We start from the raw sequence: 115343 nt of genomic DNA, 5'->3' as shown, positions 1-115343 counted from the left end.
GGACAAATTCCTTGAGGCAAACCATGATTTCAGGTCCGGAACACAAGTGTTCTCGAGCCTAAACGTCGACAAGGTGGCGAAAGACCTCGAGCTTGTCGAGGAAGGCAAGAAACGCGGCGCGCAGGACCTGCCGCCGAAATCCGCCAAGTCATACGACGACGTCGAACTCACCGTAACCGAGAGAATCGAGGACGAAAAGAAGGCCGCCCAGCACAATCTCGAGGACAGCCTGCAGCTGTTTGCGGGACGGCTGGCAAGCCTGGACTTCGAAGACCAGTTCGGACTAATCAACCTGGCGAACTCGTCCAGCGTGTCGGATTTCAAGGCGGAAGTGGCAGTCGGCGTCGATGAGCTGCACGGTCTGAGAAGGGCGCTGAACGATGCGGAGCGCGAACATTCCTGGTTCAAGGAAAAGCATAAGCTAATCCGGGCCGCCCGAATGCCTGAAGGCGGCGCGCACCTGTTCAGGGTTTCCTTGCTGGTGCTCCTTTTCCTTATTGAAACCGCGATGAACGGCAGTTTCCTTGCCAAGGGGAACCAGCAGGGTTTCTTCGGTGGCATCATTGAGGCTGCGGCATTCTCCTTCGTAAACATCGGCATCGCTTTGCTGGCAGCAATTTTCTGCGCCAAGCTCGTCGTCCACCGATCCGTATTCGCCAAAGGGATCGGGGCCACCTTGCTAACCACTTACGGAGCACTGGCTGTCGCAATCAACCTTGCACTGGCCCATTACCGGGAAGTCAGCGGAACGCTCGCCGAAGGGGCCGGCAACCTTGCCGTCAGCAACATGATCGCGGCGCCGGCCGGACTGACGGACATCAAATCGTGGCTGCTCTTCATGATAGGCCTCCTGTTCTCGGTCATTGCATTCATCGACGGGTGGTTCGTCCTCGACCCTTATCCCGGCTACGCCGGCGTCGAAAAAAGGCGCAACGCCGCAAGGGAGAACTACAAGGACGGGAAAGGAGAACTCATCGAGAGGCTCCAGGATGTCCGCGACGAGCACAACAGCAAGGTCGAGGAAATCATCAAGGGTCTCGGGGCGAGACAAAGGGAACACCGCGCGATCGTCGAGCACAGGGCGAAGCTGGTCACGCTTTTCGCACAGCACCAGGACCAGCTCGATAGGGCCTGCAACCAGCTTCTGGCTAAATACCGCGAAGCCAATGTGCAAGCGCGGAAAGACCCCGCCACGGTCCCGAAATACTTCTCCAACATATTCAACCTCGCCAGGATCAAACCAAAGATCACGTCGGACGGGGAATGGGGCGACAAGGAGTTGTCAGCATCCATCCGGGATGCGCAGGCACGCCTCAACGAACAGGTCCGCCTGATCGGCAAGGAGTGCGAAAACGGCATCGCGGCATATCAGGAACTCGATAGGCTTCACCCGGACAAGATCGATGGCTAGGCGCTACGGCAGAAAAAAGAAGAAAACCAACATCGGCACGATATTGGGGGCAAGTGTCCTGGGGTTGCTGTCCCTTGGGATGATGGCTGGCTTCGGCTGGATGTGGTCCCGGACAGACGACACCGTACTCGTGGAGGGCACCAACTGCCCCGCAACAGGCGCGACCAGCGCCACGGTTGTCATCTTCGATGCGACTGATCCGATCTCGCCCACGACGTTGACCGACCTAAAGAACCAGTTCAGGGGCATCGTCGACAGTGTCGGGAAGGGAGAGTACCTGAGGGTGGTCAGCCTGACGGGAACGCCGGGCGAAATCCCGCTCATGTTCGACGGCTGCAATCCGGGCAACGGCTCCGATGTCGACAACTGGACAGGCAACCCGGAAATGAAACGGAGAAAGTGGGAAGAGGCGTTTGACGAACCGCTCGACAAGCTGCCCGACACGATCGCCAACGGGACGGAGGCAGCGCAGTCGCCAATCATGGCTGCGATTCAGAAGGTGAAACTCACAGTCTTTGATGGCGAACTCGGAGCCGGGCGGCCGAACAGGCTGTTTTTAGCCTCCGACATGATCGAGCACACGGACCTCTATTCCCAATATAAATCGGGACCCGATTACGAAAAATACCTTGGGAGTCTTGCTGCCAAGGAGTACCGGACACCGCTCGCCGACGTGGACGTCTCGTTGTTCTATATCGAGCGGCCCGACAGGAAGTTCGATGCAGCGGACCATGCAGAGTTCTGGAAACAGTGGGTGGAGCGGCAGGACGGCAACTTTGTAAGCGTTATCAGGCTGGCAGGCCTCAACCTGGCGGGGACCGACGAATGAGATCAAAGAAACCGCGGAGATTTCTGTCCCATCCCCATCTGCCGACCGCGGTTTTCGCGGCCTTCATCATCGGCGGGTGCTTTTTCATCGCGATCGCAAAACTGATCTTGCAGGTAAATCCCTTCCTGTCCATGACAGTCCCGATCCTCCTGATGGTTGCCTACCTGACCCTGTCCATGTTTACGGGGAAGCTGCGGCTGCATGACGAGCAGACTGGCGACAACCTCTATTACATGGGCTTTCTGTATACGCTGACGAGCCTCGGCGTCTCGCTCTACCTGTTCGGCTCCGACGGCTCGACGGAATTGGTCGTGAGCAACTTCGGCATCGCGGTCACGTCCACGATCGCGGGCATCGCCCTTAGGATCCTGTACAACCAGATGAGGCGCGACCCGGCAGACATCGAAAGGTCGGCCCGCCATGAACTTGCGGACATGACCAGACGCGTCCGCGCGGAAATGGAAAACGTTACGAGGGAATTCGCCGACTTCCGCCGTGTGAGCAACCAGATGCTGGAGGAAGGCTTCGACGAAATCGCCAAGCAGGCCGAGCGCAACGGGGAGCACATCAGGAAAATCCTCGACACGATGGCCATGGAAGCAATCAAGCCCGTGCAAGAGGCGTCGGCAAAGCTCGGCGAGGCCATGCAGGGCAACTTCGACCAGATTGAAGGGCAATTCTCTGCCATCTCCAAAAAGGTCGAAACGGCGGGAGAACTCCTGGGGAAGGCGAATTACTCAATGTCGTCCTCGGTCAACCGTCTGGGCGAGCAGGCGGATGCCGTCGCGGCCAAGCTGGAACGGGTAGTGGTGCCGGACGAGGTCCTGAAGAACGATCTCGCGCCCATGGTGAAGGCCCTCGGCAATGCGGTCGCCCAATATGCGGTCAAGACCGAGACGGCATCGGTGGAACAGCAGTCGCGAATGATCGACATCGACAATGCGGTGCGGGGGATTGCCGAAAACACCTCTAAGGCCGTGCAGGTGGTGGCGGAGAACTCCGGGAAGGCTGCGGCTGCGGCCGAGAAGACCGCCGAAGCCGTGGCCAACCAGCAGCGCCTAACGGAAGCGCTGGTCAGGGTGGTGCAGAAGCAGAGCCAGGACACCAACGAACTGGTTGCCGAGCTCGTTGCCAAACTGCAGCCCAGCGCGGCCGAACAGGCTCAGGCTGCGCCTGCAGAACCAATGCGGCACAGTTGGTGGAAAAGCCGATGAGCGACACCTCCGTCAACTACGAGCGCAAGGGTTACGGCCGCGGCTTGATCCTTGGTCTCACGATGGCCGAGACGATGCTGCTGCTCGTCTTCTGCCTCCTTCTGGCGGCTGGGGCGGTCATCGCGAAAGAAAAGAAGGAAGCCGAAGAGGCCTTGAAGGCCAAGGAGACAACAATAGTACTGCTTACGACGGCGGAGAAGAAAGCGGCACTGGCCGAAGCCAAGGCCGCAAGGGCGGAGGCGGACCACAAGCGCCTTCTCTCCGAGATCAAGACCATGATGGAGCGGTCTACGGGCCGCAGGGTGCCCGACGAGCAATGGCGGGAACTGGTCTCCGCCAAGCAGGCCGTCGCGGCGATCGAGGAATCCGGCCTGACGGTTGAGGAAGCCATCGAGCACGCTCCGGCGGCAAAGGTCATGAAGGAAAACGCCATAGACATGGAAACGGCCAAGAAGCTTGTTCCTGCCGTCAAGGAACTCTCGGGGCAGGGAATAACCGCCGAACAGACGCTAGCCATGGCCACCTCCATGGTCGTCCTCCGCGACAAGGGGTTCGCCGACAAGACCGACCCCGCCACCGAATTGGCTGCAGCCCTGGACAAGGCCGCGGAAGGGAATGCGACCCCGCACCGGTGGCCGCCCATCATCAGCATGAGCGAACTCGAGGGCTACAACTTCAAGGTCGGCAGCGCGGAACTCTCCGACAATTTCAGGATCAAGCTGCGCGAGAAAGCCTCCGAGATCGCCAACACGGCCGAGGAATACGGTGTCGACATCATCGAAGTGATCGGACACACCGACGAACAGGCGATGTCTGGATCCGTATCCAACATGGACAAGGGACTGAAGCCCGTCCTGGACGGCAAGAAGCCCGTCGGCTCCCTGCATCCCGCCGACAACGCCGGTCTCGGCCTCGCACGCGCCATTTCGGTCGCAGAACTGCTAGAAAGCCTTCCCGAAATCAAAAGCCAGAAATTGACTGTCCTGCCCATGTCAGGTGGCCAGTTGATCCTTCCCGGAGACCAGCTTACCGACGGGGTACAGTCTGGGGATGTGAAAGCGAGGCGGCGGATCGAAATCCGGGTCCGCAAAAGATCGGAGCGACAAACGACGAATGCCGTCCTTCCGCAGCCTCGCGACGGATAGCGTTGAAATCCGCATGTGTTTCGGCGTGCAAAATTGGGTCAGACTCAATCTCGCTGCATGGGAGGGTGATGTCGCGCAAATTTCGAGAGGGAATCAGCGCGATGGAACAGAGATTTGGGTCGACGAGGCTGGCGCCGGCGGGGTTGCTCGTCGAGCATGCCGAAATCAACACGGATTGTGTATTTCTTGACGTGCGCGCTACGGCGCTTTCGGCAACGTGCCCGTGCTGCGGGACGAGTTCACGCCGGACCCAGAGCCGATATATGCGGCAAGCCGCCGATCTGCCCATCGCTGGCCTGCGGGTGGTCTTGCGGGTGACGGTTCGCCGTTTCTGGTGCGACGCCGTTCTTTGCCGCCGCCGCATTTTTGCCGAACGGTTTGGCGCCGGTGTATTGGGCCCGTTGTCGCGAAGAACCGGACGCCTTGAGACCATCGTTCATCACTTGGGTCTGGCGCTGGGCGGAAGGCCTGCCGCAGCCTTTGCCGATCGCCTGAGGATGCCAGTGAGCAACGATACCCTGTTGCGTGTCGTGCGCCGGCGGACTGGGCAGCCGCGCGATAAGCTCGCCACTATTGGGCATCGACGACTTCGCGTTCCGGCGCGGCCAACGATACGGGATGATTGTCTGCGATCTTGTGGTGACGCCTTCCCGGTTGAGTTCGGCGAACGCCGGTTCGAGATAGAGCGTGTTCCCATGGCAGCGCCGTACGCCTTGAGCGAGAGCTCGCCATGCAAAAGCTGGTTGGCGATCGCCGCACCGACCACGCAACTCATCGCGAACGCAAGGGTGCTGTTGAGGTGGACCCGCCTTGCGAGACAGTTTGGCGGCCTGGCTAAGGTGGATCGGGGTTGTTTCTACGCCGCCAGTTGCTCCGTAATTTCTGCCGTAGCTTAGACCTCATCGGGTGTCCTGCCGCCGAAGGCTGAGTGCGGCCGTCGACGGTTATAATTCAGGCGCCGCTCGGCCGTCGAACCCATCGGCCACACCAAGAATGAGCATCGCATGGGCCGAAACCACCTCGCCATTCGACCGGCGATGCGATCAATGCCGTTCTCGCCGCCGCCGGCTTCAATTTCTCTCTCCTGCTCCACTGGCTCAGGCTTTTGTCAGCCTTTTTGAAGGCCCTCATCTCAGCTGTGTTCAATCCGAAATATCAACCAATCTCAGCCTGACGCCAATCTTCACGGGCGACAGCTTTCGTCCAGAAAAGGCGGACGCCATTATCTTCGCCGAGCGCCTAGCGATAACGGTCAGCTTTCACCACCTCCTCGCCGGGCATGAACGATGAGGTTCCCGGACCATGTCGAGAGGCCCTAAGCATCCTCGACGAGATCGAGGCCGCCAGCGTCGAGCCTTTCCCGTCCTTGAAAAGCCCGAGTGCCCTCTGCCGACTTTGCTCGTCGCCAACTTGGCGAAGAGCAGATTGACCGGGTGAAATCCTTGTCCAACTCGGCAGCGTGTTGACTATCGGTTGCGCCCACCATACGGGACGAACATGTCTTCCGGCGGGGTGGTCTCGCACCCAGCCACGAGAAGCAAAGCCAACAAAGCGAGACACGCGCACAACACGGAATTCATCTCGATCTCCTTTGGTTTCGGGGCGCCTAGCGGCGCTGGCTTGAGGCTGCGGAGGGGATGAAAATCCAGACTGGAGCGGCAGACTGCCAAATGTCAAGCAGCCTTGTCGGCTGAGCGCTTTTCCCCACCTGACCTTCATCACTCAGCGCCGCGGCGGCTTCATCCAGTCGGGTGCGGATGACGGCCACGGCATCGTTGATCGCCGGCTGAAGCTCGGCCCGCGCCTGAGCCTCGAAGACAGCCAAGGCCGGCTGGCGCGCGGACATCACGCCCCCTAAGTGTCGCTTTCCATTTAATTATGCGAATCGGACGTCAACGATTTCAGCAGGTTGCTCGAGCAGTTAATTTGAGAACGGGCATTTAATTTGATAATCCAACTTGGATTTTGTCACTTAATGTGAGAATGAGATTTGCGATGGTTTTCCTCGCGAACCTGCTATGAGCGATCCATTTCCAGACGAGATTGACGACGTACTTTGGGATGAAGCATGCCGACGGGGTGATGCGATCCGCATCTTTCTGGAGCGCAATCCTGACGGCGCGACGGCAGGAGATGTGGCGGAACTCGCGGCCAGGCTCGGCGGTTTTGTTGCAACGGCTGAATGGGAGTGCAAAAAGGTCCGTCCAAGGCCAATTATGCGGCAAGAATTTCGAACTGCTGTGCCAGGGACGGATTCGGATTGAAGGCGTATCTCGCCTGACGTTTGCGCATCATGTGGACCATCTCGATGCCGGACAGGATGATCGCGGCTGAAGCCTTTGATTTGAAGCCAAGCATTGGCCCGACGCGGCGCTTGATGCGCCGATGGTCCTGTTCGATCCGGTTATTCAGGTATTTACTCTTGCGGATCCGGATCGGCTTCAGCCGGCGCCGAGAGCGATCCTGCAAGCGATTTGTGACGTCACAGGAAACGATTGCCTCCTGGTTGGTCTGGCTGCCGTCGATGACGACGCGGTCGGGACGGCCATGACGTGTCAGCGCTTTTCTCAAGAACCGCTTGGCCGACGGCAGGTCACGCTGCTCGCTGAACCAGAATTCGACCGTGTCGCCGACACTGTCGATGGCGCGGTAAAGGTACATCCACTGGCCGCGGACCTTGATGTAGGTTTCGTCGATATGCCATTTGCCGGTTACGCTCCGCTTGCGCCGGTTGAAACGCTCCAGCAGCAGCGGTGCGAAACGGACGGTCCAACGGTGAATGGTCGTATGGTCGACGGCAATGCCCCGCTCGGCCATCATCTCTTCCAGATCACGCAAGCTCAGACTGTAGGCCAGATACCAGCGCACGCAAAGCAGGATCACTGACTGGTCGAACTGGCGGCCCTTGAACATTTGATCCTCCGAAAATGTCAGCGGCTCTCCTGACACAGTGCCGGTATTCAAAACGTTGCAACACAACCTGTCGTCGTCGGACCACGCCGCAGTGCAGCTCGCCGACCTGATCGCCGGCACCGCCGTTGCCGTCGCGGCCAATCAAGGCGACGAGAGTTATCGGCAGCTTGCAGAAGCGATCCAGCCGCACCTCAGCGACGAGTGTATCCTTGCAGATTTCGATATCATCGACCTCGCGGGAGACGAGGCCCCTGTGAACATGCTGGTGCTAGAGGCACTGGCAGATCGGGCCGACCGAGGCATGGATTCCCTCATCGGCATGGAGGCCGTTTACGCCATGGCCAAGGCGACCCTACCGGAGTTTCGCCGGCAGGTTGCTTCGAAAGAGCAGGGACCAGCGTCGCCGCAGAGGTTGCCATGAACTCGCGAGGATTGAGGATGCGCGACGCTCGATGGCGGCCGCGCCCAATCACCTAGTCGCCTGCAAAGTCGACAATGAGTTCGCCTTCGGACTTCGGCTTGCGCAAAACATTCAGGGTTGGAAGCACTTTCCGCAGCTTCGAATGCGCCTGATAAACATCCACATCGCGTTGCAGGTTCAGCCAGAACTGCGCGGTGGTGCCCGTCACCTGGGCCAGCCGTAACGCCATTTCCGCCGTTATAGCGCGGCGTCCATTGATGATCTGGTTGACGGAAAACCGCGAGACCTGGAGCGCCGACGCCAGCTGGTCCTGGGTGATGCCGAGCGGACCAAGAATTCGGTCGCGAAGAACTTCACCGGGCGCGACCGGAGGCGCGGGCACATAGCGACCCTGGTCGAGCGTCATGCGGCCACCCTCCGATCGGTCAGTGCCTCTCGAACTTGATTTCGAACGGCCCCTCCCCTTCGACCCAACGAAAGGTCAAATGCCATTTGCCTTCCACCTCGACGCCTAGGCGCCCGGGCGCGTTCTTGAAGCGCAGGATTGGCCCGAAGATTCCCACGTCCTGCAAGCCGCGTGCGGCCACGAGTGGCCGCAGAATCTTGTGCGCCTTCACTGAGAGATGCTGATCGAGGCATGGTGCGAACCGCGTCCAGTATATTTCTTCCGTAACTTCGTCTGCGAAGCGTTCCATGTTCCAACCTCCGGGGGGCCGTGGCAAAAGCCGCGGGCACCCGATCGGCGCCCGGGCGTCGATCGATGGAGGCAGGAGGAGGAGGTGTGCCGGTACGCAGCTGAAACGCCAGCACCCATTCGCGGGTTTGAGGCGATGCCAGGAGGGGCAGGCCGGCCGGTCTGTACTTCCATTTGATCCGGATCCGACTCGCAATCTCCTGCGTCAGGGAACAGCGGATATCGGTGAGGAGCGACGTGCTCGAGTGCTCGGTGAACTCATCGAGCCTAGTGAGCAGCCTCTGAGAGATCTCGCGAATGGCGCGTTGGGAAAGCGCTTCTTCCATCCGCCCGATGGTGCTCGACCGATGTTGTCCATCGACAATAAAAAGCCTTTCGATACCGACCGAAGCGATGCGTGTCAGGATTTCCGAGGCGCTCGGGAACGGGTCGTCGGGCTTGGCGCTATCGATGGACGACTGGACGAGTTCTGTGAGACAGAACGACGGACTGGCCGACCTGAGGTCGTCCGTCTGCCGAATGATGTCGAAGAGCTTCCAGAACTGGCGTTGCGACGGTGCTGCGACATCCCGATCGAGCCAGGACGTTAGATTGCCCCGGAGTGACGAAACGATATCGGTTCCGATCCAGTCGATCTGGGCGCGGCGGGCAGAGGCGTCCAGGATAAGCGCCGACGTCGCCGGTTCGTCCGGTTGCAGGCCTGCATGAACGCAAAGCTCCACAGAAAGCGGACCCGACTTCGGACCGCTGGGGTAGATGTGAGGGGCGAGGATGTCAACCCACTGTCTGATCGCTCTATCCATCGACATCATGTAATGCACATCATTACACAATGCAAGCCAGCCTTTCGCCGAGGGCCCAAGCTCTGTGGGTGTTTGGCAATCACCGCCTTCGATAGGCGGCAGTGGTGACGATCCAACGTCGGCCGGCGGGCTTGACCTGTTGGAGACTCCGGTTACGGCGGAGAGCAGGCCGTCCGACTACACAGCGACCTGGGCGACGTTAGAAGCTTCTATCGCAGCCTGTACCTCGGCATAGAGTTCGGCGTTGATCTCGCTCGCATCGATCTCGACGATCAACGCGAATCGAACTGACCTCTCATTGGGATCCGGGATAGCTCGCGTCTTCCACCATCCCGCCACTGGGTGGACGGCTAGCAGGTTACGACGGGCGAGATCGGAAGCCGGACAGGTGAGCTCGTCAATCTGCAGCGAGCCGACGTCGCGGCGATTGCGACCGAACGTCCAGCCGTCATTTTCATCGATGGCCGGCCCCTCGGGTTCCTCTCCGACCTTGCTGATGCGAGCAATGAACGCGGCCCTGTCCTCGTTCGGCCGGTTCAGCTTGAAACGCAGATTGTGAGATGCGTAGCGAAACTTCGAACCGCGCGCAGGCTCGGATGGATTGGGCGCGATAAAGGTGCTGAGGGCAACCCTCAAGGTGACGGGACGAGCGATCAGCGCCCGCAACGCCTCGACCGGCCAGGGCAGCTCAAACAGACGCATCTCATTGTGGACATGATCCGCGCCCCCCGTGTCGCTTTCGCGGTAGGGCGTGATCCTGTCCTGCACAATCAAGGTCAGTGCGTTGGAGGCGCTTCGGCGGGCGCGCTCCATGTCCGGCACGCCGTAGCCGTAACGTTTGAAAAGAGGACCGTAGTGGCCTTTCCCCGGATTTGCGGGCAGATGGGAGCGCATCTGGGGGGTCCAACGGGCCGAGGATACGAAAAGGGCGCGGATCGTCTCGGGCCAAAGCTCCGGGTAGTCGGCCCAAAGCTCGGTGATTGCCCGGGCCGCAAGTGCGGTCGCGGCGCTGGTCTCGCCCACGGTCGTGAAGGCTCGAAGGGGGTATCGACGATCGGTTGTCAGCAGCGAAAGAGCCGAGTGTTTCATCGGTGGCGGCGGGCCATTGACGACCCAGTTGCCACCCTCCATCACCACGTCCGGCTTGATCGGCCAGTGCGACGACCAACTCGCGGTTCTCGAGGATGGGGCAAGGTCGCCAGTCGGTGCAAGGGGCGTGCCGGGCTCACCAGCCGGGAGGACGTTCTTTTCGGTGTAGGCACCAATGCAGATCGGATTCCATGCCTGCGCCGGCGACTCGACCTCATTGTCGGGATGGTCGCAGATGGGAAGATAGTCGTTGTTGCCAAATCTGTTCTGGTCGCTGTTCCCAGCCGACACCAGTAGCAAGCGAGGCGTCGTGACGTTTCCGGATACGCCGGCTACCAACTGGTCCAGCTCGCTCGACCACGATGTGGGGGCACCGTCATGCGGCGTGTCGTCCTCGGTGGTGCTGGCAAGGGCGAATGTCCGGCGACGGGCGCCTGCCGTCTCGGCCGCGTTAACGCCGGCCCGGGTCATCGCACCGAGAAGTTGATGGGGATTGTGGCCTGCGTCGGGAATGATCTTTGCCGATTCCAGGCGATGGCGAAGCTGGATCGTCAGCATGGACTGAAGCGCCGGCGTCAGATCGCCGAACAGGGATAGTCCGCCCAGCTGTGTGCCATGGCCGACCATGTCCTCGATCCCCCAAGCGGGATTGGCGGCGTGCCGGTCCGCTGCGGCAAGTGCTGGTTCGATCAGCGGATGTGCGCGGCTGACACCGCGATCGAGCAGCGTCACATAATTCGGGTCATCGATGGCCTCATAGGTCGTCCGGCCGAGCAGATCGTCAACCCAGTCGGCCTGCTCGTCCGGATCCATCGCATCGAAATAGTCAGCCGTGACCGTCGGCGCGGCGAGCGCACGCACGCCGGCGAGACGCCGAACCGCCAAAGCGAGCGCGCCGCGCGTAGCTGTTGCGATGACCACCAAGTCTTCCGGAAATTCGAGACGGTCAGCGCTTATCGCAAGATCGAGCTCCGGCGCGCCGGCGATGAACGCTTCCGCTTGCGCCTTGTCGAGCCAGACTTCCCACGGCACGGCTCCATTCTGATCCGGGAACCGTTGCAGCGGGCTGCGCCACAAGGCGCGCAGTCCGGCCTCTACGATAGCGCCGATGCTCTGGACCAGATCCGCGTTATACGGGGTCAGAACAAGAACTGCTCGAAATCATACGCTAAGGCCGAACGGATGATGAACGTCATGCGGCGAGGAGCATTTTCCCAGGCAAGCGCAGCGGCCTGAAGCCCTCCGTAAGGTCGGGCGCAACGTCCCAGGAGTAGATGCCGGTAAGGTTGATGTGTTCCCAGCTCAGGGGAGAGATATGTTTGAGCAGGATGTCGGGGATATTGCGGCCACTCTGACGGAGGTGCTCGGTGGCCCGGCTGAGATACACGGTATTCCAGTGGACGATGGCACTGACGACGAGATTGAGACCAGAGGCGCGGAATGCCTGGCTTTCGAAGGAGCGGTCGCGGATTTCACCACGCTCGTGGAAGAAGACGGCGCGCTTGAGTTTGTGAGCCGCCTCGCCCTTGTTGAGACCAGCCTGGCAACGCCGACGCAGGGCCGGACTGGAATACCATTCGATCATGAACAAGGATCGCTCAATACGGCCAAGTTCCCGCAGGGCTTTGGCCAACTGACTCGGATTCGGTGACGCAGCCAGCTTTTTGAGAATCGTCGAGGGTGCAACGGTGCGCGCGCGGATCGACGCCGCCAGATGCAGCAGATCATCCCAATATTCCATGATGAGAGCGGTATTGATCCGCACGCCGATGTGGTCCGCGAGGGCCGGATAGGTATCGGCTTTTTCGAAGGTATGGAATTTCCGGTCCTTGAGGTTGCGCAGGCGGGGCGCAAAGCGCTTGCCGATCAGGGCGAAGAGCGCAAACACATGATCGCTGGCGCCGCCGGTGTCGGTGAACTGCTCCTCGATGTCGAGGATGGTGTCGTGGTCGAATAGGCCGTCCAGAACATAGGCCGCCTCGCTTTCGGTCGGACTGATAGGCAGGATGCTGAAGTAGCCGTACTGATCGGAGAGATGGCTGTAGAATTTGGTGCCTGGCTCGCTGCCATAGTGCAGATTGATGTCGCCGCGCCCTGCAGCACGATCACTGGCCCGGAAGAACTGACCGTCGGAAGACGCGGTCGTTCCATTTCCCCAGAGCAGAGCATGGGGATGACGCGCATGGGCGTCGGTCACGCTTGCCTGCGCCGCCCGATAAGTTTCGGTTCTCGCATGGAACATGCGCATCCAGCCGATCTGATGGGCGCTGATCCCTTTCGATGCACCTGCCATCCGTTTTGGCCCGAGATTGGTTGCGTCCGCGAGGGTGCCGGCGAGCATAGCCGGGATATTTTGCGGCATGTCACCGGTGCGGACATGGGTGAACTGGTCGGCAAAGCCGGTCCATTCATGCACCTCTCTGAGAAGATCCGGCACCTCGATGAGCGGGTACATATCGTTCAGCTCAAGATTCAATTCCTCGGCTGCTGCAGGAACCTCGCTGGCCAGCGGCGTCACCAGCAGGGTTCCGGCCTCGAGACGGACGTCCTCAAGCTTGCCGTTCCGGGCGCGGTGTGCGAGGCGCTTCAGATTGAAGTCGAGCAATTGCTGCATTTGCGCGAGCCATGCCGCCCCGTCGCGCTGGACGCCGAGGCCGAGTTGGTCGGTATCTTTGAGATCGGTGAAGGCAGGGCGCGGCATGAGATGCTCATCCATCGGGCGAAATGCCCTGCTGCCTTCGACCCAGACATCTGCTGAGCGAAGCCGCTCCCGCAACGCCGCCAGCGTTGCGATTTCGTAGAGCCGACGATCGGGCTTTAATCCGCTGAAGATCAGTTTGCGGGCTGGCGTGCCAAGATGGGCAACCGGAACCCGCTCTGGAAAGCCGCGCCGCCCATTTTCGTAGAGGGATTTGAGGGTTTCAATCGCCGCGAGCAGGGGATCGTTACGGCGCGCCGAGCGGAAAGTGAAGGTCCGTAGAAACAGCGCCGCATATTTGCGGACGTTCGCGTACTGCTCCACCGCCACAAGCAATGGATCAGGATCTCCATTTTCCACCATGGCTTCGAGAGCGGGCTTTACCTGCAAAAGACGGTGCCAGCCGACGTGCCGGTTGATCGTCTCGATCGCATCCTCATCGTTGTCGTTGGCGGCCTGAAGGGCGGAAATCGTATCGAGAAACAGCCGGAGCGCCTTCGCCGTGTCTTTACGCATTTCGGCATGGCGCTGCTTCTTGCGATTGTTGGCCTGGGAAAAGAGCCTGCCGATCAGCTTGATGAACATGGTGACCGCGTCGTCGGTCAGCTTCTGGCCGAGCTTGATGACCTGGGCGACGATCGTGGCGCGCCGACGGCTGGCGTTGAAATCAGCGGCAAGCCAGGCCGGCGTGACATCGCCCTCCCGGATCATCTGGTCCCAGCGCCCGGAATGGATGCGGCCTTGCAGGCGGGGATCGATGTCGAGGGCGCGGATGAAGGAGAGCCTTTCCATCATCGCGACCAGGTTGCCGGCGCCGGGTGCGTCCGGAGCCGACCGGAGCCAATGGAACCGCGTCTGTGCGATTGCAGGATCCACCTTCAGCAAATCGTCGAGGCTCTGAAGGTGCTCAGGGGAAAAGCCGGAGATCAACGCCGCTTCCGCACGCCGTCGCGCTATGGCGCGTGCCGCCAGCCCGATCCGCTCTATGGTGTCCGGCGTGGGAAGCACCACATTGCGTTCCCGCATGGTGGTGACGATTGCCTTGGCAATAGAAGACCCCTTGTCTGTCGTCGCAGCCGTTTCGATTGCGGACATCAAGGCGGCCCGCCGGTCCGGAGCTGCTGCTGTTCTCATCCCAAGATAGGCGAGGAGGTGCGAGACGTGTTCCAGCCGGGTCGGCTCTCGCCGCGCATAGGAACTGAAGCTTTCCGGAGCGGCATCCAGTTGCTCGGCGATATAATGGAGCATCGTCCTCGGCGGTATTTCGGCCGCCATGAGCGTTCTGCCCGGATATCGCATCAGGCAAAGCTGAACGGCAAAGCCGAGCTGGTTATGTTTGCGCCTGCGGACGGCGATCTCCAGCCGATCGGCCGGCGACAGAGTATAGTGGCGGATCAGGCTGTCTTCATCAGTCGGCACGCCGAACAGTTCCTGTCGATCCTGAATCTTGAGAAGCTTCCGCCGGGCCATTTCTCTACTCCATGCAACATCGCGCCGATGGCCTCCGGCATGTCCGAAAACGAGCGGTTCCGTACAGGGTGAAATCGCACTGTCCACAAATTACCTTGACATAGTTATGGACATCTTCGACATTTCGGACAGCCTATTCGGACGAATCGAGCCCATGCCACGCACATTTGCCTACGTCCGCGTCTCCACGACCGGCCAAACGACTGAAAACCAAATCCAGGAAATCCAGGCAGCCGGGTTCCACATCGAGCCACGCCGCATCGTCACCGAAACTATTTCCGGCAGTGTCGCCATTGCGCAGCGCCGCGGCTTCATCCGGCTCATGGACAAGCTCGAGTCCGGGGATGTGCTGATCGTGACAAAGCTCGACCGTCTTGGTCGGGACGCCATCGATGTGAGCACCACGGTAGGGAAACTGGAGGAATTGGGTGTCCGGGTTCACTGCCTCGCTCTGGGCGGTGTCGATCTCGCAAGCTCCGCTGGCAAGATGACGATGAACGTCATCAACGCTGTCGCACAGTTCGAACGTGACCTGCTTATCGAACGCACGCAGTCCGGCCTCAAACGGGCAAAATCAGAAGGAAAAATCCTTGGCCGACCAGCGCGGCTCAACGAAACGCGGAAGCAAGATGTTCTTGAAGGGCTAGCCAGCGGCATGAGCGTTTCAGCTCTCGCCAGAAAGTTCGAAACCAGCCGACAGACCATCATGCGCGTCAGAGACGACAGTTCACGTTCCGTTCGACCTTAGCGTATGATTTCGAGCAGCTCTTGTTCTGACACCATTTTCGGTCGGAAGGAAGAAGTTTCGCCAACAGCAACCGCTGTCTCATTCCGGCATCGGGATTTTTCGAATTCACCGGCAAGAAATACCCAAAAACGAAACATCGTTTCACGCTCAACGGAGCGCCCTTCATGGCTATTGCGGGCATCTGGCGCGAGGGCCAGGGGAATCATCCTTCGGCCTTCACGATCCTGACGACGGAGCCCGGCCCGGACATCGCGCCCTTCCACAATCGTCAGGTTGTCGTGCTGCGACCAGTGGACTGGTCGGCATGGATCAATCTAACCAAACCGGAGTCCGAGCTGCTGAAGCCTCTTCCGGCCGGCTCGCTGAACGAAGAGACGGTTCGACAAGGAAGCGACTGAGCATCTTGGAGATAACGGTCCGGGACGCGCTTCCTGCAGATGTTCCATTCCTGCGTGACGCACCGACCAAGCTCAATGATGAAATGGAGACACTTTCCGGCGCCGCCGGTTTTCGCGCGGGACTGGGTAATCCCGGGGCGACCCGACCAGGTGCGGTCACACCATCTGGCCGAAGGAGCCGAAACCAAGCCACGATCCTCATACGGGCATGGTCGACGGCCGAAATTCTAATGATCGCCTGACAGGGAGCTTCGGCTCCCTGTCAGCATTTTGGGGAACTTGTGCCCTCACATCATCGAGAGCAGAACGGCCTGCATATGCTCCCTTAGATCGAGTTCTCCCCTCGTCTCGATCTCGAGCAGGTACGTCGCCTTGGTTCGTCGATCGATTTCACTGACCGTGGGATATCCGCAAACGGCAAGCAGCGCCTTCTCTTCGGCCTGGCTGCGTGTAGCATGGTCATTGCGATCGTCATCTGGTTTTCGGATCGAAGACATGAACGCCGCGTAGGCAGCCTCGTGTGCTTCAATCAATGCCGACATATCGCCGGATGGCTCCTGCTCTCTCGCGATGCCAGTTCCGGCAACAGTCGTGCAGAGGGCGGCGCTTCCGATTAGCATCTTGCGGCGGCTGATCCTGGACATCGAGAACTCCTGATGCTGTGCCTGATGTAAAAGATAGCACCCAGGATGGCTATTCGCTGTCAGGAGAGATTCTCGAGCAGGGCCTTCATGTCATCGCCCAGGGTGGTCAATCCGTATACGATAGAGCTGCTCGCCCGGTAGCCGGGATATTGTTGACACAGCGGATAGCCCGGGGGCATCACCGTCCTTTCAGTGGACTGGGGCAACATGAAGAAACTGATTTCGGCGGTGTTGGCCGCCACCTTCCTCGCGACGACTTCGGCGGCCGCCGAACCGCATTTCGCTGACTACCCGACGAAAATCTACCTCAAGGGTAAGTCCGTCCTCCCGAAAATGACCGGGTCGGTCGCCCATTTTCGGACGCGGATCAACAATGGCATGCAAGCCGGGCCGAACTTCGGCGGTCATTTCACTCTGATCGAAATCGGCTGCGGCTCATCGTGCTTCTTCGCGTTCCTGATCGATGCCCGCGATGGCAGGGTTGTCGACTTCCCGCTCGGCGGCGAGGAAAACTATCAGCTCCAGATGAAATACGGGATCGACAGCACGCTGCTGCAAGCGGAATGGATGGACACGAGCGTAGGTGATTACGACACCTGCGTCCGTGCCTACTACGATGTCGGATCAGGCAACCTGACGAAGATCTCTTCGGAAACCTACAAGATCGAGCGGTTCTCGTTCTGCAGCCAATGACCTGTGGTAGCCTTGTCAGCGTTGGTGACATTCCGTTTGAAATCGCAACTCTGCCACCTGCTGCAGCTCTCGAACTCGCCATACTTGCTGGTTTGAAGTCTGAGAACTCCGATTTTGCATCTCGGACACGGTTCCTGCAGCTCCCCGTCAACGGCTTCGATCTTCAGACCACCTTTCGCGACGAGTTCGGTGACGAAACGCGACGGGTTCGCCAAGCTCGTATAAATTCGAACCTGCCTTTTGGCGCGGGTCAGCCCCACATAGAAAAGGCGTCGTTCTTCGGCCATGGGGTACGGGTCCGACGCAGGCATCGGAATCTGTAAGACCGGGTCGTCTTCAATTTGGCTTGGGAAGCCACGGAAGCCTTCGACTACGTTCAACAGCATCACGTAGTCTGCCTCGAGCCCCTTGGATGAATGGATCGTTTTGAAAGAGATATCGAGGACATCGCCGAACCTTCGTTGCCACGACTTCAATTGGCTCGGGGCGTCGCTGCGATAGCGTCCAAGCAGCAGGACTGTGATCCGATCCCCGCTATTGGGCTTGAGCCTCCCTTCCTCGATATAGCGGCGCATGAGGTCGAACTGTTCTCTCAAATGCCCCTGAGCATTGGCCACGTCTTTGAAGCCGAATGCCAGGACGGACGCATTCGAATAGGTGCTCGTGGTTCTGACTGTCTTTCTGATCTGGACAGGGTTCGCCTGGATAAACGTACTGGAGATGTCGCAGAGGGATTGCGGACACCGGAATGTGGTTCCCAATGTCAGCCGGGATGCATAGGGGAAGATTTTCTCAAACTCAGTCATCACAGATATGTCCGCACCAGCGAACCTGTTGATGCCCTGCCAATCGTCTCCGACGACACACAAGTGAACCTGGCCGTTCTTCTCGTCGGACAATGCTTTCAACAGGCGAATTCGGGCGCGGGAGGAATCCTGGAATTCGTCAGCTAGAACCATTTTGTAGGGGCTCTGATATGTCCCGGCTTCGATATGCTGTCCGGCTTGAATGAGCATATCCTCAAAGTCGATCCAGCCTCCTTCTCTCAGTCTCCGTTCCCACTCCTCGGATATTTGGTAGAACAGCTTTACGAACAGCAGGATGCGAGCAGCGTGTCCATCATTTAACTGTTTCGCGGTCGCCTCTTTCATTTGTGTCGGCGTGAGACCATTGCTCTTCACATGCTGTTGAAATATCCGAACCGTATTGGCCAGTTCCCGATTGCTGATCGGCTGGAGACCCTCGGCTTTGCGATCTGGATCGAAGCGAATTGTCTGCCCGCGCTTCCTTAGCTCGGCTTCCAGTTTTGATAGCGCAGCTCCCGTCGAAATCTGGTGCGAAGTGGTCTCGAAGAGCGGTGTGCCCATTTCCGCATGCAGAGACCTCTTCCATTTCGCGCCTTCGACATAATCGCCGCCGAAGTGCTCCGGAGCCTTCCCGTCCGCCCCGAAAGCGAAATGCTCATGGTAAAGTTGGATGTCGGGGTAATAGAAGTCGGGTTGATATTGTCGATGCGTTTCGGTCGCCGTTTTGTGCTCGTAAACGCGTTCGTACTCGTACGGGACATGGTGGTAAAATAGCCAGTCCGCGATCAGCCGCTCTTCTTTGCTTTTTACGATGTCGCCATTGGCGGTTCGGTGACCACGGCGACCATTGTCGTAGGCATCAGGCTCCGATGGGGCACCCCGCTGACCGATATCGCGACCATAAACGAGACGGAAAATGTTCCAGTCGATGTGAAACTTTGGTCTCGGTCGGACAGGTCTTTGATGATCTTGCCGATCATCTCGACATCTTGACCCGACTGATCGAGCCAGGGAGCCAGCGAGGGCTTCTCACCGCTCGCTGTTGCGATCACATGCAGGCCGAAAGCGCTAAAGGTCTTAATGGTGATATCGCCCACGTCTTCGAAATCAGCGAGACGTGCTTTGACCCGATCCCTAAGTTCCTGCGCTGCATCAGTGTTGAATGCGAGCATAACAACCTGGCTTCCTTTGACCAATTTCTGATGTAAGGCGTAGCCTGCCTTCGCAACCATCGTCGACGTCTTCCCTGATCCGGCTGCCGCAACGATCTGCACGCTGTTATCCATGCAGATGCAGGCGTTGATCTGCTCGTCTGTCAGCGGATTCTTTTCAACGGAATCGAATAAGGGTTTCAGCAGTCCTTTCTGCAGGATCCGAAACACGTCGTTGTGGTTTGTGAAGTCCGATTTCAACTCCTCAAGCGCCGGATTTCTATTCAACAGTTTATTGATGCCAAAATCGGTCGCTCTGCTCGGGGCTGGGAACTGCTCAAGAATTCTCTCGGCTGTCCCCGAAGGTATCCACTTCGTGCGATCGACGAGCGGCTGCCATTTTGCACGCCAATCACGAAGACGCTGATGATAATCGTCCTTGCTGAGAGTCTGAAGAGCCGTCGGTTTGCTGGTCGCAGGAGGGGTTTTAGCGCTGTCCTTGATCAGCCCCAATTTGGTCAAGACCGAATGCCCAATCGCAATCGCCATGACCAAAAGAAACAACTCGAACATTTCCACCCCAATATATCCCAGCCGTGCTTCTCGACTATCGCCGCAGAAGGGCAACTTCAACGCTAAAGGCAAGCGTGAAACTGGCAAGAGACGATAATAGGGCACACGCCCGCCGCCCCGGCATGCCACCGCGAACGCCGAATGCCTTGGCCTCGTAGGAGGCAGCAAGCACCACACCGCCGCCAACGGCGATCGGCTTGCCGCGCAGGGACGGGTTCAGCAGTTGCTCGACCAAAGCGTAGAAAGCGTCGAGATCGGCATGGAGGATAGTGGCGGTCGTGACCATTCTTGCTACCGGAAATCGCGCGTCTTCACCTTGATCCGGTCAATGTGCTCGTAGGGATCGACGATATCGCGCGCTTTCGGCATTCCGCGGCGGTCGATCCCCGATCCGCCGTGATGAGCCTCGTCGCCGCGCCCGTGCGGCAACGGAAACGGCGCCTCGCGGTTTCCGACGCTGGCCAGTTCCGCCGACAGATCGGTCAACTCGTGGGCAACGAGATGTACTACCTCACCCTCGCGCTGGATGCGGCCGCGGACGCCCAGCATGGCGGAGGAGAGGAGCACGCGACGGAACTTCTCGAACACTTTGACCCAGACAACGACGTTTGCAGCGCCGGTCTCATCTTCCATGGTGAGGAACATGACGCCCTTGGCCGAGCCCGGCCGTTGCCGCACCAGCACCAGGCCGGCCGCCTCGAGCCAGCTTCTGTCCCGCGCCTGCATGGCCTCCTGACAGGTCACGATGCGACGCCGGCGAAGGTCCGCACGCAAAAACGACACGGGATGGCTGCGCAAGGTCAGACCGACATGGCCGTAATCCTCGACGACCTCGCCTCCGGCGGTCATCGGCTTGAGCGCCACCACAGGCTCGTGCATCTCAGGCACAATCTGCTGTTCACGGGAGGTCGCGGCTGCAAACAAGGGCAAAGGTTCATCGCGAAGCGCCTTGATCGCCCAGAGCGCATCGCGGCGGGCAAGGTTCAGATCCGGCAGAAACGCATCGGCCTCGGCAAGCTGGACGAGCGCCGTCACCGGCACGCCGGCGCGGCGCCAGAGATCGTCGATGGAGGTGAAGGGCTGATCGGCCCGCGCCGTAACGATCGCGGCGGCATCGTCGTTGGCGAGACCCTTCACCAAACGCAGACCGAGGCGGACAGCGAAGCGATCTTCGGTATCGGTCGGCTCGAGCGTGCAATCCCAGCGACTGGCATTGACGCAGACGGGGCGCACCTCGACGCCATGATCGCGGGCGTCGCGCACGATCTGGGCCGGCAGATAAAAGCCCATCGGCTGCGAATTGAGCAGCGCTGCGCAAAACACGTCCGGATGCCAGCACTTCATCCAGGAGGAGGCGTAGGCGATCAGCGCGAAGGAGGCGGCGTGGCTTTCGGGAAAGCCGTAGCTGCCGAAGCCTTCCAGTTGCGAAAACGTCTTTTCGGCAAACTCTGAGCTGTAGCCGTTGGCGATCATGCCGTTGACCAGCTTGTCGCGGAACTTCGAGACGCCGCCGGTGTGCTTGAAGGTGGCCATGGCGCGCCGCAGCTGGTCGGCCTCGCCGGCGGAAAAGCCGGCGCAGACCATGGAGACCTGCATTGCCTGCTCCTGAAACAGCGGCACGCCGAGTGTCTTGCCCAAAACGCGCTCAAGCTCCGGTGTCGGAAACGTCACCTCTTCCTTGCCGTCGCGCCGGCGAAGGTAGGGATGAACCATGTCGCCCTGGATCGGTCCGGGCCGGACGATCGCGACCTCGATGACCAGGTCGTAAAATGTCCTGGGCTTCATGCGCGGCAGCATCGACATCTGCGCGCGGGATTCGATCTGGAAGACGCCGAGTGTATCGGCCTTCCTGATCATCGCATAGGTGCGCGGATCCTCTGGCGGGATCGTCGCCAGGTCGAGCGTCACGCCCTTGTGCTCGGACAGAAGATCGAAGGACCGCTTCATGCAGGTGAGCATGCCAAGCGCCAGCACATCCACCTTCATGAATTTGAGGGCGTCGATATCATCCTTGTCCCATTCCACCACCTGGCGATCCTTCATCGCCGCCGGCTCGATCGGCACAAGATCGTCGAGGCGATCGTGCGTCAGGACAAAGCCGCCCGGATGCTGGGAGAGATGGCGTGGTGTCCCGGCAAGTTGCGCGGCGAGTTCGAGGGTCAGGCGCAGCCGGCGATCGCCGAGATTGAGGTTGAGTTCTCGGGCGCGCTGCTCATCGACTGCCTCGCCATGGCCCCAGACCTGCGAGGACAGAAGTTTGGTCATGTCCTCGGGCAGGCCGAGCGCCTTGCCGACATCGCGGACGGCGCCCTTGGTTCGATAACGAATAACGGTCGAACATAGGGCTGCGTGGTCACGCCCGTAGGTTTCATAGACCCACTGCATGACGATCTCGCGCCGTTCATGCTCGAAGTCGACATCGATGTCAGGCGGCTCGCGCCGCTCCTGCGAAACGAAGCGCTCGAACAAGAGGTTGTTGCGTTCGGGGTCGATGGAGGTGATGCCGAGCACATAGCAGACGGCCGAATTGGCGGCCGAGCCGCGGCCCTGGCAAAGAATGTCACGGCTGCGAGCGAAACGCACGATCGAGTTCACCGTCAGAAAGTACGGCGCGTATTCGAGCGTCTCGATCAGCCGCAGTTCATGTTTCAGGATTTTGACCACCTTGTCGGGCACGCCCTCGGGATAGCGTTGGGCGGCACCTTCCCAGGTAAGCTTTTCGAGTGCCTGCTGGGCTGTGAGGCCCGGCATGGTCTTTTCCTGTGGGTATTGGTAGGCGAGCTCGTCCATTGAGAAACGGCAGTGGTCGGCGATTTCGATCGCGCACGCCAGGGCCTCGGGATGGCTGCTGAACAGCCGCGCCATCTCGTCGCCAGGTTTGAGATAGCGATCGGCATGGCGTTCGCGCCGGAATCCAGCATCGTCGATGGTGACGTTGTGGCGAATGCAGGTGACGACATCCTGCATCATGCGGCGGGCGGGTTCGTGGAACAGCACGTCATTGGTGACGACGGGGGGCACGTGCATCGCTGCCGCCAGGTTCGCCAGCTCGTAGAGCCGGAGTTGGTCGTTCGGGCGCCTGCGCAAGGTAAGCGCCAGATAGGCGCGATTGCCGAAGGCCTCGCGCAGCCGCCGCAGACGAACGGCACAGAGGTCATCGGCTTCGTCCGGCACCAGCACCGCGATCAATCCCTCGCCATAGGCGACGACATCATCCCATTCGAGACGACACTTCGCCTTGCCGGCCCTGCCCTTGCCGAGCGACAGCAGACGGCAGAGGCGCGAGTAGGCCGGTCGGTTGGTCGGATAGACCAGCATCGACATGCCGTCGGCGAGATCGAGACGGCAACCGACAATCAACCGGACGCCTGTCGTCTTTGCCGCTTCATGTGCACGCACAATACCGGCAAGCGAATTGCGATCGACGACTGCCAGCGCTTCAATGCCGAGCTGTGCGGCCTGCGCAAACAGCTCCTCGCAGGACGATGCGCCCCGCAGAAACGAGAAATGCGAGGTCACCTGCAACTCGGCGTATCGGGTTCCGACAGTCATCCGAAGATCCCGTGCATGAACCATTTGTGCGATCCGGTCGCCGCATCCTCGCCGTCGCCGGCACGGAAGACCCAGTAACGTTCGCCGTTCTCGTCCTCGACCTGGAAATAGTCGCGCACCGCCGCGAGCTCGGCGTCGCGTTTCCACCATTCCCCGAAGACGCGCTCCGGCCCGTCTGCTCGCTTCACCCGCCGGCGAACGCCGCGCCAAGTGAAGGTCACGGGCGGATGGTCGGGAAGAAGTGCTACCGTCTCGATCGGCTCGGGCCGCGGCAGCAGCCGCGACGGCCGCGGCCAATGGCCTGGCCAGCCCTCGCCGGTATCGGGCGCCATCGGCGCAATGCGTTGAACCGACCGCTCGGGAACGTCGCTCTGCACCGGGGCGAAGCGATAGAGCCGGTCCTCACCAACACGGTTGGCGAGGGTGTCGATCACATCCGACACATCGTGTTCGGGCGCCTCGGCGAGCGAGGAAATCATCTGCTTGGCCGGCAGCGGCTCGGCAACGGTCGCAGCAAGCCGCATCCGTTCGATGCCGAACCCCGGATCGATCGTCTCGATCTTGTCGGTGAGAAGCCGGGTCAAACGCTTTGGATCGCGCACTGGCGTTGCTGTGCCGACACGGATCGCCTCGATGCGATTGTCGACGCGGAAGAACAGGAGGTCGAGCCGGCGCGCGCCAAGCCCCCGCGTCTCAAGTTCAATGCAGAGTTCCGCCACAAGCTTGCCTGTATAGCGGGCGATCGTCTCTGGTGCGCCGATCGGTTCGGCAAAATTGCGGCGCACCTCGACGATCTCCTCCGGCCGGATCGGCTCGATCGGTTCGCTTACACGTCCGAACGCCTGGTCGAGGCGTCGGCCGGCCTCCGGTCCAAAACGCAAGGCGAGCGATGCGCGCGATGTGCCGGCTAGGTCCGCAATTGTCTCGAAGCCGAGTCGCCTCAGGCTGTCGATCGTGCTGGCGGGAAGACGAAGTGCAGCGATCGGCAAAGGCCGAATTGCCTGCGCCGTCTCGATGGAGGGGACGACGATGGTCGTTCGCGCGCCGAAGCGCGCCAGCGCATGCGCAGCCCCCCAGCTATCGGCGACCGCCGCCCGGGCCGTGATGCGGGCAGCGGCGAGCCGTTGCACCATCTCGCCAAGCATTGCCGCCTCGCCGCCATGAAGATGATCGGCGCCGGTCGTATCGATGACGATGCCATCCGGCGGATCGGCGGCGGCGATCGGCGCATAGCGGCGCAATGCCCACAGCGCCAACCGCTCGAGCGCGTCGACATCTGCTTCCGGTTCTCCGTCATGAACGATCAGGCCCGGAACGAGCGCCTGCGCCTTGCTGGCCGGCATGCGGATGCGCAGGCCGGCCGCGTGCGCTGCCGCATCGGCGGCGAGCACGACACGGCGACGACCATCACGGCCAATAAGGACGAGCGGCGTCTCAGGCGGAGGCGCGGCGTCGCCCGATTTCCTTCTGAAGCGGTCTGTCGGCCACATCGGAAGGAAGAGCGATACGACCCTTGGCATCGCATGCCTCCACTATAAAATCTGCACTCTCTCCGGCCCGGCATCGGATCAGCTCAACGTGCCAGCGCGCCCGTCCAATCCCCTGAACGGGCAATGGTGTCGACGGCAGGACCGACACCCGCCAGCGTGTCTCGGCGGCGGTTGGCTGCCCAAAATCCGTTGCCTCCGTCTGCCGACGCCAGCGGCGAATGGCGATGCCGATGGCGCCGGAGCTTTCGGCGGCAAGCTGAAGCCGCCGTGAGGCCGTCATCGAAAGCCGGGCAATCTCGGCAACGACAGCGCCAAAACCGCCGCGAAGACCCTCTTCGAAACAGGCGAGAACGGATTTTTCGTCGCCGGCTTCGACATAGATTACCCGTCCCGGAGGAAGGCCGGCCTGTTCGATCGCTGGCGCGAACAGATCGGGCCGGGTAACGCACCACAGCACCTTGCCCGCCGTGCGTGCGGCAATTCCCGCTGCAAAGAGTGCCGCGGCCGCGCCATCGACAGCGCCATTTCCACCACCCGCGACCTCATGCAGACCGCCAAAGACCAATCCCCCTCCCGGCAGTACCCTGTCGATCGCGGCCACTCCGAACGGCAAAACTGTACGCACGCGCGTATTTCCGCCTTCGAGGCGCGCGATGCGGTCTCGAAGCTCGGAAATGGCAGCAGGGGGCGCCGATACACTCATCTGACCCTTGAAACGCGGAAAGCCTGTGATATGTTCTACATTTGTTCTCGTCTTGGCTAAGAGTCAACCGAGATGATGTCGTGCCCCTGCGGAAGGAGGCATTCAATGCTCGGGCCATATCCGTCGATGCGAAAATGTGAGTTCCATTTTTGGAGTTTGGGCGCCACGGGGTGTCCGAAAATTGTAGCATATTTCGGACTCATCCCTTGCCTTTGTCCGAAACTTGTAGCATATTTCGGACATGCCTATCGTTGAGCCCGATACCGATCTTCGCTCGCGCCTGCTTGCCCGCATTGAGTCCAAACCCGACGAGGTCTGGACCCCCGGCGACTTCGCCGATCTCGGCGCGCGCGCCGCCGTGGACAAAACCCTGCAGCGCCTGGCAGCCGCCGGGGAGCTGCGCCGGATCGACCGAGGCCTCTATGACCGGCCGCGCACGAACAACCTGACTGGCCGCGCCACCGTGCCGGACTATCGCGCTGTGATCCGCGCCGTCACGCGCCGCGATCGGGCGCGCGCCGTCATCGATGGTATGACGGCCGCCAACGACCTCGGCCTGACGACCGCCGTCCCCGCCCGAATAGAAGTGCTGGTCGATGCGCGGTTGAAGCCAATCAAGCTCGGCACGCAGGAAATCCACTTCAAATACGCTGCCCCTAGCCGCCTCTATTGGGCGGATCGGCCGGGAATGCGGGTCGTCCAGGCCTTGCATTGGATGCAGGACATGCTGACCCAGAAGGGCGAACGGAAGCGTATCCAGGCGACGTTGCGCCGCCTGTTTGCCGACCCCAAGCATGGCGAGGCCATTCGCGAGGATCTGCGTGCCGGTCTCTCCGCCGTGCCGATCTGGATGCAGGAGTTCCTCCGCGAAATCCTGAGGGCGGACCCGCACGAGGCGAAGCCATGAGTACCGATGCTTACCGCCAGATCATCGCGGCATCCCCACGCGACCGGCTCGACCTGTTCCTTGCCACGGCCAATCGGATCGGAGCTCCGGTGGGCAATGTCGAAAAGGATTTCTGGGTCTGCTGGACCCTCAATTCGCTCTACCACGAACGGCCTGCGGGGGAGCCACGGCTGCTGTTCAAGGGCGGGACGTCGCTGTCAAAAGGCTATGGCCTCATCCAGCGTTTTTCCGAGGACATCGACGTTACCGTGTTCCGCGACGATCTCGACGAGGCTGCCTCCGTCGAGGAGCTTGAGGGACTGTCGAACAAGAAGCGCCGCGCCAAGCTCGACACCATCCGGGACGCCTGCCGTGCGTATATCACAGGGCCGCTGCGAGACTTCCTCACCGCTCAACTTGCCGACATTACGAACGGCGCCGGACGGGTGGAGATCGACGAAGCCGATGCCGATGGTCAGACCCTGCTGCTCTGGTATCCCGAGGTCGAGCCGCGTGATGGCGCCTATGTGCGACCGGCCATACGCCTCGAGTCCGGGGCGAAATCGGCACTCGATCCCAATCGCCCTATCACGATCACGCCCTATGTCGCGGCGGAAGCGGCAGGCATTGATCTCACCGTCGCCGACGTGACCACGATCGAGGCGATCCGCACCTTTTGGGACAAGGTGGTGATCGCCCATGGATTGCGCCGCTGGTACGAGCGGCGCGGCGAACTGCGGCAGGAAGGCCAGCGGGTGTCTCGGCACTATTATGACCTGCACTGTCTTCTCGGATCCGAGACCGGAAAGGCCGCGCTCGGCGATCTCGATCTTGGCACCGATTGTGTGCGGCACGCACGAATGTTTTTCGACCGTCCCGACTATGACCTCGCCTCAGCAGTCCCGGGCAGCTTCGCGATCGCGCCCGCTCCAAAGATGGTGGACGCGCTCACGCGCGACTATGCGAATACGGCGGCCATGATCTTCGGCACTCCGCCGAGTTTCGATGACATTCTGGAATCAGCACGGCAGATTGAGCAGGACATCAACACCCATTCCTAGTCGCCTGGCCAGGTCGCCGGGGCATCATCAAGGCGTTGTCGAGCAAATGGTCTCGCGGCGCCTTGGTACCGTGGTCAGGGCTGTTGACGTCGTGTTCGAGACACCGTCGAACTCCGCCGGTCTCCTTCCGTACGGCCGAAATGCCATCTATCATTTCTCATTGCGCGGGCTTGCCAGGATTCGTCGCGAGTGAGCTATCATCTTATGTTTTGGTGTCTCGGATCAGAACGTCGCAGCTCATTGTAAGCTGTCGCGCATAGGTTTTCGACGCCTCCAGAACGGTACCTTTGGTCACCGCAAAAATGAAGTAAATCGCGTGGAAGAGCGCGAAGCCGCCCTGGATGAAAATCTGGCCCTGGCCGAGCGTGGCGAAGGCAGGCTGGTAGCGATACAGCCAACAAGCGGCCAGAACCGCCAGCAGGTTGATGGCGATGCCGTAGGGTTTTAAGCCGTAGAGGTTCCTCCTGAAGCCGTAGCTGATGTTTTCATTGAAAAGGACGCGGAAGCGCTCGGTGTCGTAGGTGTTGTTCCGCAGGAAGTTGTAGCATTCCCCATAAAACTGGGAGGCGCCGGCCGGGTCAGCGACTTCTGACTCGCGTGTAGGTGCGGCCTTGCCGATCTGCATCGCGAGAAAGTTGCGGAACCGGTCCTTGATGCCGGAATCCAAGGTCGTATCGAGATGGCTCAGTTCGGTGTTCGTCGGGAAGCCACCAGATTCCTTGAACAGCTTTCGCTGCACACGCCGGCCGGCGCGACGGGCGAGATCCGCCATGGCATAGAACAAGACACCTATGCCCAAGGCCGTCATGACCTCTGGCAACCCCGGGTCTTTCCATGACCCCGCAAGAAGGAAAAGGACAAATGCGGGAAGAACGGCGATTAAGGCCGGGAACAGCCGGGCCTTAATAGAATAAGTATCCAGAAAATCCATGGTTCACCTTGATGGGTCATGAACGATGCTGCAATATCCACTCGGTGTTGCAATTAACAGCACCGCGGGCGGGGATCGCTCGGCAGCGAGGTCTTTTGCCGTACGCCAGTCCGTCGCCGACGGGCCCTGCTCGGCGATGTGGCTATGCCACGTGCCGACGTCGAGCAGGCGCTTGCCGCTCTTGAGGTGCCGTTCCATCACCGCCTCCTTCAGGCCCTGCTTGCCAAGGACGAACCGCGAGCTGGAGCGTTGGCTGTCTGGCGGTGCCGGCAACAGATCGACGACTGTGATCGTCTTGGTGCGGGCGCTGCACGCGCCGACCATCAAACCGCCCGTCTCGACTTGCGGATAGACGGCAATTTCCTCCCTAATGCGCCTATCAACATCGGCGGACATCTTGAGGATCCAGTCGGCGCCGTCGACGGGAACCTTGATCATCGTCGGCATGGCGATTGACCTCCACGTCGTCGTCGGCGAGTCGGCATCCTGGGTGCCGACGGCAATGAGGCCGCCGACGGCGTCCCGGCTGATGAAATCGGCGAGCAGCTCGGTGGCGGCCGCCGACATCGCCGAGAGGCGCGCGTCGGTCATGGGCATCGTCAGCGACCCGCAGCCATCGCCTATCTGGATCTCTGTCAGCCCAAACTTTTCGTCGAAGAGCAAAGCACTCTCGACCTCGGTGGCCTTGGCGCTGAGTTCGACTTCCAGGTCGGCCAGTGTGGGATTTCTGTCCGGTCCCTCGTGCAGCACGAAAGCGCCTTTTCCCCTTCCAAACAGCGCGATCTCGGTTACCCGGGCGGGAAAATCGGCGGGTGCGACGATGGATAGGGCATCCCGCACAAGAAGCGACGCTGTCGTGTTCACAACTGAGTTCGTGCCCACAGGAGCGATTTTTGCGCGATTTGCCGCCTGCGCTAGCCCACGTGCGGCATCGTCAAGGTAGACTTGCGGCTTTTGCCCGAGCTTCGACAGCTCGGACGCCAGTTCCGTTGCCTTGACAAGCGGCAGGACATCCCTGACCAGCGCGTGCCGCGCCATATTGTGCGGCTGCAAAATGCCCTTGTCGGCCAGTCCAGTAATCGTTGCACCGGAGCGCGCGAGATGCAGACCCACCTTCGAGCCTACACTGCCGCATCCAATCAATGCGATCTTGCCGAGGTCCGCCGATGCCGACACTGTCCGCAGTAGCGTGGCAGACACCTTGTCTACCTGGCGCGCGGCAACCGCGCGGCGGCCGCTTGGCCCCTCGTAGAGGTTTTTCCGTTGTTTCCGTGGTGACACGTCGAAGATGTAGGGCAGCAATTCGATGCTCGAATCCCGGCCAATCAGTTTGAACGGCCGCCGAGCACAAAAGATAACCCCGATCGGCAGGGATCCTTGGCTCGTCCATGTGGCGGATTCCCAGCGCTCTTCCAGTCGTCGCAGAAAGGCGTCAAAAGCCGGGCCGAAACCGAAATCCTTAGCCCTGGCGGCGAGGTCCTCCATCGTCTCGATGGTTTCCGGGAAGATAGCCTTGGCAATGACGTTCTCGGCGGCCCAGAACACCGCAGTTATCGTGTTCCCATAGGGATGACCTGCAGCGGACACGTTGATGTCGAAGGGGAAGGTGCCAAGCTTGCCGACGGAGGCCGCCAGTTCCTCATTGACGGTTAGGTAGACCTCGTCGCCGCTGAGGCGACCCCGCCCTGAACGATACCGGAAAAAATCGGATTTCAGCCAGACCGTGCCGGCGTCCCGCCCGACGCGGCCGCGAACGGCCGCAGGGTCAACGACCACCACGTCGTCAAGGTCGTGCCGCATGACTGGTTCCCAGCCGTGCTTGGGATCCATCAGCCCGTTGACGGCGGCCTTGGCCAGCCAGACCGCCATCTGCGAGAGCAGCTGCAGGATTCCAACCTCGACTAGCCCGAAGCTACTGAAATACTCGTCGATCGAGCCGTCGACGAGGCAAGGCCGCGGCAGCGACTTACCGCCGCCAGCCGACAGATGTGGCAGGTCACGGGGAAAATCTTCCCGTAGAAAGAACGAAGGACTTTTCCAAGGGTAGTCCGCACCGATCCGGATTTCGACACGTTCCTGCAACTTCACGCCGTTCGGGCTTGACCCCTTGGACGCATAAGGCAAAGGCATCTCGACACTCAGCACGACATAAACGCGGGCGTGATCGTCGGCGACGCCGATGATGCCCGCCTCCACGCACTGCCGATGATCGGAGGCGACACGCACAAACTGCTGTGCGTGCCGCTCGAATTGCTGCGCGGTCATTTGCGGCCGTGGGCCCTCGCGGCCGTCGCGATGCCGCTGACGCCGACCACCGCGGCCGTCTTCTTGGCCGTCATAGAGAGCTTCTTCGCCGTTCCGGCGTGGTAAATCTTAAATTCCAACGCGCGGTCTTCGTCGGCCGTGTATTCGGTGGTGCAGATGAAGCGGTCGCTTTCACCTTCGACCATAGAGACATATTCCCTTTGCGCCCGCTCGTGCGGAGGATTGGAATCGTCTTTTTTGATCGGCTTGCAGCTGGCGACGATTACGGCGCCGTCGCGGATCTGCGAAAGCGCATTGCGGGCCTCCTCGCAGACCTTGACCTTCTCGCCGAGCTCAGACCAGCGGTCGTAGCTGAGGGTGCGCCACGAACAGTGGTGCGGCGTCTCCATGACGTCATAGCTGAGCCAGTCGGTGTTGCCATCTTCGTCAAGGATGTTCCAGAGGCGCTCCCAAATTGCGACGCCGGCGTCACCGCCAGTCAGGAACCGGCACATGTCCTTGTAGCCGTCGCCGGTGATGGAGAAGCGGATGATGACCGACGAGTTATTCTTCTCAAGCAGGTCGATCAGCTCCTCGTCGTCGTCCTCGACCACCATCGGTGCCAGAAGTCGGCCCTCGAACTGGCCTTCATCGCCCTGGTTAACGCGGGTGATGAGTTCGTACTGCTCGACGACGATGTCCATGATATCGTCGGTCTTGCCGTCCTTGTCCTTGCCCATCAGCAGGATGCGATCGCCGTCGCCGACGCCAGAGCCTATCTCGCGATAGAGGGCAACCCGGCGCCGGGCCTCCGTCTTCCAAGCCTTCGCTTCCTCGCCGAGCTTATGCTTAGCGCTGGCGCGCCGGAACACGATCGGGGACGACCACATCTCCCTGATGAGGATCAGGTCGTCTTCATTGTCTTCGGGAAAGTCATCCGGCGGGCCGAGATAAAAGTGCTTGCTGAGACCAGTGATGTGGTCCCCGTCCGGGTGGGACAGCAGGAACGCGTCCACATAGAGCCGGTTCTGGTCGTCACGCGGCAACCGTTCTTTGAGATCGGCGGCGACATCGTAGGTGTCGTCGTCCGGATCGTCAGCAGCTGCGCGGATGTTGATGTCGATGAGAATATGCTGGTCGTTATCGAGCTTGATAAGGGCCATGTCCCCGTTGTCGACGGAGAAGAATGTAAGCGAAGCAGTCATGAGAGCACTCCTTGCATACAGTCGACCACTTGCAGGGCAGCCGACGCGAAATTGCAGTTGACGACTCAGTCTCTGCGCTCTAGATACACGAATAGTTTTTAGATGGGAATAGTTTCGATGCCTAAAATTGTGGACGGCCTGCGCTGGGGTGTCGAACAGCGGCTGGAATTCATCGAATTCCGGCTGTTCTGGGAAGGAGGTGTCAACCGCTCGGATATCATCGATACGTTCGGTGTGTCCGTGCCGCAGGCCTCGAAAGACCTGACCCTTTATCAGGAGCGGGCACCGCACAATATGATCTATGACAAAAGCGCCAAGCGCTACATTGCGGCCGGTGGATTCAAGCCGCAGTTCCTCAATCCCGATCCGGATGCATTCCTGTCTAGGTTACAGGCCGTCGTTGAAGGAGCAGATTGGCAACGGGACTCATGGATATCAGCAGCACCGGATGCAGATGTCGCCCTGACGCCGAAGCGCGATGTCGACGGTGATGTGTTGAGGGCGGTTTTGAACGCCATCCGAAATCGGCGTTCAATCGATGTCATGTATCAATCGATGAACCCCCAGCGCCCCGATCCGAAATGGCGGCGCATAACACCACACGCTTTCGGCTATGACGGATTTCGGTGGCATGCCCGTGCCTTCTGTCATCTGGAGGAAACGTTTAAGGACTTCCTCCTGCCGCGCATCCTTAAATCACGTGGTGAGGATGAGCCCGGTGCGTCGGGTGAGGCCGATCACTTCTGGCACGAATACTATCCGTTGGAAATCGCGCCCCATCCTGCGCTTACGAGTTCGCAGCAGGAAGTCGTGGCCAAGGATTACGGCATGAAAGGGCGCAAATGCGTTCTTCGGGTCCGCGTCGCGATGCTCTTTTATGTCATGAAAAGACTCGGGCTCTTGAATGACGCTGTCAACGAAGATCCAAGAAGACAACACATCGTCCTGTTGAACGAGGCCGATGCAAAGCGAGTTTTGGAACTCGCAAATACTGGTCGTATCGTTCGGGAAGCTGCGGTGGGGCGGGAGACGGCCGGATGACCAGGCTTGAAGACATTCGCGGTGGCGCGCTCGTGCGCGGGATTGCTCCGGGCCGTGGCGTCCAAATCGTATCGGTGGACTGGATCGGCGATCAGGCGATCAATGTGATCTTCCGCGATCCGGAAGGCACCGTCTCCGAAAGCACGCTGTACAGGGACGACGAGCACCGCCTGGAGCTGGATGAGCGCGGACGAGCTTGGTCGTTCGACGCGGATGGTGGGCAGTTGCGTCTGGTGACGGAGGCAAATCGCATCAAGCTTGCCCACTACTTCGATCCCTATCTCGCCATTCACACCAGTCTCATCGATCCGCTGCCGCACCAGATTTCCGCTGTCTACCGCGAAATGCTACCGCGCCAACCCCTGCGGTTCTTGCTGGCCGACGATCCCGGTGCCGGCAAGACTATTATGGCCGGGCTTCTCATCAAGGAATTGATCGCGCGCAGCGATCTCGAGCGCTGTCTCGTGGTTGCCCCTGGCAGCCTCGTCGAGCAATGGCAAGACGAGCTTGGCGAAAAGTTCAATCTTGAGTTCGACATCCTCACCCGAGACATGATCGAGAACTCCCGGTCCGGGAATCCTTTCGAAGATCGCAACAGGCTGATCGTTCGCCTCGACGTGCTCGCCCGCAATGAAGACCTGCAGGAGAAACTGACGAAGGCGACGGAGTGGGACCTCATCATCTGCGATGAGGCACATCGCATGTCTGCGACCTATTTCGGCGGCGAGGTCAAATACACGAAGCGCTATCAGATCGGCCAGAGGCTCGGTGAGCTCTGCCGGCATTTTCTCTTGATGTCGGCCACGCCCCATAACGGAAAAGAAGAGGACTTCCAGCTCTTCATGGCGCTCCTCGACGGCGATCGGTTCGAAGGCCGGTTCCGCGACGGCGTGCATTATGCCGACACTGGCGACATGATGAGGCGGTTGACCAAGGAAGAACTCCTTCGCTTTGACGGTCGTCCTCTTTTCCCGGAGCGACGCGCCCGAACGGTCAAATACGAGCTTTCGGAGGGCGAGGCCGCACTTTACTCGGCCGTGACCGAGTATGTCCGGACCGAGATGAATCGCGTGCAGCGCTTTGCTGACGATGGGAGGAAACGCAACAATGTAGGCTTCGCGCTCCAGATCCTGCAGCGACGGCTCGCTTCGTCACCCGCCGCGATCTACCAATCATTGAAGCGTCGGCGGGAGCGGTTGGAGAACGATCTCGCCGAAGCCCGCCTGACCTCGAAGGGGCGCGGCGGAGGATTCGCGAGCATTGAAGGGAACGGCGACACGCTCCGAAACCTGGAGGAGCTTAGCCAGGAGGAGATAGACGAATTCGAAGATTTGATTTCCACCGGCGCGACCACGGCAGAAACGGTCGAGCAGCTCGGCATGGAGGTAGACACGCTCAAGAAGCTGGAGCAGATGGCGCTGTCCGTCGTCCAGTCCGGCGTCGACACGAAATGGTCGCAGCTCAATCGAATCCTTGATGACGACCTGATGACGGATGCCGCTGGCAACCGCCGCAAGCTGATCATCTTTACCGAGCCCAAGGACACGCTCCACTATCTTGCCGACAAGATCCGCGGACGCTTGGGCAATCCAGAGGCAGTCGAAGTGATCCACGGCGGCGTGTCTCGCGACGAGCGTAGGAAGGTCATCGAAAGGTTCATGCAGGATCGCGACCTGCTCGTCCTGGTGGCCAACGATGCAGCCGGCGAAGGTGTGAACCTTCAGCGCGGTCATCTGATGGTCAACTACGACCTGCCGTGGAATCCCAACAAGATCGAGCAGCGCTTCGGCCGAATCCACCGCATCGGCCAGACGGAAGTCTGCCATCTCTGGAATCTCGTTGCGGCGGATACGCGCGAAGGCGAGGTCTATGGCCGACTCTTGGAAAAGCTAGAGGCTGCTCGCGAGGCCCTCGGCGGAAGGGTCTACGACGTACTTGGCGAATTGTTCGAAGGTGTTGCACTGAAAGACCTCCTCTTCGAGGCCATCCAATATGGCGAGCAGGACGATGTGAAGGCGAGGCTATTCAGGCAGGTCGACGGTGCCGTGGATCAAAAGCATCTTCTCGAGCTGCTGCAGCGTCGGGCTTTGACCAACGACACAATGCCCGAGGCGCAGGTTCATGAACTTCGGCTGGAGATGGAACGCGCTGCCGCCCAGCGCCTACAGCCGCATCATATCCAGAGCTTCTTCATCGAAGCCTTCCAGCGGCTCGGGGGCCAGATCAGGAAGCGCGAGGAAGGGCGTTTCGAGATCACTCACGTCCCGCTACGCGTACGCGAGCGCGATCGCCAGATCGGCATGGGCGCTCCGCTCCAGAAGAAATATGAGCGTATCTGTTTCGAAAAGGGGCGGATCAATCAGCAGCCGGTAGCCAGCTTCGTGTGCCCAGGGCACCCGCTGTTGGAGTCAGTCATTTCACTGATCCGCGAAGAGTATGACCATGTCCTGAAGCAAGGCGCCGTGCTCGTCGACGACACCGACGATAGCCAGGATGTAACGGCTGTTTTCCTGCTGGAACACAGTGTGCAAGACGGTCGCCAGACGAGCCTCGGCAAGCCGCATATCGTGTCGCAGAAACTCCAGTTCACTGCCGTTCGTAAGAGCGGGGAAGCACGCGATGCAGGCATCGCGCCACATCTGAACCTGCGCCCCGCGTCGGCGGAGGAATCGGCGCTGGTGAAGAATGTGCTCGAACAGGACTGGTTGAGTTCCGACCTTGAAAAGACCGCGCTTCGATTCGCCACCGTAGACATGGCGCAGCGCCACGTCGGCGAGGTGAAGGCGCGGCGGCTTCCGGAGATTGCCAAGGTCGAGCAGGAAGTGAAGGCCCGGCTGGCGAAGGAGATCAACTATTGGGACAACCGGGCCGCGGAATTGCGTGAGGAAGAGCGCGCCGGCAAGAAGACACGACTCAACTGGCAGAATGCCCAGCGCCGCGCCGAGGATCTGGCTGAGCGACGCAAGCGTCGGGAAGCACTGTTGGAGCAGGAAAAGTTCATCAGCTCACAGCCGCCAAGGATTCGTGGTGGCATGGTGGTGATTCCGCGCGGGCTGCTGGCCTCGCTGAAGCAAGGGCTGGGTGTGGGCAACGGCTTTTCCGAAGACCCAGTCGCACGCCGCGCGATCGAAATCGCGGCGATGAATGCCGTGATGGCTGCCGAACGCGGTCTCGGTAATGAGCCGGATGACGTGTCCGCGCAAAAGCTTGGCTACGACATCGCCTCTCGCGGCGCGAGCCATATGCGGTTCATTGAGGTTAAGGGGCGGATCGACGGCGCTGACAGCGTGATGGTCACGCGCCAAGAGGTGATCACGTCGCTCCACGAGCCGGAGAAATTCATCCTGGCCGTCGTGCATGTCGAAGCAGGCTTTGCGCGTGAGCCAATCTATGTGCGCCGGCCATTCAGCCAAGAGCCTGAATTCGGCGTCACCGCCATTCAGGTCGACCTGAGGAAATTACTTGAGAAGGGGGAAAGACCATCGTGAATATGACCAAAGGGCTGATCATCGACGATCCGTGGATCGGCTTCATCCTGGACGGCAGCAAGACGTGGGAGATGCGGTCGACAGGCGCGTCGCATCGCGGCTGGTTCGCATTGATCCGGAAAGGCACAGGCGCTGTCTGGGGCGTGGCCCGGCTCGTGGATTCGGGCGCGCCGCTGTCTCCGGATGACATGATCGCCGCGTTCGAAAAACACCGTATTCCTGCCGAGATGATCCGCAGCGGACAGGTCGCGAAGTGGAACACGCCGTGGAAGCTGGCGGATGTCCGTAAGCTGTCCGCGCCTGTTCCCTATCGCCACAAGTCCGGGGCAGTGACGTGGGTAGAACTAGACGAGAGGGCATCGTCGGAAATCGTCCGCCAGCTCGGTTCGATTTCGTCGGATGCCAAATCCGAGACGACAACTCCCGCGCCCACGACGGGATTTCTCCAGAAGGTACGGGATGTGTCCGCATCGAAGCCGACTGTTCCTTCGCCAGCCGCGCCGTCTGCGGCAGGCATCGTCCAGGCAAAGCCTGTCCCATCCAACGGCCATGGCCGCGTGATTGGCGAGGTGGCTGTCACCCAAGGAAATATCGACCACAACCACATCTATCTCCGCTCGATCTTCGATCGGTTTCCGGCGGACGCAAAGGGCGGCTCCAACAAGGCTTCGGCGGCGAAGAAAGACATCATCGTCGACTGGGGCGGGCCAGAACCCGTCCGAACCGACCTCGATGGCGAGAAGAAGTTTTTCCGAGCACGTGGCTGGATTGGTTCCTTTTACAAGCTCAATCGGGCCAAAACTGGTGACAAGGTGCGGTTCGAGGAGACTGCGCCCTATCGATATCGAGTCAGTCTCGTAAGGTAGCCGCAGGAGGCAATACCATGACCGTCACGACGGATTTCGCCATTCTGGCGCCAGTGCCGCTTGAGCACCTGCAGTCTGGCAAGAGCATTGCCGAGAAAGAAGGATTCGTTGCCTTCGGCTCGCGGAAATGGGAGTTGTTCCGGAGGGTGGACGAGATGCGGGACGGCGCACCTGTGCCGGTCCTGATCTACCCTTCCCATGAGGACGTGCCGGCCAAGGACTCCTTCGTCATCTGTTGGGGCGGCTGGTATGTCGGCTCGGAAGAGAGCGGCAGCGGCAAGCATTCCAAAGGCATGACGAACCGCCCTCCGACAACGGGACAATACACGTCCGACAATCAGGGCCACTGGGCTGTGTTCTGGCATGTGAAGGGCCTGTTCGAACTGCCGAAGGCCCAACAGATGCCGATCTTTGCCGTCCAAACCATCAAGCGCGGCTGGCGCAAGAACGCCCCGCCGCGGGGACCCGAACTGGTCGCCGCGCCCTCCATCATCGAATTCCCGGTACAGGCATGACCTACAAGAAGAAACTTATCGAAGTCGCAATCCCGCTGGAAGCCATCAACAAGGCGTCGGCGCGGGAGAAATCGATCCGGCACGGTCATCCGTCTACTCTACATCTGTGGTGGGCGCGGCGACCGCTGGCGGCGTGCCGGGCGGTGCTGTTCGCGCAGCTGGTCGACGACCCCTCGGGTCACGTCGACGATCTCCTCAACGATGCCAAGACCAGGACCGCCGCAGAGCGGGAACTGAACGCTCGCCTGAGCGACAGTGGGAAGAGGCGCCAGGAGGGCAAGGCGCCTCCTGCGGACGACAAGGAGATCACGGTGGAGGACGTTGCGATCGAGCTGGAGCGCAAGCGTCTGTTCGACATCATCGAGGAATTGGTGATCTGGGAAAACTCGACCAACGAGGAGGTGCTGGAGCGCGCGCGGGCGGAAATCCGCAAGAGTTGCGGCGGCGAACTGCCGCCTATCTACGACCCGTTCTCCGGCGGCGGGTCGATCCCGCTTGAGGCGCAGCGGCTTGGTCTCCCCGCCTATGGCAGCGATTTGAATCCTGTCGCCGTCATGATCGGCAAGGCGATGATTGAGATACCGCCGAAGTTCAAGGATATGGCGCCGGTGCATCCGGGCGGCAAGGACCGCAACCACTATCGCAATGCCGAAGGGCTGGCGGAGGATGTGCTCTACTATGGCGAATGGATGCGCGAAAAGGCGTTCGAGCGCATCGGTCACCTCTACCCGCAGGTCGACCTGCCTAAAGAATATGGGGGTGGCAAGGCCACGGTGATTGCCTGGATCTGGGCGCGGACAGTGCCGAGTCCCGATCCGGCGTTTGCTTCGACCAGTGTGCCACTAATTTCGAACTTCGTCCTGAGCAACAAAAAGGGCAAAGAAGTTTGGATTGAACCAAGCGTCGACAGGCAGAATTCATCCTATTCATTCTCGATCCGATCAGCTGGCCATTCGCGATTAAAAAGCGATGCCTCGGAAGGCACAAAAACTGGCGATGCTACGTTCCAATGCCTTCTCTCGAAAGCACCGATTTCGGCTACGTATATCGATGATCAGGCCTCCAAAGGAAACATGGGTCGTCGTTTAATTGCCGTTATCGCAGAAGGAGCAAAGGGAAAGGTATATCTCTCCGGTGATACCATCAATGTGAAGCAGCTTGAGGATCAGGTCGCAGGGTACTTCGATAAATTCGGGCTACTTGATCAGGTTCCTAATCAAGTATGCCGGGGTACTTTTGCCAGCAATGCTCAAGGTCGGCGATATGGATTCACAACTTTCAGTGACTACTTCACTCCCAGACAGTTGCTCGCAATGACGACTCTCACGGGTTTGGTACCGGAAGTTTATGATCGAGTCTTGGCGGACGCCTCTTCGCGGCTTTCTTCCGATCAATCCCACGAAAGACTAGGTTCGGCGCAAGACTACGCGCGTGCAATCTGCACGTACGTCGCATTTTCGATCGATCGACTCGCCGACGCTGGCAGCAGCATGGCGACCTGGGCCGCAGATGGTTTCGTTCGATTTACTTACGCGCGGCAAGGAATCGCGATGACTTGGGATTTCGCAGAGTGCAATCCCTTTAGCGACAGCACAGGCAACGTTTTGGGTGCGGTAGAATGGGTTTCAAAAGCTGTTTCTGGGTTTGCGCCGAATAGCATAGGATCAATCGTGCAGGCAGATGCCCAAAGTGTCTCCTTGCCGCCGAATTGTGTTATATCAACAGACCCGCCGTACTACAGCAATATCAGCTATGCTGATTTATCAGATTATTTCTATATTTGGCTTCAGCGGTCTCTAAAAGGCATTATTCCAGATCTATTTTCAACAATTTACGTTCCAAAGATAGAGGAGTTGATTGCCGACAAATACCGCCATGGCGGCGAGGACGGTGCGAAAAAATTCTTTCAGTCAGGAATGTCGAGCGCTCTGCACGTAATATCCAGCCAGGATTCAGGTAGCGCACCCGCTGCAATATATTACGCTTTTAAGAAGAGTGAAATTGCCAAGGAAGGTATGACATCATCTGGTTGGACGACATTCCTCCAGGCAGTCCTCGATGCATCATATCAAATAGTAAGAACGTGGCCGGTTCGCACAGAAAGATCGGCGAGGACCGTCGCGTTCGGCACGAACGCTCTGGCAAACGCCGTTGTTCTTGTTTGTCGACGAAGAGCTGCTGATGCAGGGGTTATTACTCGTGCTGAATTCATTAGAAGTCTCAAGCGCGAACTCCCCGATTCGCTGGTGGAACTTCAGGCAGCAAACATTGCGCCGGCTGATTTGCCGCAATCGTCGATTGGACCGGGCATAGGCATCTTCAGCCGCTACGACGCTGTGTTGGAAAGTGATGACAGCCGGATGAGCGTTACGGCCGCGTTGCAGTTGATTAACCGCGAACTGGATGAGTACCTGGGTGGAATCGAAGGCGAGTTTGACGCTGATACCCGCCTCGCGATTAGCTGGTTTGAGCAATTCGGCACGGACCATGGTCCGTACGGCACTGCTGATAACATTGCCCGCGGCCGCGGCATCTCGGTCGAGAGCGCCAAACATGCAGGTATCCTGGAAAGCTCGGCCGGCAAGGTCCGAATCCTCAAGCGCGACGAACTGCCGGAGGACTGGAATCCGGCGGAAGATAAACACCTGACCGTGTGGGAATGCTGCCAGCAGGTGGTGCGCGCGCTTGAGACGGGCGGCGAATACGAGGCCGCGGTGCTGCTCCGCGCGATTGGCCCGGCCATGGCGGAGAACGTCAAGGATCTCGCCTACTGCCTCTACAATATCTGTGAGAAGCGCAAGGACGCCAAGGAGGCGACGTCATACAACGCGCTGATCGCCGTGTGGTCGGACCTGACGCGACTCGCCGCCAGCTCCGAAACCGCAAGCCGCGGCGGCCAGTTTTCGCTAGCCGTCTGATTCGTCGGCAGGACGGGCGGTCCTGCCGTAGCTTCGACACGATAATCCCAAGGGGGCAAGAACAATGGCGAAAAGCGCAAGACAGCATGTTTTCGAAGGAATGGAGCTTCTTCCCGAAGCCCTGACCCCGTTCGTCGAGAAGCGGCTCGAATCCTCGCTGACCGGGCACTGGCCGGTGCAGGTTGTGGAGCGCGTCACTGGCCTTCGCGTCGCCCAAGGCGTCGTGGCGTGGGATCAGGCGGGCTTGCTCAAGGCCATGATGACCTATTGGAAGGAAGCGTTCGGCAATGTGCTGGGCCATGCCGAGCGTGCGCTGGTCTCGGAACTGCTCGAAGTCCGCAACCGACTCAACCACAATGAGAACTTCACCTATGACGACGCCGAGCGGGCGCTGGATTCCATGCGCCGCCTGATGAGCTCGATCAGCGCCGGCGAGACGGCCGAGAAAATCGGAGGCATGCGCGACACGATCCTGCGCATCAAGTTCACGGAGCTTCAGCGCAATGAGGAGCGCCGCAAGACGCAACGCTCCGACATCTCGGTCGAGACCGTCGCAGGACTCCTGCCATGGCGGGAGGTGGTCGAGCCGCATCAGGATGTCGCCACTGGCGAGTTTACCCAGGCCGAGTTCGCCGCCGACCTCGGCAAGGTTCACAACGGCTCGGCGCCGTCGGAATATTCCAACCCGAAGGAATTTTTCGCCCGCACCTATCTGACCGACGGGCTTTCCACTCTTTTGGTGGGTGCGGCGAAGCGCCTTTCCGCCGCGGGTGGCGACCCGGTGGTCGAGTTGCAGACCAATTTCGGCGGCGGCAAGACGCACTCTATGCTCGCGCTCTACCACATGGCGGGCGGGACCCCGGCGCGCGACTTGCCGGGGCTGGACCAGCTCCTGCACATGGCCGGGCTGACCGTTCCCGAAAAAATTAGCCGCGCGGTGCTGGTCGGCACGTCTCGCGGCCCGCAGGACATCCTGAAGACGAAGGAAGGCCTGGAGATCAAGACGACATGGGGGGAACTCGCATATCAACTTGGTCTCGCCGAAGGTTTCGCGATGGTGGCGGAGAACGACGCCAAAGGAATCGCACCCGGCTCCAACCTGCTTGAGTCCCTGTTCAAGAAGTTTGCGCCCTGCCTGATCCTGATCGACGAGTGGGTCGCGTATCTGCGCCAGATCTACAAGGTTGAGGGTCTCCCGTCCGGCTCGTTCGACGCGAACTTGTCCTTCGTCCAGTCCCTGACCGAGGCTGTGAAGACCAGTCCCGGCACGCTGCTCGTCGCTTCGCTTCCGGCGAGCCAGATCGAGGTCGGCGGCGAAGGCGGGCAGGAAGCGCTCGCGCGCCTCAAGCAGACATTTTCACGCGTCGAATCCTCATGGCGGCCGGCCAGTCAGGAGGAGAGCTACGAGATCGTCCGGCGGCGCCTGTTCAAGGAAATCCCGGGCGACCGCTTCCATCACCGCGACAACACGCTGAAGCAGTTCGCCAAGCTCTACAGAGAGAACGCGAACGACTTCCCGCAAGGAGTTGCTGACGAGGACTACAGGCGGAAGCTGGAGAAGGCCTATCCTATCCATCCCGAACTGTTCGACCAGCTCTATGTGAGTTGGGGTTCGCTGGAGAAATTTCAGCGCACGCGTGGCGTGTTGCGGCTGATGGCGCAGGCGATCCACGAGCTGTGGATGAACAACGACCCATCGGTGATGATCATGCCCGGCAGCATGGCGATCAGCTCGCCGCGGGTGGAACCAGAGTTGCTGCATTATCTTGAGCCCGCGTGGCAATCCATCATTGCCGGTGACGTGGATGGCACGACCTCCACGCCCTACAAGGTCGATCAGTCGGCTCCAAACCTTAACCGCTACTCGGCCACGCGCCGTGTCGCGCGCACCATCTTCATGGGCTCCGCGCCCATGCACAGCCAGCCGAACAAGGGACTCGACGATCGCCAGATCAATCTCGGCGTGGTGCAGCCCGGCGAACGCCCGGCCATCTTCGGCGATGCGCTGCGGCGACTGACGAACCAGTCCAAGTTCATGCATTCGGACATGGGCAAGCACTGGTATTCCATGTCAGCCAGCCTCAACCGGATCGCAGCCGACCGCGCCGGGCAGATCGAGGAAGCGCTGGTTCTGGTCACGATCGACAAAGAGCTGACGAAGTACATCAACGGCATCGCCGATCGCGGCCATTTCGATGCGGTGCAGGTAGCGCCGTCGAATTCCGGCGAGGTTCCGGACGAGGCCGGCGGAGTGCGTTGCGTGGTGCTCGGCGTTGCCGATCCGCATTCCGGGCGCGACGGTTCCGAGGCGATGGTCGAGGCCAAGGATATCCTGATGCAACGCGGTTCCGCACCGCGCGTCTATCGCAACACGCTGGTGTTTCTTGCGGCCGAGACAAAGCAGATCGACGGGCTGAAGGAGGCCATGCGCTCGGCGCTAGCCTGGGGCGAGATCGTCCGCGACATCGATCGGCTGAACCTGACGCAGAGCGACAGCGCCCTTGCCAAGGCGAAGGTCGCCGAAGCGCAAGAGACGATGAAGACGCGTATGCGCGAAACCTGGTGCTACCTGATCTACCCGATCCAGGAGGACGCGACCAAGGACATCGAATGGATGACCGGCCGGATCGCGGCGCAGGACGGAGTCCTGTCGCGCGCCAGCAAGAAGCTCGTCAGTGAGGAAGGATTAATGCCCGAGTTGGGGCCGGGCCGCCTCGACCGCGACCTCCAGAAATACATTTGGAACGGTAAGCCGCACCTCTCGCTGAAGGATCTGTGGGAGTATCTCAACCGCTACACGTATCTGCCGCGCGTCAAGAACCGCGCCGTGCTGACGAACGCGGTAAGGTCCGCGATCTCGAACATGATCCCTGGCCCGTTTGCCTACGCCGAACGCTACGATGAGGCGACGCAGTCGTATGTCGGGCTGGCGATCGAGAACGCGGCGAATACGGCTGTCGTGATCGACAGCGACAGCGTCATCATAAAGCCCGACGTGGCAGAGGCAAATCGGCCAAAGCCAAAGGGTGAAACCGCTGCGGAGCCTGCTGGTGGAGGCGGCGGAATGGAAGAAGCTCCTGGAGCACTGGGTGCAGAGGCGGCAACGACGACTACCATCGAGGAGCGGAAACCGACACGCTTCATCGGCACCGTCATGATCGCGTCGGGCCGACCCGCTCATGAGTTTCGGCAGATCGTCGAAGGCATCATTGAGCAGTTGACGACGTTGCAGGGAAGCGACGTGTCCCTGAAGCTCGAGATAGAAGCCGAGGTTACATCGGGCCTCGATCGGAGCAAGGTCCGGACGCTGCTGGAGAATGCGACGACGCTTGGCTTCATCGACAAGAAGGTGGAGTAGCGACGTGGAAACGACGGCAGCGGAATCTCCAGCCGGCTGGGATCCGGAAAAAGGCGGAGTGAAGGTTTGCCTGCGGGACAATCCGGGTCGCCAGGGCGCCACGACTGGCCGAACAAGGATGGCCGGAACCTTCCTGTTGGTGGAAGTGGATTTTGGCCCGAACGAAAAGCAGTTCAAACGCTACTTGCAACTCGAGCTGGTCGCCGAGGAAACTGATCTCATCGACGTGCTGAAGGCTGGAAGGTTCGGAACTCCAAGCGATCTGCGGCGGGTCCTGACATTCGAGAAGATCAAGGGGGACCTGACCAACGTCTTCTATTCGATGGAGGCCAGCAATACCGATTTCTATCCGCACCAGTTCAAGCCGGTGATGCGGTTCATCGAATCGCCCGTTGGCCGCATGCTGATCGCCGACGAGGTTGGTCTCGGGAAGACCATTGAAGCAATATACATATGGAAGGAAATCCAGGCACGACATTCAGCACGGCGGCTGCTGATAGTCTGTCCGGCCATGTTGAGGCAAAAGTGGCGCGGCGATCTGCGAAAGCGGTTCAACATCACCGGAGAGATTATCTCTGCAAAGGATCTCCTGGAGAAGGGGGAGGATATCGCCGGTCGTCGGTCTTCCGACGCGTTCGTCTACATTACGAGCCTAGAAGGCCTTCGGCCGCCTGCGAGATTCCTCGATGAAAGCGTTGGTGGCACGCGGGCGCGGTTTGCCAGGCTGCTTGACCAGAATACGGCGACCGAGGAGTTCGCGCTCTTCGACCATGTCATCATCGACGAGGCTCACTATCTTCGCAATCCATCGACAGCGAACAATCGCCTTGGCCGCTTGTTGCGCGAAGCGTCCCGCCATCTGGTGCTGCTGACCGCGACGCCGATCCAGATCAAAAGCGATAATCTCTATCAATTGCTTCGCCTGATCGACGAGGACCAGTTCTACGACGCGTCATTGTTTGAGGAGATGCTGGCGGCCAATTCCCAGATCGTACGAGCGCAGCGAGCGTTGTGGCGGCAACCAGTGGACGTTGCCGAGGCCCGCGCGGCCATAATGGATGCTGAAAAATCAGATTACTTCAAAAAGGATGCGGTACTTCGTCGAATAAGATCCGAAATCGATAAGGTCGCACAGGATTCCGAGAAACGTGTCGAGTTGCTACGCCTGCTCGAATCACGATCTCTGCTTTCGCAATACATGACGAGAAGCCGCAAGAGGGAGGTACTGCCGACCCACGTGGTGCGGGCGCCACAGGTCCTGAACGTCGTCTTCAGCAAGGCTGAAGCAGCCATTTACGATCACGTCACCAAAAGGATTCGCGACCAGTCCGTCGGCAAGACCGGGGTATCGCTGTTTTCGCTGATTGCCCGCCAGCGTCAGATGGCGAGTTCTATCGTGGGGGCGCTGGAGAGCTGGAAAGAGAAGGAACTGATCGACGAGCTGCTTTGGGAAGACTTCGGTCTATCGACTGGGCTGATCGAAGGGACGAGCCGCAATGATCTGCAAAACGGCGAAGACCAGCCCGAAAGCGCCAGCGAGGCTCCGGTAGCATTTGGCTTTGGCTTCGACCTCGCTGAACTGGAAACGAACGATGCAAAATACCGTGCGCTGAAGGAATTCCTCGCTGCCGAACTGGCAAAAAATCCAGGTGAGAAGTTCGTCATATTCGCTTTCTATCGCGGGACGCTTAAGTACCTCGCCCGGCGGCTGAAGGCCGACGAGATCCGGGCGGGACTGATCATGGGCGACATGGGCTCGTCCAAGGACGCGGTGATCCAGGATTTTGCGCTGTCGGAAGGACCCTCGGTGCTTCTTTCGTCAGAAGTCGGCAGCGAAGGCATCGACCTCCAATTCTGCCGCTTCGTCGTCAACTACGATCTTCCCTGGAATCCGATGCGGATCGAGCAGCGCATCGGGCGTCTCGATCGCCTCGGCCAGAAGGCGGAGCGGATCTCCATCATCAATCTGGTGGTGACCAACACCATCGAAGATCGCATCTTGATGCGGCTTTACGACCGCATCAAGGTGTTCAGCGAGAGCATCGGGGACATGGAGGAGATTTTGGGCGAGATGACCGAGCAGATCATGCTCGATCTCCTCAACCCTCATCTGTCTGACGATGAACGCGACAGGCGAGCCAAGGTGGCCGAGCTCGCGATACACAATACGCAGAAGCAGCAGCACGAACTGGAGCAGCAGGCCGTCAACCTGATCGGATTCTCCGACTATATCCTCGAACATATCACGGACAGCCGCAGTAAGGGACGCTGGTTGAGCGCTTCGGAACTCAGACTGCTGGTGGAGGATTTCTTTGCCAGGAAGTATCCAGGCACCAAAATCGAACCGAACTCGCGGATAGACAATTCAGCCCGGATTACGCTTTCGGAGGAAGCCCGCAGAGACCTCGGCTATTTCGTCGCTGAGGCAAGGCCTGCAACGCGTACAAGGATGCACCAGAGCTACAAGCCCATATTGTGCCTATTCGACCCTCGCCAAACCGACGATGTCAGTCCCGACGTGGAATTCATCGAGCCGAGCCATCCATTGGTACAATGGATACGAAACGCTTATGAGTCCGATCGAAGTCAGCTTCATCGGGTGGCGGCGCTCAAGTTGCCGTCAGGAGCGACCAGCTTCCCGCCTGGGGACTATGTTTTTTCCGCTCATCGGTGGTCATTCGCGGGTGTCAGATCCAATGAGACCCTGGCGTTTAGCGCATTGCGTATGGGCGATGCGGAACCCCTGAGCAATTCCAGTTCCGAAGAACTCATTGCGATTGCAGCCGGCTCTGCTGCCCTTTTTCCCAACGCCCAGAACGTCATCGGAGACATGAAATCGGTGCTTGAAGCCGCTTCGGCCTGCGAACAACATCTGGCGGATATGTTCGGTGAACGGCTTTCGGATTTTGAGGCGGAAAACGCTGTCCGTTGCGAACAGCAAGAAACCAGCGCCAAAAAATTCGCGCGACGTCGACTGGATGAACTCGGGGGGCGCATCCAGCGATTCAAGATTGCGGGTAACCTCAAGCCCATTCCGATGACGGAAGGTCTCATCCGCAAAGAGGAAGAGCAACTCAAGACAAAGATCGAGCGGGTAACCAGAAGGCGTCACGTCGAGGAAACGATGGTTCCATTGGCGATCGGGGTAATCAGGGTGGAATGATGTTGGGTGATTGGCGACAAAGACTGCTTGCTCTCCGCGACCGGCTGTTTGGCGAGCACAGCGCGACGGATCCCCTCGATGAGGTAGAGGTCCCGACCGATGAAGTGGCTCCTCCAGGCCCGACGGAATTGCCCGCCGAGCGTCTGCCGTCGCCGACCGAAGTTCTGTCATCAGTTTCACGAACGTCCGGGCAGGTACCTGAACAACTCTCCGATCCGGCGTCCAAGAAAAGCAAGGTGGCCCGAAAAGAGAAAACGGTCGATCCTAGCCCAAAGAATGGGCGGAGGTCGGTGCAGAAACCCACTCCGGTAGCCAACGTCAAACGGCTGGTCGTAGGGGCCGGCCGCGCCGCCAAACGTCTAGTCGCTGAACACAACGAGAAGCGCGGCGGCGATGGGTTAAGACAGCATGGCGCGCGGTCCACGGGGCGAGACCAAGTTTTCCTGAATCTCGGCATCGACTTCGGCACGAACTTCACCAAGGTTTGCTTCCGGGACGTAGGGACGGAAGACTCATTCCTTGTGACCTTCGACGCTACCTCGGCAGATGAGGCCCTGTTGCCGTCCATCGTGGCGGTGGATAAGAAGGGCACGCTCTATACCGCAGATCAGGCTCCGCGCGGAGCGGTGTTGGTGCCATATCTCAAGATGAGGCTCGCCGAGTCGCCCATTGGTGAAGACTTGCCTGTCGTCGATGGCGTTGACCTTGGCAGCAAGGAAGCCATATGTGCGCTCGCCAGTTGGTTTCTTGCCAGGGTGCTCTCACGCAGCCAGGAATGGATACGCAAGCACGAACGTGACAGGCTAAGGAACAGAACGCCTGTCTGGTCGGCCAATATCGGCGTTCCGGTGGAACATTACGATTCGGAAGCCATCGATACCTTTCGTAGGGTGCTAGGTATTTCCTGGATTTGGGTTGCGAACGCCAGACTCCCAAAAACCGTGGGGGAGGCCGTTTCCACCTATCGGCGGGATGTTCACCGTCTCGAGGGCGAGGTCTCGGATTTTCACGCGGTTCCCGAGATAGCGGCTGCTGTCCAATCCTTTGTGATGTCGCGGGAAGCGGTCGCAGGAATCTATGTCTATTTCGACATCGGTGGCGGAACGGTTGATGGTGTAGCCTTCAAGTTCCTGAATCACCATGGCGAGCGCCGAGTCAACTTCTATTCCGGTAAGGTATCGCCGCTCGGAATTTCGGCCTTGGCTTCGGCGCTCGGGTCGCGCTCACCGCGCGATATCGACGACAAGAAGCTCAAGCGGCTGATCAGTAATGGAAACTTTGAAGTTCTGGGAGGATTCGAACATCGCGTGAGGCAGCTGGTCGGCGAGGTCGTCATCACTGCCAAACGAAAGGACGGCCGAAACTGGCAGGAAGACGCCATCCAAGATCAGGACGCACGAAAAACTATCCGTCACCTTGGCGGTCTCGACAGAAAAAAGATGACACCACTCGTCGTTTTCTTGGGCGGCGGCGGCGCTCCCTCGGCATGGTACCAGACGGCGATCAGTTCGACCTATGACAAATTTCAGCATTTCGCGAACCAGATTCCTCCCTACCAGCTCGTGGAAGTTGCGGCCCCCAGAGACCTCGATATGAGGGGGCTGGCTTCCAGTGACTTTCGACGCTTTGCGATAAGCTACGGATTGTCGATTCCTTTCGGCGAGGGACCAGAAGTTGGGCTGCCGAGCCAGTTCGCCGATGCGGAGCCACTTCCGGTAAGACAAAACCGCGTTGCGGATTACCTTGATAGCAAGGACGCGTACGACTGACGGCGGACCCCGCTCACAGCTACTCAATCGGCCAGATTGATCCGTTTTAACTATCTGGGTGGCTGCGCTCACAATGCGGAGTCTGTCCATTTCACGAGGGCTTTGAGGAGAGAACGCATGAGTGCAGCAGTTCGTCATGTCTCGGTCCGTGTGCCTTGGCATGATCGGGCGTGGGATGGCCACGTCTGTGACGACCCCCTAGGGAATGCGTCGTGCCTGGCGCTCAGACTGATAGCCGAGGGCCGCAACGACCCTGTGGAAGTTCAGCTTGCCGGGGAAGCCTTCGATGACCTCACAGATGCCCAGATCCCGCCCTGCATCAAGGCTAGCGCCGCTTTCCTCGCCCCACGTAACCACACCATCCAGAGCGTAATGAGCTATTCGACGTGGAGCGAGGATCACCGCCATATGCGGCCTAAGACGCTGCACTTGCCCGCCTTCGGCGCCCAGCTCATCCCCTATCGCTGGATGCTGCGCGAGAGCGGTTTTGCGCTTGCCGCGGACCTGGAGCTTGCGATCGACCCCGAGCGCGAGCCGTCCGAACCCCCGTTCCTCCAGAATACGGCGTGGGTCCAGCATCACGATCACCAGAAGGCGCTGCTGGACGCGTTCGCCGAACCTTTGGTCGAGCACCAGAGCCTGGTGCTGTTTTATGCCACGCGAACGCCGCTCTGCGACGACGAACGGCGCGTCCTGCTTGGTGCGGCGATCCTGGAGAAGAAGCACAACATCTTCGAATACGACTACGATCCTGCCGATAAAAAGCCCGATAAGCGGTTGAGGGCGATGGTGTGGGAGCGGTCTGTCCAACATAGCCTGCGTCCATTGAAGGGCGACGGCGACCTGGCAGGATACGGCGGAGGCTTCGTCCTGCCTTATCACGAGATCCTGCGCGCGGCCGCTACCGACGAAGCGCTCGATCCCGCTGATTATGTCGCGTTTGCCCCGGAGGACGCACGAGTCCAGTTCTCCTACGGCAGCGAACACGTCAGCCATGGAGCTACGGCCGCAGCCTTGCTCGCCGCCCGTGCCGCCTTCGAGAAGATCGCGACGGTGCTGGACGGTCCATGGACCGGGCAGATCGAATGGATCGACGAGCAACTTTCCAATCTGTGGCGACTTCAAGGACCGGCGCCCGGCCTAGGCGTTGCCCTGTCAACGTTGCACAGCGGCTTCAACGGCACGCTGTTCGCGATCGCGCTTAGCGGCATTTTGAAACCGAACGAGGACCCTTGGCCAGTGGCGGATGAGATCCTGTCCGGCCGACGCGACGCTCCGCCAGGATCGCCGGCGATCACATCCACGCTGCAAAGGAGATGGGCCAAGGTCAGGGGCGACGCCGCGCGCTACGACACTCTCCAACTCCTTGCCCGTTTCGAGCTGACTAAGGATCAGGCCGCTCGCGCGACCAGCCGGATAGAGTCGTCGGACCTGTTAAAGAATCCCTATAGGCTGTTCGAAGATGACCGCGATCAACAGGACCCTGTCGCGTTCGCCACCGTCGATCGCGGCTTGTTGCCGGGTTCCGTTGTCGCCGAGGCTCACCCCCTGCCGGGTGGGTGCTCTAAGGATCTCGGTGAATACGACAATCGCTTCCGCTTACGAGCAGCCACTGCGCAGCTGCTCGAAGAGGCGGCCGGAAGAGGCAACACGATCGTCGCCGCCGACCGGCTGGCGGAGGAAGCCGCCGCGATGACACTGACCCGCCCTCTTCCACTAGACGCCGACCTACTGGACCTCTTCCGCGACGAGTTTTCCCCGCTGATAGAGGTCGGGCCGGGCGACAAGAACCCAACCGCGCAGCTCGACCGGTATATCGCCTACCGCAAGCTGCTGGAGAAGGCTGTCAAAGAACGAGCCGCCTTATCCGTCGCCTCCACAACAGTTGATTGGTCCGCGCTGTTGAAGGAGAAATTCGGTTCCTCGCCTGGCGATGTCGAAACCGAAGCGAGAGCACGCGAGGAAAAAGCGACGGCATTGGCGCGGCTCGCCGGGTCGCGGATTGCGATGCTCGTCGGCCCGGCCGGAACGGGCAAGACGGCGGTTCTCGAACTGCTGCTGCAACGGCCGGAAATCGTCGGCTCGCGGGTGTTGCTTCTGGCTCCAACGGGCAAAGCCCGCGTGAGGTTGGGGACCGAGACCAACCGACCAGGAGAGGCGCGCACCATAGCGCAGTTCCTGCTCGCCTTCGACCGATACGACATCCAAACGGGCCGCTACGCTCCCAATCCCGGCGCGGCCAAGGACGGGGCGACCTGCTGTATCATCGACGAAGCGTCGATGTTGACGGAGGACATGCTCGCGGCCGTGCTCGACGCGCTGCCACCCACATGTCGGATCATCCTGGTAGGCGATCCTTACCAGTTGCCGCCAATCGGTGCGGGGTGTCCGTTTGTCGACATCATCGCCTACCTTCGGCGCCACCACCCTCAATGTGTGGCCGAACTCACTGTGTCGATGCGCCAGCGGGGCGACCGAAGCGATGCGCAGCTTGCGGCAATCTTTTCGGGACGCCATCTGGAGCCGGGCGAGGACGAGGTCGCTGCCATGACGCTCGATGGATTCGATGACCATCACCTTCGCCTGCGGCAATGGGAATCCGTGGCGGAGTTGCCCGGGCTGGTTCAGTCGATCTTCGAGACAGAGTTCGCGGCCAACGAGGATGGAGACGTCATTGCGAGTATCGAAACCTCGCTCGGCGCCGCCAAGAACGCCAAGGGCTATCTCAACTTCGATTCCGGCTGTTCCGCGAAGGCCGAGGCTTGGCAGATTCTATCCGTCAACCGCGCGCAAGCCGGTGGATCGATCTATCTTAACCGGCTCATCAAGGACCGATATCGGGCCGAACGGTTGGCCGGCGCAATCAGGTCCAACCAGGTATCTTGGAGAAAGAAGTGGTTCCGAACTGTCAAGCCGCAGGGACCCGAACAGATCACCTACGGGGACAAGGTGATCTGCGTCAGAAATCACAAGCGGGAAGCCTATCAGTATCAGCCGGGCGATAGTCCCAAAGAGAAAGAATACATTGCGAACGGCGAGATCGGACTTGTTACGGGGCAGACTGCCTATGGTCACGCGAACCCCAAATTTGTAAATGTGGAATTCGCCGGACGTAGCGACCGCTCATTCGGCTTTTCACGCTCGGCATTTCGGGATGACGGCCAGCCCTATCTAGAGTTGGCCTACGCTGTCACAGTTCATAAGGCGCAGGGCAGCCAGTTCGGCCTTGTCATCTTGGTCCTTCCAGCAAACAGCCGATTGCTGTCGCGCGAGATGATCTACACGGCGCTGACTCGGCAGACCGAGCGTATCTGGATACTGCACCAAGGAGGATTCGACCGGGTGCTCGCCTACCGCCACGATGCCTTCTCCGATGTCGGCGCGAGGACGACCAACCTGCTGCGCGAAACTGATCCCAAGCGAACGATACCACCGACGGGCCTGCCTGCCGGGATCATCCACCAGACGCGAGGGTTCCTTGAGGAGCACCTCAAGCATCGCACCATTCGTGGCGAATATGTCAGCTCAAAATCGGAGCTGGCGATCGCCAACATTCTGTATGGGTTCGAGCAGCGCGGGCTGCTGATCTACGAGGTGGAGCCGCCGCTGCCGTTCTCCGACAACGCCAGAGGGCGCTGGGCCGACTTTCGCGTCACGGCTGGCGAGCAGGTCTGGTATTGGGAGCATTGCGGCAGGCTAGACCTCCCGTCCTATCGTAATCGGTGGGCTAGGAAGGAGACGCTATACCGTGCGAATGGCTTTGCTCGGTGGTCCGAAACGTCACCGGACGGAAGGTTGATCATCACAGAGGACGGTTCAAGTGAGGGGCTGGACTCCCATTACATCGATGGGCTCGTCCATAAGCTTTTCAACATAGCGGGTGGTGGGTAGCTTGGCTCAGACTTGGCTCGCAGTGCGAAGCCGAGTGTGCCGCGCTGCCGCCGATTCTGGCAGCGCTATCAGGTGACCTCTAGCACGCGTCTGGTGTCGTACTGGCGCACGAAGTCCACGCGGGTCCCGCTCCAGTGGCAGCTGTAGTGCCGCCCCTGGATCGGGATCGCGTCTGGCCAAAAGATGCCGATGCAGTGCCCGCCTGCCATGCGGACGCTGCCACAAGACCAGCGCTTCCTTCCGCCCGCAGGGCCGCTTCCTTCGGCCTGAGAGGCCTGGACGAAGGCGGAAAGTCGGCTTGCCCGTTCGTTCGGCGTGTCGCGTTTTGGCAATGAGGCATATTCAAGCTCGGCTGCGTCATTGTCATTGGCGGGATGGAGAACCAATTTGAGTTTCTTTGCTTCTTGCGCCTTCGAAGCCTCTATAAGTGCAAGCACATATTTCTTCCGCATGTGCTGACGGCTTCGAGAAGTGGGACGATGAGGGTCACCACTTGCCAATCTGGCAAATTGGGCAGCCTTGACTGAAATAGCTCAGTGGCAGAGCGGCCGTTTGAGCGGACACGCTTTATGAGTGCACCCAGAGGTCGTGGGGCCAAAACTCGAGCTCGCTAATGGCCGATTGATATGGCCGTCCGAACGAATATTGTTGGCCTGTTGGGACCGTCGACAGACTTCACGCTTTTGACCCAGCGCATCACCCTATTTCGGAGCAGAGACCAGACAACAGATCTCAGGGAGAAGTATCATGGAGAAGTTGGACTTATCGGAGCTTAAGGCCGATCCACTGACGATGGCTCACGCGGAAGCAGAGGGAGAATCTGTGACCGTTTCCGGATACGTGCGGAGTGTTGATCGGGACACGATTGCCATAAGCAAAACTCAAACCAGCCGGTCGTTCGTAGAGTACCCTCGCGCGTCAGTGCTGGCCGCTTTCAAGGCTGATGACGATGCACAAAGGGTAACGCTACTAGTTGAGGCTGAAGCGAGCGTGCGCTCGGTCACGATGGGCAAGGCGAACGATGCCACCACGGACTGCGGATGCGGTGGTGGGGGTTCGACCCCTGGGTTACTATACGCTCGGCCCTATTCCTCCATTTCGCCACTTCTAGCCCAACGGCAGGCGTTCCGGTGGCAGCTTCTCAATGATCTGAGGGGCGGTATCAGCAATCCTGAACTGGTATGTGGAAGCCGCCACAACGATTGTCTGCACGGCTGCAATTCCATTCCGGATCCCGCTGCTCGGGCGAAGTGCATCGCGGACTGCCAAGCCAGCCTTGACGCTTGCCTAATCCTCGGGCTCGGTGGTGGTGATGGGCGGTGGGAGTGGATCGGAAACCGGCGGGATTGGTGGTAGGAAATCGACGAGACCCTGCCGGGTTGATACGTCGAGTATGTAAGCGTTTGTGCAGCGGGAGCGCGATGCCGAATCAGTACAGACTGGCAATCGTGCCGGGAGACGGACATCCCAATCCGCATATCAAGGCATTCCCTGCCGAGCCGATCGACGTGTAACTCGAGAAGATTGAGCGTGACGGACTCGGGAGCGGTTGTCTCTATCCGACACCCAAACATCTGGAGCAAATCGGCAGTGGTGATGGTGAGCCTGCACCGTTTACCCGGGAGCTGAAGCGCGGCGCGCCCCAACTGGATTACAGGGTGTTCGACCTTCGGGTGTTGGAGTGGTATCGCAACGATCCTCGTTACTACTACGAGGTCGACGAAATCCACGGCCGCATCCACCAGCGATCCGGGACGGAGAGCCCTGCCGGAGGCGTCCTACGCGACAATCTGGAGTTCCTGGAATTTGGTTTTGCTTATGATGAAGAATTCACCCGTGGGGTTGCCGTCGTCAGGACCATTCGGATGATGCTGGAGAACCACCCGTTGGTGAGAGGCTATGAAGTTCCTGATTGGCTGCGGGAGGCAAAGGTGTGGTCGATGTAGAGTCTGCCGCTATTTGCTGCGGGGCGTTTCGCCATGCAGCTCCTTCCACTCCTCTGGATCAACCACCCACGGCCAAGAGTTCTCTCGCCTCATCCGATCGTAGATACTCTTGGCAATCCGAAGGTACTCCTCGAGCCCTGCCCCCGGTTCTTCATTTTCATATGTTTCCATGGTCCGCACGCTATCAGAGCCTCGTATCCTCTGACCCTAGGCAGCGGGCGAAAGGTGTAGTGGAATGGCGGCGGTTACGCTGCAAGAAGCTCCTCTTCGTCCTCCTCACCCGGGATTTCTCCCGACGCAATTGCTTGGAGATGCCTCACGTTTGGTGAGGTTGAGAGTTCGATCAGTCCCTTCATATGTTCATTCGACATATCGTGACAGGTTCGAGAATTGGGTCGATCCGGCAATGTTGGTCCTTCATCCCGCGCGCGATGAAGTCGAAACGCATGTGGCGTACTTTCAGCGCGCTGCCCTCTCGTTTGGCTATTTCAATCAGAGCACCAGCACGACGCCCCGCGTCGGCGAGCCCGTAGCCGCACCTATCGCTTCCGAATAGATCCTGACCTGCTCAGTGTAGCGGACAGCCATCGCCTCGAACTCACGGTCAGTTTTAAAATCCACGACGGTCCAGCCGACGAAATCAGGCGTGTCCTCGTGAAAGGCGAGGTCGACTGTGCCCTCGACCAGGCTGCCATCGTCCCGTTTGAGCAGCACTGGAGTTTCACGGCGGAGGCCGCCCTTGCCTGCGCTGGCTGCGGCCCTTCGCAGAATTGGATGCGCGAGCGCCCCGCCGACCATGGCGACAGCAGCCTGGATTTCCTCTTCTGTCGCGTCGACGAGCCGCCCATTGATTGCCGCCCCAGCCTTGATCGCATCCACCCCCGCATCAAGATCGATCGTCGCCAAGAGAGCGTGGATGAGCGTGCCGAAGCGGCGCCCGCTTGGCCGTCCGCGGTCTCCACGATCTCCACGATCCACCATCTCCACGATGATGTCCGGCCGAGCCCACGCCTGGCCTCCTGCGTCGGCCACATTGATTTCTGTCGTCGAAACCGCTGCTGCTCGGGCCAGAGACGTGACGGTCCGAACCGACCTTGACGGGTGAGAGGCTTGGACGAGCAGAGCGTCGCGTGCCAACTTCCAGGCAGCGTAGTTCTCCTCACTCGCTGCCGCAGCGGTCCCATTTGGATCTGCCTCCAGTATTCGCTGATGACGAAGCGGCGCTTGCTCCTCGATCTCGAGCGACAGCACTGCGGGATCCCACCAAACGACGCCCGGACCGTCGGCCGCCGGCCGGTGCAGGCCAGGCCTGACCGAGCCCAAAGCCGGAGGAACTCCCTGGGACCCGCGTTCGACCACGCTGTCCTCGCCGAAGACCGGGCAGCCCTGCGCGGGCTCGGATTGCCGGCGCGCTTCATCCCCCGGGTACAGCATCGGATCGAGCACCCCGAGCCAGCCTTCGATCAGCTGGTCGCCGCAGACCGGCACGACGAGGAGGTCACGCGCGCGTGTCGCCGCGACATAGGCCACCCGGACGGCTTCGGCCTGATCCTGCTTCAGCTCGGTGTCGGCCGCTTCCAGCAGCTCCGTTGGCGATGAGCCGCAGAGCGGCTCCAGCCAGAGGCGACGAATTGGGTCGACGTGCCGGCTCGGAGTGTCGCGGGCTCCCTTGCAAGTCGGGTCGGCGAGGATGACTACCGGGAACTCCAGGCCCTTTGCCTTGTGCACGGTCATTACCCGAACACCCTCGGTACCCTCCTCGACGATGGGAGCCTCGTCGGCCTCGCCGCGTTCGGCGTCCGCGTCGATCTTCTCGACAAAGGCGCGGAACGAGGATGCGCGCCCTTCGAAATGTCGCGCCATGTCGATCAACCGCTGACAATTGGCGAGCGCCTGTTCGCCGGTCGGCCAGAGAGCGATGCCGGCATGTGCCCGAACCGCTTCGAGCAGCATGGTAATGGTCTCGGCGGTCGGACGGTGGTTGCGCCCGACGTGAAGCCGCCGCAGGAGGGCGAGCGCGTCGGCGACCTCGGCCACGGCAGGGTCCAGCGCGGTCCGGTCCACTGCGTACATCGAATGAAGGCGGCGGGTTTTCAAAGAGCCATCGCCTTCGACATATTGCCGGAAGGCAAGGAGCGCTTCGTCACCAAGCGCGAAGAACGGCCCGCGCAGCGTGGCAAAGACGCTTAGCTCATCATCGGGCCATTCGATCGCGGTGAGGGCATTGCGGAGAGCGATGACCTCCTCGCGATCATGGAAGGAGCGTCCACCCACGAGAACGTGCTGGATGCGCCGTGCTTCCAGCGCTCGAACATAAGCCCGTGTGACATCCGTCCCGAAATTGCGGAGCCGACGGAACAGAATGGCGATGTGACGCGGCCGGATCGCGGCGGCCTTACCGTCCTCTTCGACCGTCCAGCCGCTGTCGCTCACCAACCAGTCGATGAAGGCACCGACTGCCTCCGGAAATGACTCGGTGATCCGCCAGCCGACGATCTTGCCGTAGTCGCCATAGGGTCTCGGAACCGGCAGCGCGACAATCGTCGGTCGGCCAGGGATCTCCGGGCGCGAAGGCTGGAGTGGAACATAGCCTGCTTGGCTGACGTCCGGACCGGCCTCCATTGCCGGGGCAAAAGCGCCATTGACGAAGGACTGGATCGAGCGCGGCGCCCGAAAGCTTGTGGTGAGGTGGAGGAGTTCCGCGCCGACGCCAAGGAGGCGCTGCTTTACATCCTCATAGAGCGCGACGTCGGCGCGTCGGAAACGGTAGATCGACTGCTTCGGATCGCCGACAAGAAAGAGCTTGCCGGGAATGGGGTGGACAGTGCGCCAGTTCGTCTCGCTTGGCTCGTCGGCGGCGAGCAGGAGGAGAATCTCGGCCTGGAGTGGATCAGTGTCCTGGAACTCGTCGACGAAGAAGTGGGTGAAGCGCTCCTGCAGCTCACGACGCACGTCGGCAACATCGCGAATGAGGTCGCGGGCCTTGATGAGGAGGTCCAGAAAATCGAGCCGCCCCGCCTTGGCCTTGAGGACCTCGTAGTCGACAATCGGCGCCTGCAGAGTTTCGTGAAGCAGCGGCGCGAGATCCGCATCGCTTGTCGCGATGAAGGCGTCAAGATCGGCCTTGGTCTGGTCGCGGCGGGCCAAGACATCGTCACGCGACAGCGGGCCAAAGGTCGTCCGCTGGGCACCTTTCCAGCCCCAGCTTCGGAGCTTTGGCAGCCTGCGGAGTTCCGCCTCGAGCAGGTCGTAGTCGCGACCACGGATCGCTTCGATTCGGGTCGTCTCATCGACGAAACGGGCGATCTCGGCGAGATTGCGAGTGAGATAGTCGTCTGCCCACGAACTCGCGGCTGTCAGTGCCCCGAGCTGGTTCAGTTGGTCGATCAGCGCGTCGATCGCTCCGTTCCGGTCGAACGGATCCCGCCGCCATCGCTCCGGAAAATCGCGATGCTTGCGGAGGTCCTGCATGGCGCTGCGGAGCTGCTCGCGTGGAGATTGCCTGCCCGACCGGCGCCTAAGGATTCGCTGGACGCCCTCGGGCGGGTCGGCGAGGACCTGCTGAAACCAACCCTCGAAAGCTTCGTCGGCGAGCGCGTCGGCCTCCTCTTCAGAGGCGACTTCAAAGAGCGGGTCAATCCCTGCCTCGACTGGTCGCTCATGGAGAAGGTCGCCGCAGAAAGCGTGAATCGTGCCGATGCGGGCGAGCTCCAGCTCTTTGAGCGCGCGGTCCAGCCGATTGCGCCCCTCGGGTGCCGCCTCAGGTCTCGCCTTCTCGATCTCGTTGCGGAGGCGCAGCTTCATCTCGCCGGCCGCCTTCTCGGTGAACGTGACCGCGATGATCCGATCGAGCGTGCCGGCGCCAATGCGAACCAACCCGACGATCCGGCCGACGAGCGCGGTGGTCTTGCCGGTACCCGCCGCCGCCTCGACGAACAAGGTCGTGCCGAACTCGGTGAGTATCCGGCCGCGTGCCTCGGTGTCGGCGAAATCCGTCATGGGAGCGCTCGCACCGCCAGAAGTGGCTCGAGGTTTCCCTGCGGCTTCCGCGCCGTGCGACGCTCCTCGTGCGGACCGCACACGACCCGATAATCGCAAAGATCGCATTCCCCCTTGTCTGGCGCGGCCGGCAGGAACGGTTGGGAGACCGCCTCGCCTACTGCTTCGGCAACTTGACAGGCCGCGTCGCGAGCCCTGTCGCTGAGTGACACTACATGCTCGGCGAAGCCCCCTGTCGACGTGCAGAAATAGAGCCGCCCGGAGGTCACGTTGGCTACGCTGGAGAAAAGTTTCTCTGTTGCAAGGGCATAGAGTAGCGGCTGCAGTGACTTTCCGCCATCGATCAGCTGACCTTGCTTGCCGTCTGCCTTGCCGGTCTTGTGGTCAGTGACCCGCACCTGCCCGGCCGGATGGCGCTCAACGAGGTCGATCGACCCGCGGAGTTGAATGCCGCAGTCGAGGTTGACGGCGCCGGGCACCGACTGAGGATCGGCCTGATGCCGTTCGGGGCGGTGCTCCAAGCCGAACGACAGCTCGAAATGCCAAGGCACGTAACCCGAGTTGTCCTCGCTTGCCCGCCGCAGCCATTCCCGGAGATCGGCTCGGATCGCAGCGATCCCGTCCTCCCAGACACGATCGATCGCAGGAGCAAGGTCATTCCGGTAACGGGCAGCTACCTCGGCCATCACGGCGTCGAGCTTCTGCTGCGCCCTGTCTAGATTGCCCGGCCGCACTGGGAGCAGGTTTTCCCCCTGAAGATCGGCGAAAAGTTCAAATTGGACGTCGTGGATCAGCGATCCGCGCTGCAATGGATCAAGCTCGTCAATCGCCTCTGGCATCTCGCGTGGAGCGAGGCCGTGGATTGCCTTGAGGAAGAACCTGTAGGGACAGCGGGCGTAATTCTGGAGAGCGGTTGGCGAATAGCTCCGGACCTCGAGCGTGTGCCTCGCCATAACCGCCCGGACCGCGTCCGATCGACTCGTCAACCCATCCGCCGATGTCCATGCTCTGCTCCAGCGCTGGTAGCGGGCCCGAAGCGCCCGGGGGAGCCAGGGATTGGCGGTGACCAGATAGCGGGCTGCGCCGGCGCTCTCTTCCGGAAGAGCGGCAAGCCGGTCAAGAATGGCGAGATCGTGCTCGGCCTCGTCAATGGCCTCGCTGGGATCAGGCGGCGCAGGCCAACCGAGTCGGGCAGTGGTTGCCGTTTCCGCCCGTCGCGCAAGCTCGGAAAAGTCGGGAAGTCGGCCCTCGGCGGCCCTGATGGTCTCAAGAGCGTAGAAGGACGGCACGCGTGGTCGGGCCTGGTCGAGGTCGATACGTGGATAGGAGAAGCAAATCCGCCGTTCGGCCGCGCCAGCCGCAAGGGCTAGGGCGAGACGCTCCCCTTCGAGCCGGCTGGAGTTCGTGGCAAGACCGCCGCTCATCTGCTTGCGCATAGCATCGAGCAGGATCGGCTCCTCTGCGATCTTGCGCGGGAACATCTTTTCCGCGAGGCCAGGCACCAACACCGCGTCGAAGCTGAGGCCCCGCGCCGCGTCGATCGGCCCGACGAAGATCTTGCCATAGCGTTGCGGCGGCGGCGGCACGGCGGCCTCTAGAAGGAGCCCTTCAAGGACCATCAAAATCTCGGTCAGCGTTACCGGTCCGACGGGAGCCATTGGGGCCAGCTCGACCAGCACTGCGAGAACCCGGTCGGGTTGCCTCAGCGCCCGCGTCGCGAGCCCGCCGAGCCGGTCGAGCCACTCGCCCCAATCGGCAGTGGCGGGCAGACTGTCGAGGTCATCGATGAGAGGAAGAGCGTAGCCGGCGAACGCTGAGAGGTCCTTGAGCGTTCGCGCTAAAGTCGCCGCCTGCGTCTCGTCCTCGTCGGCCAACTCTGCGAGCCTCAGTTGGAGCTCGTTGGCGAGCCCGTCGACGCGACGCCGCCAGCGCTCGCGCCCGCCGATCACAGCCGCCTCGACGAGAAGGCGCTCCCAGCGGCGTGGCGCCCGGAGCTGCCCGTCTCGGGCAGGGGGCTCGTCGCTGTCCGAGATCAGGATATCCGTCTCGGGCGGCTCTGATGGTTCATCGACCACCTCGGTCGAAAAATGCGGGACAAGCTCTGGATCTGGGGCGACCCAGCGGTCGCCCCGCGCTATGGCTTCCGGCGGCGCGCCGCCGGGGGTGGCGTCCGGTACCTGACCAAGGGACAGGTACTCGGCGAAACGCCGCGCCGATAGGCCTTCGGCGGCGCATTTGAGCAACGCGTAGAAGGCCCGACCGGCCGGATCGGGCCGCACCGCGCCGCGTGCGAAGTGAGCTGGAATGCCGGCTCTTGCGAATGCCTCTTCGAGGTAGGCGCGGTATGCCTGGGGTGAACGCAGCAGCACCGCAATACGATCGAACGGGATGCCGTTTCGAGCGAGCGCGAGCACGCGCCGGGCGATCTCCACGCACTCGCGACCTTCGCCCGGTGCAGAGAACACCTGGACTTCGTTGTCCGGAGGCGCATGTGGAACCGTCGTATCGTCATTGAAGAGCTGGCGCTGAAGCCTAGCGAGCGTGCCTGTTTTGGCCACGCCAATGCCATCCTCCGTTTTGGGCGACTCATCGAGATTCTTGATTTCCCAATGCAGTGCGCCGCGGATCCGGGCGAGCGTCGGCTGGTCGGCCGCGGGTACCGTCGCTAAGGTGTCCGGGGCTGCCACGCCGAGTGCGCCCACGAAGGCGAGTTCGGCCTCGTTCGTGATCGGCACGTCCAGCAACAGCATGGGAAGGCCAACTAGACGCTGAACGCCGCCGCGGCTGCTCGCCGCCTCCGTCGCGAAACCCAGCACACCCGGCCAGTCGGTAAGGCCAGCATGCGCCAACTCAGCATCATAGGCTTCGATCAGCAGCACAAGATCGGGCGCGACCTTGCTTACTGCGTCGGCCGGCAAGCCTTCTAACCGCAGCTCCTCTATAACGGCGGCAATCGCGCGCGGAAAACCCGGGGTGTCGGCGACTGGTTGGTAGCGGCCGAGCCGCTGCTGGGTCTTCAGGCCGTGCACGACCCGGGCGATGATCGCCTGGGAACCCAGTCGGCTAAGCGGGACCAGCTTCCGTTCCGCGAGCAAGGGCGCGGCGAGCGCGGCGGCGAGCTGGGGCAAGGTCAGCCGATGCCAGCCGAAAGCAGCGCCCCTCTCCTCCGTCACGCTGCGCGGCAGTTCGTTGGCCGCGTCGAGGCTTGCCCCGACGATCAAAACCTCCTCGGCAAGTGCCTTGCCTTCCAGCCAAGCGCGAGCCCAGCGGATTCGGTCATGGTTCACAGATGAGGTCACGGCAATCGCGGTCATCACCAATGGTATCAGTACCCACCTCGAACGCAATTAGAGCACATAGCGTTGAAACCTCTCCAAACACGCTAAGCGGAAGCCGTAATCAAAGCGAAATTTCTAGCGGGGGCGTCCATAAACCTGATGGTTTTTGAAAAGGACTGGACGGTGTCACACTGACTGATGGACGCTTCAGAACCGTCAAGAGAGTGGCCTGATCCCGCATTCGTTCGACGCTATCGATGCTCGAGCGTACCCTCAACGCCACGCCTCCGGATGGGCTAGCGTCAAAGCGCGGCCGAGGCCTGCGCACCGTCCCGGAAAAGGGTTTTGACCAGAGCCCGGTGGGAGTTGACGATCTCCGCCGGCTCTATGCCGAGCCGATCGCCGTAGCTGGTGCTCATGGCTTCCATGACGCTCATCACATCATCACCCAGCAGCTCCTCTTTTGTCGGGAGCGTCAGGCGGTAGGCGAGTTCAGCGACAGGCTTCAGATATTGGGTGATCCGCTTGCGCTCGCGCGGGGAGAGCGGCGCCGTGAGGCAGGCTTGCAGGCACCAGTAGCAAGTGGCCCAGCACTCGACGATGTCGCCGGGAATCTGATCGTGCTCGCCACTTAAGTATAGATGCCGGATCGCGGGGTGATTCCCGCCAAATATTTCGAACAGCGCACGGCCCAGGACGACGGGCCAGCTATCCTGATCGCCTTCTGCCGGCAGAACCTGTAGCCGCGATTGTAGAGGTGGTTTGCCACTTTTGCCTGCCGCTCCCGGCCACCCGGCGGTGCAGATGATCATCAACAGCGCGCGCAGCCGGAAGATATCGTGATTGTCCAGTGCGCCGTTTTCCTTTCGCTTCCTGATGCGTTCGCGAAAGCTGGCCGTGGCGATTACGATCTGCGCCTTGGTCGCTTTCATTGCCTCCGCGGCCTTACGGCGCCGGGTCTTCGCGCGCTTTTCTTCATCGCGGCGCGTCTTCTCCGTGTCGAACTCTTCGCCGGCATTGAGGGCGGCTTGCGCGTCAGCGGTTTCATCGCCCATGTCGAAGGCGCCGCCAGGAACCTTTTCGTCATCATCATCAACATCATCGGCGGCGAGGCCGACGATGCGGTTAAGAACGTTTCGGACTATGGAGACGTCACTGCCGGCCAAGCTGCTATGGGTGAGATGCGTCCCCGTCCGCGGCCGGCGGTCGGCGATGAAGTCCTCGTATGTCAGCTTTCTGTACTCAGGCGCCGTCGCCTCCTTGCTCTTGCCGGTCTTCGGGATCGAGAGTGGGACCTTGGATGCGCTCTCGCCCTGTTCGATCCGTTCGAGAATGTTGAGGACGTCGAGCAGCAGCAGGCTTGCTTCCGTCTCGTCATCAAGCTGCCGCAGCGCATTCTCGGCCTCGCGGGAGGAGGTTTCGCGGACGGCGGTGCGCAGGCGGTCGATCAGTGTGACAATGGAAGGGGCCGACAGTCTGCCGCCCCGGATCAGGACGCGGGCGAAGGCGGGACGCACTTCCGTATCGCCGATCTGATAGCGGAACGCGTCGGTGACTTGCAAAGGCGAAAGCCGGCAGGGAATAGGCTTGCCCTGCTGATCGAGGAGAAGGATTGTCGAGGCGGCGGGGTCATAGGCGGCGGAGGGATGCCAGATCAGCGTGTCGACGCGGCATTCGAATTTTCCCGGATTCTGCGCCGCCAGCTCATCCAGAGGCAGATCTTCTTCGAGGAGCAAGTCTGGCAGCGCGGCTGGGTCAATTTGCCGTTCGCTCGTGAGGAAGTCGGTGAGGCCGAGCGTGACAGGCACCGAGCGGGCGGGGAGGCGGCGATAGAGGCACGCCTCTTCGTTTAATCCGGCAACGCCATCAACGCCGAGTGCTGCGCGCGTGCAATTTGCGCTGCCTAGCAGCATATGATCCGCGCCTGCCGTCTGGGCAACGATTGCTTTCGCATGGATAAAGCGCCCCTGGCGAAAATCGCCACGGTCATACAGCCGGACACCGGGAACTCTGCCCAGCGCGTCCTTCGGAAACACCGAGGTATCGGGGTCAAGCAACAGTGCGATTTCAGTCGGGCCAAGACGCTGTGCCAAGAACGAAAGGGCGGCAAGGTTTATGTCCCAATAGGGGCTGATGACGATCAGGCGCGAGACGGGTTCGTCGATTAGTTGGGCAAAACGCTGGCCGATGCCGGACGTATCGCCCGCAGTCAGCAGGGCGGCCATCGTCCCGTCGGCGAGGCGCACAGGCCCTGCGGCAGGGGTCGCCTTGCTGAGCCAGGGCGCGCGCTCTCGCATCCAGTCAATCTGAGCGGAGAGACCCTGCTGGCCGTCGCTGCCAAAGCGGGAGAGATATAGCCACGCCTGCGCAATGAGCTGCTGCTCGCCCGAGTCAGAGCCGTCGCAGGCGATCATGCTGGCGAGTTCGAGATTTCCTGCAAGTCCGGGCGAAGTCAGGTTCGCCGAGCTGACGATCAGGCGCCCGCGGTGGCGGCCGACCTGCAGGAAGAGCTTGGGGTGGAAAACGCCGGCTGCGCTGGTGCCGGTGACGGTGTAAAGCCGGCCCGCCTGGCGCGGCAGCGCGGACGCGCCGGAGAGCGCATGCGTGAGCATACGGCTGTCAGCAACAACGATATTGTTGCGGCAGCCGGCACCGCGCAGGCGCGGGAGCACGATATTCTCGTACGCATCGAAGTCGATCCCGAAGCTGGTCGCGATGCTGGTGTGGAACTCCTTGTCTGCGAAGCGCTCATAAAGTTTCATGAAGCGCTCACCGCGGCGGCACCGTAGTCGGAAAGCCCCTGGCCACCCACCAGGTGGATATCCTTGAGGAAAGTAATCGCGGGGCCGAGGCGCGGGTTCGTGAACACCGGCCCGTCCTTCTCGCGCAGCCTTAATCTCCCCTCGTCCCTTTCGATCAGGAACGTGTAATCGCCCTGCCGGAGCTTTTGTAGCGCGACCCAGAGATGACGCTGCACCACCCGTTCTTCGAGGAGCCGCATCAGCATGTCTGAGAAGGGCTCGTCAGCGTGAAGATCTAGGAAGCGCGTTTCGGTGAGCAGTGAGCGGAAGGCATCGGGATCGAACCCACCGAGCACAGAAGCGATGTTGCGATCCTCATCACGTATCCGCTTGTGAAGGATCGCAAGGAGCCTGATTGCACTCCACGCGGTCTCCGGCGCGCAGACGCGCTCATCGCTGCGACCTGCGCGCTTAATAATGTCTTCGCACAGTGACCATTCGGAGTCGGCATCGTCCGCCGCATAGGCGTTGGCGGCAGGCTCCCGCGAATTCAGAAAGGCGGTCCATCCCACGGGCGCGTGTTCAGGAGCCTTGAGGATGCGATCGACACAGAGCGGGATCAACCGGGCGAGCGTAATGCCGGCAGGGTGCTCGCCGAGCGTGTCGAGTATGAATTTCAGCAAAGTCTCGAGGGCGATGTGGCAAAGATCGTTTGCGTGGTAGACCCACCAGAGTTGCCTTTGCGCTTCGAGTTCGGGGGAGCCAAGCGCAAGCGGGCGGCCTTTCTGGTCACAGCCTGCAAACAGAGTCCAGCGCACCTCATCGGGCTTTGGATCGCGGCCCAGCAACCCCGCGATCTTCAAAATCAGCAGCACGCTACGCCGTCGCGATTGCGCATCCGGATCGCTCGGTTCATTGGGCTTGAGCAGGATATCCTGGTAAAGCGCGCGCTCCTCGCCCGTCAGACCGATTTCAGAAGGGGTAAGGCCGTGCAGCCGATCCAGTTCCGCCTTGGTGACCATGCCGCGCTGGATCACATCATAGAAATGAGCCGCCGCCTCACCGATGCTGTCCTCGAACACCGCGGCGAGACGGTCGCCGATTTCTAGGCTGGGAATGGGCAGATCGTGAGTCTCGGATTTGTCAAAAATCCCGATGACGAACAACTGGCTGCGGTAGGCAGCGCCGTAGGCGCCCCATGCCTGCTTCAGATAATAGGTCTCGCTGCCGGGCTCCGCCGCCGCCGCGAATTCGACGATCTCGCTGTCGGCACTATCCAGCACCTTCTGCGCCCATTCTATGCCGGCCACGCCCGCTTCGCTGCCGTGGCGATAAGCGATCAGCGCATACAGGGCTTCGGCGCGGCGGATGAAGCGCTTCCAGGATTCGGGATTCGTGTCCCCGTCCTTTTTCGCGAAGGTTCGACACAGCCAAGCATAGAGGCCGTAGTAGCGCATGCGCAGCGTCACGTTGCTGATCCCGGGCAGGAACGTCTGGTAGAGGCTGACGCTGCTGTTCTGCATTCCGAGCGGATCGAGGCCGTTCTTTTTGCGGTAGTCTGTCCAGGCGGGATAATTGATCTCGGCGCTGCGGTCGTCCTCAGCCATCTCCGAAGACCTCGATGCGTTTAGTTTCTTCGTTTGTGAGGCCTAAGAACTCGCTTTTGTGTCGGCGTCTCCGATATCCGCTACCGATCCTTCGCGCACCAAACCTATTGACGACAGTCTGAATCGGACCAACTTCATCCCTTCCCGCAAGCATGCCCAGCCGCCTCATATAACACCCCATGCCCTGTAACGCCCCCTCCCCGTTATCTCTCGGAGGTTGAGCTCTGCGACAAGATTAAGGGCGCCCTTGGTGGTCAGCTTGAGTTCCTTCTCGATCATGGTGCTGGAGATGAGCGGCCTTGACAGCACCAGCTCGACGAGCTGCGGCAGTTTCGAGGTCGAGCGCCGGTTCCTGAGTCGCCGTTCCATCTGATCTTTGGCAATGACCAACCGGTCGTGCTCCTTAAGACCGGTGGTCGCCGCCGCGTGGATCCCTTCCATGAGCGCGGTCAGCCGCGTGCTCCGATCGAGAGCGCGCCGTCGCTCCCGGGCAATGGTTCTTAGCCCGACGCTAATGCAGGTAAGGTGTGAGCTGGTCGCTCCCGTCTTCCGCAGTTGCGCGGCGACAAGCAATTGCCCTAGCCACGGCGCATGCTGGAGCACCTCGATCTGCTGCCAGGCGTCCCACAGAAGCGCGGCCTGAAGCAATGGTGGAAGCTGTGCCGTTCGAACGAGCACGGCCTGCCATTCGGCGAGCCGTTCGTCTTCGTCCCAGTCCGGATCGTAGATGAGCGCGTCCCGCTCAGGCATCGGCGAGGGCAATGGGCGCGCCTCGACTCGATCGAGTGTTTTTTCCGCACGACCAAGCACAGCGTCGATGACTGCGAGCGCCGCCTTCAGACCGTCGCCTGCCGCGGTGTTGGTGACAGCCTCCGGCTCTTGCGCGAGGGCCTCCTTGCCTATTTCGGCCTCAGCAACTGGCCGTACTGCCGCCTCTTTCTCGCCGGCGATGCGGCCAGTGAGCGCCTTGAGCCCGGTCGGGCTCAGCGCCCAGTCGGGCTGGCGCGAAAACATCTGGCGCCGGGAGCGCATGATCACATGGGCGCGGGTGAGCTCATGGGTCGGGGTGCGGATGTCCATGTGGGCATCGTGCAGGACGAGGTCTTCGATATGGACGAGCTCGCCGTCGAGCCACAGCGCGGACGCCGCGTCGGCAAAATGGCTGCGTTCGATCCAGCCGTCCCGCACCGGACTTTTGGCGAGCCGCTCATCTAGGCGGGCCAAGGCCTCGCCGGCCCTTGTCAGCGGGCCGATGAGCGCCTCCAGCGTCAGACTTTCGATTTTGTAACCCATTGATATCACACTAGTTGATTCGCCATACTGAAGCTATCTCAAGGTTCACTCTAGTCACAGGCCATGATGCCTAGCCAGTTCTTCACTAGCGATATTGACCTCATATCGGGACTGTACAGCACCACGCCCTGGGACGCTCAGGAGGCCGAAAAACGTTGATTTACCGGGCTCATCGAAGCGGTAGGGGCGATGCAAAAGGCATCTAGACACGTTTACAAACGATCGTTTGTTGATATCTTCGGTGTTTGTACAATATTCCTTCCCGATGCTGAGAGACGCCGCAAATGGCCCGTGAGGCGCAAGATCGACGCTCCGGTCGACCACAGGGCCGGCAAATCGGCTACGCGCGCGTGTCAACGGACGAACAAGCGACGGAAGCACAGGAAATTGAGCTTCGATCGGCCGGCTGCGACGTGGTCGTTCAGGAACATGGGTCTGGTGCGTCGAGAACTCGCCCTGCCCTATCGCGGTTGATCGCCGATATCGGCGTCGGCGATGTCCTGGTCGTTGTGCGTCTCGATCGTCTTGCGCGCTCGGTCAGCCATCTTCTTCAGGTGATCGAGGATCTGACCGACAAGGGCGCGCATTTCCGATCTCTCCGAGATCCTATCGACACCTCGACTCCGCAGGGCATGTTTTCGCTACAGGTACTCGGCGCCGTAGCCCAGCTCGAACGTGCGCTGATTTCGGAGCGGACCAAGGCCGGCATCATCGCTGCACGGTCGAAGGGGCGGCTGCCGGGCAATCCTGGTATCCGGGAGCGCAGGCCCGAAGCCCTGGCGAAGATGACCGCGGTGCAAAAGGCAGCTTACGGCCGACGGCTACAATCAACGATGAACCAGTGGCTTCCGACGGTCCGCCGGATGCGACCAGACCACACCTGGGACGACATCGCTCGGGTCCTGAAGCAGCGCGGCATCGACTTGACGCCTGAACGACTGCGGCGGGCGGTGAAGTGGCTCGTCACCGAGCGCCTGGCCGATTCCACCTTGCTAAGGCGGGCGTCTCCGCAGCCTCCCGAAGATCGCCTGATGACCCTCGTGGCAGGGATTTCGCAGTCCAACCCAAGCCTATCGCTACGCGACATCGCTGGCCAGCTCGAGCGCCTGCATGAGAGAACCCCACGAGGGAGCGCAAAATGGTCGGCCTCATCAGTCAAGAACCTGCTCGATCGAGCCCTCCGGCTTGGTCTCGTCACCGCACCACCCACGAGCTGACCGAGATGCAGGGACCGTCGTCTCCGCTGCAGGACAGCGCTCAGTTTATGATCCGCGGCTGACGATTGACATCTCCGAGCCGCTTGTACGCCACCCAGGCATCTGCTGGAACAGCGCTGCCGGCTTGCGCCAGCCACGCCGCGCGATCGGCCTCGGTAAGTGAGTTCCACCAAACCATTCCGGCGGTTTCATCGGGCGTCGGCTCGCGGTCGTGTTTGCTTTTCATAGCTTCGATGCTCTCATAAGGTGCTCTCCTCGACAAGTGCTGCAGCCACGGTCCATGTCCCATAGTGCGGATCGAAACCGCCCGGCTCATCATGATCCGCGTCCCGGCTTGTCGAGGCTGCGGCGCAACGCATCGCTAATTTCGAGCCTGTTTTCGGTGCGCACCACTTTTCCGGCAGTTTCCAGCCCGGCGGACGCGGATTCCACGCCGCTTCCTGCAAGCTTCGACGCGTCGAGCTTCGCCCGCAGCAGCGCCATGATCATCGGCCAGACCGAGAATTTCCCGTTCTTCGCCTTGTCGGTCAGGCTACGCAGATAGCCGCCGGCGCTTTGGATGTGCTCCTGCCGCTGGTAGATCGCACCAAGCACGATAGCGGCCTGCTGCTCGCCCATCGCCGTGCGCGCCTCCTCCCATGCGCTGGGGCTGATTCCCATCGTCGGCCGGGCAACCTCGGCGGCGGCCAGAAAGTCCCGCCAGTGCCGGATTCCGCCGCCGCCCTTCACCAGCCAGAGCATGTTCGGGCAGGCATCCAGCACGATCCCCAATGGTAGCTCCCGCTTGGGCAGGCTGCATACGTTGTCGGTTTCAGCGGCGGTGCTGCTCGCTTCATCTATATCTCCTAAGCCCCTTTCAGATTCAGATTTAGAGTCTGGTTTTGAATTCTGTATGTGGCGTTCAGAATGAGACTCATTGGCGTTCAAATTTTGTGCTTTTACGAACGATTCCAACGCGTCGCGTATTTCAGCCCAGAGTTGCTCAAGTTCGACCGAGATGTCCTCCAGGACCTGGCGTGGCGCCGTGCGGGGAAGTTGAAAAATGATCGCCTGGTAGGCCTGCTGGATCCTGCCCCAGTTGGCCGGCACGCCCTCCTCAATGCCGGCGTCGATCATCTTGACGACGTCACGGCGGCATATGGTTAACCGTTCCTTGACGAGACGGTAGGCCTTCTTCTCGGCTTTGACCGCTTCCGCCAGTTCCTTGAATTCCGCTGCCCGGGCGACGATTGGCGACAAATCGAAGCCGTAGGCCTGCTCGATCTCTCCCCCCTGCCCTTTTCGGGCGAAGCGCTTGCCGTTCGGACTGTCACGGCGGATGACCAGGCCGCAATCGACCAGATTGGCCAGATGGCGCCTAAGCGTCGCCGGCGACATGCCGTTAGCACGGCCGATCAGCTGTTCGTTCGAAGGCCACACGATCAGCGCACTATCACCATTGAAAGCGGTGTCCGGATGAAAGGACAGCAGCGCATCCAGGATCGCCAGTGCCCGGTCGGTCGCGCCAACCGCCATCCTTGCTTCCTTGATGTCCCTGAAGACATGCCATTTGTGGACAGTTGCGTCCGCCGATACTGCTTTCGCCGCCACCTGGCTTGAGATCATGCCAAACGACATCGGCCGCCGCCCAAAGGGCGTCGTCGAGATATACGGTTCCATTCCTTTGCCTTTCGTTGGGCAAAAGAAATCCGCTCGCTGAAACAGCGCTAATCCCTCACGGGACTCTTGACTGTGATTCGCGGAAGTGCGATTCTCTAGGTGCAAACTACGAGAAGGGCTTCCGGACGCTGTTTCGGGGGCCTTTTTCTTTTGCGGCCTATGAAGTAAGTGGACTGATCAGTTGGGCTGCTCCTTTCTGTCTTCGAATTCGCGATAGAGCTCTGGCAACCGAGCAGCGACGAACTCTCCGAATTCCAATGAACCTTCGGCGTCAACAACGAGAGCGAGCGTCGTACTCGTCCTCTCGAGCGTCGCGATTTTCTGGCCCGCTAGCGCCTTGACAATGCTCTTGGTGATCTTCGCAGTGGGCTTTCGAGGAGCTATTGCATTGAAGAGACGCACGAAGCGTTGATCCGTGTCCGCCTCCAGAAATTTTGCGTCAGCCAAGGCTTCGTCAAGCTGGGATGCATTCTTCAGGGTCGCAAGGCGCTCTGCAAGTGCGGTCCATCGCGGACGGCCGGCCTTTGGCGCTGGCCCTATCGCAAGGATCACGTTCTTTGGAATCGACTTGGTGAGGGAGAGGAGTCTTGAGAGCTGGGTCTTCTCCATACTGAGCGCCGACATAATAATGGACCGGTCGAACCCTTGTTCCTCAAGTGTCATGGCAAACAGGCCCCGCTCGATATAGGTCAGGTCCTTACGAGCCGAGTTCTCCTGGCCCTGGATAACGACCAGTTCCTCGTCGGTCAGGTTCTGAACGACTGCGCGCACAGGCCGTCCGAGTTTGGCAAGTATCTTGGCGCGACGGTGGCCATAAGCGATCTGGTAATGATCCTGCCGATCGGGATGAGGGCGAACCAGAATCGGGCTCTTCTGACCGGACTCTTTAATGGCCTGGTAGAGGGTCGTGAATTCCACGCCTTCGTCGTCCAAGCGGTCTTGCGCGAACGAGCCGGCTAGTTTGTCGGCGGGAATCTCCACCACGGCTGCGCCGGATGCTACAAGCGCTTTCGCGCGCTCGGCGGCATTTGCAATCTGTCCGAGTGAGCGCCCCATCGCGCCGACAGCACCGGACCTCACATGAGAGATGACCTGCGTAGTCGGTGCGGAGACGGGTTCTGGAGAAGAGTTGCCACCTGGCAACTCTTCAGAGCGGCGTGTCAACATGGCCTTCAGTGTATCCTTGCGGCTCATGGTGTACGCCCCCACGCCTGCTCAATCAGGCGTTCGATCTCTCCGTTCACGGCATCCAAAGATTCGACCGCACGATCGTATGTCTGCTTTGAAAAATTTTCTCTGCCAACCTCGTAGATGGTCTGCTTGGAAAGACCGGCGTCAGAGACTGCCGTGGACTTTACCATCGTGCTGTTCAGAACGCGCTCTCTGAAGAGCGAGCGCATGAACGCGACCATCTGCGTTTGCGGAGCATCGGCCGGCTCGAACCGGGTCACGACATAGCGGATAAAGTCGTAATCCAGATCACCACCAGAGCTTTGAACAACCTTCAGAATGTCGGCCGCCATCAACAAGAACTGGCACATCGACATCACGTCGAGCATCTGCGGGTGGACAGTTATGAGAAGCCCTGTCGCCGCGCAGAGGGCGCCAAGTGTCAGGAAGCCCAGTTGAGGGGGGCAGTCCAAAATCATCACATCGTAGTGCGCCTCGACGGTACCTAGCGCCGTGGCAACACGTCCAAAGAACGGTTCCGCATCGCGCTCTGCAAGCGCCCTGGGCGTGTCGTGCTCGTATTCCATCAGTTCGAGATTTCCGGGAATTAAATCGAGTCCCGGGAAATAGGTCTCCCGGATGACGTCTTTGAGGGGGAGACGTTCCTCGTCATAGCGCACTGCTGCATACATCGTCTGGTTCGGCTGAATGTCGTATTCCGGCTGATAGCCATGGAGTGCAGTGAGCGAAGCTTGCGGGTCCAAATCGACCGCGAGGACCCGATAGCCATGAAGGGCGAGATACTGGGCGAGGTGAGCGGCAGTTGTCGTCTTCCCGGACCCGCCCTTGAAATTGACTACAGCCAGTACTTGGCAGTGCTCGTCTGGGCGGCGATGCGGCACGTATCGCTTTCCCTTCGAACCTTCCTCGAGCGCTACGCGCAGCTCGTTAATCTGATCAAGCGTATATGACCGGCGTCCACCTGGACCGATGACTGGCTGTGGGCCCTTGCCGCCGAGTGACAATTGGCGCAAGTAGGCGTCGGCGATCCCGATCAGCTTGCCTGCCTCCACCGATGAGAACGACCTGAGCGATTTTTTCGAGACTGGAGGAAACAGCGCCTCCCGCATTGCCAGCAGCTCAGCCGAGAGTGCAGCGCCATCGCCTGCGATGACGTCGGTCATCAAAGGCTTTGGGCTCGTCGCGAGAGACCTTGCGCTACGTGCTTTTTCCATAACTACGCGATCTTCTCCAACTACGGCTATTTCTCGTAGGCAGAATTGCCCCGAGTCGCCGTGATTTGGCAAGCAGTTTAAGGTTAATGACAATTAACCTCTATGGCACTACCGGAGTTGCCATGTGGCAACGGGCGAAACAACCGTCGCAAGTTGAGAGGTTCGTTGGCGCGACAATCGAGGAAGGACGACTATGATCGCTGACGATCTCGGACGAGCCTCCGACGGGCAATCCGCATCATTGTCTAGTCGTGATGGGCGTGGCGCACCCGATCCCGCAACGAAGCACCGCCTTAGAATTCCTGTCCGATGCGACGTCAGACTAAACCGGCAGTACTATCTGAACCGAGGTCCCGTTTCCCGGGCGGGAGGAAATAGTGAACTTGCCCTTCAGGGCCGCTACCATCTGGGCACATGCCGTGAGGCCTAATCCGGTGTGCTGGCCGGCTTTTGTCGAGTAAAATGGCGTACTCGCTTTCGCCAACACACTCGGAGGCATTCCCGAGCCATTGTCCGTCACCTGCACGAGCAGCTTTCTCTTGCCGCTGAATGTAGGTGATTTGATACTCGCCGCTATCCTGACTGACGGATCTGCTCGGTCTTGGACGGCCGCCTCTGCATTTCGTAAGAGTTCAGCGATAACGAATTGAACCTGTGCCGCAGGGACCTCGACCATCGCCGCATCGCGGTGAAGGATGAGGTCGGGTTTCTGGCGCCGAAGGGTCGTCACTGATTCCAGAATTTTCGAGAAAGGCTCTCTGATTACGTCACTGCTCGCATAGGCGATTGTCCCAAGTGCGTGCGTGATGTTTTCCAGTTCTTTAACAGCGTCTTTTGCGGCAACGAGCATTTCGGGATGCTGAACGCTCGTTTTATCCTGGTAGTCAAGGAAGAGCCTTAAAGCGGTAATGCGCGAGCGCGTCATATGAGCGTAGAGCGTCGAGAACGACCGTAACTGGCTATCCCTCCTGCGTGCGAAGGCATTCCTAAAATGAATGATCGTGTATCCGACGGCAGCGAGGGTTAGCGCAACCGCAAACAGGAACCTGTTTCGGGAGGCTGCTGCGCCGATGCGTGCCGCGGCGTTGAGCGTCTCAGCGTGCGCTACTGCCGTGCCCGACACTTCGAACATGCGCCGCTCCAGATCGGGCATCGACTTTAGCGCCCCCTCGAAATCCGTCGAGCCCTTCATAAGTGGATCGAGATCGGTGCGCGTTATGCCCTGCAACTCATTCAACAACTGGATGTCGCGGTCCCGTAGGAATTTCGGGGCATACTCCAGTTTCAAGAGTTGCCCGACGTTCGCGTTGAGCAGGAACACCTGACGGGCCAGATCACTTTGCATTTGTCCCGTCGCGGCGGCCAGCCGAAGATCGCCATGGATACGAGCCAGATGCTCTCTGATCTGCGTGGTCCGCCACTGGACTTCAAAGTTCTGACTGAAGTTCAGGTCGGATTCTGCGCGATAGTGCTCGGAACGGAAGAACGCCCAGCCACTCAATAACAGCGCAAACCCCAAGCACAGGAAGGGGAGGGCGGCCTTGATCTGAGCAGCAGTCGGCTTCATTGCGACGGCCGAACAGCGACCACGAACCAGACCCAGATCGAGTTTCGTGCGGGCACATAGGATTCTGGCAGGTCTTCGTACGGCCAGACCAAAAAAATCGGACCTTGTTCTTCAGGAGCGAGCTGAGTGAAGCTCTGATCTGGTGCACACCTGCCAGATTGCCGATCTGTGTCGACGCAAGCCCGATCGATCGCAAATATCGGATTGTAGGTCTGTATTTCTTCGACAGTGACCTCCGACGTGAAGTTGTCATAGGCAATGAATTGAACCGACTTGCCCAGATCCAGCTCGTGCTCGCGCAAGATGTCGGCGATCTTCGGACCGCGGTAGGTCACAACCTCTCCATCCTTGGTCCAGGGCGTGCGGGTCTCGATCGCGACGTTTTCGAAGTCGGAGCGGAGCCGCTCGATATGATATTGCCCGGCCTCACCCTGTTTCCCGCCTTCAATAGTCAACACATTGGGATCTGTGTAAGCCGCGACGGCCGCTTGGGCACAGGCAATCAGTCCAGCCAGGGCGCCAGCCAGTGTTTCAGCTCGCATGTGCAATCTCCTCGTCAAAATTCCTTTCGCCGTCATCGACCGAGTAAAGGACGCACGGCCCACTTGATCCCCGAGGGTCGTAGATGAGCCCTTTGCGCGACATCGTTTCGCTGATTGCCCGGACGCCGGCCAGCCCGTAGAGATGGTCGTGAAGCTCGAGGAAGACACGTTCAACGCCCGGGAGCAGGGCGTTCTGCAGCAACTCGAGTTCAGCGCCCTCAATGTCCATGACAAGGACATTGACGCCGTGCGTTTCTATGAAGGAATCGATGTCGCGTGAGGTGATTTCGATTACCTGTTCGTAGGGCCCTTGTTCCGCGAACCTCGATGACATCCAGAAGTCGGCACGTTGATAGAATGATACGCTCCTGGGAGGGCCGGCAGCGAGAAGTCCGTTGGTGAATACGACGTTGCCACCGCAGTTCCGATCGACCACGCGCTGAGCGAGCAGAGCCGTGCGGGGATCGGCCTCGAAGCTCCAAACGCGCACGCCCTCGACCGCGGCGATGATCGACGTAATGACACCCAAGCCTGCGCCGAGTTCGAGGACATGATCTCCCGGTCGAATTGCGCGACGAACCCTGCGCGCCTCGTTCGCTTCATATCGACCGCTTTTGAGGGCATCCCAAATCTCGGGAGAGACTTCACCAGCGCGGACAGGAACCCGCACGCCGTGCACGTTGAGTTCAGTCATCGTCAAAGCCCCCTGGGAAGACGACCAAACTTCAGCAGCTTTGCGCGAGCCTGCTTGTAATATTTCTCGGAGCTTGCTGCATCGATATTCAGTTCAACTGCCATCTTCTCGAATACATCCCTTTTTGTTTCTCCTGCCTGGCGAGCAAGAAGGAGCTCGATTACTCGACTCTCGCGTGGTGTCAGGCCTGAGAAGTGAACCTCTGGCGATTGGGCGTCAGCTGCCGAGTAGCGCAGAGAAAACTCGGAGCGCGCCACTTGATCGAGAACTTCACGCAAGCTGCCGCGTGAAAGACCTGTCTTTGCGAGGTACGCAGATGCGCCTAGTTCGCGGCAGGCGCTCGCTTCCTTGTGGGTATCGGACCCGGTGATGACGATATGGACGGCAGAGGGAGCGGCGCGAATGATCGTCTCGACTACCGTCAGCCGATCCTTATGCGACGTGGGGTCGAAACCGGGCAAACCGGGATCGATTACCACCAGGTCGAACTGGTCTTCCGCCAAAATCTGGTGTGCGAGCTCGTAGGTTTGGGCGCCGGCAATGAAACAGTCGCCGAGGCTGTCTTTCAATTCGACCATCAAGGCCTGAAGCATCAGATCCTGATCTTCGATGACCAGTGCTCGGTGCATAGGCGGACCTCCGGGTTTTGACCTCGTCTTAAAACCCGCCCATGCCAATTGCAGCCATAGAACCGCATCCGGCTCGACGATGATAGGGATGACATCATCCCCCTGCAAGAAAAAGGGGACATCGCCGCCCCTATCAGGGATCGCCCGAGGATGTCACGAAGAGGCATCGCGACGTGAACACGACGCGACGCTGATGAACGAAAACGTCCCTCGGAAGACCGGAGATGAGTGCTTTTTCCATCCCTTCCTACAAGCCGCTATCGAGCATCATTGCAGCTCACAGGAGAGCGCGCGCGAGGAAAATGCAGCTCGAACGACGTAGGTCGGAGGGCCGGTCACTTTTCGTCTTTCCACTGGTCTGGCTTGCTCAGCGGCTTGAAAGACGTGCGTTCCGGCAATTCGCTGTGGACCGCCCGACGGACCCCGAGGATTCACGCGAGAAACTTATCTATCTAATGGCTGTCATGGTGGCGGATCGTGCAAGCCCTGGCGCAACTCAGCTTACGAGCGTCATCGAGACGCTGCGTCCGCACAGGGCTGCTTTGGCTGAACACCTCGGGAAACGAACGATCGCGAGCACAGAACGAGAGTCGAGTCCTGATGCACGGGCAATGACGGAGCGCAGCTGATCACCTGGTACTCTTAACGTTGTTTCTAGCGCTTCAGATTGAACCAATGACGCGTGATTTTGCCGTCATCGTGCGTGATGTCGAAGAAGTATGGATCGCCTCGCGCAGGACGGGCCATCGTGACCGTCTACTGGCAGTCTTCACGGCCGCCGAAGCCTGAGGGGCAGGTGTTTCGAACCTGTACGCAGAGGTCGGGTTGTCCGCCGCCGTGGTCTTGGTTGCTGTACCCGATGCTCCAGCCGGCAGGGCACTCGTCATAGGCTTCATAACCTGGCCGGCCTGTACCGGCCTCGGGGCAGGTCGGCCAGGAAAAGCCCCAGCCTCCCATCGCTGAGATTAGCCGATTCATCGGCTGGTGGCACGCTGGCACGCCGCGCCATGACGGATTGGACGACGAGGCGCAGAGAAGCACCTCGCAACCCCATTCACCCGCCTGGGCGCGCTCTGCGTGGGAGAGGCATCCTGCAGCGGACAGGACAGTCACAATTGCGGTCAGTTTCGCACCACGCATCGAAAAGTCTCCTTCGATGATATTTAGCGATCCGTTCGCCTTGGCCGTTTTCGGGCATCCTCAAATGGCGGCGAAATCTCGCTCTCTCGCTCGGCGAGCAGGTTGAAATCGGCGATCGGTCGTCGTGACAGTGTTCGGTCGACAGCCTTTGCACGCCATTCCTGCATGTCGAGGACGTAGGTTGCCCACATGCCGTGACGGGCAGACATGGCGTAGGTCTGCCATGCCGCGTAGGCGGCAGGCGCCGGCGAGATCGTCCGCGCCCAGCCGACGCGCAGCATTTCGGCCGCGAGGTCTTTGCCGCGGACCACGCAGCGGCCGAGAAGAACACCGTCTCCGCCTTTGGCGTGGACATCGCAAGTGACCTGAGCATTGCCGATCGAGCGCTTCAGCCACGCCTTCGCAAAAGGCCCGCACGGGACTGGCTTCGGAATCGTGCTCGTGCCGTGCCGGCTGGGATCGTACGACCATTGCGGCAGTTCGCAGGCGTCGATCGAAGCTAGGCGCACCATACGACCGCCCCGCGGAAACCAAAGCGTCCGTCCATCGACAACGGAAGCCCGGCCGGAAATCGCCAGCGAAACATCCGCCTGAGGTTGCGAACTGCGCTCCTCGACAGATGGCCCGGATCTGGTGCCAACAAGATCGGCGGCATGAGCCGGGTAGGGGAGGGCGGTCGCCAGCGAGACCAACAAACTCCACCGGGCCACGGACCATTTCATCGTTCGATCCTTCTCTGGCCGGCTGCCTGGCCAAGGAGGATTGCAGGGTGCTGGACGTCGTCGAATTGCCACAGACCGACGCCCTGCTCGCGCGCCGTCTGCTCCGCGACCGCATAAGGTGCATGATGCGGCAAACCGTTCGCGTTGAGAGAAGCGAACGCGAAGCCTGACGAGATCATCAGATTGGCCAGGTCCAGCCGATCAGACCCGATGGTCGAATAACACGACACAAGGACCGCCTCGGCCGACCGTGCAACATGCGCACACAACGGCTTCGTGTCCGCAATGTATGCGGCAAGAACGGCGAGCGAAGCGTCGCCGCAGTCACGGCGGGTGCCGGTCTTATCGGTATAGGCGGTTCCGCGAAGGCATGCCTGGACGCCAAAGAGGCGAAAGTGCTCGTCCCCATCAGTCCAGCTATCGCCACTTTCGAGAGTGACGCCCGGTCCGAGCTCGAAGTAGCCTTCAGGCGGCGTAGCTATCGCCGGCATGGTGCCGAATGCCAGTCCGAGGAAGAGGGCAGGGGGTCTCATTGTCCCGCTATCCTCGGATCGGCCCACATGCCGTATCCGCCGCGCCCGATCGCTTCGGCTTCCATGAGATCCGTTCGCGCCGACGCTCCGTCGGGCCGCTTCGCAATGCGGTGGCTGCCGAGCGAAACCAACTGCTCCTCGAACATGTCGACGGCGTCGAGGCTGCCTGGATAATGATAGTAACCGTAGCAGGTCGCGTCCTGCGCCGACGCCCCGGTTTCGCTGACAAAGGCCCGGCAATAGACCACCCGGGGTGTCTGGAGGAGCGTCTCGAGCCCACGCCGGGCATAGTCCTCGCAAGACCCTGCGAAGTCTTCCCTTCGGTTGACCATGTCGCCGTCGCAGGGCTCGATGCCGTACAAATGGACCGTCAGATTGGCGTCAACCCGAAATTCGGTTGACGAGAGGGCTCGATACCCTGACGCGGACGCGAAGCCCTTGCGTTCCGCCACGTTTCCCTGACCGTCATAGTACTCCATGATCAGCACGGTCTTCCCCGGCGCCGCCAGCGACCGGACGTAGGCCTCGTCGACCGGTTCGGCCGCCTGCGCGGACAGACATCCCCACACCGCCAGAATGCAGCCGGCTACACGCCTCATTCGCAGTCGCCTCCAGGTTGTCATCTTATCCAACATTGGCTCGTCCTCGCCCTCATTGCAAGAAAAATCACAACTAATTTGACATTGTTTTTTATCTCGCCTAACCATTCCAATCTCGCTCTTGCAGGGGCTTTGGATTCGACACCATGGCGACGCAGACTTCAACCCGACTGATCGCAGCGCTGCTTGCGGCGACAATTCTCACGAGCGTATGCGCGATCATACCGGAGGACGCCCATTCATCGGAACTGGCAAAACACCAGGCTATTGGTAGCCTAACTCGTGCTAGCGCGGGCGGGATTCAAGGTGATTCGATCTCGGCAGACGGGGTCAACGACGCGCGCTGGGCGAAGCCGCAGGGAGATTATGTCCTCGGCGAAAGCGGCCGGATTGTTCCTGCACAGCCCCAGACCGACGAAACCGGAGTAGGGGCATCTACATCCGTCGATAGTCACGACAAGGTACCCCTTGGGCAAAACTCTTCTGGTGTTCTTTTTTTGCCAAAGGACTCGCACAACCAAGCCGAATGCGGACCATCGCCGGCTACCCCCGAGGATATCGCTCGGCTGGTCGCCGAGGCCGCGCAGCGCCATGAGGTTGATGTCCATTTCGCGCTCGCCATTGTCACGGCGGAGAGCCGGCTCGACCGACTGCGCAACTCCCCCAAAGGCGCACGCGGGCCGATGCAGCTGATTCCCGAAACCGCGGAGCGGTTCGGCGTGGCGGACATCTGCGACCCGGAACAGAATGTCGATGGCGGTGTGCGATACCTTCGTGAACTTATCGACGAGTTCCGCAACCCGATGCTGGTTGCCGCCGCCTACAACGCCGGCGAAGGCCGCGTACGCGAGCATGGGGGAATTCCGCCGTTCAAGGAAACGGTGAGCTATGTCGCCGAAATCCTCAATCTTCAGATGGAGCTGGAGGGTTCCGGGCGGGTGGCGTCCGGGGAAGGTGCATCGGTTAGCAGGCGCGGTTCGGCCTCGAGCGACAGCGGAGTCATCACTTCAACGGAGCGCCGGCAGTGGGTCGGCGGGGTCATGCATTTTTAGCCGGAGATCGACATGAGCAACGTATTCCATCATTCCGCCGAGCGACCCGCGCAACCGGCCTTCACTTTCGTCTTGATCGTGTTGACCTGCCTCGTTGTGACGGAACCCGCCCTTGCGCAGTCCTCGGGTGCATTCGCACCGCTGGAAACAGCGGTGCAGATGATCGTCGACTTCATTACCGGGCCGTTCGGCCGGTTGCTGGCGATCATTGCCGTGATCGCGCTCGGCTTTCTCGCCTTCGCGGGTCGTCTCTCCTGGTTCACAGCCGGCGCGGTGGTGCTCGGCATTGGCCTTGTCTTCGGAGCGCCGGCGATTGTCGACGAGATGATTGCAGCCGTGGGAAACTGAACATGTTCGAGCTCAGCGACGAGAAGCCACAGCTGACGCCATTGGTGATCGGTCTCACCAGGCCACCGATGATGTGGGGGATACCGCTGAATGCCCTCTACATCATCGTCGGCGTCACGCTGATCGCCTTCCTGGTGAGCGCGAGTTTCTGGTCGGCGCTGATCGCGCCGCTGACCTACCTCGCGCTCTTCGCTCTTTGCAGCCGAGACATCCGCATTCTGGACCTTGCCCAAGTTGTCGGCCGTCGCACACCACGGACGCGGAATCGGCTGTTCTGGCGCACCAACTCCTACGGCCCCTGACCATGTTGAACGCCGTTATCGAAGAGCTGGGATTTGGCCGCGAGCAACGGCGCGAGCGGCCGATGTCGACCCACATTCCCTATTTGCGACACGTCGCCGACACGGTGATCGGGCTCGAAAGCGGTGCGATCCTGTCCGTGATCAGATTGGATGGATTGTTCTTCCAGACCGAGGACCAGGCCGAGTTGAACATGCGCGCCGCAGTCCAGAACACGATCGTACGGGCGCTGGGTTCGAGCCGGTATTCCTTGTGGTCGACCGTCATCCGCAAGGAAGTGAAACCTTCGATCGAGGGCAGCTTCTCCGATCCGTTCTGCGAGCTCCTCAATACGCGCTACATGGCCGCGCTGCGCGAAAAGCGCATGTTCACCAACGAGCTCTATCTCACGATCGTCCGCTCGGGCATGCGCGGGGTGCTGGGAGCGGCCGAGACGTTTTCGCGCCTGCTCGATCGCTCATCCGGCGCCGAGGTCCAGCAGCAACGCCTGCACGAGCGAGTCAACGACCTCGAAGAGGTCGTCGGCAACATCACTCGCGAGCTCCAGAAGTACGGCGCGCGGCCGCTCGGGATCGCTCATCGCGACGGCCAGCCATACTCGGAGCCGTGTGCGTTCTTCAACACGATCCTGAGCTGCGGCGTCTCACGCGACATGCGGCTACCGCGGATGGGCATCCGCAGCTACGTCGGCATGTCGCGGCTACACTTCTCGAAGCGGACGATGCAGGCGCAGGGGCCGACCGAGGCCGAGAATCGCTTCGGCGCGATGCTGTCCATCAAGGAGTACCCACCCTTCTCCGGACCCGGGATGCTCGATGGTCTTTTGCAGATGAATCACGAGTTCATCTGTACCCAGTCGTTCACACTTGCCGACAAGCCGATCGCCCAGGAGCGCATCTCCCGCCTGCAGCGCCAGATCCATGCGTCGGATGAATCCGGCAGCACCGTCGAGACCGACATCGACTTCGCGCTGAACAGCCTGCTCAATCAGGAGGCCGTTTTCGGTTATCATCATTTCAGCCTGCTCTGCCTGTCGCGTGATCTCGCCGGTCTCGACAAGGCCGTCGCCGAACTGGGGTCGTGCCTCACCGACATGAACATCAACTGGCTGCGCGAGGACCTAAATATGGAGGCCTCGTTCTGGGCGCAGCTGCCCGGCAATCATACCTACATCGCGCGTTCCTGCATGTTGTCCAGCGCCAACTTCTCCGGGTTCTCGTCGCTACATAATTTCGCGACTGGCAGGGCACGCGAGGTCCATTGGGGCCTGCCGATCTCGATCCTCGAGACGACGTCGCAGACGCCCTACTGGTTCAACTTCCATCAACGCGACATCGGCCATTTTTTGGTCACCGGACCGACGGGTTCAGGCAAGACGGTGGCGCTCACCTTCCTGCTTGCCCAAGCTTTCCGCATCTCGCCCGAACCGCGGGCGGTGTTCTTTGACAAGGATCGTGGCGCCGAGATTTTCATCCGCGCTGTTGGCGGTGATTACGAGGTGCTTCAGCCAGGCGTCGCAACGGGATTCAACCCGCTACAGATGGAGAACACAGCGGGAAATCGCGAGTTCCTGCACCGCCTCCTGAAGGCCATGCTCGATCCTGCCGATGGTAGCGGCTTCAGCCAGGAGGAAGAGGATACGCTGGAGCGGGCGATCGGTCGCATCTGCCAGGAGCCGGTCGAGCAGCGGACGCTCGCCAATCTGTCGGGCCTCCTGATGGGCAGGGCGCGATCCGACGCCAACGACCTCCAGTCCCGCCTGCGTCCCTGGTTCGAGGGCGAGAAGGCGTGGCTGTTCAATGCGCCGCGGGATGTGCTCTCCTTCTCGGACCGGCGGATATTCGGCTTCGACATGACGCACATCCTCGATAACAGGGAAGTGCGCACACCGGCGCTGATGTATCTCTACCACCGGCTGGACGAGCTCCTCACCGGCGAGCCGGTTCTCATCTTCATGGACGAGGGCTGGAAGCTCCTGCAGGATCCGGCCTTCTCAAACTATATCGTCGACAAGATGAAGACGATCCGGAAGCTCAACGGCATCGTCGGGTTTGGTACGCAATCGGCTGCCGACATTGCGCGCGCGCCGCAGTCACACACGCTGATCGAGCAATCCGCCACCAATCTGCACTTCCCCAATCCGCGCGCCGACGAAGAGAGTTACATCCGCCGTTTCGGCCTGACCGCCAAGGAATATTCCTTTATCCGCAATACGCCGCCGGAGCGGCGAACCTTTCTCATCAAGCACGGCAACGATTCTGTCATCGCGCGCCTCGACCTTTCGTCCATGCCGGACCTGGTGCGCGTGATGTCGGGGCGCAAGGAGACAATCGAGCTGTGCGCCACGCTTCGCGCTCGGCTCGGAGACGATCCGGCGAATTGGTTGTCCGAGTTCTGTGGCTGGGAGCGTGCGGCATGATCAGGCGTCTTTCCATCCTCATCGCGTGCGTCGCGTCGCCAGCGCTCGCCGACATACCAACCATCGACGGAACCGTGCTCGACCAGCGCGAGGACCGCGACCGCAAAACTTCCGAGATCGAGAAAGTCGACGAGAATCGGTACGTCAACAACCAGAGCGTGACCTGCTCGATGTACCGGCCGGGGAGAAAGGAAGATCCGGTTGGGGCGGCAAACGCCAATCCGGCGATCGCCGGCATGGTGCGTCGGATCGCGCGGGAGGAGGGGATCGACGAGAACCAGTTCCTGGCGCTCGTCTACCAGGAGAGCCGATTCAATCCCTGTGCGAAGTCTCCAGCGGGCGCGATTGGCCTCGCCCAATTGATGCCCGGCACGGCCGGCGACCTCGGCGTCGATCCACAAAACATCGAACAGAATCTGCGCGGCGGCGCGCGCTACTACAAGCAGCAGCTTCGAAAATACAACGGCGATGTCTCTCTGGCCCTCGCCGCGTACAATGCCGGCGCAGGGAACGTGAACAAATATGGCGGCACCCCCCCCTTTCGGGAAACGCAGGGCTACGTCGCCAATATAACGCAAAAATGGCTTCCGGCTTTCGGCGGCTCCGACAAATCCGGCATGCCGCTCAACTATGGCGGCGGTGGCACCTATGAGAGTGCCCGCACCAGCACGATGAATGCGATGGGCCTGACAACCGCGATCGGCGAGGGGTCCGGCGATGTCGGCTCCTGGCTTCAGCAGCTCGGCGGACTCAGAAGCGGCACGATCCAGGATAGCTGGGATCACAATTCAGGTGCGCGCAACGCGAATCTCGAACTCATCAATCGGCTAATCCTGCTCGGCACGGCATTCGCCGACCTGACCAATTCCAGCAACGCGTTGACACTTGGCGAAATCTCAGGGGCAAACCGTTCGACGCGTTACGAGGAAAATGGCGAAGAGGACGATTGGCCGGTCGCGGGTTTCTGCGACGAACGGCAGAACCTGGTCTGGGATCCGAGCGCCAAGGGGTGTGTCCTGCGCATCGATGCGCAGGCGGGACTTTTGCTCGATACACAATGAAGGAGCTAAGAATGAACCGATCGCTGTCTGTCCTGCTGACCCTGGGCTCCGGCATTGTGCCGGCGGCGGCCGATATTCCGGTCATCGACAAGACCAACTATGCCGTGGCGCGCGACACCGCCGAAAAAACCGGGCGGATTCTCGACACCAACAAGGAAATCCTCACCACGGTCGAGGAGACGCTGAAGGCCGTGACCGGCGATCGCGGCAGTGAAGCCGGATCGTTGAAGGACCTGGCAATCGGCAACGGCTTCAGCGTCTCGTCGGTGCCGTCCTTCGACCAGCTCCTGAAGAGCGGCGTAGCCGATTTCGGATCTCTCGATTCCAAAGTAGTGCAGGCGGCAACGCTTTTCATCAATGGGCTTCAGCTCGTTCGCTCGCTGTCCGGCAAGGAGAACAGCTCCCTCTCCAGCGACAAATCCTATGAGGAACTCATGAAAACGGTGATGGGAGTTTCGGCGCTGATCAAAGGCTCCCAGCAGGCGGTCGAAACGCGCCGCTCGGCTCTTGAAACCGCGGGCGGGGAGATCGGACAGGCTGAGGACATCAAGGGCTCCATCGACCAGAACACCCAGCTCCAGGTTCAAACCGGCCTGACGCTCAACGAGATGATCGGCGTTCTCAATGGCGGCGTGCAATCGCTGCATGCGGAGAACCAGCGCAAGCTGACCGACATGTCGAACACGCGAAAGGCTCTGCAGTACGAATGATGGCTTGTCGATGCGGATCGGGAATCGCCGTCCTAACTCTCGTTCTGGTAGCCAGCGGGTGCGGAACACCCCGCGAAAAGACTGCGCCATGCAAGCGGTCGGCCAATCTGTCGAGCTACGCAGAGGTGGGAAGTCCGTGCGGTCCGATGACGGAACTCAACGCAAACAGGGCGGCAGCGCTCGCGGCGGTCGAACAACTGGCGGGCGACAGCCAGGAATAGGGCAGGGCGGTGGACGACTTTATCGGCGAACTTCTCGATCGGATCGACGCCTCTGGCGAGAATTTTTCCCAGCGTGCCTACGAAGCGCTCAGCCAGGACATCGAGCCGCTGCTTCGGGTGCTCTTCATCGTCGCCGTGCTTTTCTACGGCGTCCAGCTCTTCCTCGGCACGTCGCGCCTCAGCGTCGCGGAAATCATCGGCAGGCTCTCGCGCGCGTTGATCATCTTCATCATCGTCACGTCGTGGGCAAACTTCAATTCGCTCGTCTACGAGTGGATCACGACCGTGCCGGAGGATGCCGGGCGGGCTATCCTTGCAGCCTCGGCGACCGGCGTGACCGAGCCCACCAACGGGCTGTCACAGATATGGAAGACAGCGAACGTTGCCGCCGCGGCGTTTTCTGAGCAGGCCGGCTACTTGTCCGTCCTGCCGGCGTTGATCGGCCTGATCATCATGGTCTTTGCCGGCCTGTTCGTTGCGGTCGCGCTCGGCATCCTCGTGCTCGCCAAGGTTGTGCTTTGGGTGCTGCTCGGCACGGCGCCCATTTTCATCTCATGCTTCTTTTTCGACTCGACGCGAAGCTACGCGATGGGGTGGCTCAACCAGTCGCTGCTCTACGCCATCATTCCTCTGTTCGTCTACGTGATCGCCGCCTTCCTGATTGCCGCTATGGAACCGGAACTGACAAAGATCGACCAGATCTCCGGCGACCGCGAGCTGACCCTCAGCGATTTCGCCGCCTTTATCATGCTTTGTCTCGCCGGCAGCTTCGTGCTCATCCAGGTCCAATCGCTTGCGCAGGGCATAGCCGGCGGATTGGCCACACCAATCGGCCCTCGTTCGCGGCATCTGACCACGAGAGGAATCTTCTGGGGTCGTGAGGCGATCGGCCGCTCGGCTCAGCAAACACAGGCGGCTGTGCATCGGGTCCAAGCGCGGCTTCATTCACCCCGGCAGGATGGCGCCGGCGCCTCCATGCAGCGCGCGATCACATCCAATGGAACCCCAAGGCAACCGTGATCGGGGAGCCGCTGATGGAACTCGAACGGCAAGAGAAGGGCAGTGATGGCCGACAAGTCCGAAACCGCGCTGCGCTCATATTTCCAGCATGGCGACATATGGGAGCAGGAGATCATCAAGCGGGCGAAGCGGTCGGCGCGGGTCGCCTGGTTCTTCTCGATCATCTTCGCCGGGCTCGCCTTGCTCAGCCTGCTGGCTGTCGTCCTGATGCTGCCGTTGAAGAGCTTCGAGCCCTATCTGGTAACCGTCGATCAGACCACGGGATATATCGAAGTCAAGTCAGGCCTGACGCGGCCGGCAAACCTGACCGAGCAGCAGGCCGTCACCCAAGCCAATGTCGTGCGCTACATCCGGTCGCGCGAAGGCTACGACCCCTACGCGATCGAGGAAAATTTCGGGATTGCAGCGCTCCTGTCCACGGACGAGGCCGCACGCGAACTGCAGGGTCTTTACAGCGCAGCCAATGCCCAGAATCCTGCGAAGATCTATGGCCGTCTGAAGCGGGTGCTGGTCGACATCAAGTCGGTGACGTTCCCAAACACGAGCACCGCGATCATCAGGTTCTCGACAAACGAACGCAGCGAAACGGAATCGATCGTGCGTCATTGGATCTCGGTTGTCCGCTTTCGCTACACCGACACACCTATGCGCAACGAGTGGCGTTTCGAGAACCCGCTTGGCTTCCAGGTCTATGCCTACCGTCGCGATCAAGAGACGGTGACGCCTGGGGAAGCGCGATGAGAGGCCGCTACCTTATGACCGCTCTCGTACTGATGGGTGTCTGTGGGCCCACTTTAGCAGCGCAAACTCCGAAGGGTGGCTCTCTCGATGCGAGGGTGACCAGCGTCACGTATCAGGAAAACAACGTCGTCCAGGTTTTTGCGACCTACGGTATCTCGACAATGATCATCTTCGATGAGGACGAGAAGTTCGAGACGATCTCGCTGGGCGACACTGAGAGCTGGCAGGTGGTGCCCTCCGAGAAGGGCAATATTCTCTTCGTCAAGCCGATCGCGAAAGACGTGACAACGAACATGAACGTCGTCACGTCCAAGCGCATCTACTATCTTGAGCTTCACGATTTTGCCCCCGAAGCGGGTCGCAAGGTCTTCGGAATCCGCTTCCACTATCCAGAAAAAAGCCTCAATGCCGCCTTGCGGACGGAGGCCGAGCAGCGCGCGGCTTGGCCGAACATCTCCGGGATCGACAAGGCAAACGTCAACATCGACTACTCCTTCTCGGGCGACGCGCGGCTCAAGCCCCTGATGGTCTTCGACGACGGCAACAAGACTTTTTTCAAGTTCGATCGTCGTGTCCCGGCGATCTTCGCCGTCAACTCCGATTTTTCCGAGACGTTGAAGAACTTCCGCAGGGAAGGCGAATACATCGTGGTCGATGGCGCGGCGACGCAGTTCACGTTGCGCGACGGCGATCAGTGGATCTGCATCTTCAATCTGAGGAAGCCGGATCTTGGCGCCCCCGATCCGGCCATCCTCGGACCGGCGGAAGATGCTCAGGCGAAACCTCGACGTCGGAGCGGAAACTGATGAGGCGCTCTCCCGAGCTCGAAGCCCTTGCTCACGATGATGATCCGGTCATCGCGGACAGGTCTGTCCGACGCAAGCAGCTGGTCGGCGGGGCGCTCTTCATCCTGATTGGACTCGTCGCAGGGTATATCGTTCTCGCTGGAAGGCAGCCGCCGGCGCGTGACATGCTGGACGGCGACGAGGAGTTCACCACCACCACCTTCCGTCCGCCATCCTTCGTTCGTGACGGCGAGCCGGAGCCCAGGCCTCCTGCACCAGAAGTGATCGAGATTCCGCCCCCTCCGCCGCCTCCGCCACCACAGGAGAAGGTGGATACCACCGAATTTGACGTGCCGCCGCCCCCCGTGCCGGGTGAGGCGCCACCACCGCCGGAAGCTGCCGAAGCGCCGGTGGAAGAATTCCCGGCACGCTTCCGCTCGAACATGGTCGTTCTGGACAATTCTGCATCGTCCGAACCCGGCAGCCTGACCGGAGGAGAGGGGGAGGGCCTGACCGTCGCCGGCGAGGATCGCAGCAGCAAGTTCCTGGCCGCGACCGCCAGCATCGGCGACCGCAGTGCACAGGCCCGCAAGATCGACCGGATCGATGCACTCGTTCCGGAAGGTACCTTGATCCCGGGCATTCTGGAGACAGCCATCGTCAGCGACCTGCCGGGGCAGGTGAGGGCGATCGTCTCGCAGGACGTCTTTTCTTTCGACGGCCGTAGGGTCCTGATTCCCACGGGGACTCGGCTGATAGGCGAGTATCAGTCGGAGGTCACTCGCGGACAGAAGCGGATTTTCGTGGTCTGGACCCGTATGCTGCGCGACGACGGCGTCTCCGTCCGGCTGAATTCGATCGGTGCCGACAGCCTTGGACGTGCCGGCCTGACAGGACGGGTCGACAACAAGTTCCGCGAACGTTTCGGCGCCGCGATTCTGCTCTCGATCGTAGGCGGTGGTGCCAGTTACCTGACCGGCTACGGCAGCCAGGCCGCGACCGGCGACAGCGACGATGCGCAGCGTGCTGAAGAGCTTGCGCGGGAAACGATCGCACAGACCTTTGCCGATATGGCCAACCAGGCGCTCGGCGATTCCTTGCGGATACCGCCGACGATCAGCGTGAGCCAGGGCGAGCGGATCTTCGTCTTCGTCCGTCAGGATCTGGATTTCTCTAGCCTCTATGAGGATCCGGTCACCGAAGCGTTGAAGGAGATACGCCGTGAACGTGGCCTTCACTGAGCTCGCTTCGGACAACCGGCACTATTTCCTCTATCGCGCGCTCGCGCCGCTGAAATCGTTCCTTGACGACCTCGGTGTCGTTGAGATCTCGGTCAATCGGCCGGGCCAAGTCTATGTCGAGCGCCTCGACGCCGCACATATGGAGTTCCACGGTATCCCCGAACTCACCACAGCCGAGATCGTCAATATCGGGGAGCGCGTGGCTGCAAGCACGAACCAGTTTGTCAGTCCCGCCAATCCGATCCTCAGCGCGGCCCTTCCAACCGGTGAGCGCATCCAGGTCGTTCTTCCGCCCGCCGCACCCGACGGTGGCACACTATCCATCCGCAAGCAGGTCGTGAGCGACTTCACGCTTGAGGACTATCGCGATCGGGGATCGCTCGACGAGGTGACGGTGGCCGTCGGCGGGCTCAGCGAAACGGATGAGGCGCTCATCAACCAACTCTCGCGAAAAGATATCTACGGTTTCATTCGCACGGCCATCGTCAATCGCGTCTCGATCCTGATCAGCGGCGGCACTTCGAGCGGCAAGACGACTTTTCTCAACGCCTGCCTGAAGTCGGTCGATGAGAATGAGCGCATCATCACGCTGGAAGATACGCGGGAATTGTTCCCTCCGCAGAAGAATGCGGTGCACCTCCTGGCGTCGCGCGGTGATCAAGGAACCGCCAATGTGACGATCCAATCGCTGCTCGAGGCATCGCTGCGCATGAGGCCGGATAGGCTTTTCGTCGGCGAGGTGAGGGGATCGGAGGCATTCGCATTTCTGCGTGCGATTAACACCGGCCACCCTGGCTCGATGTCGACCGTGCACGCAGATACGCCGCTCGGCGCCTATGAGCAGCTCGCCATGATGGTCATGCAATCGGGTCTGTCAGCCGCGTATCCAAAGGCTGATCTGATATCCTACATCAGGCAAGTCATCCCGATCGTAATCCAGTTGCGCCGGGATGGCGGCCGACGCGGCGTGTCCGAGATCTTCTTCGCCCATGGGCGGACGGATGCGCCATGACCGGTTCGCTCCGCATAGTCTATCTCGGCTTCTGCCTGGTAGTCGCCTTCGCGGTCTGGCTGCTGGCTTACGGTCTCGCCTTGCAGTTCCTGTTTGGAGACGGCAGGATCCTCCACGCGACGACAACCACCAATCCCTTTGCACCGTTCCAGCAGCTTGTCTCCTATGGCGACAGCAGTGTCCTGCGTTCGATTGCACTCGGTGCGCTGCTCCCGGCCGCTATTGTCGCGACTATCGTTGGCTATGCCGGATTGCGTGCAAACTCGAGTCCGCTGGGAGATGCACGGTTCCAGACGGTGATGTCGTTGCGGCGTGACGGATGGTTTCGCAAGAAAGGCAAGATCCTCGGCCGCCTCGGACGCCAGATTCTCCGTGTCGAAGATGATCGGCACCACCTGATCATCGGACCCACGCGTTCGGGGAAGGGGGCCTGTTATGTAATTCCAAACGCGCTGACCCACGATGGTTCCATGGTGGTCACCGACCTCAAGGGAGAGATTTTTCGGAGCACAGCGGCATATCGGAAATCGAAGGGCAGCCAGGTCTTTCTCTTCGCGCCAGGATCGGACCGAACGCACCGTTACAATCCACTAGACTTCATTCGGCCGGATCGGGGTGATCGCACCACCGACATCCAGAACATGGCTGCTATCCTGGTTCCCGAGAACACCGAATCAGAAAACTCGATCTGGCAGGCGACTGCACAACAGGTGATGGCCGGGGCGATCAGCTACATCAATGAGAGTGTCTACTATGAGGGGAGGCGTAACCTCGGCGAGGTGACTGCCTTCTTCAACAGCGGGGTCAATCTTCAGGCGTTGATGATCCTCATTAAGGAACGCGAGCCGTATTTATCGCGCTTCACCATGGAGAGCTTCAACGCCTATATCGCCCTGTCAGAGCGCGCAGCAGCCTCCGCGCTGCTCGACATTCAGAAGGCGTTGCGGCCATTCCGCAACGAGCGTGTCGTCGCAGCGACATCGGTGACCGACATGGACCTGCGCGCAATGAAGCGCAGGCCGATCTCGATTTACCTTGCGCCCAATGTCACCGACATCACGTTGCTGCGGCCGCTGCTCGCACTTTTCGTCCAACAGACGCTCGACACGTTGATGCTCGAGCACAGCGAACGTTCGGTCCCGGTCTATTTCCTGCTCGACGAGTTCCGGCAGCTCAAGAAGATGAGCGAGATCACGACAAAACTGCCCTACGTGGCCGGCTACAACATCAAGATGGCCTTCGTGATCCAGGACCTCAAGAACCTTGACGAGATGTACGGCGAGACCTCGCGTCATTCCCTGATGGGCAATTGCGGCTATCAGCTTGTGTTCGGCGCTAATGACCAGGTGACTGCGGAAGCCGTCTCGAAAGGACTTGGCAAGCGTACGGTCCGCTATAAGACCGAATCCCGGACCATTGAGCTGATGGGGCTGCATCGACGGACAAAGGTTGAGCAGTTGCGGGAACGCGATCTGATGATGCCGCAGGAAGTTCGGCAGATGCCGCCCGACAAGATGGTCATCCTCGCCGAGGGCCAAAACCCAATCTTTGCCGACAGGTTTCGGTTTTTCCGGACCGCACCGTTCAAGGCGATGGAGGGATTTTCACGAGCCAACATGCCGGATGTTCCTGCAACCGAGTTCTTGCCACAACGACCAGTACCGGCCATTGCCCCTGGGTACGCGCCGGCGACCGCCCAAGACAGCCAGGAGTCCGAAGTGCCTGGGCCACTCGTGCCAGGCTCACCAACACGAAATCAGCGGGGAACGGTGAGGCCGCACGAAACGCATCGCCTGGACGTTCTGGTGACCGAGCCTGATCCGGTAGCGGCCGCGCTGGATCCGCGCTTACCCAATGTTCGGGCTCATCCCAAGGCATCAGCGGAAATCGCAGGTCGATCGTCCCTGACAAGTGGTGAAGCACCGTTGGTCGACAAAGTGACGAACATGGCGAAGCCTCGCAATTCCGCCGCCAAGCCACCACAGCAATTGCCATTGTTCAAGGATGAAATCGACACGAGGTTCGACATCGCAGCACGCCGCCTAAGGGCGCTGATCGGGGGAAAGGGAGATGCCGGGAGCAGGCCCCCCTCATCGCGGGATTGGTCAACGATTTTCGACGAGACCGTCGCTGATGACGTGTTTGCCCTGGAGTTCGAGACTACCTAGCACACTTGATCAGTACAGCGTCGATATCTCCGGGTGGGTGGCGGAGGTTCGCCACCCTGTTGCCCGGACACGCACTCGATACACAGCGCACGGCCAGGGTGGCTGATCATGATTAAGGATTGCTTGCTGCGATTCGCAGCGGTTGTGTTCAACGATGCAATGGTGCGCTCGGCAGGGCTTGAACCTGCAACCTACGGATTCGAAGTCCGGTGCTCTATCCAGTTGAGCTACGAGCGCATGGTTGCCCGCCACTACCCTATTGCAATCTCATGAGTCGGCCAGAACTGCTTCGGGAGGCGAAAGGACGGCAGCGATAGCATACCCGACACGTCTGGTGTATCATAAGTCATTGATTTAGTTCCATAAACTAAGTTATTCGACTTACATCGACCACAGAATCGACAGGGGCGCGGCCTGCAGTTTTTCGCCGAACGGCGTCACCCGATCATGATCGTGCAGCACCAGCCCGCGCACGAAACGATCGCCGACCGCTTCCTGCAACTGGCGCAGCCCCCGAAAGTCCTGGGGCCGCACCGTCGCCGACGCCTTCACCTCGATGCCGATGATCCGGCCGCGGCGATCCTCGATTACGATATCAACTTCATCCTGATCCTTGGTCCTATAATGGGAGAAAGATACCCGCCGCTCCGACCAGGAGGCCAGCTTGAGGAGTTCCGAGACCGCAAAGGTCTCGAGCAAGGCACCGAACCGCGAGCGATCTAGCCGCAGCGCCTCTTCCTCGTCTTCACGCAATGCGGCAAGGAGCCCACTGTCGAGAAAGTGCAGTTTCGGCGTTTTGATGAGACGACTTAATCTGTTGCTGGACCACGGCTCCAGCGTCCGCACCAGAAAGAGCCGCTCGAGGATCGCCACATATTTCTGCGCCGTCACGCTCGACAGGCCGAGAGCCGCCCCGAAACTGGAATGGTTGACCAGTTGCCCGGCATGCTCGGCGAGGACGTTCAGCAGACGAGGCAGTCGATCGAGTTGGTCTATGTTTGCAATATCGCGAACGTCGCGATCTAGGATCTGGGCGACATAGTCTTCTAGCCAGGCTGTGCGTCGTGTGGGGGTGGACCTGTGCAGAGCTTCCGGATAGCCGCCCTGCACGACGAGTTCGATCAGGTCGTCGCCGAATACCACATTCCCATCTACCGCCGGTTCCTCACCGGCGAACAGATGGTCGAGAAGGCGGCCCGGTGTGGAATGGATTTCCGATTGGGCGAACGGGAGCAGCGAGACTGTCGCCATACGACCTGCGAGAGAATCGGCGATCGCCGGAAGCGTGGCGACGTTGGCGGAGCCAGTCAGAAGGAATCTGCCTGGTGTATCGTCGCGATCGACACTCTCCTTGATCGCCAGCATCAGCTCTGGCGCGCGCTGGACTTCGTCGATCACAGCCCGTTCGATCCCCCTGACGAAACCGACGGGATCGGCGCGCGCGGCGCTCAATGCGCCTGCGTCGTCTAGGGTGATGTAAGGTCGATCAATTTTGGAGAGTTGCCTGGCCAGAGTCGTTTTTCCTGCCTGGCGCGGGCCAACGATCAGGACGACGCGCGTGTCGGTAAGCGCCGTCTCGACGAGCGGTCGGACTTTCCGGTCAACGATATGGCGCGGCGATTTTGAGACGACCATGCGTCCGTTCTTAACGGACTTTCCGACCAATTTAAAGTGTAGAGCGGGCCATTTTTTATTCCGTGCCCTGGAATGGAGCGGTGCTGCCGGTTATGGATGAACGCCGGATAAAAACTTCGACCCCCTCAATTGCGCCGAATTGTCGCGCAATCGCCGTCATAGGCTTCTACCAGACCATCTCATGGAGCGCTACCCGGCTAACCTCATTGCATTCCCTCGTGGCGATCACAGCAATAGCCCCGAAACGCATTGTTCAAGCATCTCACGTTTTAGCCCAGGAAGAACTCCCTGATCGGCGCCGCCCAGCCGTCGACCCTACGAAAAATATCGACCAGCCAGGCTTCGAAAGCGCCAAGCTGCGGCCCGAAGTAGATAAGCGGTGCGACGGCAACAAACACCAATATGGCCACCGAGCTGAACCCGTCGGGCCGGTCCTCCGAACCGTCCGGCGGAGGAAGTGGATTGTGATTGGCACGCCAGTCGTCCCTCATGGTCGACTCCTACCGTTCCCGATCGTCGCGATCGCGCTCGTGACGTTCTTCAACCTCCAGTTCGATCTCGCGCAGGCGCGGCACATGCTGCTGCGGCGGATCGGAACGGGCAATCTCGGGCTCGGCAGCCGGGCGCCTATCGGCCACTCTTTCATCGGGACGCCGCTGCGGCGATTCTTCTGGCCGTGAAGCCCTCGGATCGTCGATGCTGTCGCTCTGCTCAGCGGTGACCCTCCCGTCATGAACAGCTTCACGGTTCAGTTCCGCTTCAGCGACACTGGGCGAACCGCCAGCACTGCCTTTCATCTGACCACTAGCGTCCTGCCCCTCGGGGCCGTGCTGCTCGCGCTGGCCTTTCCGTTCGATACTGCGCGCCTCGTCCCGGGCAACCTCTATCAGCTCTATCGCACGCTGCAGGTCTTGGTCCGATCTTGCGACCTCCCGCATGTACTGGTTGTCGTCGTTGACGGCGATCTCCGCGGCCCGATGGACCTCCCGCGCAAGGCCTGCTTGATAGCTGGTAATATAGTATTGGGGCAGTTCGCCCGCTTCGATCCTGTCCAGTCCCTCACGGTAATGTTCGACCTCGATAAGGACCTCGTTTGCGGCTTCGACCGCTTGCATACCGAACCGCGCGACTGCTGCATCCCACTGCGCATTGGTGTTGTCTTCGCGCTCACCAGCGTTGTCACGACGCGCAGGCTCCGCACTTGCGTCAACTTGCCGTTCCGCGAACTCCAGGTACTCCCGACGAATATCGACCACCTCGCGCGCCGCCGCAGCGACCTCGTCAAAGTCTGACCGGTCGGATGAATCGAGCGTCCGCTCTACGGAGGCGAGAACCGCTTCCACACGCTGCTCATAGGCCACGAACTCGGGGCGCGTCATCTCTTGCATCTGGTCCTCCTTGCCTTCGACCAGCTGAGACAACAATATCATATTGGTGTTGTTTTTTGAAGCCTCAGTTTCGCTACTGGCGGTAACACGGTCAATTTTGCTGTTCCGAACCGATGCCTCGAACCTATCCTTCTGCAACCCGGCAAACGCACTCGCGCGGCTGTCTGTCCGGTCGTTCGCGAGGTCATCCCATACCTCGGCGGCCGCTGCCGTGTGCTGTCTGCTATGATCGGTTCCAGGGAGTACAGGTTCGTTCGTACGTTTAGCGTTGTATCGAACTTGCGCTGAAGCACTCGTGCCCTCGTGCTCGGTGCGGCCGCGATAGTTGACAGGACGCACCTGATTGCGGGTATAGGCTGGTGCGCTTGCGAGTTCGCGACGGTCGGTAAGTTCCATCTCGATGCCCTGCTCCCGCGCCTTCTCGGCCATCAACGAGCGCCACCCGCGAAACACTTGCGGACTTGTCTCGATGCGAACGCCCGTCTCCGAGCGCATGGTGACGATGGCATGGGCATGGATGTGGGGCCGCTTGCCGCCCTCAGTCATCTCCTTTGGGTCAAGCGTTGGGTCATGGACGGCAAAGACGTAGCGGTGACCCGCGAACTGATCGCCCAGAAAGTCGCGGACCGCAGCTTCGAAGGCGGGCGCATCCGTGCCGGCGCGGGCCGAGACGATCAGGTGCATGACGTCCCTGCCCTTGCGGCTGTGCAGTTCTTTGCGCCATTCCTTCTGGACGATGTGGCCGGCTTGCTCAGCACTCCCGATCGGCCGGCCCGTGTCGTCACGAACCTCGCCGTCGTTTCTCGCGACCAGTTCCCGCACACGGGCGGTGCTCCATTCCACGCCGTTGCCGTACCCGTGGAACCGGAAGCGCGCCTCGACATCCCGGCCGGCGTCTGTGTCGTCGTAACGCTGCTGAACGATCTCCGCAGCTCTCAAGTCGCCGGTCAGTCGCTCGCCGCTGCTGTCGCGTAGAACGACGACGCCACTCACATTGAGCTCATCCTGGGAGCGCGTCCGAGCGGTGTAGACGAACCGACGATCACCAAATCCCGACCGCAGAATCGCGCGCACCTGCTCGTTCATGTCAGCATCGTGTGCGAGCGAGGCTCCATCGATCTTGACATGGAACACGCCAAGATCCCTGCTGGCGGCGCGGTTATCGAAGAGATGCTCCCACTCGGCTCGCTGCCCTGCGAGCGCGTCCTTGCCCAGCACTCGCTCGCCGCGCTCGTTCTCGACGGCGAGTTCCCCTCCCCGCGAGGTGTAGTCCATCATGGCGCCCGCGCGAGCTCCGCCGCCGTAGGAGGCGAGCTTGACCACCGCCGGCTGGCTGCCGCGCGCAAGAGCCGCAAAACGCGTTCGCATCGAGCGGCCAGCAGTTGCAGCACCGCCACGCGCCCAACCACCCTGCCCGCCATCGCGCCGCCTGCGAGCCCGGGCGAAGCCACCAATGCCCTCATCTGGAAGCCGCGCCACCCCTCCCTTTCGCGGCCCGTCCCATTCTTTTCTGTCGAGCTGACCCATCTGCATCTCGTGCACAAGCGCGGCGCGGCGACGCTCCCACTCCCATTCGAAGGCGCCGGGAAGAAACTCCATCAGACGCCCTCCCCGCGGCGAAGTGTTGCCGACCGCCGGGTCATCGCGGCAAGCTCGGAAGCCACCGTGGTTGCGACGACATGAGCGTCTTTGATGCTCCCCACGAGTTCGTCCTCAGCCGGCACCCTGCCGGTGTTGATGGCCCGCGCGATCTGATTGAGATTTCCGCCGATCGCGCGCATGCCGTCGGCAAGCAGGCCGAGAACGGCACGATCCCCGTCCGCTAGAAACGGTCGCACGCCCGCGCCCTCTATCGAAAGCGACCGGACAAAGGCCGACACGGTCATGTCGGCAGTGTTCGCGGCCGTCTCGATCGCCTCGAATTGAGACTGCGAAAAGCGGATATGCACCACCCTGTCCTTCCTCTTCGACGATGTGGGAACGGCGCCAGCCATCGAGATTCTTGCCTAGGATCGTGGTGCTTGCGGCCGCAGGCCGCGGATCGAGGGCTTGTCCCTCGATCGTCAGGAAAATGTATCACATTTTTCCGTATCCTGCCAACTCATTATATAGTGATTTTTAGCGCTATCTCGACATATATCCATTTTTTCATGTTAATAGCATTGTGTTTTTCCATGTTCGTGTGTTTCCATATTGATGTGAATCCACGTCCACACGGATATGGATTCGTGTGTGAGTAGAAACACATTTTCGTGGAGATGATGCCGATGACCATCGTGATCGCCGCAATCAACGGCAAGGGAGGCGCGGGCAAGACCACCGCGCTCATGAACATCGCCGGCGAATATGCCCTGCGCGGCAGCAGCGTCGCCATGATCGACATGGACGCCCGCAACAATCTCATGAAGTGGTGGACCGACTGCCTGGACAAGGACGCCCAGCCTGAGGGCATCGACGTCCTCAGCCACAAGACGGCAAGGGGACTGGAAACCTGGTTGAGGGACAACGCGGCTGGGTTCGACTACGTGCTGATTGACACGCCGGGTGAGGACACCTCGATTGTCGACCCCGTTATCGCGTGGTCCGATCTGGTGATCTCACCGATCCAACCCTCGAAGCGCGAGGTGCTCGGCGCCATCGATAGCTTCGAGAATGTCATGCGCGTCAACGAAGCCGTCGGGCGGGCGTGCAGGCATGGTGTTCTGCGAACTCGCATCACCGTGACCGTCCGCCATACGGAACTTTATCGCAAGATCAGGCCGATCATCGAGGACACGGTCGGCACCTATCTGTTCCGCACCGAGGTGTTCGAGCGGAACGTCTACAAGGACATCCACAACGGCGTCGGAACACTGCAAATGCAAGAGGTGACGGAAGCCATCGCCAAGGCGCGGCGGGAAACGGAAGCGGTGGTGGGAGAGGTCGATCAACTGCTGAGCGGCGAACTGACAAAGGGGCGGGCGGCATGAGCGGAAAGGAAGCATTATCGCTCGAGGAGTTCGCGACCGCACCACGCAAGCCGCGAACACCCGGCAATCTGTCGAGGAGCGAGGCTGGCCGCCCGACAGGCACAGAGGATGCTCCCGAGCCGGTAGCGAAAGAGGATGGGGAAAAGAAAGAAACATCCACGGAGGCGCGTAGGGCGCTGCGCCAGATGAAGCGTGCCCGGATGAAGGGGGCGAGCCATTTCGTGAACGTCAATCTGGACCGGGACACGAAGCGTCGTTTGAAACTCGCCTCGTTCACCGCGGAGACATCGATGCAGGACATCATGGAGAAGGCCATCCGGCAGTATCTCGACACAAATGGCTTTTGACGGGAGAACGACCTTATCTCTTAGTTGCCGACCGGAGCGAGTTGAACGTAACGCCGAATCCCTGCTAGGGTCACTACCGTTTTGGCTTCGATTTCGGGGGATTGGAGCCAGATCGTTATATTATTACGTCAGTTTTGACGGGAAATTCGGGCAACGGGATTCGAGCTGAGCCAATCTGATGGCGATCAAGGACGTACAGACCTACATCGAGAGGCACGGCCTCGTCGAGACGGAAGACTCCGAGGTCGACAAACCGATCTACCGCAAGCCGGGGTTCAACGGCATTCGCAGCATTTCGGACATGGAAGAGGAAATCAGCCGCTACTTGCGCGAGCGGCGCGACGCAAAAAATCTGAACCGTGAGCAGGTCGGAATGATGCTGGGGATCCACCACGAGATCCTTGCACGTCACGAGCGCGGGGGGGCGAAGCTGCGGGCGACACGGCTCATTCATTTCGCGGAGCTGCTCGACTTCTCGCCGGTGGAGGCGATTCATGTTGCCGCTCCTCACCTTTTCGGCGCAACCCAGCAAGAAGCCGACGTCAAGCTCAAGCTCATGCTGCGGATGCTCGACCTGCCCGCCTCTACGGCCGAGCATCTCTTGATGCTCGTCGAGGAACTGTCATCGGACGGCGGGGCCGATGCTACACCCACACGCGGGGAGAAGAGGCGCGGCAGCTGATCGAGCATCGCCCACTTCAGGCGGAGGCAGCCGGTTGATCCGGCCGGTTCCTCTGGATTGCATGCCATAGAGATCGAGGCGGCTCGCACCGCCTCGATCGCCGGCCTTCAGCCGAGGCCGTCCTCCTTCATTGCGAAGAAGACATCCGGGTCGTTGCCCGTGCTTTCCCACCATGCGACCTCGGCTTCCGCCTCGCTGTAGTAGACGTTCTCGACGGTGAACTTTGTGCCGCCGATATCTTCGATCTCAGCGATGATCTTGGCGAGACCGCAGAGCTTTTCGGTCGGAACCGGCACCGCGATCGGCACCTCTCCGTCTCGGTGATGCCATTCTCCGGTGCGGAAGTCGAAATATTCACGGCCGAGATCGTCAACCAGATAATCGTCGAGAAGCGCGATCGGCTCGAGCAGCCATGTTTCGAAGTAGGCGGTCCGGTAGTGGTGCAGGTCGAAGAAGGCGTCCTCTTCATCCGATGTCCTGCGCGCTTCGGCAAGCACCCCCTCGGCGGCGAGGATCTTACGCTGATCCTCGATCATCGCGGCGAGGACTTCCGCGAGCTTGTCATGGACGGTGCCCGCGAGATCGGTGTCACAGCCGAGACGGTTGGCGAGAACGAGAATGCGCAAAGCCGAGAGCTGCGCGACGAACATGAGAGTGTTGTGTGCCATGTCATGGTCTCCTTCATCTTGATGACGGAGGCCCGCGACGGGCAAGTCGAGCATCGGGTCAAGGATCGCGAAGCGACCGCCGGAGGCGGCAAGCGGAGGAACCGATTTTCTGACGGCGCCCTTCTTCTGGGCGACGGCTGAAAATTGGAGGGGCCGCGCAGTCCTTGAGGCGATGGGAGCGGCCAGTACAATGGTACGTCAGAGAGATAGACCCGCGTCCCCGCCAGGGGACGCGACCATATCCGGCGACCAGCCGGCGGAGTGCGCGAGGGGTTGCCTCTCGTGGCATCGGGGGCCGGTCGATCCGGTCCCTGGCGCATCGCGAAAGGGATCGTTACCGGAGGCGGAGACCGCGTTAGCGGGCTCCGTGAGCGGCGGCACGCCGCGAGTAGAGCCCGGTCGGCCGCAGGCCGGCTCGCCCGGATATCGCGCTCCCGACCGATGCATCAACATCCTGAATCGATCGCGCAGAACCGATTCATGGAACTCATTGGACGGGATGCATCAGAGACACGACCATCGCGGCATGGAAACGGAAGACGTGACCCACCTCCATCGGATTGACCCCGCACGCAACATGGCGCGGTTCTATCGCATGTCGTCGACGCCGAGCCTGTTCGGCGACATCTGCCTGGTGCGCGAATGGGGACGGATCGGCAGGCCTGGCCGCATCCGCATCGACCTTTACGAAAGAGTGGAGGAAGCCACTGCGGCGCGCGAGGCACTCTCGCGCGTGAAGCGGCAACGCGGCTATCGTGACGTGTACGGGGTTTGATGACCTTGAGGGTGCGGTCAGGGCCGGCAAAAGAAAAGGCCCGCGCCGGATCGTCGTCCGGCGCGGGCCTTTCGGTTGAAGCGACTACTCCGACTGAAGATGTCGCAGCAAAGCGGCGAGCGGACCGTCATGCGGCGGCCGATCAGCCTCCCTTGCAAGGTCGTCGGCGAGTTGTTCTGCGACGTCCTCGGGAAGCGGCTCGAAGCCGAAACCTCTCGCCCGCACCGCCGCGTGCAGAGCATCGACCCTTTCGTATTCGCGGTCGCTGGTGCCGAGCCACAGAGCGAGATCGTCACCGCTCTCGTCGGCGAATGCTTGGAGGAAGAAGGTGCGCAGCGGCGGATCGTAGCCGATGACGGCGTCGGGATCGGAGCGGCCGTCACTGGTGACGGTGATGGTGTAGCGGCTCATGGAAGCCTCCTGATCGTGTGTCGAACGAAAGAGAGCCGACCCCTTGCGGGGCCGGCTCGCTGCGGTTCACTGCGGGTTGTTCCACAGGATCACCTTCTTGTTCTCGTCGCCGCCCGGGGCGGGAGCGAGGTTGCCGAAGATCACGCCGATCTCGGGGGCCTCGAGCTTGACCGAGAGGTATTCCTCGCCCGAACGCTGGGAGATGCGGTTCCAGCCGGCTCCGATTTCGAAGCCCGTGCGCTTGTTGACGATGCGGTAGTCAGGGGCGTCCTCGCGGGACTTGTTGCTGTTGGGGATAAGGGTGATCGGGGCGTTGACCCGCAGCGTGGCGAACACGCCTTCCATCGAGCCGTCGGCCTTGGCGGTGAGGTTTGCGATCGTGGTGGCCATGGTACTTCTCCTTCGGTTGCATCGGGACCATTCCCGATGGCGCCAAAGGAGGGGGCCGTCCTGCTGCGGTCACTCGGCACAAATTCCGGAAAATTCTATTTGCCGCAGACAGCGGGCCGCACTTTCAAGGGCCCCGCTTGCGGGAAGGAAAGTGCCTGGCCCGCAACCAAAAACCAAAATCGAATTTTCCTGAATTTTTGTCGAGCGTACCCCCAACGGGGGTTGACCGCAAAAGCAGGCGGTCCACTACAAAGGCGACATAACCACGGGAATGGTCCGGATGTGAGCGCAGGCGATGCCTCCGGCCACCATCGCAGATCCCCAACGCTCGGCGCGGCGGCCGCGGGTATACGTTTGCCCCGCCTGCGGATCTGCCTCTGCGTCGCCCTCCCGAACCCGACCGACAGGCCCCGGAGGTCCCCTGCTGCACCCGTGTCCTCCGTCATGCGTCCGGTTTCGCGCTCGCGTCCGGCAGGTGACGCTCTGACCCAGCACCAGTGGGTGCCCCCCCGGATCAAGCGCGGCAGCCGGGAACGCGCTGCCTCACCCGCAACCGCCCTGCCCCTCGGGTCGACGGACAAGCAAGGATGTCACTGAGGATTGCCGATGGGCCGCAACGGTCGGGTTTGCAAGGGGTGGGCTTCAGAAGGAGCCAGCGAACGATCGCCGCTGCCCGGCACAGGCGCGAGGTGGCCTTCGGCCGGACAAGGGCGGGCTGCGTTCGCCGCCCGGTCGCAAACCGCTCAAGGTGGCTTGCCACGATCAGGCTTCCATCGCGAGGCGTTCGTCCGCCCTCATGCGGGCTTCGACGCCGCGTCGAACCTCATGGCCGGCATGGTGCAGCATGGCGCGCCAGTCCCCGGTGTTGTGGACGGTTGCCACCGTGCCGCGCATCGTATCATAGACGACGCAAGGGCTGCCGATCACAGATAGGCGCAGCACGTTGAGGCAGGTGCCCGGCGATGCCCCGTCCCAGACCATCAGGCCGAAGTCGGCGCGACGGGCCATCTCACGGTCCTTCCCGGCGTGCGCGCCAAAGCCTTGTGCCCCATCCGGCGGTGGAACGTGATAGGCGGCCCAATCGCCGAGATTGTTGCGTGGTTCGTTCCGGGCATGGAAGACGCCGACATGTTCGTAATTGTAGCCTGCGAGCAGGCCCTGCATCTCGGCATCGGCTCCCGGCGCGTCGCCGATCAGCACACCGTGCTCGGCCGCCACGATCGCACCGATCCGCTCGATTGCAGGGACGGGCAGTTCGAAGATGTCGCGCGAACCGCCAAGGAATATCATCGCCATGGTCGCTTTCCTTTCTCTCCAATCAACCGCCCCGGTCCGGCTCTCCTCTCCCTCTTGCGCGAGGGATCGTCACCGAAGGCCGAGACGGCGTAGCCGGCTCGGGGAGCGGCGGTACGCCGCGAGTAGAGCCCAGCCGGCCGCAAGCCGGCGCGCGCCGACCGGATCGAAGAAGAATTGAGCCCCGCGCGCAACTGGCGCACCTACAGCCTGGCCGCCGCGCTGAATTCGGCAGGTCGGAACGGGTGTGAGCACACGAAGAGCCCGACCGTGGACGGTCGGTCCTTCGACGTTGTAGAAGGAAGGGGGCGCTCACGCGCCACCCTCCGTGAATCGCCAGACGGGGATACCGAGGCGGCGGGCCTTGTCGGCGAGATTCTCGGTAATGCCGGAGCCGGGGAAGACAATCAGTCCGTAGGGCATGACCGACAGGAGCTGGTCGTTGCGGCGGAACGGGGCCGCTTTGGCGTGCCGGGTCCAGTCGGGCTTGAAGGCGATCTGCGTGACCTTGCGGCTTTCGGCCCAGCAGGCGGCGATACGCTCGGCCCCGCGCGGGCTGCCGCCGTGCAGCAGCACCATGTCGGGGTGCTTCTCGCGGGCCTTGTCGAGCGCGTCCCAGATCCGATCGTATTCATTGCAGTCGAGACCGCCGGCGAAGGCGATCTTGGTGCCGGCGGGGACCAGAACCTCGGTCTCGGCGCGGCGGCGCGCGGCGAGGAAGTCGCGGGAGTCGATCACCGCGGCTGTCATCGACTGATGGGAGACCTTGGAGCCGGTGCGCGGCCGCCATGCCGAGCCGGTTTCGGCCTCGTAGAGGTCGGCGGCCTCGTCGCGCATGATTTCGAGGACATTGCGACGCTCGATATAGGTGATGCCCTCGGCCGTGAGCCGTTCCAGTTCGACGGATTTCACCTCCGAGCCGTCCTGCTCGTTCTGACTCGAGCGCTGGGCCTCCTCGTTGCGGTCGAGGCTGCGGGCCACGCGCTCGGCGGCGCGGTGGAAGACGTTAGTGAAAGACCAGAGCAGATCGTCGAGGTCGGGTTCGAGCCTGGTGTCGCCGAGCATGCCGGCGAAGGTCTCGACGATCCCGGCGAGGCCAGCCCGGATCACCTCGTCGTCGGGCAGTGGACGGGGATCGGGCTCGTCCTGATGCGGACGGTGGCCGTACATCTGCAGTTCGAGGATGACGCGATCGGTCGGCGAGGAGGCGTGGTAGGGCTCGTAGACGTCGTCGAAGGGAAGCTCGTAGGTCATGGCGTGTCTCCGTCGGTTGTTGCCGCGCCCATCGCGGCCTGACAGCGAAACCCGGCCGCGCCCCGGGCGCGGCCGCACCGAAGGCCGGAGCGAAGCGGAGGACGGCGCAGCCGTTGCGGCCGTGACCGGGGGGTGGCAGGGGTCGCCTCTCGGCAGGCCGCGGGCGCGGCCTCACCGATGGACCTCCGCCATGCCTGCGAGGCTTCCGCTGACACCGCCCCTGCCCGCCTGCCGGCCCGAGCCGGTTATCCGGGCGACAGGACGAGACGGGCATCTTCCGGGGCGAGCTGATCGCTGAGCCATGCTGCGAGACGGAGCGGTCCGAGATGGCGCAGATCGTCGTTGAAGTCGCCAAGCTGCGGCCACAGCGCCAGAGCGAGGATTCCGGCCTCGCCGGCGCGCTGGCTGAGCCGCTCGATGCCATGCCGGCCGGCGGCGTCCGCGTCGGCCGCGATATAGAGGCGCTGGCAGCCGGGCGGTAAGATCAGGCCGGCGAGGTGATTGGCCGAGGTGGCGGCGGCGACCGGCAGCGCCGGCATCACCGTGCAGAGCGAGGCCATCGTCTCAAAACCTTCGCCGGCGGCCATGACCGGGACCGGAGCGCAGGGCTCGAGGCCGAGCCAGATGCCATTGCCCAGCAGGTGGCCGAGCGACCGGCGCGGATCGACGAGTTGGGCCTTGCCGGTGCCTGTCGGGTCCAGCCAGGTGCGTTGCAGCCCGGTGATGCGTCCATCGAGGCCGGTGACAGCGGCGATCAGGGCGGGCAGCGTCTGGGTCTCGCCCGTCACGAGATCTCGGTAGTAGCAGCTGGGATGGAAGCGCAGGGCGCGCTCGCGCGCGGCCCGCAGGATTCCGCGACCGGCAAGATAGCGTTCGGCCAGCGTGCCCGCGATCGGCTGCGACATGGCAAACAGGCGACGCGCGGCGTCAGGCGAGCCGCGTGCCGCAGCAGGCTGGCGTTGCGCGCCGAGGTCCTGCGGTCGCGGCATCGCGAGGAAGCGACGCGCTTCATCCGCGACGTCGCGGAACTCAACGAGGCCGCAGCTTTCGCGGATGACATCGAGCAAATCGCCAAATTCGGTGCTCGCCTCGTCAACCCACTTCCCTGCAGGCCCCTTGGCATTGGCCCTCAGCCGCACATGCATGGAGCGGCCGCGCGCGTTGCGGACATCGCCGACGATCCAGTGATTGCCGGAGCGATGGCCATTGGACAGATACTCGCGGCACACCGCCTCGGCATCCTCGCCAAGGCGGCGCGCCAGCTCGGAGGCCGAGCTAGTCATGATCGCCTCCCCTTAGGCCGCGACCGTCCGGTCGGTGACGCCGACAAGCGTATGGCGGTCGAGGAGCGAGGCGAGGATGGCGGAGCCGCCGGCGCCCGTCGGGATGAACAGCCTGAGCTTCCAGGAGATGATTTCCGCAATCAGGCTCAGCGCCTTCAGCCGCGGCACCATCGCATCGGTGAAGCCGATCAGTTCGACGCGATAGTCGTTCATGACGCGGCTGCGGCGCAGGACCAGGCCGTCGGCAAGCTGCAAGCCGATCCTACCTTCGATCAGCCCGGTCCATGCCTCCTCCGGCGCGAGCGTCGGCACATTGTCGATCCCGAGATTGCGCAACATGGTCGCGACCAGCGTCGGCGCAATGTGGCGGCCAATGATGCGTTCACCGGCATCGGTCTGGATGCGGTAGACTTGGCAGTCGTGATCCGGCAGCCGCCGCCAGATTGGTAACAGCAGTCCCGTGACGATGTGGAAGGTGCTGGTGGTGAACTCCGGGACCGCGGCGACTTCCGCCTGCCACAGTTCGCAGAACAGCTTTCGGTCGACCGGCTGCCAGTGGGTTTCGGCGAGGGCGTCGAGACCGAAGCGCACCTCGTCAGTCGGTCGCAGCAAGCGCACGCGATGCTCTATCGCGCCGTCGTCGAGCATGAGGCTCGCCGTCGGAAGCTGTATCGCCACGCGGCTCGACCGCGTGTTGACCAGCAGGATCGATTGCGGTTCCGCGCGGGCGATGGCCAGCGCGTCGGCCAGGCCGAGCGGCCGGATGCGATCCTTGCGCGCGACGGTCAGCACATGCGACTGCGCGCCCGAGACCGGATGCGTGTAGACGGTGCGCCGGTCGGTGACGACGATGCTCTCGGCCGTGATCGTCTCCAGGCCCCTGTCATAAGTGCCGGCGGCAATGGCGCCCTCGACCTTCGCCGTCATCAGCTGCTCGAACACCTCGAACAGCAGGTTCTGGATTTCGATGCGCAGCGCCAGCAGGCGGTTCAACCAGGTCGTGATCGGCGGCAGCTCGTCGCGCAACCCGCCTTCGTCGGTGGTGAGCGACAGACCGGTGACGGTCTCGAACGTCGTGAGAGAGCAGCCGTCGATCTTACCCTGGTGCAGCAGCCAGTAGAATTGGCGCAGCGCCGCGCGAGCATAGGGGCTTTCGAGATTGTCCTCGGACCGGAACAGCCCTGCCCCGCCGGTCTGGCGCTGGCCGCGCGTGATCGCGCCCAGCGTGTCGAGCCGCCGCGCAATGGTCGACAGGAACCGCTTGCCCGCCTTCACATTGGCAGCCATCGGACGAAACAAAGGCGGCTGCGCCTGGTTGGTGCGGTGGGTTCGTCCGAGACCCTGGATGGCATTGTCGGCACGCCAGCCGGCCTCAAGCAGATAGTGCTTGCGCAGCCTCTGGTTCCGGGCCCCGAGATCGGCGTGGTAGGAACGTCCAGTGCCGCCGGCGTCGGAAAAGACCAGGACGCCCTTGTCGTCATCCATGAACGCTTGCGTCTCAGCGAGATTGGCCGATCCCGGCCGGTTCTCCACCGCGAGCCGGGCGATGCCGTCGCGACCGGTCTTCTTGACGATGCGCCGTGACCGCCCTGTCACCTCCGCGACGACATCCGTGCCGAAATGATGGAGGATCTGGTCGAGCGCGCCGCCGACCGGCGGCAATGAGGCGAGCCTCTCGATCATCTCGTCGCGCCGGCGCACCGCCTCGCGGCATTGCACCGGGTTGCCGTCCTCGTCATGCACGGGCCGCGAATAGACGTTTCCTTCCGCATCCGAATACTCCTCGAAGAGCTGGGTCGGGAAGGAATGCATCAAATACCCACCAACGTACTCGCGCGGCGTCACGTCGACGTGGAGGTCCGACCATTCCTCGGTCGGGATTTCTGTCAGCCGACGTTCCATTAGCGCCTCGCCCGTCGAGACGATTTGCACGACCGCAGAGTGACCGTCGGCGCCGTCCTGCTCGATCGCGCCGATCAGCGTCGGCGTCATCATCGAGGTGATCAGATGCGAGAAAAAGCGCTGTTTGGTACTCTCGAAGGCCGACCTTGCCGCAGCCTTTGCATTGCGGTTCAGCGTACCGGACTCGCTGGTGATGTTGGTCGCTTCAAGCGCGGCGGTCAGGTTGTTATGGATGACTTGGAAGGCGTCCGCATAAGAATTGTAGATGCGGATCTGCTCCTCGGTTAGTGCGTGCTCGAGCAAATCGTATTCGACGCCGTCATAGGAGAGCGAGCGCGACATGTAGAGGCCGAGCGATTTGAGATCGCGCGCGAGCACCTCCATCGCCGCGACGCCGCCATCCTCGATCGCCGCGACGAACTCTGCGCGGTTGGCAAAGGGAAAATCCTCGCTGCCCCAGATTCCGAGACGTTGGGCATACGCAAGGTTCTCGACCGCGGTGGCGCCGGTCGCCGAGACATAGACGACCCGGGCATCGGGTAGTGCGTGCTGGAGCCGCAGGCCGGCCCTGCCCTGCTGCGAGGGCGCGACGTCGCCGCGCTCGCCCTTGCCGCCGGCGGCGTTGGCCATGGCGTGGGCTTCATCGAAGACCATGACACCGTCAAAAGGCTTTTTAGTCCCAGTCGGGCCTTCGGCCCTCCTCGCCTCCTGGCCGACCCAGTCGAGGATCTGAGCAAGCCGGGACTTCTTGCCGTCGCGCTCCTGAGAGCGGAGCGTCGCATAGGTGGTGAACAGGATGCCTTCGGCAAGGCGGATCGGCGTGCCCTGCCGATAGCGCGAGAGCGGCTGGACGAGAAGGCGTTCCTGGCCAAGTGCTGCCCAGTCGCGCTGGGCGTCTTCGAGCAGCTTGTCGGATTTAGAGATCCAGATCGCACGGCGGCGACCCTGCAGCCAGTTGTCGAGGATGATGCCGGCGACCTGTCGTCCTTTGCCGCAGCCGGTTCCGTCGCCCAAAAACCAGCCACGGCGGAAGCGGACCGTGTTCGCAGCACCTTCTGGCGCGGCCGAGACGACATCGCAGGTTTCGTCGACAGTCCAGGCGCCGGAGAGATGACCGGAATGTGCCTCGCCGGCATAGATCACACTTTCGATCTGCGCGTCGGAAAGCATGCCCTCGTCGATGATCGCATCCGGCAGGAGGGGCCGATAGGACGGCTTCGGCGGTGCGACCGCCGCCATCGCCGCCGACTGGACCAGCGGCGTCGGATGCGGATTGGCGCGCGGGATCTGGATCGACTGGAGCGCATAGGGCTCGTAGATCGTGTCGGTGAGGTAGCCGCCCTCCTCCGGCATCCAGTCGCTGTGTTCATAGTCAAGGGGAACTGCTGGCGTGGTGCCGGACACGACCGGACCGGTGGGCTTCGCCCGGGTAACTGGACGGGTCGGCCGGACGGTCTTCGCAGCAGATGCCGCAGCCGCGGTGGGTGCGGCTTTGGGCCCGGATCGCGCGGCCATCTGCATGGGGGCATTTCGCAGGATGCCGTTCGACAGGTCGCCGATCGAGTCCGGAAAGCCGCCCGGTGTGCGGGGCGGCAGGTCGGATATCCAGGCGAGCAGCGTTTCAACGTCCAAAGCCTTGCCCGACGACGCAACGAATCTGGGCGGGTCGGCCGCAGGAATCTTGTCGATGACCGTCAGGCGGGTTTCAGCCGTCGTGCCATGGCGGGCATAGACGCGGCCGTCGATCGCGGCGGTGAAGACGACCCTGCCCTGCTGTTGCAGCCGCTCGAAAGCGGGGCGCCATTTGGGATTTTCGGAAGAAAGGCCGGTGCCGGTGATGGCGACGAGGCGACCGCCCGAACGCAGCCGTGCGAATGCGGAGGAGAGATGCCGCCATGCCGCATCGGCGACATGACCGTCGACAAAGGCGCCTACGGTGAAGGGCGGATTCATCAGCACGACGGATGGCTCGATGGTGGGATCGAGATGATCGTCGATATGGGCTGCGTCATGCCGGGAGACCGGAGAGCGCGAAAACAGCAGGCCGAGCAGATCGGCGCGTGTCGCGGCAAGTTCATTGAGCGCGAGCGAAGCCCGGGCCATCTCGGCATGGACGGCGAGCAGGCCGGTGCCGGCCGAGGGTTCGAGAACGAGGTCTGCGGAGGCGATCGCCGCGGCGTGGGCGGTGACGAAGGCGAGCGGCAGCGGCGTCGACAGCTGCTGCATCGCCTGGCTTTCGTCGGAGCGTCGGGTGTGGGTGGGAACGAGGTCGGCGATGCGTTTCATCATGGCCAGCGTCGCCTGCGGCGAGGCTGACCGGGACAGGATTGCCGGCCCGAAGCGGCGCAGAAACAGAATTTGGGCGGCTTCAAGCGCCTCATAGGCGTCCTTCCAGACCCAGAATCCTTGTGCGTCGGTGCCGCCGAAACTGTCGGTCATGGCGATCCGCAGTGCGCTCTTGGTGATCGCGTTGCCCTGTTCAAGGAAGGGCAGAAGCTGGATGGCCGCCTGGTGGATCGCCTGGGCGGGGTCGATGGCGTCAGGCGTCGGGTTGGCAAGGGGAGCGGCCGTCCGGGCGACGGCCGAAGAGGTCGTGACCATGTTCATAAAGATGTCCTTCGCGAAAGAGAATGTCCGCCCCGCCGTGGCGCTCTCTGCGCCCCGGCAAGGCCACACTGCTTCCGGCCCCTCTCTCCCTCTAGCGACGTGGACGAAGCGGCGGCGAAGGAATTTTGAACAAGCCCCTGCCCCTTCGCCTGCCTCTGGCGCGACGGACCATGACGGATCGTCAACTGTGGGTGCCGGAGCCTAGATCCGCGTGCTGAGGTGATGGACCACTGACTTTCGCCGAAGTAAACGGTAGATGGATCCGTTAGCCGGATCGATTCTCATCAAGGAACCTGTCTATGAGACGGCCCGGCCGACCTTTCGTCGTGGAAGTGAAGAAGAAGCGCGGCAACCTGCCAAAGCCGCGTTCGATCTGGGGTGATCTGGACCTTTCGGCTGTCGTGAGCGACCCGTTGGGCGATCCACACGGCGGTTCTGAACAGGCCGCGGAGCGGCACAACGTTGATCGCGTGGCCACGAAAGATCGCGCCTATACTGTGGAAACCGGGTGCGAAATCCCCGCCGACGATTGTGATCTATCCATTGTCTCCGATGGGTCGCATGCCGGGCAGCTTCTTGACGCGGCCGAGACAATGGCCCCTGCCGAAGAGCCTGCTCGGCCAGCGCGCAAGCGAATCAGGCGCGGCGGCGAGCCAACGTTGCCCCGAGGACAGCGCTGGAAAAGACGCTTGCCAAAGGTTCTGCGCCGTCGGCGTGACGACTAAGTCTGTTCATCGGGATTGTGCCGGTCGTCGAGGATCGCCCTTCGTGTTCCGCATCCAACGTTCGAAATCGACCTTGGTCAGGGGGATAGTGGCAGTTCGCCGCGATAAGCAGCACCTGCAGGGGACCGGATGCCGGTCGAGGGCGGCCGCCACCAACTGACTAGACGCAGGCTGCAGCCTTGGTCATGCAACGACGAAATCGTATCGCCCGTAGCCGCCGTCCGGCGCGGACTTGATGTCCAGCAGCAACGAGGCATCGAAGATGTTGTCGCGGTCGTTGCCGGGCTCCCCAGGGAAATAGAGCTGCGTGGTCAGCAGGGGCCCGTTGGGCCGCTGCACCTTCACATGGAAATGCCGCGTGCGGCCAGTGTAGATGCCCGGCACGATCGTCTCGAACCACCAGCGTCCCCCGGCGTCACTAAACTGGTGCCCGCGCAGCCTGAAACCCTCATTGTCGTAGTCGCCGTCGCCGTCGCAATGCCATAGCTCGATCAAGGCCCCAGCCACAGGCTCGCACCGCGCCGTCAGCACAAAACCGGCGATCGTGATCGCCGTGCCGTCGGGCGCATCCGGCTTGAAGTCGCGCTTCAAGGGCGACCCGGGCGTGAAGTATGGCCCCTCGGTCTGCGCGATCGTCGGCTCCGGCGTGCCGCAGGCAGGCGTCAGCTCGAGCTGTTGTGGCGGCTCCTGACCCCGAGCCGCGACGGGGACCAGCGCCGGAAGCGCTAGAAAGCCCGAGAGAAAGCTGCGTCGCGTGGTCATGAGATCTCCGGCCGGTGTGGACACCCCGAGCAATCTGAATGTACCAAGTTTCACTCGGGCAATTGTGGCAGCCTGATCCCAGCCGGCATCACAATCGTGCGACCAGACGCGCCGCCGCCATAGGCGTCTTCAGTCAGCTCCAGCACGCGCCCCTGGGAGCGTGCGCCGGTATCAACGACGAATGCGCCTCATAGGTGCGCCTGGCCGCCCGGTGTCAGTTGGCTGCGATGGGTCTGCATCATTGCCTCCTGCCTTCCTCGTGTGTCGAGCGCGGAGTGCCGATATGCGACTGTCGATCTCTTCGTCGGACAGAGCCTCCAGGAGCTTAAGAACGGTTCCCTGCCCGCCGGCGTTGACCAGGATGGTCCGCTTGCCGTGGTGTTCGACGGGCCAGACGTCGGGATTGGCCTCGCCGGCGATGCCCTTGAAGTCCGCATGCGTCGCGGACCAGATCGCCTCGAGTTTTTCCTCACGCGTCATACTGTCGACGGCGCCCGTCTCATGGGCGATGATCGCCGCGCGCATGGCGTCAGGACTGCGTTTGTCGGAGAGGTCGCAGAATCCGTGGAACCAGCGTTCGCGACCGCGGATCCTGATCGCGAAGAATACGCTGGTTACGCAGCCAGCCTTGTACTCGGACATGCCGAACATGCCGGTTCGGTGGAACAGCGGTGGCAACAGATCGAGCATGAAGCGGTATTCGCTGGCCGAGATCTCGAACCATTCCGACGCATATGGCTTGCCTGACAGGGGATCGACACCGGGCGTATCGCTGTGGCGATTGAAGAGCGCGAACATCTGCGCGCGCGTCGCGACGCCCTCGAACACCTTGCGGAACGGCGGATGGGTGGACATGGCTTGCCTCCGGAATAGCCGGCCGCCCGCCGCGGGAGCGCTGCGGCGGGAGACTGTCGGCGGACTGGGACGGGATTAGATAAGACTCAGGCGGCGTGGCGATCCGCGGAACGCGCGGTATCCCGTCCGACGCCGGTGATGGCGCGGACGGCCGCGGCGAGCGCCGGAATGTCATCGAGCATGGTCAGCGCGACGAAGTGGTTAGGCCCGCCAGTATAGTCCGTACGGCCCTTACAGGTGCGGATCAGGATGCCGTGCCCGGAGGACAGACCGAACTGGCTGACCTGGATATAGGCGCGGTCAAGGTGCAGGGTGACTTCGCCGGAAACGGCGATGCCCGCCTTGTTCGAGCGCAGGTCATAGCTGCCGGGCGGCAAGGCAAGCTCGGCGGCGAGTTTCTTCAGCCTGGAACGGGCCATCGTGTGAAAACGTCTCTTCTGCTCTCCGTCATAGGAGCAGCTTCTGTTCCAGTCGAACATGTCGATCTCCATGAAAGGGAACAGGCCCGGCGGTCGCTGGTGCGACCCCAGGCCCGTCCTTGGTCGGTTCTGTGTGGTGAAACGTCAGGCGGCCGCGCGGCCCTCGATGACGTCGGCGCCGACCTCATCGGCGGAGATTTCGTCGAGATAGGCTCGGCTGTATGAATTGCTGGCGAGCCAGCGTTCGGCCGCGGCCCGATCCCTGGCGAGATTCAGGAGTTCCGGGCTGTCGCCGAGGTCCTGCAGGACGCGGACCATGCCGATTGCGGGGCGCTGAACGATCTCGAAGTGCAAATCGCTCTCGACGGACCAGGTGCGCCGGACCGAGACGACGATGACGCCGCCCTCGCCAAAATCGCCTTCGTGCAAGGTGAAACAGGCCGGCAAGCTATAGGTCGCTCGCGACCGCGGCGGCTCCTTCTTCACCAGTCGGCCGGTGCCATTGCGGCTCTCCCACGCGGAGACCTTCTTTCTGAAGCGGGCCGGCGCTCTTGCCGTGCCGTCAAAGTAGCGGATGGTCGACCCCAACGGGGCGGAATCGTAGACGATATGAGCTGACATGCGGATCTCCATTTAGAAAACGAAAAAGGGCCCGGCGGTGATGCCGGGCCCAGAGCGGAGCGGAGGGCCGACTACTCGGCGGCCTGAAGGTGGTCAGTGCCCTCACCGGCGATGGTCCCCGGCTCATCGGCTGATGGATCCGCATCGTCAGCGAGGAAGGCCGGCAGCTCGCCGTCGAGCGCCGTCTCGTCCGTGTCATCCTCGGTGACGGTCTCGCCGGCATCGGCAACCGCGTCGTCGCCATCGAGGCGCAGCGGTTCGGGCAACCAGTTCGATCCTTCGAGAAGACGCGCGGCCTCACGTGCCATCAAGTCCTTCTTCATGTGGTCGATCAGCTGCGCGGAATCCTCGCCGAGCGCTTCGCGCACCGCCTGAACGATCCGGGCCTTGGTAACGCGACCGAGATAGTTGTCGACGGTTGGCTCCCAGCCGGCCGCGACCATGTCGAACTGAAGCGTGGCGGCCAGTGCGTCGGCATGGGCAAGCGCGCCCGGCCGCTTGTTCCAGGGCTCGACGACGGCGTTGAGCGAGAGCGACGCGCTGTGCGCGAAAAGCGCCTTGCGGCTCGCTTCGTCGAGACCGAGCAGGAACTCCCACAACTTGTCGCTGTCCGGCATATCCCGGTCCCACGCCTCGTGACGTTCGGCGATCTCCTTCGCCCAGGCAGTTTCGGCGAGACCCTGGACCTGCCCGAAGCTGTTGCTCGTCATGCCGATCTCGAGACAGTTGTCCTTGGCGAACCGGTAGAACACCTGCAGCACGAGAGTATGGAGAACCGCGACGAAGGCGACGTCCACATCGCTTGCAAGGGCATTGCGCAGCGCAAGCGTCTTCTGCGCGGTGAGATCGAAGACGAGTCGTTCGGGCAACGGCTTGATACCTTCATCCTCGGGCTCTTCGGCGGCGTCGGGTGCACCGTTCACGGGCCGGCCGTTGACGACAACGCGATTGGCGCCGTCATCGTCTGCCTGCGACGGGTCGCGATCCCCGCCGGTGGCATCCTCGTCATCCTCGTCCGTCTCGGCCCGGGGCTCGTCCTCGGAACGGACGAAGCCGGCCTCGATCTGCAGCTGGCCATTGGCGCCAAGCGTGACGAACACTCCGGCGATAGCCCTCTGATCCGGGTCGTAGACCTGAGAACGATCGCTGAACGCGTCGAGTTCGGCGCCGAGCTGATCGAGCTTGTCCTCGATATCCTGGTCGGTGTCCTCCATCTCGGCATATTTGGCGTCGAGCGCATCATACTCGGCTTTCGCAGCGTCGTAGCGAGCGATCTCCTTGGCGCTCATCTCTGCGGGCTCGGCATAGACGCGCCGCATGCCGGAGGTGTGGCCGTAGGGGAAGCTGATCGCCGCCTCGACCCACTTCCACCCATCGGCGCGAACGACCTCGGCATCGACCTTGAGCTTATCGAAGACCAACTGCTCGAGAAGAGCTGCATCCTGGAACCAGCCGCCGGAATCCTGCTCGAACAGATCGCGCAGGACAACGCCGCCCGCAGCCTCATAGGCTTCGGCGCCGACATAGACCGCCCGGCGATCGTCTGCACGAACGGTCGTCTCCGTCAGCAGGCGCCTGATGTAATAGGGCTCCTGCATGTGCGGGTTGTTGGTGATGCGCTCCCAGACCTGCTCCTGACGCGCATGGTCGTCGGAGATCGAAAACGCCATGATCTGTTCGAGACGGATTTCATCGCGTTCGTAGAGTTCGAGCAGCTTTGGCGAGACCGTTGCAAGCCTCAGCCGCTGCTTGACGGTCGCCGCCGACACGAAGAACCTGGCAGCGATCTCCTCGACGTCGCGGCCCTGCTCCTTCAGTGACTTGAATGCACGGAACTGGTCGAGCGGATGCAGGTTCTCGCGATGCACGTTCTCGGCAAGCGAATCCTCTTCGGCCGAAGTCGTTCCGCTGCGGTTGACAATGCAGG

At 61.2% G+C, this 115343-nt stretch carries 84 protein-coding genes, 1 tRNA gene and 5 pseudogenes (1 of these 90 running past the window's edge); 40 read left to right on the top strand and 50 right to left on the bottom strand.

The genetic code is table 11. The annotated features are described in order from the left end of the window. The 6 genes and pseudogenes from RB623_RS20085 to RB623_RS20060 all read left to right on the top strand — a co-directional run. A protein-coding gene (locus RB623_RS20085; protein WP_308058732.1) for a hypothetical protein crosses the window boundary here: on the top strand, positions 1–1411 show its 3' portion. It extends 92 nt beyond the left edge of the window; only the last 1411 of its 1503 coding nucleotides appear in the window; its start codon lies beyond the left edge, outside the window; it ends in the stop codon at positions 1409–1411. Next, positions 1404–2240, top strand: coding sequence for a hypothetical protein (locus RB623_RS20080; RefSeq protein WP_308058731.1), 837 nt, complete (start codon positions 1404–1406; stop codon positions 2238–2240). Before RB623_RS20085 ends, RB623_RS20080 begins: the two co-directional genes overlap by 8 nt. Next, positions 2237–3454 carry a hypothetical protein gene (locus RB623_RS20075; protein ID WP_308058729.1) on the top strand — a complete coding sequence of 406 codons (1218 nt, stop codon included), beginning with the start codon at positions 2237–2239 and terminating at the stop codon, positions 3452–3454. The genes RB623_RS20080 and RB623_RS20075 overlap by 4 nt, the downstream gene beginning before the upstream one ends. Further along, on the top strand, positions 3451–4599 hold the full coding sequence (locus tag RB623_RS20070) for an OmpA family protein (RefSeq protein WP_308058728.1): 1149 nt from the start codon (positions 3451–3453) through the stop codon (positions 4597–4599). The genes RB623_RS20075 and RB623_RS20070 overlap by 4 nt, the downstream gene beginning before the upstream one ends. A 101-nt stretch (positions 4600–4700) precedes the next feature. Beyond that, a pseudogene (locus RB623_RS20065) lies at positions 4701–5235 on the top strand (transposase family protein); the annotation flags it as partial. A gap of 317 nt (positions 5236–5552) precedes the next feature. Continuing rightward, positions 5553–5773 (top strand): annotated as a pseudogene (locus RB623_RS20060) (IS5/IS1182 family transposase); the annotation flags it as partial. Between the two features lie 432 nt (positions 5774–6205). Here the strand turns inward: RB623_RS20060 and RB623_RS20055 are convergent. Beyond that, a complete protein-coding gene (locus RB623_RS20055) occupies positions 6206–6445 on the bottom strand; it encodes a hypothetical protein (protein ID WP_308058727.1) in 240 nt (79 codons plus the stop codon). A gap of 368 nt (positions 6446–6813) precedes the next feature. Then, complete coding sequence (locus RB623_RS20050; protein ID WP_308058726.1) at positions 6814–7512, bottom strand: IS6 family transposase; 699 nt, start codon at positions 7510–7512, stop codon at positions 6814–6816. A gap of 37 nt (positions 7513–7549) precedes the next feature. Between RB623_RS20050 and RB623_RS20045 the strand changes: the two genes are divergently transcribed. Continuing rightward, positions 7550–7933 (top strand): hypothetical protein, encoded by a 384-nt coding sequence (locus RB623_RS20045; RefSeq protein ID WP_308058725.1) that lies wholly within the window; start codon positions 7550–7552, stop codon positions 7931–7933. A 52-nt stretch (positions 7934–7985) separates the two neighbouring features. On the opposite strand, the gene RB623_RS20040 is transcribed toward RB623_RS20045, so the two are convergent. The 4 genes from RB623_RS20040 to RB623_RS20025 all read right to left on the bottom strand — a co-directional run bounded on the left by RB623_RS20040 (position 7986) and on the right by RB623_RS20025 (position 14687). After that, on the bottom strand, positions 7986–8339 hold the full coding sequence (locus tag RB623_RS20040; RefSeq protein ID WP_308058724.1) for a HigA family addiction module antitoxin: 354 nt from the start codon (positions 8337–8339) through the stop codon (positions 7986–7988). A 19-nt stretch (positions 8340–8358) separates the two neighbouring features. Further along, complete coding sequence (locus RB623_RS20035; protein WP_308058723.1) at positions 8359–8628, bottom strand: hypothetical protein; 270 nt, start codon at positions 8626–8628, stop codon at positions 8359–8361. Between the two features lie 979 nt (positions 8629–9607). Further along, positions 9608–11596: a S8 family peptidase gene (locus RB623_RS20030; protein ID WP_308058722.1), complete on the bottom strand. Its 1989-nt coding sequence runs from the start codon at positions 11594–11596 to the stop codon at positions 9608–9610. A 115-nt stretch (positions 11597–11711) separates the two neighbouring features. Beyond that, positions 11712–14687, bottom strand: coding sequence for a Tn3 family transposase (locus RB623_RS20025; RefSeq protein WP_308058721.1), 2976 nt, complete (start codon positions 14685–14687; stop codon positions 11712–11714). 154 nt (positions 14688–14841) lie between these two features. Between RB623_RS20025 and RB623_RS20020 the strand changes: the two genes are divergently transcribed. Both RB623_RS20020 and RB623_RS20015 read left to right on the top strand, forming a co-directional pair. Further along, the gene (locus RB623_RS20020; protein ID WP_308058783.1) at positions 14842–15435 is read left to right on the top strand and encodes a recombinase family protein; all 594 of its coding nucleotides are present in this window, start codon (positions 14842–14844) and stop codon (positions 15433–15435) included. Between the two features lie 32 nt (positions 15436–15467). After that, a pseudogene (locus RB623_RS20015) lies at positions 15468–15833 on the top strand (SOS response-associated peptidase family protein); the annotation flags it as partial. Between the two features lie 287 nt (positions 15834–16120). Here the strand turns inward: RB623_RS20015 and RB623_RS20010 are convergent. Further along, positions 16121–16477, bottom strand: a complete 357-nt coding sequence (locus tag RB623_RS20010) for a hypothetical protein (RefSeq protein ID WP_308058720.1) — start codon at positions 16475–16477, stop codon at positions 16121–16123. A 207-nt stretch (positions 16478–16684) separates the two neighbouring features. Between RB623_RS20010 and RB623_RS20005 the strand changes: the two genes are divergently transcribed. Next, a complete protein-coding gene (locus RB623_RS20005) occupies positions 16685–17170 on the top strand; it encodes a hypothetical protein (RefSeq protein ID WP_308058719.1) in 486 nt (161 codons plus the stop codon). On the opposite strand, the gene RB623_RS20000 is transcribed toward RB623_RS20005, so the two are convergent. The 6 genes and pseudogenes from RB623_RS20000 to RB623_RS19975 form a co-directional block, all read right to left on the bottom strand. Beyond that, positions 17134–18537 (bottom strand): UvrD-helicase domain-containing protein, encoded by a 1404-nt coding sequence (locus RB623_RS20000; protein ID WP_308058718.1) that lies wholly within the window; start codon positions 18535–18537, stop codon positions 17134–17136. The two genes, RB623_RS20005 and RB623_RS20000, sit on opposite strands and share 37 nt — an antisense overlap. 245 nt (positions 18538–18782) lie before the next feature. Continuing rightward, positions 18783–19700 carry a UvrD-helicase domain-containing protein gene (locus tag RB623_RS19995; RefSeq protein WP_308058782.1) on the bottom strand — a complete coding sequence of 306 codons (918 nt, stop codon included), beginning with the start codon at positions 19698–19700 and terminating at the stop codon, positions 18783–18785. An 85-nt stretch (positions 19701–19785) separates the two neighbouring features. Then, a pseudogene (locus tag RB623_RS19990) lies at positions 19786–19986 on the bottom strand (DNA polymerase IV); the annotation flags it as partial. A 5-nt stretch (positions 19987–19991) separates the two neighbouring features. Next, on the bottom strand, positions 19992–23252 hold the full coding sequence (locus RB623_RS19985; protein WP_308058716.1) for an error-prone DNA polymerase: 3261 nt from the start codon (positions 23250–23252) through the stop codon (positions 19992–19994). Next, complete coding sequence (locus RB623_RS19980; protein ID WP_308058715.1) at positions 23249–24772, bottom strand: DNA polymerase Y family protein; 1524 nt, start codon at positions 24770–24772, stop codon at positions 23249–23251. The genes RB623_RS19985 and RB623_RS19980 overlap by 4 nt, the downstream gene beginning before the upstream one ends. Continuing rightward, positions 24687–25445 (bottom strand): ImuA family protein, encoded by a 759-nt coding sequence (locus tag RB623_RS19975; protein ID WP_308058714.1) that lies wholly within the window; start codon positions 25443–25445, stop codon positions 24687–24689. The genes RB623_RS19980 and RB623_RS19975 overlap by 86 nt, the downstream gene beginning before the upstream one ends. Before the next feature lie 241 nt (positions 25446–25686). On the opposite strand from RB623_RS19975, the gene RB623_RS19970 reads away from it, so the two are divergent. Beyond that, a complete protein-coding gene (locus RB623_RS19970) occupies positions 25687–26352 on the top strand; it encodes a DUF6088 family protein (RefSeq protein ID WP_128373590.1) in 666 nt (221 codons plus the stop codon). After that, on the top strand, positions 26349–27392 hold the full coding sequence (locus RB623_RS19965) for a nucleotidyl transferase AbiEii/AbiGii toxin family protein (protein ID WP_308058713.1): 1044 nt from the start codon (positions 26349–26351) through the stop codon (positions 27390–27392). Before RB623_RS19970 ends, RB623_RS19965 begins: the two co-directional genes overlap by 4 nt. A gap of 202 nt (positions 27393–27594) precedes the next feature. Here the strand turns inward: RB623_RS19965 and RB623_RS19960 are convergent, their stop codons facing one another. Genes RB623_RS19960 through RB623_RS19950 form a run of 3 tightly spaced genes read right to left on the bottom strand, consistent with a single transcriptional unit; the run spans position 27595 to position 31772 of the window. After that, complete coding sequence (locus tag RB623_RS19960; protein WP_308058711.1) at positions 27595–28323, bottom strand: hypothetical protein; 729 nt, start codon at positions 28321–28323, stop codon at positions 27595–27597. Positions 28324–28326: 3 nt separating this feature from the next. Further along, complete coding sequence (locus tag RB623_RS19955; RefSeq protein WP_308058710.1) at positions 28327–30588, bottom strand: hypothetical protein; 2262 nt, start codon at positions 30586–30588, stop codon at positions 28327–28329. Further along, positions 30585–31772 carry a metallohydrolase gene (locus RB623_RS19950; RefSeq protein ID WP_308058709.1) on the bottom strand — a complete coding sequence of 396 codons (1188 nt, stop codon included), beginning with the start codon at positions 31770–31772 and terminating at the stop codon, positions 30585–30587. The genes RB623_RS19955 and RB623_RS19950 overlap by 4 nt, the downstream gene beginning before the upstream one ends. Before the next feature lie 117 nt (positions 31773–31889). Between RB623_RS19950 and RB623_RS19945 the strand changes: the two genes are divergently transcribed. From RB623_RS19945 to RB623_RS19905, 9 genes are all read left to right on the top strand, one after another. Continuing rightward, entirely contained in the window at positions 31890–32813 is a 924-nt protein-coding gene (locus tag RB623_RS19945; RefSeq protein WP_308058708.1) for a WYL domain-containing protein, read from the top strand. Further along, the gene (locus RB623_RS19940) at positions 32810–36301 is read left to right on the top strand and encodes a helicase-related protein (protein ID WP_308058707.1); all 3492 of its coding nucleotides are present in this window, start codon (positions 32810–32812) and stop codon (positions 36299–36301) included. The genes RB623_RS19945 and RB623_RS19940 overlap by 4 nt, the downstream gene beginning before the upstream one ends. Beyond that, positions 36298–37167: a hypothetical protein gene (locus tag RB623_RS19935; protein ID WP_308058706.1), complete on the top strand. Its 870-nt coding sequence runs from the start codon at positions 36298–36300 to the stop codon at positions 37165–37167. The genes RB623_RS19940 and RB623_RS19935 overlap by 4 nt, the downstream gene beginning before the upstream one ends. A 17-nt stretch (positions 37168–37184) precedes the next feature. Next, positions 37185–37682 carry a hypothetical protein gene (locus RB623_RS19930; RefSeq protein WP_308058704.1) on the top strand — a complete coding sequence of 166 codons (498 nt, stop codon included), beginning with the start codon at positions 37185–37187 and terminating at the stop codon, positions 37680–37682. Further along, positions 37679–40600 carry a DUF1156 domain-containing protein gene (locus tag RB623_RS19925; RefSeq protein WP_308058703.1) on the top strand — a complete coding sequence of 974 codons (2922 nt, stop codon included), beginning with the start codon at positions 37679–37681 and terminating at the stop codon, positions 40598–40600. The genes RB623_RS19930 and RB623_RS19925 overlap by 4 nt, the downstream gene beginning before the upstream one ends. Positions 40601–40700: 100 nt before the next feature. Then, entirely contained in the window at positions 40701–43958 is a 3258-nt protein-coding gene (locus RB623_RS19920; protein ID WP_308058702.1) for a DUF499 domain-containing protein, read from the top strand. Positions 43959–43962: 4 nt separating this feature from the next. Continuing rightward, positions 43963–47121: an SNF2-related protein gene (locus tag RB623_RS19915; protein ID WP_308058701.1), complete on the top strand. Its 3159-nt coding sequence runs from the start codon at positions 43963–43965 to the stop codon at positions 47119–47121. Further along, positions 47118–48890: a hypothetical protein gene (locus tag RB623_RS19910; RefSeq protein ID WP_308058700.1), complete on the top strand. Its 1773-nt coding sequence runs from the start codon at positions 47118–47120 to the stop codon at positions 48888–48890. The genes RB623_RS19915 and RB623_RS19910 overlap by 4 nt, the downstream gene beginning before the upstream one ends. Before the next feature lie 117 nt (positions 48891–49007). Next, positions 49008–52781, top strand: coding sequence for an AAA family ATPase (locus RB623_RS19905; protein WP_308058699.1), 3774 nt, complete (start codon positions 49008–49010; stop codon positions 52779–52781). 68 nt (positions 52782–52849) lie between these two features. Here RB623_RS19905 and RB623_RS19900 read toward each other — a convergent pair. Then, a pseudogene (locus tag RB623_RS19900) lies at positions 52850–53056 on the bottom strand (RES domain-containing protein); the annotation flags it as partial. A 1383-nt stretch (positions 53057–54439) separates the two neighbouring features. Here RB623_RS19900 and RB623_RS19895 point away from each other — a divergent pair. Continuing rightward, positions 54440–54727, top strand: a complete 288-nt coding sequence (locus RB623_RS19895; RefSeq protein WP_308058697.1) for a hypothetical protein — start codon at positions 54440–54442, stop codon at positions 54725–54727. A gap of 492 nt (positions 54728–55219) precedes the next feature. Here RB623_RS19895 and RB623_RS19890 read toward each other — a convergent pair whose 3' ends face one another. The 5 genes from RB623_RS19890 to RB623_RS19870 all read right to left on the bottom strand — a co-directional run bounded on the left by RB623_RS19890 (position 55220) and on the right by RB623_RS19870 (position 67645). Further along, the gene (locus tag RB623_RS19890) at positions 55220–58726 is read right to left on the bottom strand and encodes a UvrD-helicase domain-containing protein (RefSeq protein WP_308058696.1); all 3507 of its coding nucleotides are present in this window, start codon (positions 58724–58726) and stop codon (positions 55220–55222) included. Beyond that, positions 58723–62040: a PD-(D/E)XK nuclease family protein gene (locus RB623_RS19885; protein WP_308058695.1), complete on the bottom strand. Its 3318-nt coding sequence runs from the start codon at positions 62038–62040 to the stop codon at positions 58723–58725. Before RB623_RS19885 ends, RB623_RS19890 begins: the two co-directional genes overlap by 4 nt. Positions 62041–62306: 266 nt before the next feature. Continuing rightward, on the bottom strand, positions 62307–64766 hold the full coding sequence (locus RB623_RS19880) for a hypothetical protein (protein WP_308058694.1): 2460 nt from the start codon (positions 64764–64766) through the stop codon (positions 62307–62309). Then, complete coding sequence (locus RB623_RS19875) at positions 64763–66352, bottom strand: hypothetical protein (protein WP_308058693.1); 1590 nt, start codon at positions 66350–66352, stop codon at positions 64763–64765. Before RB623_RS19875 ends, RB623_RS19880 begins: the two co-directional genes overlap by 4 nt. 165 nt (positions 66353–66517) lie before the next feature. After that, entirely contained in the window at positions 66518–67645 is a 1128-nt protein-coding gene (locus tag RB623_RS19870; protein ID WP_308058692.1) for an RHE_PE00001 family protein, read from the bottom strand. Positions 67646–67929: 284 nt separating this feature from the next. On the opposite strand from RB623_RS19870, the gene RB623_RS19865 reads away from it, so the two are divergent. Further along, positions 67930–68862, top strand: a complete 933-nt coding sequence (locus RB623_RS19865) for a recombinase family protein (protein WP_308058691.1) — start codon at positions 67930–67932, stop codon at positions 68860–68862. 40 nt (positions 68863–68902) lie between these two features. Here RB623_RS19865 and RB623_RS19860 read toward each other — a convergent pair whose 3' ends face one another. The 11 genes from RB623_RS19860 to RB623_RS19810 all read right to left on the bottom strand — a co-directional run bounded on the left by RB623_RS19860 (position 68903) and on the right by RB623_RS19810 (position 79388). Then, on the bottom strand, positions 68903–69181 hold the full coding sequence (locus RB623_RS19860) for a hypothetical protein (protein WP_308058690.1): 279 nt from the start codon (positions 69179–69181) through the stop codon (positions 68903–68905). Continuing rightward, the gene (repC, locus tag RB623_RS19855; protein ID WP_308058689.1) at positions 69178–70521 is read right to left on the bottom strand and encodes a plasmid replication protein RepC; all 1344 of its coding nucleotides are present in this window, start codon (positions 70519–70521) and stop codon (positions 69178–69180) included. Before repC ends, RB623_RS19860 begins: the two co-directional genes overlap by 4 nt. Positions 70522–70698: 177 nt before the next feature. Further along, positions 70699–71715 (bottom strand): plasmid partitioning protein RepB, encoded by a 1017-nt coding sequence (repB, locus tag RB623_RS19850; RefSeq protein WP_308058688.1) that lies wholly within the window; start codon positions 71713–71715, stop codon positions 70699–70701. Next, the gene (repA, locus tag RB623_RS19845) at positions 71712–72926 is read right to left on the bottom strand and encodes a plasmid partitioning protein RepA (protein ID WP_374121714.1); all 1215 of its coding nucleotides are present in this window, start codon (positions 72924–72926) and stop codon (positions 71712–71714) included. The genes repB and repA overlap by 4 nt, the downstream gene beginning before the upstream one ends. A 322-nt stretch (positions 72927–73248) precedes the next feature. Beyond that, positions 73249–74493 carry a HAMP domain-containing sensor histidine kinase gene (locus RB623_RS19840; protein ID WP_308058686.1) on the bottom strand — a complete coding sequence of 415 codons (1245 nt, stop codon included), beginning with the start codon at positions 74491–74493 and terminating at the stop codon, positions 73249–73251. Next, positions 74490–75035, bottom strand: coding sequence for a hypothetical protein (locus RB623_RS19835; protein ID WP_308058685.1), 546 nt, complete (start codon positions 75033–75035; stop codon positions 74490–74492). Before RB623_RS19835 ends, RB623_RS19840 begins: the two co-directional genes overlap by 4 nt. Next, complete coding sequence (locus tag RB623_RS19830; RefSeq protein WP_308058684.1) at positions 75025–75729, bottom strand: FkbM family methyltransferase; 705 nt, start codon at positions 75727–75729, stop codon at positions 75025–75027. The genes RB623_RS19835 and RB623_RS19830 overlap by 11 nt, the downstream gene beginning before the upstream one ends. Positions 75730–75731: 2 nt before the next feature. Further along, the gene (locus tag RB623_RS19825) at positions 75732–76358 is read right to left on the bottom strand and encodes a response regulator (RefSeq protein WP_308058683.1); all 627 of its coding nucleotides are present in this window, start codon (positions 76356–76358) and stop codon (positions 75732–75734) included. A gap of 1163 nt (positions 76359–77521) precedes the next feature. Then, positions 77522–78208 carry a thermonuclease family protein gene (locus RB623_RS19820; RefSeq protein ID WP_374121716.1) on the bottom strand — a complete coding sequence of 229 codons (687 nt, stop codon included), beginning with the start codon at positions 78206–78208 and terminating at the stop codon, positions 77522–77524. Positions 78209–78216: 8 nt separating this feature from the next. Further along, positions 78217–78753: a thermonuclease family protein gene (locus RB623_RS19815; protein ID WP_308058681.1), complete on the bottom strand. Its 537-nt coding sequence runs from the start codon at positions 78751–78753 to the stop codon at positions 78217–78219. Then, entirely contained in the window at positions 78750–79388 is a 639-nt protein-coding gene (locus RB623_RS19810; protein ID WP_308058680.1) for a hypothetical protein, read from the bottom strand. The genes RB623_RS19815 and RB623_RS19810 overlap by 4 nt, the downstream gene beginning before the upstream one ends. Positions 79389–79498: 110 nt before the next feature. On the opposite strand from RB623_RS19810, the gene RB623_RS19805 reads away from it, so the two are divergent. The 12 genes from RB623_RS19805 to RB623_RS19750 all read left to right on the top strand — a co-directional run bounded on the left by RB623_RS19805 (position 79499) and on the right by RB623_RS19750 (position 92430). Then, the gene (locus tag RB623_RS19805; protein ID WP_308058679.1) at positions 79499–80404 is read left to right on the top strand and encodes a lytic transglycosylase domain-containing protein; all 906 of its coding nucleotides are present in this window, start codon (positions 79499–79501) and stop codon (positions 80402–80404) included. Positions 80405–80416: 12 nt separating this feature from the next. Next, positions 80417–80752: a TrbC/VirB2 family protein gene (locus RB623_RS19800; protein WP_308058678.1), complete on the top strand. Its 336-nt coding sequence runs from the start codon at positions 80417–80419 to the stop codon at positions 80750–80752. Positions 80753–80754: 2 nt separating this feature from the next. After that, positions 80755–81054, top strand: coding sequence for a VirB3 family type IV secretion system protein (locus RB623_RS19795; protein ID WP_308058677.1), 300 nt, complete (start codon positions 80755–80757; stop codon positions 81052–81054). Between the two features lie 2 nt (positions 81055–81056). Further along, positions 81057–83471 carry a VirB4 family type IV secretion/conjugal transfer ATPase gene (locus tag RB623_RS19790; RefSeq protein WP_308058676.1) on the top strand — a complete coding sequence of 805 codons (2415 nt, stop codon included), beginning with the start codon at positions 81057–81059 and terminating at the stop codon, positions 83469–83471. Further along, on the top strand, positions 83468–84532 hold the full coding sequence (locus RB623_RS19785; RefSeq protein WP_308058675.1) for a lytic transglycosylase domain-containing protein: 1065 nt from the start codon (positions 83468–83470) through the stop codon (positions 84530–84532). The genes RB623_RS19790 and RB623_RS19785 overlap by 4 nt, the downstream gene beginning before the upstream one ends. Before the next feature lie 11 nt (positions 84533–84543). Then, complete coding sequence (locus tag RB623_RS19780) at positions 84544–85242, top strand: type IV secretion system protein (RefSeq protein ID WP_308058673.1); 699 nt, start codon at positions 84544–84546, stop codon at positions 85240–85242. Positions 85243–85472: 230 nt separating this feature from the next. Beyond that, positions 85473–86483 (top strand): type IV secretion system protein, encoded by a 1011-nt coding sequence (locus RB623_RS19775; protein ID WP_308058672.1) that lies wholly within the window; start codon positions 85473–85475, stop codon positions 86481–86483. A gap of 45 nt (positions 86484–86528) precedes the next feature. After that, positions 86529–87224, top strand: coding sequence for a type IV secretion system protein (locus RB623_RS19770; protein WP_308058671.1), 696 nt, complete (start codon positions 86529–86531; stop codon positions 87222–87224). Next, entirely contained in the window at positions 87221–88030 is an 810-nt protein-coding gene (gene virB9, locus RB623_RS19765) for a P-type conjugative transfer protein VirB9 (protein ID WP_308058781.1), read from the top strand. Before RB623_RS19770 ends, virB9 begins: the two co-directional genes overlap by 4 nt. After that, entirely contained in the window at positions 88030–89250 is a 1221-nt protein-coding gene (virB10, locus tag RB623_RS19760) for a type IV secretion system protein VirB10 (protein WP_308058670.1), read from the top strand. Before virB9 ends, virB10 begins: the two co-directional genes overlap by 1 nt. Next, entirely contained in the window at positions 89231–90262 is a 1032-nt protein-coding gene (gene virB11 / locus RB623_RS19755; protein WP_308058669.1) for a P-type DNA transfer ATPase VirB11, read from the top strand. Before virB10 ends, virB11 begins: the two co-directional genes overlap by 20 nt. Beyond that, positions 90259–92430, top strand: coding sequence for a type IV secretory system conjugative DNA transfer family protein (locus tag RB623_RS19750; RefSeq protein ID WP_308058668.1), 2172 nt, complete (start codon positions 90259–90261; stop codon positions 92428–92430). The genes virB11 and RB623_RS19750 overlap by 4 nt, the downstream gene beginning before the upstream one ends. A gap of 160 nt (positions 92431–92590) precedes the next feature. Here RB623_RS19750 and RB623_RS19745 read toward each other — a convergent pair. The 5 genes from RB623_RS19745 to mobC form a co-directional block, all read right to left on the bottom strand. Further along, a tRNA-Arg gene (locus RB623_RS19745) sits at positions 92591–92667 on the bottom strand. A gap of 144 nt (positions 92668–92811) precedes the next feature. Beyond that, complete coding sequence (locus RB623_RS19740; protein WP_308058667.1) at positions 92812–94065, bottom strand: ATP-binding protein; 1254 nt, start codon at positions 94063–94065, stop codon at positions 92812–92814. A gap of 269 nt (positions 94066–94334) precedes the next feature. Further along, a complete protein-coding gene (locus RB623_RS19735) occupies positions 94335–94556 on the bottom strand; it encodes a hypothetical protein (protein ID WP_308058666.1) in 222 nt (73 codons plus the stop codon). A gap of 9 nt (positions 94557–94565) precedes the next feature. Further along, entirely contained in the window at positions 94566–97052 is a 2487-nt protein-coding gene (locus RB623_RS19730) for a relaxase/mobilization nuclease domain-containing protein (protein WP_308058665.1), read from the bottom strand. Beyond that, on the bottom strand, positions 97052–97447 hold the full coding sequence (mobC, locus tag RB623_RS19725) for a plasmid mobilization relaxosome protein MobC (protein WP_374121713.1): 396 nt from the start codon (positions 97445–97447) through the stop codon (positions 97052–97054). Before mobC ends, RB623_RS19730 begins: the two co-directional genes overlap by 1 nt. A gap of 273 nt (positions 97448–97720) precedes the next feature. Between mobC and RB623_RS19720 the strand changes: the two genes are divergently transcribed. The 3 genes from RB623_RS19720 to RB623_RS19710 all read left to right on the top strand — a co-directional run bounded on the left by RB623_RS19720 (position 97721) and on the right by RB623_RS19710 (position 99451). Next, positions 97721–98422, top strand: coding sequence for a ParA family protein (locus tag RB623_RS19720; protein WP_308058663.1), 702 nt, complete (start codon positions 97721–97723; stop codon positions 98420–98422). Beyond that, positions 98419–98769: a hypothetical protein gene (locus tag RB623_RS19715; protein ID WP_308058662.1), complete on the top strand. Its 351-nt coding sequence runs from the start codon at positions 98419–98421 to the stop codon at positions 98767–98769. The genes RB623_RS19720 and RB623_RS19715 overlap by 4 nt, the downstream gene beginning before the upstream one ends. A gap of 178 nt (positions 98770–98947) precedes the next feature. Continuing rightward, positions 98948–99451: a helix-turn-helix transcriptional regulator gene (locus RB623_RS19710; RefSeq protein ID WP_308058661.1), complete on the top strand. Its 504-nt coding sequence runs from the start codon at positions 98948–98950 to the stop codon at positions 99449–99451. A gap of 107 nt (positions 99452–99558) precedes the next feature. On the opposite strand, the gene RB623_RS19705 is transcribed toward RB623_RS19710, so the two are convergent. Then, entirely contained in the window at positions 99559–100173 is a 615-nt protein-coding gene (locus RB623_RS19705; protein WP_308058660.1) for a hypothetical protein, read from the bottom strand. Positions 100174–100618: 445 nt separating this feature from the next. Here RB623_RS19705 and RB623_RS19700 point away from each other — a divergent pair, with 445 nt between their 5' ends. Continuing rightward, positions 100619–100894: a WGR domain-containing protein gene (locus RB623_RS19700; protein ID WP_308058659.1), complete on the top strand. Its 276-nt coding sequence runs from the start codon at positions 100619–100621 to the stop codon at positions 100892–100894. A gap of 84 nt (positions 100895–100978) precedes the next feature. Here the strand turns inward: RB623_RS19700 and RB623_RS19695 are convergent, their stop codons facing one another. The 6 genes from RB623_RS19695 to RB623_RS19670 all read right to left on the bottom strand — a co-directional run bounded on the left by RB623_RS19695 (position 100979) and on the right by RB623_RS19670 (position 110034). After that, on the bottom strand, positions 100979–101305 hold the full coding sequence (locus RB623_RS19695) for a hypothetical protein (protein ID WP_308058657.1): 327 nt from the start codon (positions 101303–101305) through the stop codon (positions 100979–100981). Positions 101306–101371: 66 nt separating this feature from the next. After that, positions 101372–101695: a DUF736 family protein gene (locus RB623_RS19690; RefSeq protein WP_308058656.1), complete on the bottom strand. Its 324-nt coding sequence runs from the start codon at positions 101693–101695 to the stop codon at positions 101372–101374. 762 nt (positions 101696–102457) lie between these two features. After that, positions 102458–102991 (bottom strand): hypothetical protein, encoded by a 534-nt coding sequence (locus tag RB623_RS19685; RefSeq protein WP_308058655.1) that lies wholly within the window; start codon positions 102989–102991, stop codon positions 102458–102460. 309 nt (positions 102992–103300) lie between these two features. Beyond that, positions 103301–104242 carry a DUF2493 domain-containing protein gene (locus RB623_RS19680; protein ID WP_308058654.1) on the bottom strand — a complete coding sequence of 314 codons (942 nt, stop codon included), beginning with the start codon at positions 104240–104242 and terminating at the stop codon, positions 103301–103303. Positions 104243–104487: 245 nt separating this feature from the next. Next, positions 104488–105525 carry a toprim domain-containing protein gene (locus tag RB623_RS19675; RefSeq protein WP_308058653.1) on the bottom strand — a complete coding sequence of 346 codons (1038 nt, stop codon included), beginning with the start codon at positions 105523–105525 and terminating at the stop codon, positions 104488–104490. 12 nt (positions 105526–105537) lie between these two features. Next, entirely contained in the window at positions 105538–110034 is a 4497-nt protein-coding gene (locus RB623_RS19670) for a strawberry notch family protein (protein WP_308058651.1), read from the bottom strand. Between the two features lie 326 nt (positions 110035–110360). Between RB623_RS19670 and RB623_RS19665 the strand changes: the two genes are divergently transcribed. Further along, entirely contained in the window at positions 110361–110759 is a 399-nt protein-coding gene (locus RB623_RS19665; RefSeq protein ID WP_308058649.1) for a hypothetical protein, read from the top strand. 183 nt (positions 110760–110942) lie between these two features. Here the strand turns inward: RB623_RS19665 and RB623_RS19660 are convergent, their stop codons facing one another. The 5 genes from RB623_RS19660 to RB623_RS19640 all read right to left on the bottom strand — a co-directional run. After that, positions 110943–111521, bottom strand: coding sequence for an intradiol ring-cleavage dioxygenase (locus RB623_RS19660; RefSeq protein WP_308058648.1), 579 nt, complete (start codon positions 111519–111521; stop codon positions 110943–110945). 171 nt (positions 111522–111692) lie between these two features. Beyond that, positions 111693–112376 carry a DUF1419 domain-containing protein gene (locus RB623_RS19655; protein ID WP_308058646.1) on the bottom strand — a complete coding sequence of 228 codons (684 nt, stop codon included), beginning with the start codon at positions 112374–112376 and terminating at the stop codon, positions 111693–111695. Positions 112377–112462: 86 nt separating this feature from the next. Beyond that, positions 112463–112855: a hypothetical protein gene (locus RB623_RS19650; protein WP_308058645.1), complete on the bottom strand. Its 393-nt coding sequence runs from the start codon at positions 112853–112855 to the stop codon at positions 112463–112465. Positions 112856–112939: 84 nt separating this feature from the next. Then, positions 112940–113416 carry a hypothetical protein gene (locus RB623_RS19645; protein ID WP_308058644.1) on the bottom strand — a complete coding sequence of 159 codons (477 nt, stop codon included), beginning with the start codon at positions 113414–113416 and terminating at the stop codon, positions 112940–112942. A gap of 71 nt (positions 113417–113487) precedes the next feature. Next, on the bottom strand, positions 113488–115343 hold a 1856-nt coding region (locus RB623_RS19640; RefSeq protein WP_308058643.1), incomplete at its 5' end, for a DNA-binding protein.

Source organism: Mesorhizobium sp. LHD-90, assembly GCF_030929505.1.
GTDB lineage: Bacteria > Pseudomonadota > Alphaproteobacteria > Rhizobiales > Rhizobiaceae > Kumtagia.
Note: the sequence above shows the minus strand (reverse complement) of the source record. Positions and strands in the feature narration are given on the sequence as shown.

Coding starts and splice junctions, on each gene's coding strand:
- RB623_RS20080 (WP_308058731.1), top strand. CDS start 1,404: ATGGCTAGGCGCTACGGCAGAAAAAAGAAGAAAACCAACATCGGCACG.
- RB623_RS20075 (WP_308058729.1), top strand. CDS start 2,237: ATGAGATCAAAGAAACCGCGGAGATTTCTGTCCCATCCCCATCTGCCG.
- RB623_RS20070 (WP_308058728.1), top strand. CDS start 3,451: ATGAGCGACACCTCCGTCAACTACGAGCGCAAGGGTTACGGCCGCGGC.
- RB623_RS20055 (WP_308058727.1), bottom strand. CDS start 6,445: ATGTCCGCGCGCCAGCCGGCCTTGGCTGTCTTCGAGGCTCAGGCGCGG.
- RB623_RS20050 (WP_308058726.1), bottom strand. CDS start 7,512: ATGTTCAAGGGCCGCCAGTTCGACCAGTCAGTGATCCTGCTTTGCGTG.
- RB623_RS20040 (WP_308058724.1), bottom strand. CDS start 8,339: ATGACGCTCGACCAGGGTCGCTATGTGCCCGCGCCTCCGGTCGCGCCC.
- RB623_RS20035 (WP_308058723.1), bottom strand. CDS start 8,628: ATGGAACGCTTCGCAGACGAAGTTACGGAAGAAATATACTGGACGCGG.
- RB623_RS20025 (WP_308058721.1), bottom strand. CDS start 14,687: ATGGCCCGGCGGAAGCTTCTCAAGATTCAGGATCGACAGGAACTGTTC.
- RB623_RS20020 (WP_308058783.1), top strand. CDS start 14,842: ATGCCACGCACATTTGCCTACGTCCGCGTCTCCACGACCGGCCAAACG.
- RB623_RS20010 (WP_308058720.1), bottom strand. CDS start 16,477: ATGTCCAGGATCAGCCGCCGCAAGATGCTAATCGGAAGCGCCGCCCTC.
- RB623_RS20005 (WP_308058719.1), top strand. CDS start 16,685: ATGAAGAAACTGATTTCGGCGGTGTTGGCCGCCACCTTCCTCGCGACG.
- RB623_RS20000 (WP_308058718.1), bottom strand. CDS start 18,537: ATGGGCACACCGCTCTTCGAGACCACTTCGCACCAGATTTCGACGGGA.
- RB623_RS19995 (WP_308058782.1), bottom strand. CDS start 19,700: ATGTTCGAGTTGTTTCTTTTGGTCATGGCGATTGCGATTGGGCATTCG.
- RB623_RS19985 (WP_308058716.1), bottom strand. CDS start 23,252: ATGACTGTCGGAACCCGATACGCCGAGTTGCAGGTGACCTCGCATTTC.
- RB623_RS19980 (WP_308058715.1), bottom strand. CDS start 24,772: ATGCCAAGGGTCGTATCGCTCTTCCTTCCGATGTGGCCGACAGACCGC.
- RB623_RS19975 (WP_308058714.1), bottom strand. CDS start 25,445: ATGAGTGTATCGGCGCCCCCTGCTGCCATTTCCGAGCTTCGAGACCGC.
- RB623_RS19970 (WP_128373590.1), top strand. CDS start 25,687: ATGCCTATCGTTGAGCCCGATACCGATCTTCGCTCGCGCCTGCTTGCC.
- RB623_RS19965 (WP_308058713.1), top strand. CDS start 26,349: ATGAGTACCGATGCTTACCGCCAGATCATCGCGGCATCCCCACGCGAC.
- RB623_RS19960 (WP_308058711.1), bottom strand. CDS start 28,323: ATGGATTTTCTGGATACTTATTCTATTAAGGCCCGGCTGTTCCCGGCC.
- RB623_RS19955 (WP_308058710.1), bottom strand. CDS start 30,588: ATGACCGCGCAGCAATTCGAGCGGCACGCACAGCAGTTTGTGCGTGTC.
- RB623_RS19950 (WP_308058709.1), bottom strand. CDS start 31,772: ATGACTGCTTCGCTTACATTCTTCTCCGTCGACAACGGGGACATGGCC.
- RB623_RS19945 (WP_308058708.1), top strand. CDS start 31,890: ATGCCTAAAATTGTGGACGGCCTGCGCTGGGGTGTCGAACAGCGGCTG.
- RB623_RS19940 (WP_308058707.1), top strand. CDS start 32,810: ATGACCAGGCTTGAAGACATTCGCGGTGGCGCGCTCGTGCGCGGGATT.
- RB623_RS19930 (WP_308058704.1), top strand. CDS start 37,185: ATGACCGTCACGACGGATTTCGCCATTCTGGCGCCAGTGCCGCTTGAG.
- RB623_RS19925 (WP_308058703.1), top strand. CDS start 37,679: ATGACCTACAAGAAGAAACTTATCGAAGTCGCAATCCCGCTGGAAGCC.
- RB623_RS19920 (WP_308058702.1), top strand. CDS start 40,701: ATGGAGCTTCTTCCCGAAGCCCTGACCCCGTTCGTCGAGAAGCGGCTC.
- RB623_RS19910 (WP_308058700.1), top strand. CDS start 47,118: ATGATGTTGGGTGATTGGCGACAAAGACTGCTTGCTCTCCGCGACCGG.
- RB623_RS19905 (WP_308058699.1), top strand. CDS start 49,008: ATGAGTGCAGCAGTTCGTCATGTCTCGGTCCGTGTGCCTTGGCATGAT.
- RB623_RS19890 (WP_308058696.1), bottom strand. CDS start 58,726: ATGACGGATTTCGCCGACACCGAGGCACGCGGCCGGATACTCACCGAG.
- RB623_RS19885 (WP_308058695.1), bottom strand. CDS start 62,040: ATGACCGCGATTGCCGTGACCTCATCTGTGAACCATGACCGAATCCGC.
- RB623_RS19880 (WP_308058694.1), bottom strand. CDS start 64,766: ATGAAACTTTATGAGCGCTTCGCAGACAAGGAGTTCCACACCAGCATC.
- RB623_RS19875 (WP_308058693.1), bottom strand. CDS start 66,352: ATGGCTGAGGACGACCGCAGCGCCGAGATCAATTATCCCGCCTGGACA.
- RB623_RS19870 (WP_308058692.1), bottom strand. CDS start 67,645: ATGGGTTACAAAATCGAAAGTCTGACGCTGGAGGCGCTCATCGGCCCG.
- RB623_RS19865 (WP_308058691.1), top strand. CDS start 67,930: ATGGCCCGTGAGGCGCAAGATCGACGCTCCGGTCGACCACAGGGCCGG.
- RB623_RS19860 (WP_308058690.1), bottom strand. CDS start 69,181: ATGATGAGCCGGGCGGTTTCGATCCGCACTATGGGACATGGACCGTGG.
- repC (WP_308058689.1), bottom strand. CDS start 70,521: ATGGAACCGTATATCTCGACGACGCCCTTTGGGCGGCGGCCGATGTCG.
- repB (WP_308058688.1), bottom strand. CDS start 71,715: ATGAGCCGCAAGGATACACTGAAGGCCATGTTGACACGCCGCTCTGAA.
- repA (WP_374121714.1), bottom strand. CDS start 72,926: ATGGAAAAAGCACGTAGCGCAAGGTCTCTCGCGACGAGCCCAAAGCCT.
- RB623_RS19840 (WP_308058686.1), bottom strand. CDS start 74,493: ATGAAGCCGACTGCTGCTCAGATCAAGGCCGCCCTCCCCTTCCTGTGC.
- RB623_RS19835 (WP_308058685.1), bottom strand. CDS start 75,035: ATGCGAGCTGAAACACTGGCTGGCGCCCTGGCTGGACTGATTGCCTGT.
- RB623_RS19830 (WP_308058684.1), bottom strand. CDS start 75,729: ATGACTGAACTCAACGTGCACGGCGTGCGGGTTCCTGTCCGCGCTGGT.
- RB623_RS19825 (WP_308058683.1), bottom strand. CDS start 76,358: ATGCACCGAGCACTGGTCATCGAAGATCAGGATCTGATGCTTCAGGCC.
- RB623_RS19815 (WP_308058681.1), bottom strand. CDS start 78,753: ATGAGACCCCCTGCCCTCTTCCTCGGACTGGCATTCGGCACCATGCCG.
- RB623_RS19810 (WP_308058680.1), bottom strand. CDS start 79,388: ATGTTGGATAAGATGACAACCTGGAGGCGACTGCGAATGAGGCGTGTA.
- RB623_RS19805 (WP_308058679.1), top strand. CDS start 79,499: ATGGCGACGCAGACTTCAACCCGACTGATCGCAGCGCTGCTTGCGGCG.
- RB623_RS19800 (WP_308058678.1), top strand. CDS start 80,417: ATGAGCAACGTATTCCATCATTCCGCCGAGCGACCCGCGCAACCGGCC.
- RB623_RS19795 (WP_308058677.1), top strand. CDS start 80,755: ATGTTCGAGCTCAGCGACGAGAAGCCACAGCTGACGCCATTGGTGATC.
- RB623_RS19790 (WP_308058676.1), top strand. CDS start 81,057: ATGTTGAACGCCGTTATCGAAGAGCTGGGATTTGGCCGCGAGCAACGG.
- RB623_RS19785 (WP_308058675.1), top strand. CDS start 83,468: ATGATCAGGCGTCTTTCCATCCTCATCGCGTGCGTCGCGTCGCCAGCG.
- RB623_RS19780 (WP_308058673.1), top strand. CDS start 84,544: ATGAACCGATCGCTGTCTGTCCTGCTGACCCTGGGCTCCGGCATTGTG.
- RB623_RS19770 (WP_308058671.1), top strand. CDS start 86,529: ATGGCCGACAAGTCCGAAACCGCGCTGCGCTCATATTTCCAGCATGGC.
- virB9 (WP_308058781.1), top strand. CDS start 87,221: ATGAGAGGCCGCTACCTTATGACCGCTCTCGTACTGATGGGTGTCTGT.
- virB10 (WP_308058670.1), top strand. CDS start 88,030: ATGAGGCGCTCTCCCGAGCTCGAAGCCCTTGCTCACGATGATGATCCG.
- RB623_RS19750 (WP_308058668.1), top strand. CDS start 90,259: ATGACCGGTTCGCTCCGCATAGTCTATCTCGGCTTCTGCCTGGTAGTC.
- RB623_RS19740 (WP_308058667.1), bottom strand. CDS start 94,065: ATGGTCGTCTCAAAATCGCCGCGCCATATCGTTGACCGGAAAGTCCGA.
- RB623_RS19735 (WP_308058666.1), bottom strand. CDS start 94,556: ATGAGGGACGACTGGCGTGCCAATCACAATCCACTTCCTCCGCCGGAC.
- RB623_RS19730 (WP_308058665.1), bottom strand. CDS start 97,052: ATGGAGTTTCTTCCCGGCGCCTTCGAATGGGAGTGGGAGCGTCGCCGC.
- mobC (WP_374121713.1), bottom strand. CDS start 97,447: ATGGCTGGCGCCGTTCCCACATCGTCGAAGAGGAAGGACAGGGTGGTG.
- RB623_RS19720 (WP_308058663.1), top strand. CDS start 97,721: ATGACCATCGTGATCGCCGCAATCAACGGCAAGGGAGGCGCGGGCAAG.
- RB623_RS19715 (WP_308058662.1), top strand. CDS start 98,419: ATGAGCGGAAAGGAAGCATTATCGCTCGAGGAGTTCGCGACCGCACCA.
- RB623_RS19710 (WP_308058661.1), top strand. CDS start 98,948: ATGGCGATCAAGGACGTACAGACCTACATCGAGAGGCACGGCCTCGTC.
- RB623_RS19705 (WP_308058660.1), bottom strand. CDS start 100,173: ATGCTCGACTTGCCCGTCGCGGGCCTCCGTCATCAAGATGAAGGAGAC.
- RB623_RS19700 (WP_308058659.1), top strand. CDS start 100,619: ATGCATCAGAGACACGACCATCGCGGCATGGAAACGGAAGACGTGACC.
- RB623_RS19695 (WP_308058657.1), bottom strand. CDS start 101,305: ATGAGCCGCTACACCATCACCGTCACCAGTGACGGCCGCTCCGATCCC.
- RB623_RS19690 (WP_308058656.1), bottom strand. CDS start 101,695: ATGGCCACCACGATCGCAAACCTCACCGCCAAGGCCGACGGCTCGATG.
- RB623_RS19685 (WP_308058655.1), bottom strand. CDS start 102,991: ATGGCGATGATATTCCTTGGCGGTTCGCGCGACATCTTCGAACTGCCC.
- RB623_RS19680 (WP_308058654.1), bottom strand. CDS start 104,242: ATGACCTACGAGCTTCCCTTCGACGACGTCTACGAGCCCTACCACGCC.
- RB623_RS19675 (WP_308058653.1), bottom strand. CDS start 105,525: ATGACTAGCTCGGCCTCCGAGCTGGCGCGCCGCCTTGGCGAGGATGCC.
- RB623_RS19670 (WP_308058651.1), bottom strand. CDS start 110,034: ATGAACATGGTCACGACCTCTTCGGCCGTCGCCCGGACGGCCGCTCCC.
- RB623_RS19660 (WP_308058648.1), bottom strand. CDS start 111,521: ATGACCACGCGACGCAGCTTTCTCTCGGGCTTTCTAGCGCTTCCGGCG.
- RB623_RS19655 (WP_308058646.1), bottom strand. CDS start 112,376: ATGTCCACCCATCCGCCGTTCCGCAAGGTGTTCGAGGGCGTCGCGACG.
- RB623_RS19650 (WP_308058645.1), bottom strand. CDS start 112,855: ATGTTCGACTGGAACAGAAGCTGCTCCTATGACGGAGAGCAGAAGAGA.
- RB623_RS19645 (WP_308058644.1), bottom strand. CDS start 113,416: ATGTCAGCTCATATCGTCTACGATTCCGCCCCGTTGGGGTCGACCATC.